This window comes from Brevibacterium sp. NPDC056726, from assembly GCF_042790515.1.
Taxonomy (GTDB): Bacteria; Actinomycetota; Actinomycetes; order Actinomycetales; family Brevibacteriaceae; genus Brevibacterium; species Brevibacterium sanguinis.
Window position 1 is genome coordinate 1 of the sequence record NZ_JBHTYZ010000003.1, and the last position, 112,399, is coordinate 112,399.

The window sequence follows — 112,399 nt, forward strand, 5'->3', positions numbered from 1 at the left end:
GCCCGGTTAACCGTTCCGATCCCGGTAGCTAAGCCCATGTCATGCTGATGGTACTGCAACTTGGTGGTTGTGGGAGAGTAAGTGACTGCCGCAATTCTTTTTGGTGGGGGCACTCCTTATGGGGGGTGCCCCCACTTTTTGCATTCACGACTGTCTCTGCCCCTATCGTCATGTCGTCAGCGACAGTGTCATGAAGACACTGTGCGAATCCGCACGGTAGCTCCCGAAGGGCTCGGTCTCGACGAATCCGGCCTTGCGGTACAGGGCCCGGGCCGGCGCGAAGAACTCCATGCTCCCCGTCTCGAGGGACACCCGTTCGACCCCGCGTGAGCGCGCGTCACCGAGCGCATGCTCGAGCAGACGGGACGCGACCCCTTTCCCGCGATGCACCGGAGAGGTCCGCATGCTCTTGATCTCCTCATGCCCGGGCTCAAGCTCGGCGAGGGCGATCGTGCCGACGAGGAAGGGCTCATCGTGTGCCGCCCACAGTCGCACACCGGGGCTCTGCAGTCCACTCGCGTCGAGGGCATGCCGTGATTCCTCCGGCGCCGTCGGGGACATATCGGCGAGGTGCTGCTGGAGGAAATCGAGGAGGGCCGGATCGGAGAAGTCGGCCGGAGCGATCGTGATCATGGCTTCATTCAACGGTGCCGCTGTCCCGCGGTCAATCCGCGCAGAACTCCATCCAGGCCGCACCCTTCCTCTGTGCCCGGGTCAGGGTGGGGTTTTCCCGCCCTCGGTCGGTGTGGATTCCGGATGGAGCGGACCGCCTCGGCGCGCATAGCCTGAAGCCATGCGCAACGACACAGCACCCACTCAGGTCCAGCCGGATGCCGACGATGCGGCGGCACGGCCGTCACGGGCACGGTCGATCCTCCGCAGCGCACTCTGGGCAGCCCACTGGGTGCTGCGCATCTGGCTCGCCGGGTACCTGCTCATCTACGGATGGTCGAAGGTTTACCTCGTCCAGATGGGCTATGCGGACTTCTCCGATGCTCTCGTCCAATACGGTGAGATGAGCCCGATGGGCGTGCTCTGGCGATTCATGGCGTTCTCTCCCACGGTCCAGGTGCTCGCCGGCCTTGCCGAGGTGCTCGCGGCGGTCCTCCTCCTCTTCCGGCGCACCGTGTGGCTCGGCGCGCTCCTCGCCGCTGTCGACATGTCCGTCGTCTTCCTGCTCAACCTCACCTTCGACGTCCCGGTCAAGCAGCTGTCGGGCCTCATGGCCGTGGCCGGGATCGTGCTGCTGGCTCCGAACCTCATCCGCCTCGGCCGCTTCCTGCTCGGGCTGCCCACCGGCCGGCCCGTCCACGGTCGCATCTCGTCCCACCGGATCGTCGTCGCCGTCACGAAATGGACGTCACCCGCTCTCGCGCTGCTCCTCATCATCGGGTCGGGAGTGGCCTTCGGGCTCCGCGCGAACTGGGGTCAGCCCGACCCCGTGCCCGCAGTCGCCGGGGTCTACCGGGCGACGGACAGCGGCAGCCGCACCCTTGAGGGTGCCGAAATCAGCCAGGTCGCTTTCGGGCAGAATGCGTTCGACGGCCGAGCGCGTCTGAGCATCCGCTACGCCGACGGGAGCTTCCAGGACGGCAGGTACACGGTGAGCGCCGCCGACCCCGGGGCCGACGACAGCGGGCGGCTCGACGTCACCCTCTTCCCGAAGCTCGACGGTGATCAGGGACTCGTCCGCGATCCGGTGCTCGAGACCTCACTCGACTACGCGATCGACTCCTCGGGGCAGGTGCGGCTGACCGGCGACGGACTCGACGTCACCCTCGTCAGCGACCCCGAACGGCGCTACCTCTTCGACCGCGAGTTCAGCTGGGAGCCGAGCGAGCCGATCAACCGGTGATTGACCGGCTCCGCGATGCTGTGCGCGCACGACAGGAGCGACTGAGGCGCCGCACCACCCGGTGCGGCGCCTCAGTGTCGGCAGTGGACGATGCTCAGCGGCCGAAGAGCCGCGAGAACAGTCCCTTCTTCTTCCCCTTGGGCTCGTCCGTCGTGGACTCGTCAGCGGCCCGCTCAGCGGCGTGCTCGTCCCGCTGAGCGGCGGGAGTCTCGGTCGGTGCCTCTGCCTCGGTGCGATCAGCCGGCGGCGCGGTCTCGGCTGCGGGAGCTGCCGTCTCGGTGGAGGTCTCGCCGGCGGACGGCTGCCGCGGCTCCGCGGGCTCGGTGCGACGGCCGGCGGCATCCTCGCCGTCGCCCTGCGTCGTGGACTCCGACGGAGCGCCGGCCCCCGTCGTCTCCGAGGTTCGCTCGTCCGCCGCGGTCCCTGCCGACGCCGCTGCCGCGGTCCCTGCCGAAGCGGCTGCCGCAGGGGAGCGGTCCGCGCCCGCGGCAGCTGCACGGTCCGGGGACTCAGCTGCAGGGGACCCAGCCGCAGGGGTGCCGGCGGCGGTCGACGGTTCCTGCGGCGCCGCCTCGGTGACGGTGATGCCGGTGATCCGGGAGAACTGGTCGGCCGCCTCGCCCTCGAGCGGGGCATGGACTTCGCAGTTGGAGATGCGGCTCTGCTCATCGAAGCTGAGATCGGCGCTGCCGTCGGCGAAGAGCATGCGGACACCGCCGTCGGGCAGCTCGGCGGTCGGAATCCCGCGCCGGTCGGCGTACGCCGCGAGCGCGGCCCGATGATCGTCGACCGTCGTCTGCGTCAGCCCCTGCATGAGCGCCCTCACGGACGCCTTGACGGTGGGTGCGGGCAGGGCGAGGGCGGGGGAGTCGACGAGCACCCACACGGTCGTGCCGGCACCGGCGGCGGCCGGATAGTGCGCCCACTTGCCCGTCGCCTCCTTCGCCGCGAGCGTGAGCCGCAGGGCGAGCTCGTCGTCGAGGTCGATCTCCGGCGTGACGAGATCGCTGATGCCCTCCGCGGCACCGAACTTCCGCACCTCGTGGGCGAGGCCGACGACCGCCTCGGGGAACCCGTTGATGTTCTCCCAGCCCCACAGCCACGTGCCCTGCGAACTCGATTCGGAGCCGACGAGGTGGGGGCGGGTGCGCAGCGGCTCCCCGCCCTCGACGTCGAAGGTCAGAGTGGGGTCTGCGGAGAAGTCCACCTCCCAGGCGGCGCCGGCGATGACGCTGCCGAAGTGCGTCTGCATCTCCGTGGAGAGGAAGACGGCGCGATTGACGAGATCCTGCAGTGTTGTGCTCATGATTTCCAGCCTACGGGGACGTGTCGAAGATGCGAGGAGGCACGCGGAACCGGCGTCCGTGTCAGTGCCGCGTGGTCCACTGGATTCGAGAACAGTACCATGGCACGCTCTTGCGAAGGAGGACGATCGATGTAGGATGGTTCGTTGCGCTCTTCCAACTCATGACGCCGTCATGTCGGCTTCTCACATCCAGGACGGACACTGTGGCACTTCTGCGCCTCACCCTGAAATACGCGAAATCCTATTGGCTCTTCATCGTCTTCGTCGTCATCCTCCAGCTGGCCTCGACGATCGCCGCTCTCTACCTGCCCAGCCTCAACGCCCGGATCATCGACGAAGGCGTCGCCGCCGGCAACACCGACTTCATCTGGTCGACGGGCATGACGATGCTCATCGTCTGCTTCGTCCAGGTCATCACCGCGGTCACCGCGATCTTCTTCGGTGCCCGCACCGCGATGGGCGTGGGCCGCGACATCCGCCGCGCGATCTACAGCCATGTCGACAGCCTCTCGACCCTCGAGGTGGGGAAGTTCGGCAGCGCGACCCTCATCACCCGCAACACCAATGACGTGCAGCAGGTGCAGATGCTCGTGCTCATGACGCTCAACTTCATGGTCTCGACACCGATCATGTGCATCGGCGGCATCATCATGGCCCTGCGCGAGGATGCGGGACTGTCCTGGCTCGTCTGGGTCTCCGTGCCGACGCTCTTCATCGTCGTCGGCATCCTCGTCGTCCTCCTCATGCCGCTCTTCCGCCGCATGCAGGATCAGGTCGACGACATCAACGGCGTCCTCCGTGAGCAGATCACCGGCATCCGCGTCATCCGCGCCTTCGTCCGCGAGCCCTTCGAAGCCGACCGGTACGCCGACGCGAACCGCGCCCTGACCGAGACCTCCGTCAAGGTCGGCAACCTCTTCGTCCTCATGTTCCCCGCGATCATGATGATCCTCCACATCGCCACCGCCGCCGTGCTCTGGTTCGGCGGCCACCGCGTCGATGCGGGTCAGATGGAGGTCGGCTCGCTCACCGCGTTCCTCCAGTACCTCCTCCAGATCCTCGTCGCCGTGATGATGGGCGTGTTCATGATGATGATGATCCCGCGCGCCGTCGTCTGCGCCGAGCGCATCTGCGAAGTCCTCGAGACCACCTCGTCGATGGTCGTCCCCGACGGCGTCGACGAACTCCCGCGCCGAGGCGAGCTGGAGTTCCGGAATGTCACCTTCGGCTATCCCGGAGCCGAGGTCCCCGTCCTCGAGGACCTCTCGTTCACGGCACGACCGGGCACGACGACGGCGATCATCGGATCGACGGGTTCCGGCAAGTCGACGATCGTGGGACTCATCCCGCGCCTCATCGACCCGCAGTCGGGTCAGGTGCTCATCGACGGAACACCGGTCAGCGCCTTCAACCGTCACCAGCTCGCCGAGGTCGTCGGCCTCGTGCCGCAGAAGCCCTACCTGTTCTCCGGCACGATCGCCTCGAACCTGCGCTTCGGCAGCGAGCACGCCGACGACGCGCAGCTGTGGGAGGCGCTGGAGACCGCGCAGGCCGCGGACTTCGTCGCCGAGAAGCCGGGCGGGCTCGACGAGAGCGTCTCCCAGGGCGGCACGAACTTCTCCGGCGGCCAGCGGCAGCGCCTCTGCATCGCCCGCGCGCTTGCCGCGAAACCGCTCGTCTACGTCTTCGACGATTCGTTCTCCGCGCTCGACGTCGCCACCGACGCCCGACTGCGCGAGGCCCTGGCCGAGACGACGGGGGAGGCGACGGTCATCGTCGTCGCCCAGCGCGTGTCGACGATCCGCGAGGCCGATCAGATCCTCGTCCTCGACGACGGGAAGATCGTCGGCCGCGGCACCCACGACGAACTGCTCGAGACGAACCCGACCTATCAGGAGATCGTCGAATCCCAGCTGACCGCGGAAGGAGTGAACTGACATGGCGAAGAAGGATCCCGTCGACACGACGACCGCAGAGACGTCCGGCACGACCGCTGCCACCGCCGAGGCCGAACTCGCCGAGGACTTCATCCCCTCCGAAGCCGACGGAGACATGTTCGGCGGCACCCCGCCGCGGAAGGCCAAGCACTTCTGGCCCTCGGTCAAGCGCCTCTTCGGACTCATGGCCGACGAGAAGGCGGGACTCGTCAAGGTCGTCCTCCTCGTCATCGGCTCGGTCGTCCTCACCGTCATCGCCCCGAAGGTGCTCGGCAAGGCGATGGACGTCGTCTACTCCGGAGTCATCGGCTCCCAGCTGCCGGCGGGCGCGAACATCGAGGACATCATCGCCGGCGCCCGTGCCGAAGGCCGCGACGACTACGCCGACATGCTCGCGACTGCCGGAGTCGTCCCCGGTCAGGGCATCGACTTCACGGCACTCGGGCAGATCATCATCGTCGTCCTCCTCATGTACCTCGTCGCCTCGATGCTCATGTGGGCGCAGGGCTACATCCTCAACGCCCTCGTCATGCGCGTCGTCTACCGCCTCCGTGAGGACATCGAGCGCAAGATCAACCGGCTCCCGCTGCGGTACTTCGACACGCGGCAGCGCGGGGATGTCATGTCGCGGGTGACGAACGACGTCGACAACATCCAGCAGGCCCTCCAGCAGGCGTTCTCCCAACTCGTCCAATCGGCGCTGACGATCGTCGGCATCGGCGTGATGATGTTCATCGTCTCGTGGCAGCTCGCGCTGCTCGCCCTCATCGCCCTGCCGCTGTCGGCGATAATCGCCGGCGTCATCGGCTCCCAGGCGCAGAAGAAGTTCAAGGCGCAGTGGAAGTACACCGGTGAGGTCAACGGCCACGTCGAGGAGTCGTTCTCGGGGCTCGACGTCGTGCGGGCCTTCGGCCGCGACAAGGTCATGCTCGACGAGTTCGACCGCCGCAACGAAGAGCTCTACGCCGCATCGTCGGGGGCCCAGTTCGTCTCCGGGATGATCATGCCCTCGATGCAGTTCGTGTCGTACCTCAGCTACGTCCTCATCGCCGTCGCCGGCGGCCTGCGGGTCGCCTCGGGGCAGATGACGCTCGGCGATGCGACCGCGTTCATCCAGTACTCGCGGGAGTTCTCGCAGCCGATCTCGGAGATGGCCGGAGTGGCGAACATGCTCCAGTCCGGTGTCGCCTCGGCCGAGCGCACGTTCGAGCTCCTCGACGCCGACGAGGAGGAGCCCGACGAGGCGACGGCCGCGCTGCCTCCGCGGACTCCCGGGCGGGTCGACTTCTCGCATGTCAGCTTCCGCTACACCGAGGACACCCCGCTCATCGAGGACGTCTCCTTCACGGCTGATCCCGGCCACACGGTCGCGATCGTCGGTCCCACGGGCGCCGGCAAGACGACGCTGGTCAACCTCGTCATGCGCTTCTACGAGCTCACCGGCGGGACGATCTACCTCGACGGGGTCGACATCCGCGATCTCACCCGTGCCGACCTCCGGTCGCACGTGGGCATGGTGCTCCAGGATGCGTGGCTGTTCGAGGGCTCGATCCGCGACAACATCCGGTACGGACGACTCGACGCCACCGACGAGGAGGTCATCGACGCCGCGAAGGCGACGATGGTCGACCGCTTCGTCCGGCAGCTGCCCGACGGCTACGACACCGTCATCGACGCCGACGGTGGCAGCGTCTCTGCCGGTGAGCGCCAGCTCATCACGATCGCCCGGGCGTTCCTCGCCGATCCCTCGCTGCTCATCCTCGACGAGGCGACCTCGTCGGTGGACACCCGCACCGAGCTGCTCGTGCAGCAGGCGATGGCGGCCCTGCGCACCGACCGGACGTCGTTCGTCATCGCGCACCGACTCTCGACGATCCGCGATGCCGACACCATCCTCGTCATGGAGAACGGTGCGATCGTCGAGCACGGCAACCACGAGGAGCTCCTCGCCGCCGAGGGCGCGTACTACCGCCTCTACATGTCGCAGTTCCGAGGTGAGGACGCCGAGGAGCACTTCACCGCTGAGGTCCTCGCCGAGGCGGAGACCGAACCCGGGCTCGCCGCCGATGCCGCGGCGCTGGCCGAGGACGCCGGCGACGCCGCAGTGGCCGAGGAGGCTTCCACGGGGTCGACGGAGCCTGCCGCTGGGGCGACGGAGCCTGCCGCTGGTCCGCGGGAATCAGGCGAGGTCAGGGACGAGTCCGGCGTGCGGAACGACGCGTCGACCGACCCGGGCGGGCGCTCGGAGGCTCAGCCGCCGCTCGGCGGGAGGGGAACGGACTGACCGAACCGAGGCAGGACAGGCCGTCCTCCGCAGAAGGCCCCCGAGGGACACTCGGGGGCCTTCGCCGTCCCCGACCAGCGGAGCGGCCGGCCTCGTCCCGTGGGTGCGCACACCCACTCTGCGGCGCGCATGTCAACAGGTTCCGGTGGTAACGATTTTCAGGCTCCGACGGCAGGGTCTGCCGAATCGTGATGTCGGCATGGCGGCCTGTGCGAAGTCCTCGGATCGGTCGACACCGCCTGCCTGACGGCCTGCGGATCGAGCGGAGAATCCGGTGCCACCTGGGCCACCGGGTTGCCGGCGTGAGAGCAGCGTCCGGCCCCGCGACAGACCCCGCCGTGCGCGCCGATCATCCGAACAGTGACGGAACGATAACAGGACGCCGTGACCTGCATCACAGAATCGTCATGAACTCAATGTTCATAAGTCCCCGGACGGGGCGCACAGACGTAGTGTCCTCGACAAGCAGCCACGAGCACCGTGGCAGCTCCAGGCCCCGCTGGAAGGACGATCATGAAACGCCTCATCCTCGCGACGACGGTGGCACTCGCCGTCGCCACCATGGGCTCCCTGCCGGCCGCCGCCTCCGTGGCAGCGGACGGAGCAGCGGGGCAGACAACCCTCATGGCCATGCCGGATCCCGACGGCACCGCCGACGGCGGAACCCCGCCCGGCGACACCACGGACACGGGCACCGACACCGGCACGGACACCGGCACGGACACCGGCGCCGATGACTCCACGTCGCAGGGAACCGACGACAGCTCCGGCGGTGACATGAGCACTGCCGACACCTCGGGCAGCGACGACTCCACCGGCAGCGATGACTCGTCCGGCGCGACGGACGAAGCCGCGACCGATGGCTCCACCGATCCCTCGACTCCCGCCGAAGCGGACGTCGAAGGCACCCCCACCGAGACCCCGACCGAATCCCCCACAGATGAGCCGATCGACGCCACCATGTACCTCGAGTCCGATGAGGTCACGGTGTCGGACCTCAGCGACCCCGACAAAGGCATTCGATTCTTCGTCGACGGTGTCCTCGCAGGAGATGACATCGGATGGGGCGACGGCGACGGCACCCATGCAACCGTGGACTCCGACGGTTCATTCACCGGTGTGTACTACACCGAGGGCGCCTACGAGCCCGGCGACACCGTCACGGTGACCGTCAGCGTTCAGCGGGGCGACCAGAACGAGACGTATTCGGCCAGCGCCACCGTCGTCGGTGACGAGACCGAGCCGCCGCCATCGGGCACGACTCTCGACATCACCCCGGGTTCGCAGCAGGTCTCCGACTTCCTCACCAGCGGTGTGACCGTGATGATGTCCGGCTGCCGGATGGATTCCGACGTCAACATCATGATCACCACCGCCTATGACCCGGATACCGTGGTCTTCGAAGCGAGCCAGGAAGCCGGTGAGGACACCGCCGCCGTGGTGACCTGGGTGCCCGAGGTCGGCGATACCGACCCGGTCGCATTCATCGGGCGATACCTCGTCACGGCCGATTGCGGTGACATGTTCCAGGAGGGCACGTTCACCGTCACCGCGGACGGCGATGAGACTCTTGAGCCCACCCTCTCGGTCTGGCCTGAGACGATCTCCGGCGCCGACTTCGTCAACCGCGACAAGGGCGTGACGATGGCGGTCGTCGATTGCCTGGTCGCCGATGAGGTCCGCTTCCAGGTCTGGAACAGCAGCGACGTCCTCCTCTACGACCGGACGGCCCCGGCCGACGGCGGAGATGTCGCCGCGGTGCAGACCTACGGTCTGGAGAACGATCCCGCGGCGTACGTCGGCAAGTACACCGTCCAAGCCACCTGCGGCGACTACGTCATGAACAGCGGGTTCACGGTCACCGGCTCCGGTGGCGGTGGCGGCGGCGGCAACGGCGGGGGCGGTTCCGGCGGCGGCAACAACGGGTCGATGCCCCGCACCGGTGCAGAACTCACCGGCCTCGGCGCCGGCGCCATCCTCATCCTCGCAGGAGCGGGAGCGGTCCTCTTCGCCCGCCGCCGCGGACAGATGAAAGGATGACAGAACTCCCGTCAGGTCGGTGATTCGTCCCGGCCGGACGGCGAAACGAGATCGGTCCCGGTCCCCGAGGTTGAGTCGGGGAACCGGGACCGATTCGCGTGTTTGGTCTCAGCGGGACGCGAGCAGAGTGCGCACGGCGGACGAGAAGAACCCCTGCCCGTCGACGCCGGTGCCCGCGGGGCCGTAGCCGGCCTCGACGGCATGCTCGGGGTGGGGCATGAGTCCGACGACGTTGCCCGCCTCGTTCGTGATGCCGGCGATGTCACGCAGCGAGCCGTTGGGGTTGAGGCCCTGGTAGCGGAAGACGACGCGACCGGTCGCCTCGAGCTCGTCGAGCACCTCGTCGGTGGCGACGTAGCCGCCCTCGCCGTTCTTCAGCGGGATCGTGATCGTCTGTCCCTGCTCGTAGTCGCCGGTCCACGCGGTGTCCGCGTTCTCGACGAGGAGATCCTGGTCGCGGCAGACGAAGTGCTGCTCCTCGTTGCGGATGAGCGCCCCGGGCAGAAGATGGGACTCGCAGAGGACCTGGAAGCCGTTGCAGATGCCGAGCACCGGCATGCCGGCGTTCGCGGCCGCGACGACGGCGTCCATGATCGGGGCGAAGCGGGCGATCGCTCCGGCCCGCAGGTAGTCCCCGTAGGAGAACCCGCCGGGCAGGATGACCGCATCGACGCCGGAGAGCGTCGAGTCGGCGTGCCAGAGATTGACCGCCGAGGCGCCCGCGAGGGTGACCGCGCGCGCCGCGTCCCGGTCGTCGAGGGTGCCGGGGAACGTGACGACGCCGATCCTCGGACCGGACGCCGAGGCGGTTGCCGAGTCGGTCGCGGCGGTGGCCGTCATCAGGCGTCCTCGGCGACGCGGACGGCGACGACGTTCTCGATGACGGGGTTCGACAGGAGAGTCTCGGCGGCTTCGCGCGCCTGGGCGAGCACCTCGTCGGTGGCTTCTCCCTCGACCTCGAGTTCGAAGCGCTTGCCCTGCCTGACCTCACCGAAACCGGGGAACCCCAGTCGAGCGAGACCACCGGAGATCGCCTTGCCCTGCGGGTCGAGGATCTCGGGCTTGGGCATCACTTCAACGACGACACGTGCCATGCGTGTTTGACTCCTTCACAACGGGGCGCGGGAGCTCCTCCCGCGCTCGGGAAGAGTCTATCAAGCGCGCAGAGGAGCCCGGCCCGGCGGCTCAGGAGTCGAAGCCCATGCCGACGGCGTCGAGGACCTTGAGCAGCGGGCCGCGCCTGCCCTGGTTCTCATCGGCCTTGATGAGAGCGTTCGTCGTCATCCTGATGCCGAGCCACGCCACCGGTTCGGGCGGGAACGGCAGCGGCCGCCTGCGCACCATCTCCAGCTGCGTCAGCTCGGTCTCCTCACCGGAGAGCAGGTCGAGCATGACGGTGCCGGCGAACCGGGAGGCGCCGACGCCGAGGCCGGTGAACCCGGCCGCCATCGCGACCTTCCGGTCGTAGGCGGTGACGAAGAACGCGAAGAACCGGGAGCACGTGTCGATGGCCCCACCCCACTTGTGGGTGAACCTCACGTCCGCGAGCTGCGGGAACGTCTCGAAGAAGTGCTGGGCGAGGGTTTCGAAGGTCTCCCGGTTCTGGTCGTACTTCCACGACACCTGCCGCCCGTAGTGGTAGACGGCGTCCCAGCCGCCGAAGAGGATGCGGTTGTCGGCCGTGAGCCGGTAGTAGTGGAAGCGGTTCGCGCAGTCGCCGATGCCCTGCCGGCCCTCCCAGCCGATCGCCGCCATCTGGTCGTCGCTGAGCGGTTCCGTCATCAGCGCATAGTCGTAGACGGGCACGGTGTGGAGGCTCGCCCGCTTGAGGAGGGAGGGGAAGACGTTCGTCGCCAGTGCCACCCGCTGCGCCGTGATCGTCGCCGTTCCGGCCGCCGTGGCGGCACCGGAGACCGGTTCGGTGGTCACCGCGACCGTCTGCTTCCGGTCGCTGACGTCGGTGACCTTCGTGCCCTCGTAGACCTCGACACCGAGGTCCCGGATGACGCGCAGCAGCTCCCAGCACAGCTTCGCCGGGTTGAGCATCGCGACCTCCCGCGAGTCCCACAGCGCGCCCTTGTACGTCGGGGACTTCACGATCGTCGCGAGCTCCTCCTGGGTGAGGAAGACGAACCCGGCATCGGGGTCGTGGGCCTCCCGCAGACCGGGGACCTGGTAGTCCTCGGTCGCGACGTCGAGTTCGCCGGTGCGTTCGAACTCGCAGTCCATGCCGTAGCGGACGACGGCGGCCTCGATCGCGTCGAGGTTCTCCCGGCCGAGGGCTGCCAGGCGCTCGTTCTCCGCCGGCAGGTGCGACTCGCCGTTGTCGTAGCCGTGGGTGAGGCTGGCTGCGCAGAACCCGCCGTTGCGGCCCGAGGCCGCCCAGCCGACGGTGTTCGCCTCGAGGAGGACGACGTGCCGGTCGGGGTCGCGCTCCTTCGCCTGGAGGGCCGTCCACAGCCCGGTGAACCCGCCGCCGACGACGACGAGATCGGCCTCGAGGTCGGCCGCCAGCGGCGGCAGCGGCTGCGGCCGGGCGTCGGTGTCGAGCCAGAACGGTACGGTGGAGGCGTCGGCCAATGCGGCTTTGACGTCCATGTCACTTCGCTTTCTGCCTTGCGGCATCGCTTCTGCCTGCCGGCGGTCGGTCCGCCGAACGGCACTGGTGGTGCTGGTACTGGTGGTGCTGGAACTCATGGTCGCTGGTGGGGATTCGCACCGCCTCGGCGCTCATCCTGCCATGGTCTTGATGATCTCCGTCGAACTGCCGCCGGACCGGCGCAGCGCGAGCGCGCAGATCGCCAGGGCGATGAGCGTGAGGACGAACATCAGCGTCGAGATCGCCGCCACCTCGGGGCGCAGGGCCACCTTGACGGCGGAGAAGATGTAGACCGGCCACGGCGTCGAGCCCGGCAGCTGCACGAAGCTCGAGAGGATCGTGTTGTCGAGGCTGAGCGTGAACGCCATGAGGGCGCCGGCGAAGATGCCGGGGGCCGCGATCGGCAGGGTGACCGAGCGGAACGTCGCCCACGAGGTCGCCCCGAGATCCGCCGAGGCCTCCTCGAGCTGCCGGTTCATCCCCGCCAACCGCGCCCGCACGATGAACGTGACGACGGCCATCGAGAACATCGCATGGGAGATGATGAGGCGGACCATGCCGGAGTTGAACGGGGTGAGGCCCCAGTCGACGCCGAGGGTGACGAACCACGGCAGGAATGCGATGCCGTCGACGATCTCCGGGGTGAAGAGCGTGATGCCGAGGACGACGGTGAGGCCGACGGCCCACCACACGCCGCTCTTCGCCCGGGCCAGGGCGACCCCGCCGAGGGTGCCGAAGAACGTCGCGACGAGCGACGAGCCGACGGCCGCCTGGAGGCTCGTGATCACCGAGTTGACGATCGTGTCGTTGCTCAGGCCCGAGGTGTAGGCGCGGAAGCCGAACTCGTCGAAGTTCGCGAGCACCGTGCCGTTGTTGAACGAGTACGCGACGATGACGATGATCGGCAGGAAGAGGTAGATGAAGACGAGGACGCCCCAGATCGTGAGCAGCCGGTCGGTGAGCGGTCGATGTGCTGTGAACGCCATGGTCATGCCTTCCCGTTGGTCAGCGGAACGCTGTTCGTGCGCGCCGCGATGAGCTGCCCGACCTTGAGGATCGCGAAGCCGACGCCGACGACGATGAGCGTGGAGATGATGAGGATGACCGCCATGGCCGCCCCGAGCGCCCAGTCCTGAGCGGCGTTGAACTGCTCGGCGATGAGCTGCCCGACCATCGATCCGCTCGCCCCGCCGAGGACCGTCGCAGTGACGTAGTCGCCGTTGAGCGGGATGAAGACGAGCAGGCAGCCGGAGATCACGCCCGGCATCGCCATCGGCAGGGTGACCCGGAGGAACGTCTTCACCTTGCCCGCGCCGAGGTCGTAGCTGGCTTCCCGCAGCTTCTGGCCCGACCGGTCGATCGCGACGAAGAGGGGCAGGATCATCAGCGGCAGGTAGTTGTAGACGACGCCGATCTGCACCGCGGCATGGGTGTAGAGGATGTCGAGCCGATCCTCGGTGAGGCCGAGGCTCATCAGTCCCTCGGAGACGAACCCGTTGGGGGAGAGGATGATCTGCCAGCCCAGGGTGCGCACGAGGAAGTTCGTCCAGAACGGGACCATGACGAGGGCGAGAGCGAGCCCGCGGTGGGCCGGGGCGATCTTCACCGCGATCCAGTAGGCGAAGGGCAGGGCGATGATGAGGCAGAGGAACGTCCCGAGCAGGGAGATCCGCAGGGTGGCGAGGAACGTCGAGATGAACGCCGGGGTGAGCGCCTCGGGGAAGCGATCGAAGCTGAGCTCATCGAGCGCGACCGCGGTGTAGATGTCGGGTTTGTACCCGAAGCTGAAGAAGATCACCATCGCCACCGGGATGACGAAGAAGAAGACGACGTAGGCCCAGGTCGGGAACGACAGGGCCGCCGCCCCGAAGATTCTGTTGCGCAGCGGGATCATGCTCCCGACCTCCTCTTGGCCTCGGTGAGTGTGTCGACGAGCAGCTGGATCTTGTCGTTGAAGACCCCGGCCTCGAGCCGGTCGAGGACCTCCTGCGGCGGGAAGATCATGTCGAGGCCTTCGACACCGGCTTCCTTCGCCTTCTCCTCGGAGCCCTGCACGCCGATCGGGTAGCCGATGTACTCGATCTGCTCGAGCGAATTGGCGGGATCGATCATGAAGTTGATGAACGCATGTGCGGCGTCGGGATGCGGTGCCCCCGTCGCGATCGCCCACGTGTCCATCCAGAGGTTCGCCGAGGGAGTCGGGAAGACGAACTTCCAGTTCTCGGGATCCTCGACCTCGCCGAAGCCCTGCCGGGCGTCGCCGTTGTAGGAGTGCATGAGCGTGAAGCTGCCCTGGATGATGCCCGTCGAGGCGCTGCCGAAGTACGCCCGCACATGCGGGGCGACCTGGTCGACGATGATCGCGCGCGCCTCGGCGATCTCCTGTTCGTTCGTCGTGTTGATGCTGTAGCCCAGGCTCGTCAGACCGATCGAGGAGACCTCGAGCGCATCGTCGAGGAGCGAGGTCTTGCCCGAGGCCTCGTTCTGAGCGGCGTCGATGAAGTCCTGCCACGACGTCATCTCCCGGGTGATGACGTCGGTGCGGTACGCGTACCCGGTCGTGCCCCACGCCTTGCAGATCGTGAACTCGTTGTTCGGGTCGACGTCCTGGTGGATGAAGTTCGGGTCCATCGTCTGGAAGTTCGGGATGAGGGAGAGGTCGAGCGGTTGGAGGAGGTCGTGGCTGGTGAACCGGGAGAGCTGCGAACCGGTGGGGACGACGACGTCGTAGCCGGAGGTCCCGCGGCTTGAGGAGAGCTTCGCGATGAGCTCCTCGTTCGACCCGTACGAGTCGACCTGGAGGAGGACGTCGAAGTCGTCGCGGAATCTCGAGAGCAGGTCGGGGGAGTCGTAGTCGCCCCACGTGTAGAGGTTGAGCTTGTCCTCGAGCTCGCCGTCGGTGGCCGGGGAGGCGGCCATGCCCGTGGAGCTGCCGCAGGCGGAGAGCGCCCCGAGGCCGATGACGCCGATGCCCGCGAGCGCTGCCCGGCGGGTGATGCGTCGGGCGGCGGCCGGTGGGGCGAGGACGGAGACGGGCTGCTGCTCACTCATCGGCGAACACCGCCACGGCATCCTCGTCCCACGACAGGGCCACCTCGTCGCCGTGGTCGAAGATCGTCGCCCCCGACGCCGGCACCCGGGCGAGGAGTTCGTCGTTCGACCCGGCCTTGACCATGTACTGGACGACATCGCCGAGGTAGGACGTCGAGATGACGGTCGCGACGGCCGTGTTCGGCCGGGTCCCCGCGCTCGGGTCGACCGCGGAGACGCGCAGCCGCTCGGGCCGGATCGCCGCGCGCACGGTCATCCCCGTCGTCAGGGGAGCCGTCGTCTCAGCGGTCGCGGTGCCCGCCGTCGCGGGCCGCTGGGCCAGCGCCGAGGTGCGCAGGACCGCGTTCTCACTGCGCAGATCCGCATGACCGGGCCCCACCTCGGCGACGGTGACGGGAACGAAGTTCTGCTTGCCGATGAACCCGGCGACGAAGCCGTTGTTCGGGGCCGCGTAGATCTCCTCCCCGGAGCCCACCTGCTGGACGACGCCGTCGTACATGACGACGATCCGGTCGCTCATCGCCAGCGCTTCCTCCTGGTCGTGGGTGACGAAGACGAAGGTCGTGCCGAGTCCCGCGTGGAGGCGCTTGAGCTCGAGCTGCATCTCCTCGCGCAGCTTCCGGTCGAGGGCGGACATCGGCTCGTCGAGGAGGAGCACCTTGGGCCGGTTGACGAGCGCCCGGGCCAGGGCGATGCGCTGCTGCTGGCCGCCGGAGAGCTGTTCGGGCTTGCGCCCGGCGAACTCCTCCATGCGCACCAGCGAGAGGACCTCGCGGACCCGGTCGGCGATCTCGGCCTTCGGGGTCTTCGACTGCTTGAGCCCGTAGGCGATGTTGTCGGCGATGTTCATGTGCGGGAAGAGCAGGTACGACTGGAACACCGTGTTGACCGGCCGCTTGTGGGGCGGACGGCCGACGAGGTCGGTGCCGCCGAGGAGGATCTGGCCAGCAGTCGGGTACTCGAAGCCGGCGATCATCCGCAGCAGCGTCGTCTTCCCGCAGCCCGAGGGCCCAAGGAGGGAGAGGAACTCGCCTTCGCGGACCGTGAGATCGAGCTTCTCGATCGCGGTCACGCCGCCGAAGTCCTTCTTCACTCCGCGGATCTCGAGATCCCCGGATCGTTCTTCTGTGGTCATGGCTGCCTTTCGCAGAGGGTTTCGCAGAGGGTTTCGCAGAGGGTGCTGGGTCACGCCCGGTGGACGATCCGGCCGCCGGAGACGGTCAGCCGGTTGGTGATGGTGTGGAGGTCGGCGGGGTCGAGGGCGAACGGGTCCGCGCTCGCGAGCGCGAGATTCGCGGGCTCGCCGAGGCGGATGCGGCCGTTGTGCTCGGCGCGCAGCAGGTGCGCGGAGCCTGCGGTGTAGGCCCGCAGGGCGGTGAGCACGTCGATGGCCTGGTCGGGTCCGAGCGGTGCGGGGTCGGCCTCCTCCGGGTGGGAGCGGTTGACGGCGACGTGGACGGCCTGCCACGGATCCGGGGTGGAGACCGGCCAGTCTGATCCCATCGCGAGGTGGGTGCCCGCCTCGGCGAAGGACCGGAACGGGTACTGCCACGCCGCCCGCTCCTCACCGAGGCACGGGATGTTGAGGTCGATCATCTGCTGATCCCGGCACGCCCACAGGGCCTGGAGGTTCGCGGTGATCCCGAGCTCGGCGAAGCGCGGCACGTCGGCGGGGTCGACGACCTGGACGTGGGCGATGTGGTGCCGGGCGTCGGGTCGGAGCCCGGCGTCCGAGTCGGCGACGGCGGCGAACGCGTCGAGGGCCGCGGTCACCGCGGCGTCGCCGATCGCATGGCAGTGGATGTCGAATCCGGCGGCGTCGAGGGCGGCGAACGCCGCGTGGAGGTGGTCACGGGTGAAGTACGACGTCCCGAAGCCGCCGCACGCGCACGTGTACTCCGCGCTCATCGCCGCGGTCCGGGATTCGACGATGCCGTCGAGCATGAACTTCACCGAATGCGTCCGGAACGCCCCGGCGGTGCGCTTGCGCTCGACGAACTTCGCGACCTGGGCGTCGACGTCGGTGACGTCGCGGGGCCACCACAGGCTGCCGACGACCTCGGCGTCGAGTTCGCCGGCGTCGACGGCGCGCACGTACGTGTCGAAGGCGTCGCGGTGCCCCGAGTAGTCGCCGATGATCGCGTCCATCCAGCCGGTGATGCCGAGCGCGAGCAGCTCCGCCTGCCCGGCGAGCAGCCCCGCGCGCATCTCGGCGTCGGAGGGGACGGGCAGGTGGGCGCCGACGATGTCCATCGCCGATTCGTGGAGGCAGCCGGTGGGTGTGCCGTCTTCGTCCTTCTCGATGACCCCGCCGGCCGGGGTCGGCGTGTCCGCGTCGAGTCCGGCGAGCGCCATCGCCGCCGAGTTCACCCACGCCGAGTGGTGGTCGGCGCTGACGAGCATGATCGGACGGAAGGGGCTGAGCTCGTCGAGGAGGTCCGCGCGGGGCGCCCCGCCGGGGAAGTCGGCCATCGACCAGCCGCCGCCGGTGAGCCAGCCCTCCGTCGTCTCCAGGTGTGCGGCGATCCGCGCCCGCACCGCGTCGACGCCGACGGCGTCGCTGAGATCGCACGTCAGCGATTCGAGGCCGCCGCCGGACGTGTGGACGTGGGCGTCGACGAACCCGGGGGTGAGCAGGCCTCCGGCCCCGTCGATCGTCTCCGCCGTGGGACTGTCGGCCGGTCCGGTGCCGATCTCGCTGATCGTTCCGCTGCGGATGCTCACCCGATTCCCGGGCACGATGTCGTGCCCGTCGAAGATCGTGACATCGAGGATGTCAACGTCCATGTGTCCTCCCGACTGCTCTGTCGCTGTGATCCGCGCACGCCCATGGCGGCGCGAGGTGGTGGGGTATGAGGGGGTGCTGGTGATCCGGGCGGGCAGGATCGGCTGCCGGGGCCCGGGTGTCCATCACGTCGTGAAGATCGTGTCCTGCCACGCGTGATGCGGGTCCTCATGCTGGTCGATGAAGACGTGTTTGATCTGCGTGTACTCGTCGAACGAGTACTGGCTCATGTCCTTGCCGAACCCCGAGGCCTTGTACCCGCCGTGGGGCATGTCGGAGACGATGGGGATGTGCTCGTTGATCCACACGCAGCCGGCCTCGATGTCCGCGGCCGCCCGCAGGGTGCGGTTCGTCGACCGCGTCCACGCGCTCGCCGCGAGCCCGTACGGGGTGTCGTTGGCCAGCGCGATCGCCTCGTCGTCGGTGTCGAAGGGGACCGCGACGAGCACGGGTCCGAAGATCTCGTCACGCCACACCTCGGCGTCGGTGTCGATGCCGGTGATGAGCGTCGGAGCGTAGTACGCGGTCGTCTCCGGGGTGCCCGGCAGTTCCTCGCCGAGGTGGTTCGTCGTCGGGATCTCTCCGCCGGTGCGGATCGTCGCCCCGGTGTCTCCGGCGCGGGCGACCATGGCAGCGACCCGGTCGCGGTGGGTAAGTGAGATGAGCGAGCCCATGTCCGTGGCCGGAACGGCGGGATCGCCGAGGCGGACGCCGTCCATGAGCTCGGCGACCCGGTCGGTGAACGCCTCGAAGTGCTCGGCGGCGACGATCGCCCGGGTCGCGGCGGTGCAGTCCTGCCCGGAGTTGATGAGCGAGCCGGCGACGGCGCCGCGGGCGGCGGCTTCGATGTCGGCATCGGCGAAGACGACGAGCGGGGCCTTGCCGCCGAGCTCGAGGTGGACGCGGCTGCCCTTGGCGGCGGCGAGCTCCATGATCCGCCTGCCGACCGGTGTGGACCCGGTGAAGGAGGTCATGACGACGTCGGGGTGGGTGACGAGGGTTTCGCCGGCCTCCTTGCCGTCGCCGGCGATGACGTTGATGACCCCGGGCGGGAAGCCCGCTGCGGTGGCCGCCTCGGCGAGGATGAGCGAGGTGCCCGGCGTCATCTCCGAGGTCTTGAGCACGATCGTGTTGCCCGCCGCCACGGCGGGCAGGATCTTCCATGCCGCCATCTGCAGCGGGTAGTTCCACGGGGCGATCGAGCCGATGACGCCGAGAGGTTCGCGGCGGATCATCGACGTCGACTGCTCCCAGTACGTGCCCGCTGACAGCCCGGTCAGCGCCCGGGCGGCCCCGGCGAAGAAGCGGGCGTTGTCGATCGAGCCGGGGACGTCGAATTCGGTGGCGAGTCGGATCGACTTGCCGGTCTGCTGCGATTCGAGCGCGGCGAGCTCGTCGCTGCGCTTCTCGAGTTCGTCGGCGAGGCGCAGCAGGAGGTCGGCGCGCTCGCCGGGGGTCAGTGCCTTGAAGCCGGGATAGGCGGCCTTCGCCGCGGCGACGGCGTCGCGGACATCGGCGGCGTCGGCGAGTGCGTACTCGCCGGTCGCCTCACCGGTGGCGGGGTTGGTGAGGGTGAACGGAGCTCCGCGTCCCTCGTGGTGTTCGCCGTTCCAGTAGTGCATGCATATCGATTCCCGCCTTGTGCGTGTCGACCCGGTGCCGACGGAACGTGTGGCACGGATCACTGTTGCCGATCACTGTAACGGATTTCGATGGTGAGGTCTACTAGATCCGTTGTTCGAGACAAGGGGCCCGCTGTGAACAGTGACGGTCCGCGTGGAACACCTGCGAAACCAGTGGCATCGTGGGATGCGGCGCAGCTCCGGCGCCGCGCGGGCCGACGGGGCCGCTCTCAACAGACTTCAGGACGCAGAGTGTCGACAACGGCGTGCGCTGTCGACACTCTGCGTCCTGAAGTCGGGCTCAGGCGGGGAAGGTCTCGCCGGTGAGCGTCTCGAAGGCCTCGATGTAGCGTGCGCGGGTCTTCTCGACGACCTCGGCGGGCAGGGCCGGCGGCGGAGTGTCCGACGCCCTGTCCCAGCCGGACTCCGTCGTCAGCCAGTCGCGGACGAACTGCTTGTCGAAGCTCGCCTGCGCGGTGCCCGGGGCGTAGCTGTCGGCGCCCCAGAAGCGCGAGGAGTCGGGGGTGAGCACTTCGTCGGCGAGGACGATCGTGCCGTCGGACAGGGTTCCGAACTCGAACTTCGTGTCGGCGAGGACGATGCCCCGCTCCCGGGCGATGATCTCGGCGCGCCGGTAGATCTCCAGGGTGAGGTCGCGGATCGCGCTCGCCTGCTCCTCGCCGATGGTCTCGGCGACCTGGTCGAAGGAGACGTTCTCGTCGTGGTCGCCGAGCGCGGCCTTCGTCGCCGGGGTGAAGATCGCCGGTTCGAGCCGGTCGGCCTCGTCGAGGCCGGCGGGCAGGGCGACCCCGCACACGGCGCCGGTCGCCCGGTAGTCGGTGAGTCCGGAGCCGGTGAGGTACCCGCGGGCGACGGCCTCGACGGGGATCATCGCGAGGTTCCTCACGATGAGTCCGCGTCCGCGCACCGCGTCGGGGACGTCGGAGCTGATGACGTGGTTGCCGATGACATCGGCGAGCTGGTCGAACCACCACAGGCTCAGGCCCGTGAGCACGCGGCCCTTGTCGGGGATCTCGGAATCGAGCACCCAGTCGTAGGCCGAGATCCGGTCGGAGGCGACCATGAGGAGACGGTCGGCCGAGGCGATGTCCGCAGCGTCCTCGGGGATGTAGAGGTCGCGGACCTTGCCGGAGTACGCGTGCCTCCACCCGGGCAGCGTCGGGGCGTCCGCGTCGAGGCCCGCGGCAGGGGCGTTGCTCGCGGCAGGAGCCGCACTCCCGTAGACGGGAGCGAGCGCGATCCGCCCCCGGGCAGCCGCCTCGGCGATGTCATGGCGGTGCTGTTCGCCGTCCCACGAGATCTCCTCGACCGCGGCATACGCGCGGGCCCGCGCCTCGTCGAGGTCGGTCCCGAGCGCGACGACGGAGAGCACCCGCCCGCCGGCGGTGACGATGTCCCCGGTCTCGGCGACGTCCTCGGTGATGATCGTGTCCTCCGGCGCGTACCCGGCGCCGGGCCCCGTCGCGAGCGCCGTGCCGGCGTGGAGGACGTCGATGCCCTCGCGCGCATCGGCGGCGTCGAGACCGCGGATGATGTCGCCGGTCGTCGGCCGGTCGGGGTAGTTCTCTGCGGCCATGACGACGGTCACGGAGGTGCGCGGATCCCAGTCGAGCTCCCCGACCTCGTCGAGGCGGCCCTCGGCGGCAGCGAGCAGCGTCTGCCCGAGCGGGGTCCTCAGGCGGGCGAGGACGGACTGCGTCTCGGGGTCGCCGAAGCGGACGTTGAATTCGACGACGCGCAGGCCCTTCGAGGTCAGCGCGAGACCGCAGTAGAGGAGGCCGGAGAACGGGGTGCCGCGGCGGGCCATCTCGTCGACGACGGGCTGGGCGACGGTGGTGACGATGTCGTCGACCATGCCCGCGGGCGCCCACGGCAGCGGCGAGTACGCCCCCATCCCGCCGGTGTTCGGTCCGGTGTCACCGTCGCCGATGCGCTTGAAGTCCTGCGCCGGGGCCAGGGGCACCGTCCGAGTGCCGTCGCAGAGGACGAAGAGGGAGACCTCGGGACCGTCGAGGTAGTCCTCGATGACGACGCGGTCGGAGACCTCGAGGCACGAGCGGGCATGGGCGAGTGCGGCCTCCCGGTCGTCGGTGACAACGACGCCCTTGCCCGCGGCGAGCCCGTCGGCCTTGACGACGTAGGGGGCGCCGAAGTCGTCGAGGGCCGCGGCCGCCTCGTCGAGGGTGTAGGCGACGACGGTCCGGGCCGTCGGCACGCCCGCGGCCTCCATGATCTCCTTCGCGAACGCCTTCGATCCCTCGAGGTGCGCGGCGGCCGCGCTCGGACCGAACACTGGGAACGAGGCCTCCCGCAGGGCATCGGCGACACCGGCGACGAGCGGGGCCTCGGGTCCGACGACGACGAGATCGACGTCGAGGCGCTCGGCCAGCGCGGTCACCTCGGCGGCATCGGAGGCGTCGACGTCCGCGGTGTGCGCGATGGCCGCGATCCCCGGATTTCCGGGGGCGGCGATGACGGCGTCGACCTGGGGGTCGCGGCTGAGAGCAAGGACGAGGGCGTGTTCGCGGGAGCCCGACCCGATGACGAGAACCTTCACACGACCAGCCTATAAGGTCGTACGCTTGAGTGCGTGAGTCTCTCCACCTTCACGCCCGCCGAGGCGGCCTGCCTCGCCGTCGTCGAACGCAGCGGATTCGTCGAGTCGCGCCACAGCGGATCCGCCGTCGTCGTCGGCCCCGACGGCACCGAACTCCTCCGCCTGGGCGCCCCGGGAGCCCCCGTGTTCACGCGCTCGAGCCTCAAGCCTCTCCAGGCGCGCGCCGCGCTCTCCCTCGGCGCGCAGCTGGCCGGTCCGGCTGCCGCGCTCGCGACCGCCTCCCACCGCTCCGAGGCCGGACACGTCGCCGTCGTCGAAGCGATGCTCGCCTCCGCGGACCTCGGTGCCGCCGACCTCCGGTGCCCGTCCGTCCATCCCGCCGACGGGGCCTACCGCCGCAGCCTCGCCGCGGCCGGCGACCCCCGCTCACCGGTCCACTTCAACTGCTCGGGCAAGCATGCCGCGTTCCTGCTCGCCGCCCGCGCCCAGAACGCCGACACCGCGACCTACCTCGACCCCTCCCATCCCGTGCAGCAGCGCGTCGCCGAGGTGGTCGCCGACTTCGCCGGTGAGACCCCGGCCGCGGTCGGCGTCGACGGGTGCGGGGCGCCCGTGTTCGCGCTCAGCCTGACCGGCCTCGCCCGCGCCGTCGGCCGGGTCGTCGGCCCCGGCGCCGACGCGGACTCCCGGACGATCACCGACGCGGTCTTCGCCGACCCGTGGGCGATCGAGGGGCACGGGCGACCGAACACGACGGTCATCGACCGCCTCGGCGTCTTCGCCAAGGGCGGCGCCGAAGGGGTCATCGTCATGGCCACCCGCGACGGCCACGCCGTGGCGCTCAAATGCCTCGACGGGTCCTCCCGGGCCACGGGCCTCGTCGCCCTCACCCTGCTCGATCGGGTCGGGGCGCTGTCCGACATCCCCGCGGCCGATCTCGCCGAGGTGGCGGCGGCGATCACCGACCCCGTCACCGGCGGCACGGATTCCGAGGGGCGGACAGCCGTGGTCGGCACCGTGCGGGTGAGCGAAGATGCAGCTGAAGGAGCGAGGTTCTGACGATGGCGATTCGACGACGAATAGACCCTGAGCAGGGACGACGCGCACTCGAGATGTGGGTGGCCCACAGCGATGCCGACGGCGCGCCGGCGGACCGGACGACGGTGGCGACCGCGGTGCGCTTCACCCTCGAGGAGCTCGCCTCCCGCGCCGAGGGCAATAGCGTCGAAGTTCGCGTGCCCCCCTTCGGGGTCACCCAGTGCATTCCCGGCCCCCGGCACACCCGCGGCACCCCGCCCAATGTCGTCGAGACCTCCGCCGAGGTGTGGCTCGGCCTCGTCACCGGACGGGTCGGCTTCGCCGAGGCGCTCGCCGCCGGCACGGTCGATGCCTCGGGCACGCGCGCGGACCTCAGCGACCACGTGCCGCTGTTCACGACCGCGGACCTGGAGGGACCCCGATGAGTGCGCAGATCACCCAGACGACCTCGTTCATCGGCGGCCGGCATGTGCCCTCGCTGACGACGTACGCGAACATCGATCCGGCAACCGGCGACCACCTCGGCGATGTCTCCCGGGGTGGGGCCGAGGAGATCGATCGGGCGGTGACGGCTGCGGCGAAGGCCCAGCGGGAGTGGCGGCGCTCGAGTCCCGAGCAGCGTTCCCGCCTCCTCGTCGCCACCGCTGCGGCGATCGGCGCCCACCGCGACGAGCTCGCCCGGATCGAATCCGAGGACACGGGCAAACCGCTCTCCCAGGCCTACGCGGACGTCGACGTCTGCGCCCGCTACTTCGAGTTCTACGGGCACACGATCGAGGCCTACCACGGGCAGGCGATCCCGCTCAGCGACGACATGCACGCGTACACCCGCCGTGAGCCCTACGGGGTGACCGGGCACATCGTCGCGTGGAACTACCCGCTCCAGCTCATCGGCCGGGCCGCGGCGACGAGCCTCGCCACCGGCAACTGCGCGGTGGCGAAACCCGCCGATGAGACACCGCGGTCGACCGTGCGGCTGGCCGAGCTCATCCACTCCGTCGGCTTCCCCGCCGGGGCCTTCAACGTCGTCACCGGCCTCGGCGCCGAGGCGGGTGCTGCGCTTGCGCAGCATCCCGGCATCGCCCACCTCGGGTTCGTCGGGTCGACGCAGGTCGGCTCGCAGATCGCCCATGCCGCCGCGGACCGGGTCGTGCCCACCGTCCTCGAGCTCGGCGGCAAGTCCGCGAACCTCGTCTTCGCCGACGCCGACGTCGACCAGGCGATCCCCTCCCTCGTGCGCTCGATCATCCAGAACGCCGGACAGACGTGCTCGGCCGGATCCCGCCTCCTCGTCCACCAGGACATCCACGCCGAGGTCATCGAGAAGACGGCGGCGGCGATGGCCGAGGTGACGATCGGCCACGGCCTCGACGACCCGATGCTCGGCCCGCTCATCTCGACCCGGCAGCAGGAGCGCGTCGAGGGCTTCCTCTCCGACATCGGGGCCGCTCGCATCGTCACCGGCGGCTCCCGCCCGACCGGGCTCGCCGCCGACCTCGAGGGCGGCGCGTTCATCGCCCCGACGATCGTCGACAACGTCGCCCCGGGGTCGACGATCGCCCAGCAGGAGGTGTTCGGCCCCGTCGTCGTCGCGATGACCTTCGCCGACGACGATGAGGCCGTGGCGCTGGCCAACGGGACCGACTACGGGCTCGTCTCCGCGCTGTGGACGCAGAGCCTGTCCCGGGCGCATCGGCTCGCCGCCGAGGTGGAGGCCGGGCAGGTCTTCGTCAACACGTACGGGGCCGGTGGGGGAGTCGAACTGCCCTTCGGCGGGTTCAAGAAGTCCGGATACGGTCGCGAGAAGTCGATGGAGGCCCTCGACGAGTACACGCAGACGAAGACCGTCGTCATCAAGCTCTGAATGGCTCTGTTCCCTCAAGCTCTGCCCATCCAGGCCGTGCGCATCCAGGCCGTGCGCTCCACTCAGCGACGCGGGCGCAGATGACGCCGGGAGTCCTCGCGCTCGTCCTCGGCGCCGCAGTCGCGCACGCGCTGTGGAACCTCGCGGCGAAGACGGTGGCCGGCCGCGGCTACGCGTTCGTCCTCGCCTACCACGGTCTCAGTGCGCTTCTCCTCGCCCCGGTCGCGATCTGGCTCGTCGCCTCCGGGCAGCAGACGATCGACGGGAGTCTGCTCGCCGCGGCCCTGCTCAGCGCACTCCTCCACATCGGGTACTCGGTATCCCTGCAGGCAGGCTACGATCATGCGCCGCTCGGCGTCGTCTACCCGAGCGCCCGCGGCATCGGGCCGGTGCTGACGATCATCGTCGCCGTCACCGTCCTCGGGGAGCGGCTGAGCGCCGTCGAGATCATCGGGGCGCTCATCGTGCTCGCCGGCATCGCCGTCGTCACCGTGCGCCCGCGGGGCCGGAACCACTCGTCCGGCCCTGCTCATCTGCCGGGTCGGGATCACGCGTCCGGCGGGGTGGCGCGCGGCCTCGCGTGGGGCGGCCTCATCGGGACGTTCATCGCCGGGTACACGCTGTGGGACGACTTCGCCGTCAACCATGTGACGACCTCGCCGCTGCTCTACTTCGCCGTCTCCGAGGCCGTCGTCGCTTGTCTCATGGGCGCCGGTCTCGTCACGCTGCCCGGCGGCCGGGCCCGGCGCGCCGACCTCCGCGCCGTCGTCGGTGAGCACCGGTGGGCGCTCGTCACCGTCGCGGTGCTCTCACCCCTGGCCTATCTCCTCGTCCTCTACGCGATGCAGTCCGCGCCCGTCGCGCTCGTCGCGCCCGTGCGGGAGACCTCGATCATCATCGGCACGCTGCTCGCCTGGTGGCTCTTCGGGGAGCGGAACATCGCCGCGAAGCTCACCGGCGCCGTCATCGTCGTCGGCGGCATCGGACTCATCGCCCTCGGCTGAGCACAGCATCGCCCTCGGCTGAGCACAGGCGAGGGCGCAGGCCCGAACCCGGGCCTCAGCCCTGGGCGGCCTTCGCGTGCTTGTCCGCCTTCGCCCGCCGTCCCACCCGGACGACCCGGGTCGGGCAGAGCGAATGGGCGAGCACGCCCTGCGAGGTCGACCCGAGGAGGGTCGCGACGAAGCCGCCGCGCCCCCGGGAGCCGATGATCATCTGGTCGGCGGTCTGCGACGCGGACACGAGCACCTCGGTGGCCGGGGCGTCGAAGACCGACCAGCGGATGTCGAGGTCGGGGAACTCGTCGCGCAGGGTCGCCACGGCGAGTTCGTCGGCCGCGGCCGCCTCGTCGTAGAGCTTCGTCAGGTGCTCTTCGCTCGGCAGCCATTCGGGGGAGAGGATGTGCGCGGCGGTGACGCCGACGATGTGGAGCGGCTTGCCGTAGAGCTGCGCCTGCACCGCGGCCTCCCGCAGCACCGGGCTGTCGGTGTCGAACGGGTCGACGCCGGCGACGATCTGACCGGTGAAGTCGGGGCGCTCCTTGGAGTCCTGCGAGGCATCGACCCGGGGACCGTCCTGCGAGGTGCGCACGGGCTGGTCGATCGGCTGGTGCTCATCGGCGGCGGGACGGTCGGGCCACGTGCTCGGGATGACGACGGTGGGGCTGTGGGCGTGGGCGGGCATCGCGAGCGCGACCGAGCCGAGCAGCCGACCGGAGAACCCGCCGTGTCCGCGGGCGCCGACGACGGCGAGATCGGCCGTCGACGAGCTGTCGATGAGGACTCCCGAGGCGTCACCGACGGCGACGATCGTCGTCACGGGCACACCCGCCTGCCGGGCCACCTCGGCAGCGGACTCGCAGAGCTGCCTGGTCGAGTCCTTGACGGAGTTGTCGAAGTCGGCCGGGTAGACGATGTCAGCGCGGCTCATGTTCATGCCGGGCACGGTGTAGGCGGCGACGAGGCGCAGCTGCGCGCCGGTGAGCTTGGCATGGTCGATCGCCCAGTCGAGGGCGCAGCGGCTGTTGGCGGAACCGTCGATTCCGACGATGATCGTGTGTGACATGTCCACCCCTGTGTGTGAGAGCCCATCCGTGTCCTCCTGCCAGTCTATGGGAAGAGGCGGTCGCTGTGGGATTGTCTGGGAGCGGGCCGGCGGGGCCTCGTCTAGACTGGAGTCGATCGAAACCGCCGGTTCCCCCGGCGCCACTGACCTTGCCCCAAGGAGATCATGAAGGACCAGATCGACGTCTCGGTGCGTCGCAGCCCCAAGTTCGCGGCATTCATGGCCGTCGGTGCGATCGCCGGCGTCCTCCTCGCGGGACTGCTCACCCTGGTCATCGACCCCAGCGAGGTCCCCGCCGAGTACACAGTGGCCAAGGGCGCGGGTCTGCTCCTCGTCGTCCTCGGCGTCGGCGGTCTCTTCGTCGGCGGCCTCGTCGCCCTCATCCTCGACTGGAGAGGGCGCAAGCGGGCCCGCGAGTACCGGGTCGAGGCGCAGATCGACCTCGTCGACGACCCCAAGGTCATCGCCCAGCGGCGGATCGCTGAGATGCGGGGTGAGGAGATCCCCGCCGAAACGGCCGCTGAGACCCCCGCCGAACCGTCATCCGCGACCTCCACCGAACCTCCTGCCGACGACCGGCGCACCACCGGTGACCAGGGCGGCTCCACTCGCCCGACGACCGGGGCCTGAGGCGGCGGTCAGCCCCTCCGCGCGCGTGTGAGACAATTCTTTCCGTGGCAAGAGGAGACGGGCAGCTGACCCACGAAATCGACCCCCTGGACCGCGGACCGCAGGATGCCTGTGGGGTATTCGGAGTCTGGGCTCCGGGCGAGGAGATCGCCAAACTCACCTACTTCGGGCTCTACGCCCTCCAGCACCGCGGGCAGGAGTCCGCGGGCATCGCCGCGAGCAACGGCAGCCAGATCCTCGTCTACCGGGACATGGGGCTCGTCTCGCAGGTGTTCCACGAACGCGACCTCGAACTCCTCCAGGGCCACATCGCCGTCGGCCACACCCGCTACTCGACGACGGGATCGCCGTCGTTCGAGAACGCGCAGCCGACGCTCGGCCCCACCCCGTTCGGCACCGTCGCGCTCGCCCACAACGGCAACCTGACGAACTTCGACGAACTCGAGCAGCTCGCCGACTCCCGCCGCGACCACGCGAACAAGGTCGTCGCCGAAGCGACGAAGAAGCGCAGCCGCACCCGCGCCTTCCGCGACTCCTCGAACGACACCTCACTCGTCACAGAGCTCTTCGCGACCGAGCAGGGCGAGGACCTCACCGACGCCGCGCTCAAGCTGCTCTGCGAAGTCGACGGGGCGTTCTCGCTCGTCTTCATGGATGAGAATACGCTCTACGCCGCCCGCGACCCGCAGGGTGTCCGCCCCCTGTCGCTGGGCCGACTGTCCAACGGCTGGGTCGTCGCCTCGGAGACCGCGGCCCTCGACATCGTCGGCGCCTCGCATGTGCGCGACGTCGAGCCCGGCGAGCTCATCGCCATCGACGAGGACGGGCTGCGCTCGTTCCGCTTCGCCGAGGCGAAGCCGGCCCGCTGCGTCTTCGAATACGTCTACCTCGCCCGGCCCGACAGCGTCCTCGACGGGCAGATCGTCCACGGCGCCCGGACGGAGATGGGGCGCAAGCTCGCCCAGGAGTTCCCCGTCGACGCCGACCTCGTCATCGCCACCCCGGAATCGGGCACGCCCGCGGCCGTCGGCTACGCCGAGGAATCGGGCATCCCGTTCGGCCAGGGCCTGATGAAGAACGCGTACGTCGGTCGGACGTTCATCCAGCCCTCGCAGACGCTGCGGGAGCTCGGCATCCGCCTCAAACTCAACCCGATCCGCGAGAACATCGAGGGCAAGCGCCTCGTCGTCGTCGACGACTCGATCGTGCGCGGCAACACGCAGCGCGCGCTCGTGCGGATGCTCCGGGAGGCCGGTGCCAAGGAGATCCACATCCGCATCTCCTCCCCGCCCGTGAAATGGCCGTGCTACTACGGCATCGACTTCGCCACCCGGGCCGAACTCATCGCCAACGGCCTGAGCACCGAGGAGATCTGCACCTCGCTCGGCGCGGACTCGCTCGGCTACATCTCGCTCGACGGGATGATCGAGGCGACGAAGCAGGAGCGCAGCCAGCTGTGCACCGCGTGCTTCTCCGGCGAGTACCCGATTCCCGTCAACACCACCCCCGCCGACAAAGGATGCTGAGTTGAGCCCAGACGAGACCGACACCGCGAAGACGACGACCTATGCCGCCGCCGGCGTCGATGTCGAGGCCGGCGACAGGGCCGTCGAGCTCATGAAGTCAGCGGTCGCCGCGACCCACAACGCCAACGTCATCGGCGGGGTCGGCGGCTTCGCGGGACTCTTCGACGTCTCCGTGCTCAAGGACTACGAGCGTCCGCTGCTCGCCTCGTCGACCGACGGCGTGGGCACGAAGGTCGCGATCGCCCAGGCGCTCGACAAGCACGACACGATCGGCTTCGACCTCGTCGGCATGGTCGTCGACGACATCATCGTGTGCGGGGCGAAGCCGCTCTTCATGACCGACTACATCGCATGCGGCAAGGTCGTGGCCGAGCGCATCGCCGACATCGTCCGCGGCATCGCCGAGGCGTGCGCGCAGGCCGATGTCGCCCTCGTCGGCGGTGAGACCGCCGAGCACCCGGGCCTCCTCGGCGTCGACGAATACGATGTCGCTGGTGCCGCCACGGGCGTCGTCGACGCCGACAAGCTGCTCGGACCCGACAAGGTCGAGGCCGGTGACGTCCTCATCGCACTGCCGTCCTCCGGCATCCACTCCAACGGGTACTCCCTCGTCAGGCACATCATCGCCGAGGCGGGCTGGGACCTGGACCGGGAGGTCCCGGAGTTCTCGCGCAGCCTCGGCGAGGAGCTCCTCGTTCCCACGCACGTCTACACGGGCGAACTCAACGCCCTCTTCACGGCGCTGCCGGGTGCCGTCCACGCCGTCTCCCACGTCACCGGCGGAGGCCTGTCGGCGAACATCGCCCGGGTGCTGCCGCCCGGTCTCGTCGCGACGATGTCGCGGGACTCGTGGGAGATCCCTGCGGTCTTCACCGTCCTCGGCGACCTCGGCGGGGTGCCGCGCGCGGACCGCGAGCGGACGTGGAACCTCGGCGTCGGCATGGTGCTCGTCACCGCTGCTGATCGCGTCGACGAGGTGCTCGCGGCGAGCCCGGGATCGTGGATCCTCGGTGAGGTGCGCTCCGACGACGGTTCGCTGTCCGGGGAGCTCGACTACGTCCAGGGCGCCAAGGGCGTCGACGGCGGAGCCGCGATCCTCCGCTGAGACAGCAGAGTCCAGACAGATGAGGAGGGGCGGAGACTTCACGTCTCCGCCCCTCCTCATGCGTCGTGGGTCAGCTCAGGAGCGGCGCTCCGTGTACTCGTCGTCGCCGTCTTCGTCGTCGACGTTGTACTTGTCCGCGTACTCCGAGTAATCGGGTTCGTCGTCATAGGCGTCGGTTGAGGAGGACTCATGGGAGTCCGTGCCAAGTTCCTGTTGGAGACGATTGAGATCAGTGTCGGGGCTGTAGTACTTGAGCTTCCGAGCTACCTTGATCTGCTTTGCCTTTGCGCGGCCGCGACCCACTGGCGTGACCCCCTCCGTCGTCATGTGGGGCAGCTCGCCCCAGACTAGATCTCTGCTATGCGCTTAAATCCTACCTGTTCGCGGTGGGAAGTTCCATTTCGGGAAGCGACCTTGGATAGGCTGAACCCATGTCCTACAGTCGCGAATATCTCGTCTCCCTGCGGATCTTCGAACCCACGGTGGTTCATTCCGAATTGCAAGACAGGCAGGTCGAGGACAACCGTGCGCGCATCGAAGCGCAGGTAGCGGCGGACGCGGATCAGCGCCTGATCTCGCTTCCCCCGAACCCGGTGGCCGAGTCGTTCCGCAACACCCCGATCTTCCTCCCGGCGTCTCAGACCCCGGACGGCGTGGACCGCTTCAGCCCCACTCAGGAGGACATCCGCGGCTGGGAGGCGCTCGAGTCGCTGACCGAGCACACGTCGAAGGCGACGCTCGACATCATCGCCCCGAAGTCCGCCCGGCGGCGGGCGGCCGGGCACCGCGCCGAGTGGCTCCAGGACACGAAGGACACCCGCATCTTCACCCGGGTCTCGGCCTGGGATGTGCCCCCGGCATGGTGGCTCTTCTTCTCCCTCGGGGAGGACCAGGTCATCACCGAGGACACCGAGGCCGGAATGCGGGTGCTCATCCGCACCGACATCCTCGCCGCCTCGGCGCGCATGGAGTGGGCCGCGGAGACCATCGCGGAGAAGTCGAAGGTCGTCGACATGGTCGAGCAGACCGGGGTGCTCGCGCAGTGGATCGACAGCTTCGACATGAACTCGATCCTCGAACTCGACCTCGGCGGGATGAGCGAGGTGCTGTGGCCGAACGAGGGTCCGGAGCTCGTCGACTCGTGGGTGACGGCGCTGAGCAACGACGACATCGAGTCCGCGACCGCCGCGTTCCAGAAGTACGCCGCGGCGTGGGAGCAGCTCAACCTCTACGCGCGCGGTTCGTGAGCGGTGGCCCGCAGCGCCCGGAGGGGTGCTGAGAATGCGGGACTCCGGCCACAGGTGCACCGCTTGCTGAGCGTCGGTGCTGGTGCGAAACGCTACGATTGTCTCCGAGATCGCCGAGGTGTCCGCCCCGGCATCGTCTGAGCAGACCGTCCGCGCACCCAGAGTGCCGGACCGGGCGACCGACCGCGGCACGAGAGGATGAGCCCCGCAGCACATGGACGAGAAGAAGCGCCGACTCCTCACGAACACCCCGCCAGGCAGCGCGAATGAACCGGGCAGCGCACCCGAGCCCGCTGACGCATCAGAGCCCGCTGACGCACCTGGGCCCGCGACCGCCTCGGCGAGGGCACCGCTGTCGCGGATCGGGACGGGCTGGCGGATCGCGGTGACCGCGGTCGCCCTCGTCATCCTCACGGCGGGGCAGTTCCTCAACACGAACGACTTCTTCCCGCTCGGCTCCCTCACCCAGTACGCGACGGCGAAGGACCTCAACGGCGAGGTCAACTCGACGTGCATCGCGGCGCGGTTCCCCGGCGAGGACGAACCGACGCGGCTCGCGTTCAACACGGCCACCGTCGGCATCGAGCGCGGTGACGTCGAATCCCAGCTGCAGCGGGTCATCGACAACCCCGAGCTGCTCCAGACGCTCGCCGACTCCTACATCCGGCTCCATCCCGGTCAGCCCGAGCCCGAGGAGATGATCCTCTGCCGTGACACGACGCAGCTCGACAACGGCCGCAGCGTCGGCGACCCTGTGACCCGGACCCTCGCGACGTGGGAGGTGCAGTGACCATGGCCTCCTCGACCACGACTCCGCCGACCGCCGGGACTCTGTCGCCGACCCTGCCCGACCACCGCAATCCCTTCCTCCGCTGGTTCATGCCGCAGGTGCCGCTGGCGCGGGTCGCGGTGTTCCGCTTCATCATCTACGTCTTCATCATCATCGACGTCCTCACGATCTCCGGTGACGTCATCCCGCACGGGTGGACGCCCGAGCTCTACCAGCCGCTGTGGCTGGCTCGGGTGCTCGGCATCCCACCGGTGAGCGTCCTCGGCGCGCAGATCCTGCTCGCCCTCATCATCACCTTCTGCGTGCTCGCCGCGATCGGGATCCTCCAGCGCACGAGCGGGATCATCGTCGCGATCACCTTCGGGGCGTGGATGTTCTACACGCAGGGCTACGGGTACGTCGCCCACGACCACATGGCGCTCGTCATCGCCGCCGTCGTCCTCCCCACGGTCGGCGTCGCCCGCTTCCGGGAGGTGGGGACCACCTCGGCGAAGGCGGGCTGGGCGCTGCGCGTCGTCCAGATCTCCGTCGTCCTCACGTACTTCTACTCGGTGCTGATGAAGTGGATCGCCTCCGGCGACATCACGGACTGGGCCAACGGCGCGGTGATCATCTGGGCGCTGATGCGCCGCGGGGCGGAATGGTCGAAGCCGTTCCTCGAGATGCCCGGCCTCCTCATCGCCGCCCAGTGGGCAACGCTCGTCTTCGAGTTCCTCTCGCCGATCGCGCTGTTCGTCAAGGGCAAGGCGATCTACTTCATCGTCGCCTTCTTCTGCCTCTTCCACCTCATGACGTACTTCGCGCTCGGGATCCACTTCCTCCCGACCGTCATCTGCTGGGCGGCGTTCCTGCCGTTGGAGAAGCTCGTCCCTCGTCGCTTCGCGTCAGCGCCTCGAGCACGCGCCTGACCGCGACGCGTTCGGCCGTGTCCGGGCGCATGACGGCGACGACCCAGCGCATCGTCGTCACTCCCGACAGCGGGACGAGGGTGAGCCCGGCGTCCCGCGGTGTCGTGAATCGGGGGAGGAGGGCGAGCTGATCGCTCGAGGCGACGATCGCCTCGATGAGCCGGTTGTCGCGGATGCGCTGGACGACGTCGAGGTCGCGACCGGTGACGTGGGCGAGGGAGAGCAGCACCGAGTTGAACGGGTATCCGTGCGGCACCCCGACCCACGGACAGTCGACGACATCGTCGGGGGTGAGCTCGGCTCTCGCGGCGAGCGGGTGGGCCGTGGCCATCGCGACGTCGATCGGTTCCCGCGCCAGCGGCACGACGGTGAGTCCGTCCGTGCCTGCCGGTCGGTCGGAGACGAGGCTGTGGGCGATGACGATGTCGACATCGCTGGTCAGGGCCGCGAACTCGTGTTCGGCGAGGTCGACGTCGGAGGTTCGCAGCCGCAGTCCCGGATGCGTCCGGTGCAGTTCGCGCAGGGCGTCGGGCAGGAGGTAGGTGAGTGCGCTCGGGAGCCCGGCGAGGGTGATCTTCCCGATGGGCTCGCCGAGGTGGCCCTCCCAGTCCGCCTGCACGCGCGCGAGCGTGCGGGCGAGGTCCCGGCCGCCCGCGGCGAGCAGCCGCCCCGCCGGGGTGAGGGCGAGTCCGCGTCCGGCAGGTTCGACGAGGGCGCGCCCGAGTTCCCGGGTCGCCTGCCGCAGCTGCTGGGAGACCGCCGAGGGGGTGCGGTGCGTGACGCGCGCGACCTCGGTGACGCTGCCGCGCTCATCGAGGAGGCGGAGGAGCTCGAGGTGCCGCGGATCGATGACCATGAAGCAATGCTACAAGGACACTTCAGATCTTTGCGATTGTGCTAATGAGTGGGCCGCTCAAGAATGGAGTCATGACTGCCAGACACTGCCTCCTCGCCGCCTCGGTGGCCGTGATGTGGGGACTCAACTTCCTCGCGATCGACCTCTCCCTCGACCAGTTCCCGCCGTTCTTCCTCGTCGCGCTGCGCTTCTCCCTCCTCGCGATCCCCGCACTCCTCTTCGTCCCCATGCCGCGGGTGCGGTTCCGGTGGATCCTCGGCTACGGGCTCGGCTTCGGCATCCTCCAGTTCGCGTTTCTCTACTGGGCGATGGCCGCCGGCATGCCCGCCGGACTCGCCTCCCTCGTCCTTCAGGCCTCGGGGCCGTTCACCGTCCTCCTCGGGATGACGGTGCTGCGGGAGCGGGTGCGCGCCTCGCAGATGGCGTTCCTCCTGCTCGCCATGGCCGGGCTCGGTGTCGTCGGGTGGCAGCGGCTCGACTCGAGCGCGAGCTTCCTGCCGTTCCTCCTCACGCTCGCCGGCGCCTTCGGCTGGGCGATCGGCAACATCTGCAACCGGCAGGCGCATTCGGTCGAACCCGTGAAGTTCACGATGTGGATGTCGGTCGTCCCGCCCGTGCCCATGCTCCTCCTCGCCCTGCTCGTCGAAGGCCCCGACCGGATCGGGACATCCCTGACGACGCTGGCGACGCCGACCGGTCTGCTCGGCATCGCCGGGCTCGTCTACACCGTCGTCATCGCCACGGTCATCGGGTCGGGCGTGTGGTCGTGGCTGCTCTCGCGCAACCCCGCCGGCGTCGTCGCCCCGTTCTCGATGCTCGTGCCCATCGTCGGCATGAGCGCGGCATGGTTCGCCTTCGGGGAGACCGTGACCATCGGCGAGCTCTGCGGGGCAGCACTCGTCATCATCGGCGTCCTCGGTGCCGGTCTGCGGGCAGGTGCCGGACTGCGCGCAGGCGTCGGGCCGCGCGCGGCTGCAGGGGCGATCGCCGAGGCGGTGCCCGATCCCGTGCCCATCGTGCCGGAGGCTGCCGATGCCGAGGCTGGGGTCGGGTCGGAGAGCGAGTCGGACGAGGACGTCCCCGCAGGGACGTCTGGCACCCGGTGAGCCTGCCGAGGCGCGATTCGATCACGGTTCTTCTCGCTCCGGTCGTGCGCAGGTCCAGGCCGTCTAGGGTGAGACCATGCCTGACGACCACCACGCTCCGGGTGCCCAATCGCCCGCCTCGTTCCACCTCGGTGGGCCGCTGACGGTCGATGACCTGCTCGCGTCCCCGCGGGGACGGTCACTCGTGCTCAATCTCGTCACCAGTGGCGAGAGCCCGGACTCGGACCAGACGGTTCCGTTCGCTGTTGTCAGCGAAGCGATGCACCGTGCCGTCTGCGTGCTCGACAGGCAGCGAGGGATCGACTCGGCCGTCTACGGCGGCGATGACGGTGAGACCCATCTTCGCAACGTGCAGCCGACCGAGGTCGCGCAAGCACTGCGAAGCCTCGATCCGGTCCCACCGACTCAGACCGACCTCGAACACGCAATGGTCGCGGTCATCGCTGGAGCGATGTACTGGCAGCCGCCGCATTCCGATGCGGTCCTTGCCGAGGATCCGGAGATGGTCGATGCTCTGGGTCCGTGGGCCGAAGCCGTTGTCGACAGCGGACTCCTCGAGACATGGTCGCGTGGTCCCCATGTCGACGACCAGTGGGAGCTGACGTGGGACGACCCGCCCAACCGTGACGCGACGAGGCGGGTGCTCGGTGCGGATCCGACCGATCTCCTCAGTCCTCTCGGCGGTGTGGAGCCGTCGCTGCCGACCGATGAGGCGGCGACGAGTCTGGCTCAGTGGCGTGCAGAAGTGATGGCCGAAGAGGAGTCGTCTCGCCGCGCCTACCGTCTCAGCCCCTTCGACGTCGGCGCGGGGGAGTGGTGGTCGACCCCTGCGGTTGAGCTCTGGTCGACGACCGGGACGTGGCCGAGCGGAGAGCCCATCGGTCTTGGCCTGGTCGAGGACGATTTCGGACTCGAACGAGCGAGAGCGCGACGGGTGCGTCTGCGGGACACCTCCCGCGTGTTCACCGTCAGCGGTCCGGAGCAGTGGGCTGCGCTCTGCCGGAGGTTTCCGCTCGATCTCACCGCGCAGCGGCGAGAGGTGTGGTTCGAAGCCACCGGACGCAAGGGTCGCTGGGTCATCCCCGACTGGTCACGTGTGGCTGAGCAGTTCGACGGCGTCCATGTCAGCCTGGCCGGGTACGTGCGCACCGCCGGTGTCGTCATCGATGTGAGCGACGACAGCATCGTGGATGGACGAGGTGATGCGCCCTTCCGCGGCAACACCGACTGCAACACGGCGAGTCTCATGGCCGGATGGAACCCCGACACGACGTACTGGCTCACCGACGCGATCAGCGGCATCACCGAGGTCGTCGATTGGTCGTTCGACGACGATGCGTACGCGTGGGTGGCTCACCCCGGCCTCACCGTCCGTAGGTGAGCCGGCGGAGCACCACCTCGGCGGGGCCTTTGGCGTTCTTCCTCTCCAACCACGTCGCGAGGCCGAGCGAGACGAGCCAGACGCCGATGGCGAGGAGGAACGCCGGGGTCGTGTTCCACGTTCCGCCGAGGCCGAAGCCCCATGCGGTGAGCAGTGGGGCGAAGATCACCGACTGGAGGAGGTAGAAGCTCAGCGAGCGTTTGCCGAGGTAGGCCACAGGCAGCAGAAGCCTCGGCGGACGGTTCTGGACGCGCAGCCCGATGAGGCCGAACAGAGCCGCGTACCCGATGCCGGCGCAGGCGCCGGTGAGGGAGCTGAGCCCGCTGAAGAGCTGGACGAACGCCGCGTCCTCCGGCACCCAGCCGAGGTATGCAAGAGCCCGGGGCAGCGCCCCGAGGACACCGACGGGAACGCCGATCGCGGCGACGAGGCCGAGACGGGGACGGCGGGCCGCCTCGGCGTTGGGTGCCGTTCCCGACTCCGCCGGTCGCGGTTCGATCCACCAGTGCCGGGCGGCGAGTCCGCCGAGGATGATGGTGATCGGCACGGTGAGCGCGAGCATGCTGAGCACGGTCGCCATCACCCAGACGAGGAGGCGGATGCCGGCGGCCAGCAGGTAGTTCGGTTCGTCCGCACCCTGGGTGAGCAGGCTGCCGAGGATCGTGTTCGCGGCGACGACGTCCTCCCCGTCGGACCCGGCGGCCACCTCGGTGTCGGTCCCGCCGCCCAAGGCCAGCGCCAGTGCGACGAACCCGATCTGGACGAGGACGAAGAGGACGAGGACGCCGGTGAGCACCCACGCGGTGATGGTGAGGATGCGGTCGCGCGCGTTGACGATGAGGTAGCCGAGGGCGAGCCCGCACAGGCCGTACGCGCCGAGGATGTCGCCGCCGAAGAGGAGCGCGGCGTGGACGAAGCCGAAGATGACGAGCCAGAGGTGGCGGCGCAGGAGCATCCGCGTGATCGACTGGGGGCTGTCGCCGGCGGCGGTGCGGTTGCGGGCGAACTGGACGATGCCGTAGCCGAAGAGGAACGCGAACATCGGGTAGATGCTGCCGTCGACGAAGAGGATCGTGAGCACGGACAGCACGACGTCGAGGGCGGAGTCGCTCGGCGGATGGCCGGTCAGGGAGTCGGCGCTCGACGTGCCCCACAGGTAGGCCGAGACGTTGGCGATCCCGATGAGGCAGAGCATGAAGCCGCGGGCGAGGTCGGGAGCGAACGCGCGCCGAGGCGGTCCCGCGGTGGGTGGGGGAGCGGATTGGGGGTGCGGCTGAGGGTGTGGCTGGGGGTGAGGCTGGGGCGGATGGCTCATGCGGTGCCTAACGTGCGGGGAGGGGCAGAGTCAGAGTCGCTGGAGCGGTTACCGGCTCACGGTCTCCGGGGCGAGGCTCGGGGTCTCGTCGATGCCGAAGCGGTGCTTGAGCGCGCGCTGGGCGGCGAACCAGCCGTTCATGCCGTGGACGCCGGGGGCCGGTGGGGTCGCCGCGGAGCAGAGGTAGGCGCCGGGCACCCCGAGGCTGTAGTTGTCCCAGTTCGTCCGCGGGCGGGCGAGCATGCGGTAGAAGGTGATGATGCCGGTGGCGATGTCCCCGCCCTGGTAGTTCTGGTTGTGTCCGGCCATCTCCGAGGCGGGCACCGACCGGTAGTCGACGATCGTGTCGCGGAATCCGGGGGCGAAGCGCTCGAGCTGCCTGATGATGTAGTCGGCGGGGTCGATCGGGCAGTCGAAGGGGACGTGGCAGTACGTCCACAGCGGCCGCAGACCGTTCACCTCGCGGGAGGGGTCGAAGACCGTCGGGTCGGAGACGAGGCAGACGGGGTGGTCGGGCATGCGCCCGGCGACGACGTCGCCCTCGGCCTCGGCCATCTGCGCCCGTGTGCCGCCGAGGTGGACGGTGCCGGCGCGGGCGACGTTCGGGTCGGCCCAGGGGACGGGACCATTGAGCACGAAGTCGACCTTCGCCGCGGCGTTGCCGTGTTTGAAGGCCCGCAGGGCGCGGTCGACGTGGGCGGGCAGGAGGCCGGAGAAGATCTGGGCGGCATTCAGCGCCGAGGTGTCGAGGATGTAGGCGCGGGCCGCGGGCATATCGGAGACGTGGCTGATCCGGGCGTCGGCGGTGACCCTGCCGCCGTGGGCTTCGAGGTCGGCGACGAGTTCATCGGTGATCGCCTGCGACCCGCCGATCGGGGACGGCCAGCCGCCGGCGTGGGCGATCGTCGCGAGCATCGTCGCCGTGGCCGCGGTGCCCATGCCCGGCAGGGGGCCGATCGCGTGGGAGCCGACACCGGTGAAGAGCGCCTGCGTGGTCTCGTGGGAGAGCGGGATGTTCCACGCGGGGCTCGCCTGCGAGAGCAGACGCATCCCGAACTTCACGATGTTCGCGATCCCGTCGACGTCGCGCAGGGTCGGGGGGATCGAGCGCTTGTCGCCGAGGGAGAGCCAGATCGTGTCGTCGACGCGGTCGAGGAGGGGACGGAAGAACCGATCCCATTCCGGGCCGGCCTCGCCGAGGTGGTCGACCGTCGTCGCAAGATCGTGGAAGGCCAGCGCGGCGGGCTGACCGTCGAGCGGTTGGGCGTAGGAGATCTCCGGGGTGGTGAACTCCAGGCCGCGGGCGCGCAGGTCGAAGTCGACGAAGAAGGGGCTGGCGATCGCGAGCGGGTGGACGGCCGAGCAGATGTCGTTCGTGATGCCCGGGGCGAGCCCGAGGTCGAGGGTGCGCGCTCCGCCGCCGATCGTCGGCTGGGCTTCGAAGACCTCGACGGACAGCCCTGCCCTGGCCATCGTCACGGCGGCGGCCAAACCGTTGGGACCCGATCCGACGACAGCGACATCCAGCTCAGTGCTCATGGGTTCAGTCTCTCATGCGCCAGAACGTCGCTTGTGCCTCAGAACTCGCCGAGGCCGTTCTGGAGGAGGTCGCGCAATGCGGAGCGGGCGAGGCCGAGCTCTTCGAAGCCGTCGTACTCGACATCACCGATGGCGACCGCATCCGGTGTCGTCACCCAGTCGCAGAGGACGGTGCTCGACCCGAGTCGATCGGTGCCGAAGAGGAGGAGACTCGCGACGATCGGGGTCTCACCGGCGGGCAGGGCCCGCGTCGCGAGCGTGGCGATCCGCGGATCGAGCGGACGCGTCGGTGAGTCGTCGGGGACGAGGGAGCTCAGTTCGGGCAGCGTCTCCCGCGTCAGCCGCGCGGGGTCGTCGTCATCGTCGAAACTGTCGAGGAGGCCCGCCTCGACTTCGAACACCATCCGCGCCAGGGCACCCGCGAGCACGTTCTCATCGAGCAGCGGCGTGCGCCGGGTGTATCGCTGGATTCCGCCATCCGAGCCGGTGGTGAGGATGAGCGACCAGACGGCGCTGACGTCGACGTCATCCGGCAGAGGCAGGAACACCCAGCCGGCGAAGAGCTCACCGAACGTCGTCACGCCCGGGAGGGAGTCGTCGGGGGCATCCGGGGTCGTCACAGACGGGCCGGCGCTGCCCTCGTCTTCGTCCGATTCCTCGTCATCGTCGTCGAAGGGACTGAACGAGAGCGTCTCGGCGAACCGCGCCTGAGCCACACGGAGCAGCCCCTCGACGAGCTCGCTGCTGACATCCTCGGTGAGGAGTTCGACGTTGCCGGATTCGAACGGGTCGTCATCGCAGATGAGGGCGACGTAGCGGCCGGTGGCCTCATGCCCGGGCGGCAGCGGGAAGACCGTGAGCTGGGACAGTGCCGCCGAGGCCTCTTCGACGAGGACATCGCCGCTGAGCTGGGACAACGTCCTGTCCTGCGCTTCTCCATCCTCCGCGCTGTCATCATCGATCGGCACCTCGTCATCGACCCACGCGTTCGCGGCTTCGGTTTCGACGAGGAAGCCCGAGATCTGCGAGAGGATCGTCGCGTACGACGCCCCGTCGGAGGTGCGCTCGATCCACCCGGTCTCCCCGTCCGCGTTCTCCGTTTCGAAGTACCCCCACACGGTGGTGGGGAAGAACCGCGGCGGGACGGTCTCGATGATCTCGGGGCAGAACAGCCCGAACGGAATGCGTCCGGACTCGGCAGGGGAATCGTTCATCGGTCAATAGTGCCACGTGGTGCCCGGCATCACCGGACGTTAGGCTGGCCGTCATGAACGCGTTCTTCGTCTCGTCCACCCCGATCCCCTCAGCGCTGCGCGGGTTCGCCCGGGCCCACAGCGATCTCGTCGCGCTCACCGAGGATCCCCTGTTCGTGAGTTCGACAGCGCAGTCCCCGACGCGGACCGTCGGCCTCGTCTCCGGCGGCGGCTCCGGTCACGAACCGATGCACGTCGGCTTCGTCGGCCCGGGCATGCTCGACGCCGCCGTCCCCGGTGAGGTCTTCGCCTCACCGCACAACGCGCAGATCTTCGCGGCGTCGCAGGCGGTGGCCGGCCCCGACGGCGTCCTCCACATCGTCAAGAACTACACGGGCGACGTCATCAACTTCGGCATCGCCGCCGAACGTCTCCGCGCCGCCGGCATCCCCGTGGCGACCGTGCTCGTCGACGACGACATCGCCACCGACAGCGACGACACCGAGACCGGCCGCCGCGGCACCGGGGCGACCGTCATCGTCGAGAAGATCCTCGGCGCTGCCGCCGACGCCGGGTGGGGTCTCGACGAGCTTGCCGACCTCGGCGCCGAGGTGGTCGCCCGGTCCCGGAGCCTCGCCGTGGCCGCTCGCGCCCAGACCGATGCCCACACCGGTCGGCCCGCGTTCGACCTTCCCGAGGGCACCCTCGAATACGGCGTCGGCATCCACGGTGAGCGCGCAGCGACCTCGATTCCGCACGACGGCTTCGAGGCTCTCATCGACCGGATGTGCCGTGAGCTCCTCGCCGCGGTTCCCGGCACCCCGGCCGACGACGAGCTCCTCGTCCTCGTCAACGGACTCGGCGCGACGACCCAGATCGAACTCTTCAATGTCCACGACGCCCTCGGTGCCGCCCTCGAGACCGCAGGCGAGTCGATCGCCGCGTCCCTTGTCGGCAGCTATGTCACCGCGCTCGACATGACCGGGTTCTCCCTCACCGTCACCCGCCTGCAGCCGTCCTGGCTCGACTGGTGGAACGCCGCCTCCCGCACCGCGGCGTTCCCCACCCGCGGCGGTGATTCCGCGCACGCCGAGGCGGTGCCGACGGCAGCGGCGACGCGGAGTGCGCAGGAGCCGACGTCGACCGCCGACTCTCTGCGGCAGCGGACGGCAGCCGGTGGGGACACGGATCTCGAGACCGCGGTGCTCCGCCGGTTCGCCGAACTCGTCGAGGAGCAGCACGCCCATCTGACGGAACTCGATCAGGTGGGCGGTGACGGGGACTTCGGGGACAACCTCCGCGGTGGACTGCGCCACGCCACTCGACTCGTCGACTCCTCCGAGGCCGCGGGATTCGCCGCAGCCGAAGCGGCGTTCCTCGGCGGCGTCGGCGGCACGAGCGGACCGCTCCTCGGCCTGCTCTTCCACGAGCTCAGCGCCGGTTACGCCGAACTCGACGCCGACACCCACCGCGAGACCGCGTCTGACCTCTGGAAGCGGGCGACGGCGGCCGGATGCGCGGCGATCCAGCGCGTCGGCGGCGCTGAGACCGGGGATCGGACCGTCGTCGACGTCCTCCATCCCACCGCCTCGGCGTTCGGGAAGGGATTCGCCTCAGCGGCGCAGACCGCCGCCGAGGCGGCACAGGCGACGGCCGACATGCAGGCGAGGCGGGGTCGGGCGAGCTACGTCGACGGCCGCGGAGCCGGCACACCCGACGCCGGAGCCGTGGGCATCTCGCTCCTCTTCTCCGCTGCCGCCGAAGTCTACGAGAAGTAGCCCTAGCCGGTACGAGAAGCAGCCTGGCCCGGCAGCGCGGTCACCGGTACGCCTCGTCGAAGAACGCGCGTTCGAGCCCGACGGCCCGCTGCCACAGATCGGCCAGGCGCTGCCGGGCGGCAGCCGATGCCGCATCGTCCCCGCGCGGGTACACCCGTTCGAGTTCGTCGACGAGGAACTGCACCCAGCCGGTGAAGGCCTCCCCGCGGTGGAGGTCGATCCACCCGGTGTGGAGGTCGCGGCTCGGCATGGCCCGATCCTGCTCGCCCCACTCGAGGTAGAGCCATTCGGCGATGACGAGGACGACGAGGACGTCGGGGTACGACGCCGCGGCGACCGCCTCGCGCATGACGTCGCGGAACCCCGCGGTCACCTCGGTGAGCTGGGGATCGGTGTAGTCCGCGGGCTCCACCCCCACCTCGGCGAAGGCGCGGAGGAAGTACGAATCCTCATCGGCGGCGAGGAACCCGAGCTGCTGGGCGAACCGGAGCTTCGCGGTGATGGTGTCGGCGTGGGCGACGCTGGCGCCGAGCATCGAGAGGAAGTCATCGAAGAACTGGTAGTCCTGGACGAGGTACTTCGCCATCACCGCGTCGTCGACGGTGCCCGCGAAGAGCTCGGAGACGAACCGGTGATGGGTCGCCGCGGTCCACTCCGCCTCGGCGCTCGCCCGCAGCTCGGGCACGGCTCCGCCGGTCGCGACTGTGATCATGATGAGCCTCCATCTTCCTCCGCCGGTGTCACCCGGATCAGGTTCTAAGGGTCTGCGTGCGCACTCTCAGCGCCGGTCGCGGCGCTCCCCTGTGGTGGTTCGAGACTATCAGCCGACCGGTGCCGCCACAGCTGCGTCATGATGGGCGGCCTCGAGCTTCGCGCCGAGCACCTCGGCCAGCCGGACGGCGGCAGGCTGACGGCCGGCCGCACGCTCGCCGGCCTCGACCTCGGCGTTGTAGTTCGTGTTCGTGTTGATGTCGTAGACGACCTGGCGACCGTCGGCGGTGTCGATGAATTCGACCCCGGCGAAGTCGATGCCGAGTTCGGTGAGCAGCGCTTCGAGCCGACCGATGAGCGGGGTGTCCGCGGTGATCTCGTCGCGCCGGGTGAACTGACTGTCGCCGAGGCTGCCGGCCGTCCCGGGAACGGCGCAGGCATCGGCGGGGCAGAGTTCGAAGGAGCCGGCGGAGACGTCGACGGCGACGGCGTAGTGGAAGCGGCCGCCGATGAACTCGGCGCGCGTGATGAACGGCGCGGCCGGCTGCAGGTACTCCTGGACGAGGGTGATGCCGTCGATCGGCTCGGTGGACCCGTCGGGGGCGAAGTCGGCCACGGCGGCCTCGAGCTCGGCGTGCGAGTCGAAGCGGCGCACGCCCAGTCCCTTGCCGCCCTGGTTGTGCTTCGTGATGAACGGGGGCGCGAACCCGGCAGCCACCTCGGCGATCGCCGCTGATCCGAAGGCCGCCGAGGTGGCCGGCACGTCGATCCCGTGCGCGGCGAGCACGCGGTGCTGGCGGATCTTGCTGACCTCGAGCTCGAGGACCTGCGAGCCGTTGACGACGGTGCGGCCTGCGGCCTCGAGCCACGCGAGGACCGCGCGTCCGTACTCCTTGACGTGGGGGTCCGTGCGGGTGTGCGACGATGCCGAGAGTCGGGACCAGAAGACGCCCTCGGGCGGGGCGGCGGCGAGGTCGATCGCGGCACCGGGCAGCAGCCACTCGACGAGCTCGACGCCGAGGTCGGCGAAGGCGTCAGCGAACGGCGGGATCCACTCGGGATTGTCGTGGATGACGTAGACCGCGGGACCGTCCGCGACCGGCAGGGTGTGCGTGCTCATCGAAGTCCTCTCATGCGCCGTGGCTCTGGCAGGTGCGCTGTTATTGCTCAACAATTCTATCGAGTCGGTGATTCCCTGGGTCGTGTCCGCCCTGCGGCGTAGACTCAGGACCATGGCTATCGCAAAGCAGCCCGTGGTCGTTCTCGATGCTCCGGATGCTGGTGAGCTCGCCCAGTTCTACGGCGAACTCCTCGACTGGCAGGTCCGCGTCGACGACGACGGCACATGGGCCGAGATCACGTCCGATTCCTGGCCGCCCATCTGCTTCCAGCAGGTCGAGGACTACCACGCCCCGAGCTGGCCGAGCCAGGAGCACCCGCAGCAGATGCACATCGACGTCATGGTCGATGACCTCGATGCCGCCGAGGCGGAGGTCATCGGGCTCGGCGCCGGGAAGGCCGCCGTCCAGCCGGGGGAGACATTCCGCGTCTTCCTCGACCCGGCCGGTCACCCGTTCTGTCTCTGCGTCAACTGAGACTCAGCGCGACAGCACGTCGTCGACGGCGTCGATGACGGCATCGGGACGCTCATGGGTGACGAGATGCCCGGCGTCCTCGAGGACGACGAGCCTGCCCTGCGGCATCGCGTCGACGATCGTCGCCGCCGCCGCGTTCTGGCGCGAGCGCATCCGCCGCTCGAGCAGTCCCCGCTGCCGACCGCCCTGGAGGACGACGCCGGGCACGTCCGGTCCGCCGTCGCGTTCGAGCATCCGCATGAGCGCGATCGACGAGGTGACATGCCGTTCCTCGCGCAGCGCCATGCGCATCGCCCGCTGGGTGAGCGAGTCGCGCCAGAACAGGGCGAGATCCGCCTCGGTGATCAGCGGTGATGCCCCGTCGGGCAGGAGCGTTCGGGTGAAGCGATCGCCCTGGCCGGCCCGGATGAGCAGCGACCCGAGCCGCATCGAACCGGCGTTGAGGGCCGCGACCGCAGGGGAGAGGATCGCCGAGGCGGTCGCATCGACGAGCACCATCCCGGCGACCCGCTCGGGGTTGAGGTGCGCGAAGAGTCTGACGATCGGTCCGCCCCAGCTGTGGCCGACGAGGACGACCGGCGTGTTCCCGGCGACCTGGTCGACCACCTCGGCGAGGTCGTCGACGATCCGCTCGAGACTGCGCGGACTCCGGTCGTCAGCGCTGCCGCCGATGTTCGCGCGGTCGTAGGACACGGTCCGGGTGCGGGTGGCGACCTCCCGTTGGATGTGCGTCCAGGCAGCCGCCGAGGCACCCATGCCCGCTTCGAAGACGATGCACGGACCAGGCGCCTCACCTGCGGTGACGGTGCGGATGCGGCGGCCGTCGGCGAGCGTGACGATCTCCTCGGTGAGGCCGTCACCGGGATCGAGGTGCGGCGGGCGAGACGAGCCTGAAGTGTCAGATGAATCTGACTTGTCAGACGAGTCAGGGCGGGGCGGAACGGTCATCGCTGCTTCCTTGCCGGAGGTCCGTGTGCTCCCAGGCTAGCCCCTCACCCGCGCTGACGACGGCGGGCGCACCTACGATGGATGCCATGGAGATCATCGCGTCGTTCGCCGACATCGTCCCTGTTCCCTGGGCCAACGGCGCGGGCGAGACGACCGAGCTCGTCTCCCTCGACGCCTCCACGGCGCTCACCCCCGACCGGCGTTCGTGGCGGCTGAGCATCGCCCGCCTCGAGCGGACCGGTCCGTTCTCCTCCCTGCCCGGACTCGACCGGACGTTCCTTCCCACCGACGCCGAGGTGGTCCTCGACATCGCCGGCACCGCGCACCGGGCCGGCCCCGGATCACCGCTGCGCTTCTCCGGGTCCGATGCCGTCGCGCTCACCGACCTCGCGGCCCCGACCTTCGCCGTCAACCTCATGGTCGTCACCGACGAGGCGACGCTGCCGCCGCTGACGATGATGCTCGAGCCCACGACGATCCTCGACCCCACCGGGACGGCAGAGCCCGGCGAGTCCGCTCGGCCGCGGTTCGCACTCGCCCTCACCGACGGCCCGCACTGGCGCCGCTTCGATCTCCTCCGCCTCGGCGACGACGATGCCATGGGGCCGGGGGACCGCCTCGGCGGGATCGGATTCGCCTGACGGGTGACAAGGTTCCTGGACAAACCATGTCAGTCGCCTGTTCCGCCCGTCACACGACCGCGCATCGGTCCAGGTCATGGGGGACGGGCCAGGCGTCGGCGTCCAGACGGCTCTCAGTTTCGGGGGACCCCGGTCAGCGTCTCCGGACCTCGGCGGAGAATACTGGGGAGAGTCACACAGTCTTGGAGGTACGTTGGCGCCGCAGAACAGAGATCCGCATGACCCGAACGATCCCGCAACGGGATCGACTCCGCAGGAGAGCCGGCCGTCCCAGGCCCTGCCGATGGTCACGGAGGAGATGACGGCTGCCCATCAGCCTGTCCTGCCGCCCAACCCGATTCGTCGCGACGGTCCCGTCACCGAGAGCCGGCCGGCGCACACCGAGCCTGTTCACGCCCAGCAGACGGCCGCGCAGCCGACATCAGTCGCGCCCGCGGTCGCCGCGGAGACGACGACGCTCGACACCACCGACGGTGACGAGAGCACGGACGAGAAGAAGGAGAAGGGCGGCAACGGGATCTCCGCGACCCAGCTGCTCGCCGGCGCCGGTGCGGCCGCGACGTCGTCGATCGTCGGCGGCCAGCTCGGTGTGGCCGGAACCGTCATCGGGGCGGGCATCGCGAGCATCGTCACCGCGCTCGCTGTGAGCATCTACAGCAAGAGCATCGAGAAGGGCAAGGAAGCCGTCAAGGAGGTCGGGTCGAAGCTCGCCCCTGCCGTAAAGAAGGGCGCGACCCTCCCGCTCGTCGGCCCCGGTGCCGGCGCCCCCGGCAGCACGAACCCTGACGCCCCCGGCAGCGACCAGACTGCCGTGTACGGCACGGTTCCCGGCAGCACATCCTCAGGCAGCACAGCACCCGGCAGTGCAGATCCGGACGCCACGGCGGTCTACGGTGCCGTCGACGGCGATCCGTCGCGCACCGATTCGGCGTTCGGCAACCTCGACGAGACGGAGGCGAACGCCGAGGCGGCCGCGGGCACAGATGCCGACGACGAGCCGAAGTCGTGGCTGCAGAAGCTCAAGCGCAAGCGCGTCCTCTACCCGGTGGCCATCGGCGTCGCCGCGTTCGGCATCGGCCTCGGCGGCGTCGTCATCGCCGAGAACCTCACGCAGGCCGACATCTCGCCGGGCACCTCGCAGATCTCGCGATCGGTGACCGGCGACTCCGGCAGCGGCGACGAGTCCGGATCGTCATCGAGCGACGGCGGCAGCGACGGCGGTTCGAACTCCGGGAGCTCGAGCGGGGAGAGCGGCAGAAACACCAGCAGCGACAGCAGCTCCTCGACGTCGGGGGAGAGCGATCAGAGCTCGACGTCCTCGTCGAACAGCGATCAGACCGGCACGGATCAGGGCACGAACTCGAGCAGCGACACGAGCGGCACGTCCTCGGACACCTCCGGGTCGAGCAGCTCGAGCTCGGACTCCTCGTCGACCTCGGACGGCTCGGGCAGCAGCACGAGCAGCGACTCGGGAACCTCCGGTTCGGGCAGCAGCGGCAGCGGCTCGGATTCCGGTGGCAGCGGCTCGAGCAGCGGATCCGGCTCGGGCGGCAACGGCTCGAGCGGATCGGGTGGTTCCGGCAGCGGCGGCTCCGGATCCGGCTCAGGCAGCAGCGGCTCCGGCGGCAGTGCCGCCGGCTCCCAGGGCTGACCCGCACCACACCCGGGACCCGCCTCGGGGCGTGATCCGCCCCGGGGCGTTGCTGTTCCCCCACGCCCCCATTAGCCTTGGACGCGTGAGCACACCAGAAGCATCCAGGACCGGGCTGTCGGCACGCCGATAGTCCGGAGATCCTCATCCCGGCACCGGCAGTGCCAGACGGTTCATCCCTGACGCTGCTGTGTCCGAAAGGCTGCTTCATGCCTGTGCTGCTCTATCTCCTTGCCCTCGCCGTGTTCGCGCAGGGCACCTCCGAATTCGTCCTCGTCGGTCTGCTCACCGACATCTCCCGTGATCTCGACGTCTCCCTCGCCGAGGCGGGGCTGCTGACCACCGCATTCGCCGTGGGCATGGTCGTCGGCGCCCCGGTGATGGCGGCGGCGAGCCGTCGGTTCTCGCCGCGGTTCGCGCTGACGGGTTTCCTCGTCGTCTTCGTCCTCGCTCATGTCGGCGGTGCGCTCACCGACTCGTTCCCCGTCCTCGTCGCCACCCGCAGTCTCGCCGCTGTCGCCAATGCGGGGTTCGTGGCGGTCACGCTCGCTCTCATCCCCCGACTCGTCGCCCCCGGGCGACAGGGTCGGGCGATCGGGGTCGTCCTCGCCGGGACGACGCTCGCGCTCATCGCCGGGGTGCCGGCGGGGGCGTTCCTCGCCGCCGGCTTCGGCTGGCGGTCGGCGCTGTGGGTGATCGCCGCCCTCTGCGTGCCCGCGCTCCTCGGCGTTCTCGCGGCCGCCCCGGGAGGGACCGCGCACGCGGCCGACCGGATTCCGCTGCGCGCCGAGCTCTTGTCGCTGCGCTCCCCGGACCTCCTCGTCGTCATCGCTGTCGCGGTGCTCGTCAACGCCGCGACGTTCGGGGCGTTCACGTATCTCGCGGCGGTCACCGAGGTCGCGCACGGTCTCACCGGTGCCGCCGTGCCCGTGCTCCTCGCGGTGTTCGGCACCGGCGCCTTTTGCGGGGTCAGCGTCGCCGGTCGGTTCGCCGATGCACGGTGGAGGCGGCTCCTCGGGGTGCTCGGGCCCGTCCTCGTGCTCACCTGGATCGGGCTCGCCCTCACGGTCACGGGGGCGGGGACGGACGGCCGCCTCGGCGCGGTCATGCTCTGGGTGCTCACCCCGCTGATCGGATTCCTCTCGTTCGCGATCGGCAGCACTCTCATTGCGCGCATCGTCGCCACTGCCGCCGGTGCCCCGACACTCGGCGGGTCGTTCGCGACGGTCGCGCTCAACCTCGGTGCGGCGGTCGGACCGGTCCTCGCCGGGCTCGCCCTGCAGCGGTTCGGTCTCATCGGGCCGTTCGGTGTCAGCGCCGTCTGCGCAGGTCTCGGCATGGTCGTCATCCTCCGGCGGCTGTCCCTTGTGCGGGAGTGAGGCGGGCGCATACTGGACACATGCCGGAACTGCCCGAGGTCTCAGCGCTCGTCGACTTCCTCACCCCGCGTCTCGTCGGTGAGTTCATCGCGCAGGTCGACATCGCCGAGCTCTCGCTGCTGCACACCGCCGACCCGCCGCTCGACGCCGTCATCGGGCTCGAGATCACCGGGGTGAGGCGCGTCGGCAAAGCGCTCGTCATCGACTTCGACGGGCTGTCCCTGGTGTGCCGATTCGCCCGCGCCGGCTGGCTGGTCTGGCACGATGCCGCGCCGTCGACGCCGGTGCGGATGGGGAAGGGGCCGCTGGGGATGCGGGTCACGTTCGCTTCTGGTTCAGGGTTCGACCTCACCGAGGCGGGGACGAAGAAGAATGCGTCCGTGTCCCTCGTCCGCGACCTCGGCGATGTCGCTGCGCTCGCCGATGCGGGTCCCGACGCCCTGGAGATCACCGCGGAGCAGTTCGCCGCCGCGCTCGCCGGGACGACCTCACGGGTCAAGACTGTGCTCGACGATCAGAGCGTCGTCGCGGGCATCGGCAACGCCTTCTCCGACGAGATCCTCCACACCGCGAAGATCTCCCCGTTCGCGACGGCGAACAAGGCCGATGCCGATGCCGTGTTCGCAGCGATGACCTCGGTGCTCACTGCGGCACGGGAGGCGCTTTCGGGGCTGCCCCCGGCGAAGATCAAGGCCGCGAAGAAGAAGCTGCTGCGCGTGCACGGGAGGACCGGTCAGACGTGCCCGGTGTGCGGGACGACGATCGCCGAGGTCTCCTTCACCGACCGGTCGCTCCAGTACTGCCCCGGGTGCCAGACCGGTGGGAAGCGACTGAGCGACCGACGCATGGACCGCCTCCTCAAATAGCGGCGGCTGAGGCCGAGGGGTCGATGATGACGAAGCAGCCCCACAGCCGAACACCACCGACCGTGACCCGCAGCGACGTGGGCGCCAGGATTCCGAGGTCGAGCTGGCGGTGAGCACCGTGGAGTGCGCGCCGGTACGAGCCTCGGGCCCAGCCACTCTGAGAGTCCCGCTGCGGCACCTTTCGGACCGAACCGCAGAGCGGTGTTGAAGCACTGGCTGAAGCGGTGCTCGTCCGGTGGAGCCAGCGTGTCTCCTCAGCGACCGGGCGGGATTGCCGACGCAATCGATCCTGGGGAAGCAGTGGTCTTCTCGCGTTGTCAGGCGTTGTCGCGCAGGTGCGCGGAGGCAGCTCTGGTCAGGTTGGCAAACGCCGACTGGAGCGGCGTGATGGCGTGGCTTCCGTGGTCGCCGTGAGCGCGTCGGGCAACGGCGAGGCCGATGGTGAGCTGCTCAGCCAGCGGTCGGACAGCGATCGATGTCCGCAATGGCAGTCCTGAGGGATCCGGGATCAGTGCGACCCCCAAGCCGGCGCTGACCATTGCAATGAGAGTGGAGGTCTCCGTTGCGGTCTGGACGATGCGAGGGCGGAACCCCAGTTGTCGGTAGAGCTCCCAGACTGCAGACGCCACCGTGGAAGAGCGGGGATAGCTGACAAGGCCGGTGTCGGCCAACTCTGCCACGCTCACCGGATGCCCTTGAGGAGAACGGCAGATCGCGGGATGGTTCATCGGGAGAATCGCCACGATCGGAGTCTGTTCGAACTCGTCGAGTATGAGTTCGCCCGATTGCACTGGCGGCCGCAGTACAGCGATATCGATGCGGTTCTCAAGCAGGGCGTTCTCCATCTGGGGTGTGAGCATCTCACCGGAGATCTGAAGACGCACATTGGGGAGCTCGGTCTGCGCGCGTCTGACGACCTCAGGCATGAGCCTGTATGTTGCCGTTCCCGAGAACCCGACCCGGAGAACACCGGCGGCACCGCGGCCCACTTCCGCAACGTCGAACTCTGCGGCTTCGACGTCGGAGAGCAGCTGCCGGGCTCGATCCATGAGGAGCAGCCCCGCCTCGGTGACCTCGACTCTGCGCGTCGTTCGCTCGAACAGTGTGGTGCCGAGTTCGGCTTCGAGCTGTTTGATTTGGTTGGAGAGCGGAGGCTGGGCCATGTGCAGTCGATCTGCAGCGCGCCCGAAATGCTTCTCCTCTGCCACTGCAAGGAAATAGCGCAGGTGTCTCAGTTCCATAGGGGTTCCAATCACGGTTGACGCACGCGAGAAATCAAGCCCGGCGTGATCATTGCCGAACGGCCTCTCGGACCTCGATTCATATCGTCATCATATGAAAAGAGGAAAAACCTGTACTTCTGTATCTTGATCGTCAACTCTACAGTGATTGAGATCACTGGGAATCCTCGCTGTGATTCTGCGCGGGGACCGAGCTGGGAGATGACATGACTGACGCAACGACGCATCGGACGGGAAGCCACGAGACGAACCCCGAAGACACGCTGGACGGCGGACGGAGGCGCAACTGGTGGCTCGTCACACTTGGACCGCTGGCTGGTCTCGTCCTCGCCGCAATCCTGCCTGACTCCCTCTCGTTCGAGGGCCGGGCTGTGGCCGGGTGCGGGCTGTGGATGGCGCTGTGGTGGATGACCGAGGCTGCGCCCATCCCAGTGACTTCGCTTCTCCCGCTGGTGCTGTTTCCCCTGTTCGGAATGGGAGAGATGAAAGCCGTGGCGGCCCCTTACGCCGATCCGGTGATCTTCCTGGTCCTGGGTGGCGTCATACTCGGTCTGGCTGCTGAGAAGTCTCGGTTGCACCTGCGTGTCGCGCTCGTGACCATTCGCCTGGTGGGCACCAAGCCATCGCAGATAGTCCTCGGACTCATGATTGCTTCTGCGTTCGTTTCTGCGTGGGTCTCGAACACCGCCACCGCAGTCATCATGGTTCCCATCGCCGTCTCGATCATCGATCTCGTGCGGAGAGTGAACAGGCAGGCAGTCGGTCCGAAGTTCGCCGCGTCGATGCTTCTCGGTGTTGCCTACGGAGTGACGATCGGATCGACGGCAACGCTGATCGGCCAGCCCCCGATGGCGCTCATGAAGGGCTATCTCAGTGAGGCCTATGACTTCGACATGGGGTTCGGCACCTGGATGCTCATCGGGATCCCGTGGGCGATCGTCATGCTGTTCATTGCATGGGCGGTTCTCACCAAATTGGTGTTCCGTCCAGAGGTCGACAAGCTCCCAGGAGGTGAGGGTGTGATCCGCGAGGAACTCGCGAAACTCGGGCGAATGACCACCGCGGAGCGCCGAGTGTCGGTGATCTTCTTGGTGGCGATCTTCTTCTGGGTCGCTGTTCCGTTTCTCGCGCAGATTCCGTGGCTGGCCGCCAACGCCGCCTTTCTCGGGTCAATCGATGACGCGCAGGTTGCAATGGCTGCGGCGATCGCCTGTTTCATCGTGCCCGCTGGGGGCGGCACGAACGGCAGCGACGGGCGGGCGCTGTTGCGATGGTCGGACGCGAAGGAGGTCCCCTGGGGCCTGCTGCTGCTCTTCGGCGGAGGCCTGTCCCTGTCGGCGATGTTCACTGCCACGGGTTTCTCAGGATGGGTGGGAGAGCAGGTTGCCGGTCTGACGGGCCTGCCCCCATGGCTGATCATCGTCGCAGTCATTGTCGTAGGTCTCGGCTTGACCGAGCTGACATCGAACACCGCTACCGCAGCGGCGTTCCTGCCGATCTTCGGTGCCGTCGCGGTGGGGGTCGGCCTCGATCCGCTATTCATGACGATTGCGGTGACCCTCGCTGTCTGCTCCGCCTACATGCTTCCAGTCGCGACGCCCTCCAACGCCGTGGCGTTCGGCACGGGTGAAGTCTCCATCAAGCAGATGATGCGTGCGGGACTGTGGTTGAACGTCATCTCACTCGGGTTGATCATGATCGTCATGTATACGCTGGTTCCAGTCGTCTTCGGGGTCTCTCTCTGATCGTGTGACCCGCCCGCCCCTCACTCCGCGCAGCAGTGGCCGCCGGAGTCGGGGGCCGGCACGTCGAGGACGGGGGAGCGGTCGAAGAAGCCCTCGGGGCGCAGCTTGAAGCCGACGGTATCGACGGGCATGATCGGCCAGTCCTCGACGCGTGGAAAGTGCGTGAGCCCGAACGTGTGCCACACGACGATGTCCTCACCGTCGACGCTGCGGTCGGCCTGCGTCCATGTCGGCAGGCCGGCATGACCGGCGTGCTGGTTGGGGAAATCGCCGGTCGGGTACCGCTCGTCGACGTCGTACTGGCTCACCCACAGCGCCTTCGACGCGAACGTCGCCCGCTTGTGGACCGAGGACTCCTCGGCGGCGAGCAGCGTCGGCAGACCGGCCGGATGGAGTTTGTAGGCGACGGGCTCGCCGAGGCGGTTGATCGACTCCGGGTTCGACACCACCCACGTCCGGGCCACCGACTGGTCGGCGTCGCGCTGGGCCGCGAGCTCCGTGGCGAGCAGGGTGCGCTTGCGGGTGAAGGCGTTGCCGCGCGGGTTCTCATCCGAGACCGGCAGCCGGACGACGTCCTCCTCCTCGACCCGGCAGCCGCCGCCGTCGAGGGCGAAGTCGAGGCGGGCGCCGAAGAGATGCTGGTGGAACGGGGCGCCGAGCCCCGGTGCGATCTCCGAGGCGAAGTCCGTCGAGCCGTTCGGCAGCGCCGAGGTGAAGACCACGCCCGTCGCCTTCGCCTCGAACTCGATCGTCCCGTCGAGGTAGAGGTACCAGTAGAACCCGTAGTCGTAGTTGCCGACGGTGGTGAAGAACGAGACGACGAAGCGCCGGTTGCGCCGCGTGTAGGCGACCCCCGACCACAGGTCCGAATGCTTCGCGAGCACCCCGGCATCCTCCTCGTGCATGCAGATGCCGTTGCGGATCTGCCGCGGCTCGCCGAGGTTGTTGACGACCCACGGGGAGAGGTAGGTGATGTCGCCGAGGCAGTCGCACCCGAGTTCGAGCGAGTTCGCCCACTGGCCGACGAGGTATTCGCCGGTGTCGAAGTAGTTCTGCCACGACCGCACCGGGGAGGGATCGCCGTAGGGGACGACCATCTCCGCGATCGCGGCCCGGTCGAGGATCCGCCGGGTCTCATCCCCGTCGGTGAACGCGATGTTGTGGAGGACGAGACCCTCGCGCATGTCGAAGCCGACGTCGAAGGACCACTTCTCCCAGTCGATGTGGTTGCCGTCGGTGACGGTGAAGCTCGGTCCCTCGGGCTGGGTGATCGAGATCGGCTTCTGTGTCGTGCGCAGCGGACCGGTGAGCTCGGGGTCGGTGTAGTTGCCGTGCTCGGCCGGGATCGGCACGTCCTCGAGGTCGAGGACCTGGTCGACGCTGCGGTTCGTCACATCGACGTAGGCGACGAGGCCGTCGATGGGGTGCGCCCACGCGCTGTCGGAGGCGTGCTGCTGGTGGAACGCGAGCCCGCGGAGGATCCGCCGTCCCGCCTCGTCGGGGTATTCGAAGACACCGGCCGACAGGGGAGCGACCCGGACCTCGTCGAGGGCGAGACCGCGCCGGGCGATCGCCTCCTGCCACGCGGGATCCTCGCTGAGCACCTGTTCGACGATCTCGAACTCCTCTTCCATGACGGGGAACTCGCCGGCGACGGCGGAGTCGACCTCGGTGACGGATTCGACGCTGCGGTGGGTCGCGGACACGACGATGTCACGGGCGGTGCCGGCTTCCTTGTCGCTGACGAGGACGCGGAACCGGCGATCGACGGTGCTGGCGTCGCGCGCGGTGCCGCGGACGGGATCGAGGAGCCCGAGGTAGGCGATCCGCGCCGCGGCAGGGAAGAGATCGGCGTCGCGGAGCGTGTCGACGACCGTCGTCATCTCGTCATCCGTGGCCAGGGAGTAGGGGGTCTGGGGAGTCATCGTCCACCTCTGCGGTCTGAGGGTTCCAGGAATCTGGGGGTTGGCGATCAGGGGTTGGCGTGAGCCGGATCACGTTATAATCTACACTCGTAGGAAATAAAGTCAATGGGGATGGAGCACCGGTGCCGAAGATCGTCGACTACGCCCAGCGTCGCCGCGACATCGTCGACGCGACGATGCGGATCATCGCGCGCCAGGGCCTGCCGGGGGCGACGATGCGCGACATCGCCGCCGAGGCGGGGTTCGCCAACGGCGTCGTCAAGTCCTACTTCGGGTCGAAGGCCGACCTCCTCGCCGCGACCTATGTCGACGTCTACGAGGCGACGAATCGCCGCGTCGTCATCGCCACGGCGGGCCGGAGCGGGCTGACCGCGCTGCACGCGTTCGCCGCCGAGGTCGTTCCCCTCACCCCCGAGCTCCGCGACGAGGCCCGCGTCGTCCTCTCCTTCCTCGCCGAGGTGGCCCAGGATCCGGTCCGGGCCCGCGAGGTGCGGGCGACGATGGCCCGCTGGCGGGAGTGGATCCGCGGGTGGCTCGCCGAGGCGGCCGCTGCGGGGGAGATCTCCGCTGAAGTCAGCATCGACGTCGAGACCGACATCCTCCTCACCTACCTCTACGGGGCGCAGACGACGTCGATCCTCGGCGGGGAGAGCTTCGACTTCGAGGGATTCCGGACCCAGCTGAGCTACCTCATCGCGCGGCTCGACACCAGGCATGTCGGAACCCGGCATCTCGCAACCGGAACGCGCGAATCCAAGGAAACGGCACAGGCAGGCAGGTGAGAGCGATGACGCTGATGGAGAGCACGGCCGCGGACTTCGACGATTGGCGCAGCCTCGTCTCCGACTCGTTCGTGCCGCTCGAGACCGACCCGCAGCGCCGCGGAGCCTTCGCCGGCTCGATCAGCGCCCGAGACTACGACGCCGTCGTCATGTCCCACATCTGCGCCAACCCCCACGCGGTGCTGCGCACCCCGCGGCTCATCGCCGGCGGGGGAGAGGACTACTACAAGGTCTCCCTCCAGGTCAGCGGGCACGGTCTCCTCGTCCAGGACGGCCGCGAAGTGCCTTTGGCGCCGGGCACTCTCGCCCTCTACGACACGTCCCGGCCGTACACGCTCAGCTTCGACACCGACTCGACGTCGTACGTCATGATGTTCCCGCAGTCGCGGGTCACCCTGCCGCAGGACAGCGTCGCCCAGCTCACGGCGACGGCGATCGGCGCCGGCCACGACCTCGGCGCCGTCGTCTCCGATGTCATCGTCCGCGCCGGCACGATGCTGCCGACCCTGACCCGCTCGGTGGGGATCAGGTTCGCCGGCAATATCGTCGACCTGCTCACGACGGTCATGGCCGATGAGCTCAGCGACGGCGCCGAGGTGCCCGATGAGCGACAGCGGCTGTGGACTCAGGTCATCGCCCACATCGACGACCACCTCGGCGATCCGACGCTGTCACCGGCGACGATCGCAGCCGCGCACTTTATGTCCGTGCGCGCCCTCCACCAGCTGTTCGCCGGTGGGGAGAGTGTGGCCGGGGAGATCCGCCGACGGCGCATCGACCGCTGCCGGGTCGACCTCGCCGATCCCCTGCAGAGGCACGTGCCGGTCGCCGCGATCGGCGCGCGGTGGGGGCTGCCTGATCCGGCGCACTTCTCCCGCCTCTTCCGCAAGGTCGTCGGTCAGCCGCCCGCCGTCTTCCGCCGCACCCACCTCGAATGACCACTGTCGTTGCGTGACCCAGGTTGCCGGGTGACCCTGGCCGCCGGGTGAGGCTGTGCACGGGAGGTCAAGGGGACTGCTCGGAAAGCCAAGACGCGCCGGCTGGTGGCGCGGCAGGGTGGGGAGAACAATGACGTCTGTGAGGTGAACGACATGAGCGCTGCCACCGGGAATTCCCACGGCCCCGGCCAGTCCAGCAGTTCCGGCCATGCCGGCGGCGCTGGTGGTCCGGGCGGCCCTGGTGATCGCAGCGGCATCGGTCACTCAAACGGTCCCGTGCGTTCGCACGGTCACGGTCCGGCGGCTGCGAGCCTCGATGCGCGGAGGATCGGCACCCCGGCACTCGTCTTCATGATCATCGCCGCCTCGGCGCCGCTGACGGTCGCCGCCGGCGGACTGCCGAGCAACTTCGCGGTCACCGGACTCCTCGGGATCCCGCTGTCGTTCATCATCCTCGGCGTCATCCTCATCCTCTTCGCGATCGGCTACGGGGCGATGAGCCAGCACGTCCACAATGCGGGCGCGTTCTTCGCCTACATCGCCAAGGGGCTGGGCAAGCGGATCGGCGTCGGAGCCGCGCTGACGGCGCTCATGTCGTACAACGCGATGCAGATCGGCATCGTCGGGATGTTCGGCTTCGTCTTCTCCTCACTCCTGAACTCGTTCTTCGGGCTCACCGTCTCGTGGGTCGTGTGCGCGCTCATCGGCTGGGTCGTCGTCGGTCTCATGGGCATCGCCCGGGTCGATTTCTCCGCGAAGATCCTCGGCATCATCGTCACCACGGAGTTCCTCGTCGTCGTCATCTACGACGTCATCGGACTCTCGAACAGCCCCGAGGGGCTGTCGACGGCCGGCTTCGCCCCCGGTGACCTCTTCGTCCCGGGGATCGGCGCGGTGCTCGCATTCTCGATCGCGGCGTTCATGGGCTTCGAGTCCGGGGCGATCTACAACGAGGAGGTCAAGGATCCCAAGCGCACGGCCGGACGGGCGACGATCATCGCGGTGTGCCTCATCGCCGTCTTCTACGCCTTCTCCGGCTGGGCGATGGTCATGGCCGAAGGTCCCTCGCAGCTCGTGCCCCGCGCCCAGGAGCTCGGTCCCGATCTCATGTTCGCCTACCTCGGCGAGCACGCCCCGGTGTGGTTCGTCGACCTCGCGAACCTCCTCTTCCTCACCTCGCTGCTCGCCGCTCTCGTCGCGTTCCACAACATCGTCGCCCGGTACTTCTTCGCCCTCGGCCGCGACAGTGTGCTCCCGTCGTTCCTCGCCCGCACTTCACGACGGTCAGGCGCGCCCGTCGCGGGATCGCTCACGCAGTCGGCGCTCGCCCTCATCGTCATCCTCGTCTTCGCGGCCGCGGGCGCCAGCAGCACGGATCCGCTCTTCCCCGTCGTCACCCTCTTCACGTGGCTGACGAACATGGGGGCGTTCGGCCTCGTCCTGCTCATGGCGCTCACCGCGCTCGCCGTCATCGGGTTCCTCCGAACCCAGCGCGCGGAGTACTCGACGTGGGTTCGGCTCATCGCGCCCGGCATCGCGGCCATCGGACTCTTCGTCCTCTTCTTCGCGATCGTCGCGAACTTCGACGTCCTCATCGGCACGACGGAGCCGACCGTGCTCTCGTGGCTGCTGCCGCTCCTCGTCCTCGTGCCCGGGCTCATCGGCACCCTCTGGGCCTTCTGGCTGCGCGGCAGCCGGCCCGAGCTCTATGCAGGAATCGGATCCGGTGGAAGTCTGGGATGAGGACCTGCATGAGACGAGGATCTGCATGAGACCCCGCGACCCTGACAGTCGGCGTCGACCCGACCGTTGGCTTCCACCCGACCGCACCCGTCCCACTCACCGAATCCGAACCGAAGGAGCATCATGAGCACCGACCTCACGACCTACGATGGACTGCTCGCCGCGATCAACGACCCGGCGGGTCGCGAGATCACCGACCCGGCGACCGGTGATGTCATCGGCTGCACCCACGAGGGCACCGTCGCCGACATCGACGCGGCCGTCAGCGCCGCGGTCGCAGCGCAGCCGGCGTGGGCCTCGCGCCCCGTCGCCGAACGCAACGACCTGCTCAACAAGGCCGCCGACGCCATCGAGGCCTCCGCCGAGGCGCTCGCACAGCTGCTCTCCCGCGAGGCGGGCAAGCCGCTCAACGGGCCCAACGCGCGCTTCGAGGTCGGCGCCTGCGCGGCGTGGCTGCGGGCGAACGCGGCCTTCGTGCTCGAACCCGAGGTCCTCGTCGACGAGGACGGCACGCACGCCGAACTCGTCTACGACCCGGTCGGCGTCGTCGGCGCCGTCGGTCCGTGGAACTGGCCGATGATGATCACCGTGTGGCAGCTCGCCCCGGCCCTGAAGATGGGCAACGCCGTCGTCGTCAAGCCCTCGGAGTACACACCGCTGTCGGTCCAGGGCCTCATCGCCGTCATCAATCAGGTGCTGCCCGCCGACGTGCTCTCCGTCGTCGCCGGTGACGGGGCCGTCGGTGCGGCGCTGACCGACCACGACGACGTCGACAAGATCATGTTCACCGGCTCGACGAAGACCGGGCAGGCGATCATGCGCTCGGCCGCTGACAACCTCGCCCGGCTCACCCTCGAGCTCGGCGGCAATGACGCGGGCATCGTCCTCGAGGACGCGGACCCCAAGGCAATCGCCACCGACCTCTTCTGGGGCGCGTTCATCAACACCGGTCAGACCTGTGCGGCGATGAAGCGACTCTACGTCCCCGAGTCCCTCTACCAGGAGGTCTGCGACGCCCTCGTCGAGGTCGCCGCGCAGATGCCGATGGGTGTCGGCCTTGACGAGAACAACGTGCTCGGTCCTCTGCAGAACAAGCAGCAGTACGACATCGTCGCCCGTCTCGTGCAGGCGGCAAAGGACGGGGGAGCGACGGTGCTCGTCGGCGGAGACCCGCAGGAGGGCCAGTCGGGATACTTCTACCCGACGACGATCGTCGCCGACATCGACAACGACAACCCGCTCGTGGCCGAGGAGCAGTTCGGTCCCGCCCTGCCGATCATCAAGTACACCGACCTCGACCAGGCGATCACCTGGGCCAACGAGCTCGAAGTGGGGCTCGGCTCCTCGGTGTGGGGGTCCGACCTCGACGAGGCCAAGCGGGTCGCGGCGCGACTCGAAGCCGGCTCGACGTGGATCAACAAGCACGGCGCCATCGATCCTCGCGTGCCCTTCGGCGGTGTCAAGAAGTCCGGTTACGGCCTCGAGTTCGGTCTCGAGGGCCTCAAGCAGGTGAGCGTCCCGCACGTCATCTCCTGGTGACCAGTCGTCTCCTGGGGTGTGCTAGCTCCTAGGTGATGGCGACATTCGGCCGTCCGGCCGGGTCCGGTTGATCTGATCCCGGGCCCGGTCGGGCCATATCTGGGGTTGGGTTGCCTCTCGGAGTGGCAGACTCTTCCGGCAACACGGCGACGCCGTACAACAGAGCGCCTCGATCCTTCGGCCACGCGGCAGTGCCCGCAACTCAGAACGGTGGCGGCTCGCCGTTGTCCCAGACCCATTCCTGCTGAGGGGACGCCGGCCGCCGGACGATTCCCATGCGCTTGACCCAGCCGGGTCTCCCGATTTCGCCCTGCGGACCGGGACAGTCGTCGGAGATGCGCGTGTCTCCCGATTCCGGCAGCGATTGCTCGGGCGGCGGTGGTTCCGGCGGCGGTGGTAGCTCGGGAGGTGGCGCAGGTGGCGACTCGGGCGGTGGCTCGGGTGGTGGTTCGACCGTGGCGAACTGCCTGGCGTGCTCGACGTTGACAGGGTTGTCCCCTGCAACGAGAATCGCGCTCACTCCGTGGGCGAAGCGGTACCGGAGGAGGCCGGCGGACTCCATCCACACGGCGTACTTCCTGTCCGTCTTCGCCTGGTGGTGCGATTTGCAGAGGGGATGGAGGTTGCCGAACACGGTGAGTCCGCCGTGTTCGGGGTCATCGTGGTCGAACGGAATGATGTGGTCGACTTCTGAGGATTCTGCTCGCCGTCGGCATCCGGGGACGGTGCACGACTGCCATTGGGCGATGAGCGTCTGTCTCACCGTCTGTGGAATGTAATAGCTCTTGGCCTGGGCATCGACCGGAGTGCCGGTGGCGGGGTCGGTGAGGATCCGCGACCACGTCGAGCAATGGCCGGCGACGCGTCGCGCCATGTCCGCCGGAACCGGTGAGCCGTCGGAGAACGTCCCCGGCAGCTCGGACTGGTCGAGCAGTGACATGAGCGGCACCGTCATGATCATCCGGGCCTGATTGGCGAACCAGAACCCTGTGGTCGGCAGGGAGAGATTGAGACCGAGGAGAGGACGACCCTCCTCGTCGCGGTCGACGTCGACCGCCTCCTCGAACCGATCGGCCGCCGCGGTGAGGGCATCGGCGATGTCGGCGACGCTGCGCACGTGCTCGGTGTCGAAGGGGATCTCCCGTGTGGTGACCTCGCCGGTGTCGGTGTCGTGGGCCCGCACCTCGATGCCGACCTGGGGCCTCGTCTGGGTGAAGATGTCGAACATCAGAGCCATGATCGTGCGGTCGTCTTCGATGACGGCACCGGACGGGAGCATGTCGGCGAACGGTGCGGTGCTGTTGTTCCGGATCGCTTTGGCGAAGGCTTCGATGCGGAGGAAACAGGCTTGGAGTTCCGCTGAGGGGCCGGTGATCGTCAGGCACGACGTGCCGTCCGGATGGGTGGTGAGGTCGACGCGGCGGTGGTCGAAGGCACGCTCGCTGCGCTCCTCGACGGGTTCGACCACGCTGATCTTCATGGCCAGGGACTTGCGGAAGGTCTCGATCGTGACATCGGCGCGACGCCGCGCGAGGTAGCAGTCGATCTCCGGCAGGTGGGCGAACCCGATGTCCTTGCACAGACGCGCGGCGGCGACGACGTGGGCGTAGGTGAAGTCGCCGGCGAGGCAGCGCTCGTGGAACTTCGGCAGTCCGTGGATGAGGAGCATCGCCGTGGTGATGTGGGTGTAGGTCGTGGTGATCGAGTTGCCGAGGATGGTCGCGAGCTCCGCGATGTCCTCGGCGTGGGAGTGCGCATGGACCCAGCCGTCGATCGACTGGGTCTCGCGGAAGCGCGGGAAGCCGGGCAGGACTGCCGTGTCGGAGGCTTCGCCGTCATCGCGTTCCGAAGGCACTTTTGGACTGTCCGACGCCGTATCAGCCTGGTCGTCGCGGGTGCGCGCCCGCGCGAAGCGTCGAGCGGTCTCGGTCAGGCTCGCGTGCCGGTACGGTTCGTCCGCATCGGGATTCATGAGGTTGAGGTGGTCGATGACCTCGTCGTGGAAGAGCGCGGCAGTCGTCTCGAGCGCGGTGAGCTGGGCCCGGTCACACGCGGAGTAGACGTCGACGGCAGCGGCGAAACGGGAGTCCGGATCGACATTGATGCGCCGGCTGTTTCGGCCAGGCTGGGCTCCGGAGGGGACTGATTCGGTTGTGTCGGTCACGGGGATTCACCTGTCTTCCCACGTCAACGTGGTTAATGACATCAGTGTAGTTCACGACGCAAGCGAAGTCAATGGGTTTCTCGAAACTGATTCGAACGCAAAAATCGATAGATTCTCTGTGCTCAGCGATTTTCGGAGCCCGCGATGACATGCGAACGCCCTCCCACCTCGGCGAGCGAGGGGAGAGGGCGCGCGGATGGGAGGGGAGGGTCAGTCCTCCCGGTAGGCGTTGTCGATCGTCTCCGGCATGCCGTCGATGACGTCGACCTCTTCGACGTGATCGTCGGCGAGGGCGTCGACGTCGAGATCGTCGCCGCTGAGCTCGGCGACCTCGGAGTCGTCGTCGCCGTACGAGACCATGTCGTCCCCGTCGCGGTTGCCCTGCTCGGCGGCGGTCGTCGGGTCGGTGTCGAGGTCGCCGTCGAGCGCGGGGGCGTCCTGTTCGTCGTCCCAGCCGGCGTCGGCGATGAGGGCGTCGTCGGCGCCTTCGATGCCGGTGCCCTCGGGCCCTTCGGCGCCAGGTTCGACGTAGGGCTCGCTGTCCTCGTCGTCGATCTCGTCGAAGTCGTCCGATTCGGCGTCGTCCTCGGCTTCGTCGGCGGTCTCCTCGAGACTGGTGAGGTCGACCCCGGTGGGCTCGGCGTCGTCCTCTTCGAGCTCTTCCTCGTCGAACTCGTCGTCCTGCGTGAGGAAGTCGTTGTCAGCGGGATCGGTGTCGTCTGCCCAGGTGTCGCCGGTGCTCATGGTCGCTCCTTGGTTCGGGTCGGTACATCCTTATTCTTGCACCGTTGCGCGGCGGTGGGCACCGGCGGCGGAAAGTGCCCGGGAATCGGTCGCGCCGGACGGATCCCCTGCAGAGATCTCCGGGATCTCCCCAGCTCGCCGAGGTGGTCCCGCGATTCCCGCGCCCGCCCGGTCCGGGGCCGGCGCGGTCCGGAGCCGGCGCGGTTGGGGAAGCTCCGCGCCGGGCCCTCTCCACGTCTCGAGCGTCCTCAGACGGTCACGCCGTTGACTCCTGCCGCTGCGACCCCGTTCGACTCGGATGCGCCGAGGCGCGACCCTGACCCCGCAGCCGACCCTGACCCCGCACCCTGAGACCCCGGCGTCACTGCGAGCAGCGAGTCGAAGACCCGGCCTAGTTCGCGGTCGGCGTCGGGCACGCCGGCGACCGAGCGGTAGGCGACGTAGCGGTCGGGGCGGACGATGACGACGCCGGAGGAGCTGATGCCGCGGTTCTTCATCCACGCCATCCGCACGTCGACGAAGTCGCAGCCCTCGAGGCCGACGGTGTGCGCTCTCAGCGGCAGGCCGCGCTCGGCGGCCAGCCGGTTCGCGGCATCGACCCATCCCTGGCCGTCCTCGCCGGCGAGGACGAGGAAATGCCCGCCGGCGACGAGGTCACCGAGCGCGATGCGCTCGTTCGACTTCTCGACGAAGGCGTGGGGGAGCGGGTGCCCCGGTTTGGTCGAGGGCTCGTAGAGCCGCACGGGGTCGATGGGGGAGTAGTCGGGCGACCCGTCGGAGACGATGGCCGCGGAGTCGTACCGATACCCGAACTCGACGTTGTGATGGCGGAACTCCATCGTCTGCGTCCCGATCGCCTTGTTGAGCGCGTGGCGCTTCTCCGCAGCGTTGGGCAGCGAGTCGTCCCAGATCGGCTCGAGTTCGGCCCAGTTGTCCGTAGCGGAGGCTTCGGGCGAGAGGTTGAGCGCCTTGTCGATCGTGAAGTGATTCATCGCCGAGGCGACCGCGGCGTCGACATTGTCCTGATCGACCGGCTGGCGCTCGGCTTCGTAGGTGTCGAGCAGTGCGTCGTCGGCCTTGCCGGCGAGGACGAGGGAGAGCTTCCACGCGAGGTTGTACCCGTCGTGGATCGCGGAGTTGAGCCCGAGTCCGCCGGTCGGCGGGTGGCGGTGGGCGGCGTCGCCGATGAAGAAGACGTCGCCGGTCCTGAACCTCTCGGCCACGACTCCCTCCATGATCCACGGCGAGACCTTGTGGACCGTGAGCGCCGAGCGGTCGACGCCGAGGACGGTGCACAGGCGCTCGATGACGAGATCGTCTCTCAGCGCGTCCTTGTCGTGCGTCGCGTAGTCGAGATGCACGACCCACTCCTCCGAGGTCGTGCCCCAGTGCTCCGGTCCCATCGCCACGAGGACGCCGGAGGACCACGATCCGCCGAACTCCGGATTGACGAGCCAGCGGATGAGCACATCGTCGTCGCGGGCCGACTGGGAGAGGTCGGCGGAGAAGTGGACGGAGACCATCATCATGAGGTCCGTCGGACCGGTCATGCCGACGCCGAGGGCCGGGCCGATCGTGCGCCCGCGGTCGGCGGCGATCGCATAGCGGGCACGCACGGTGTACTCGGTGTCGGTGTCCTTGTCGAGCACCGTCGCGCGCACGCCCTCGTCGAGCTGCTCGATCGCGGTGACCTCGTGATTGAAGCGCACGCCTCGCGGGTCGGGATGGAGCGTCCGGGCGTGGTCGAGGAGGAGCGGTTCGAGGCGGATCTGGGGCAGATTGCACGTGCGCTTCGCGCTCGCCGCGATGTAGTCGGGGTCGGTGTAGCCGCCGCCCCACACCTCGAGATGGCCGAGTCGGCGCCCGGAGTACCGGTGGTCGCCGACGAGGCCGGCGTACCACCCGGTGGCCTTCATGTTCTCGGCGGGCGTGCTGCGCTTCTCGACCTCCGGGGCCACGCCGACCTCCTCGAAGATCTCCATCGTGCGCTGATTGAGCACGTGGGCCTTCGGCAGCTTCGAGGTGTAGGGCAGCGAGCTGACGAGCAGGTGATCGACGCCGAGCTTCGACAGGTTCATCGAGGCCGACAGTCCGGCTCCGCCGCCGCCGATGATGAGAACGGGTACTTCGATATCAGCCATGGTGCCTCCTTGCATCCCGGCATCGGCGTTGCGATGCCACAGGCTCTGATCCGACTTCTGCGCCACGATCGGTCGTCGCGTGGTGTCCACCGTATGAGCTGAATCACGACATTGCAAGAGAAAAAAGATATTTTCAGCAAACGTCGACAGATGGCTGTTCCATCTATACTGGCGCTATGCCTGCACCTCGAGCCGGAAGCACGCTCTCCGCGGAAGCCTATGATCGCCTGCGCGCCGAGCTGCTGCGCGGAAGCTTCACCCCGGGCTCGAAGCTGCGCATCGGCGAGATCGCCCGCGGATTCTCCGTCAGCGCCTCGGTGCTGCGGGAGGCGATGACCCGGCTGGCCCAGGACGGACTGCTCAGTGCGAGTCCGCAGCGCGGCTTCTCGGTTCCCGAGCTCACCGTCGGAGCGCTCGAGGATCTCACTCGGGCCCGCCGGATCATCGAAGCCGCCGCCCTGCGCGAGTCGATCGCCGATGGGAGCCTGTCGTGGGAGTCGGATGTGCTCGCGGCTCACCACATGCTCGAGCGCACGCCCTTCACCGACGGGGGCGGGCACATCACCGAGGAGTGGGGGCATGTGCACCGGGCGTTCCACGAGGTGATCCTCGCCGGCGGCCGCAGCGAGACGCTGGCGAAGGTGGCGACCGACCTGCGGGCGCGCTCGGCGCTCTTCGTCCACTGGTCGCGCGAGCTCGTCGTCGACGAGTCCCGTGACGTTCCCGCTGAGCACCGGGAGATCGCCGAGGCGACGGTGGCCCGTGATGTCGAGCGCGCGGTCGATGCCCTCGAGTGCCATATCCAGCGGTCGGCCGATGTGCTCATCGCCAGCGTCACCGCGAAGGCGAGTGCCTGAGCCTCGCGCCCGTGGCAGCTGCTCGTCCCTGGCAACTGCCGGTCCCTGAGACACAGAAGAACCCCGCGGAATCCGCGGGGTTCTTCGTGGTGGTGGCTCCGACCGGCGTCGATCCGGTGACCTTTCGATTTTCAGTCGAACGCTCTACCAACTGAGCTACAGAGCCTGGCCGCCGACATACGCATGTATGCCGAGAGAAACAAAGGCTCTTCCGAAGAAGAGCCTTATGCTCCGCGACCCTGACGGGACTCGAACCCGCGACCTCCGCCGTGACAGGGCGGCGCGCTAACCAACTGCGCCACAGGGCCTTGCTGTTGTGGTGACAGACCTTTCGATCCTACACCGTACCCCCAACGGGATTCGAACCCGTGTCGCCGCCGTGAAAGGGCGGTGTCCTAGGCCTCTAGACGATGGGGGCCTAGTTTGCTCTCGGATTCCCCGTGGGCAACGACGTTAAGCTTATCCCAACCTTTTCGGAGAATGCAAAACAGATCGCGGTGTCCTCCGTCACAGAATCCCGGCCCCGTTCGCGGGCCTCGCGCACCCGGATTCCCGTGTCAGATCCGCCCGTTAGGATCGGGGCCATGGAGCAGCTGAGCGACGAGGAATTCGATGCCATCCTCGAGGAGGCGGTCGAATCGCTGCCTGCCGGAGTCACCGACGAACTCGACAACGTCGCCCTCTTCGTCGAGGACCGTCCCGAGGACGGCAGCCGCACCCTGCTCGGCCTCTATCACGGGATCCCGATCGGCGAGCGCGGTCAGAGCGGACTCGAGATGCCGGACACGATCTTCCTCTACCGCGACAACCTCATCGCCTTCGCCCGGGACCGCGACGACCTCCGCGAGCAGCTCGTCATCACGATCGTCCACGAGATCGCCCACTTCTACGGCATCGACGACGACCGGCTCCACGAAATCGGTTGGGGGTGAGGCCGACTGACAAGGTGCCCGAACGCGATGATCCCGTGTGAGCTGGACGAAGGCTCGCTACCGGCAAGTTCGGTTTGCCTTCATTGATTGGCGCTGGGCTTGACGGTTCGCCTATTGTGGGCGGGTACCCAATCAGTAACCGATACAACATTCCGTCCGTATCGAGCTGGGAAGAGCGCGAGGCTCCGGCAGTCGCGCTCTGCGTCTCCCTCTCGACCCGCGGGCAGGAGGCACGACCCCCTTATGACAGTTGCATCTGCATCCAAATCGGCCAGCGCGGCTACCCCGGCCGTTCGCGTTCTCAATCTCGCGGGCATCGACTACAGCCTGCACAGCTTCGAGCACGACCCCGCCACCCGGCGCTACGGCTCGGAAGCCGCTGACAAGCTCGGCGTCGGGTCCGACCAGGTCTTCAAGACCCTGATGATCCAGGTCGACGGCGCGCCCGTCACCGCTCTCGTCCCCGTCTCGGGACAGCTCGACCTCAAGGCCCTCGCCTCGGCGCGCAGCGCGAAGAAGGCGCAGCTGGCCGGGGTCGCGGAGACCGAGCGCCGCACCGGCTACCCGGTCGGCGGCGTCTCCCCGTTCGGGCAGCGCCACGCCGTGCCCGTCGTCATCGACCGCACCGTGCTCGAGCACGCCTCGGTCTTCGTCTCAGCCGGCCGCCGCGGCCTCGAGATCGAGATCCGACCCGAGGACCTCGTCATGCTCACGAACGCGCAGGTCGCGAAGATCGCCGCGCTCGACTGAGCAGAAACACTGGGGCGACAGCCTCACACCCACTCCACGTCGCCGACCTCCGGCTGGGCCCGCCCCGCTGTGAGGTCGGCGAACATCGTCAGGGCCGGGTCCACCTCGGCGACGGGGACGAGGACGTCGAGCGTCACCTCGGCGCCGTACTCCGCCCGCACCGACCAGCCGCGGACGCCCGCCGCGCGCTCGAGGGCGTTCGCCTGCGCGTAGTCGACGGTCGCCCGCACCGGCACGAGCTCCTGCTTCGTGATGATCGATGCCTCATCGACCGCCGCCGAGGCGGCCTGGCCGTAGGCGCGCACGAGCCCGCCCGCACCGAGCAGGGTTCCCCCGAAGTACCGGGTGACGACGGCGAGGACGTACGTGAGGTCGCGGCCGGCGAGGACGTCGAGGATCGGGGCGCCCGCCGTGCCCGCCGGTTCCCCGTCGTCGCTGAAGCGCTGCGTGCGCGCATCGGGATCGAGGATGAACGCCGTGCAGTGGTGGCGGGCCTTCGGATGCTCCGCGCGGCGGGCAGCGATGATCTCCCGGGCCTGCGCCTCGGTCTCCACCGGGGCGATGAGGCCGAGGAACCGGGACTTCCTGATCTCGATCTCGGCTGCGGCGGGGCGCGCGATCGTCCGGTAGGGCATGAGGTTCACTGTAGTCCGCGGACCTGGCCTCCCAGTGCTCTACCCTTGAGCGTAGGCGGCGCCGAGGCTGCGCCGCGCGCCCCGGTCAGGGGCCCGGACGAGCGCGAGAGGTGACGATCATGGAGCAGTTCAGCGACGCGGAGCTCGCGGAGATCAGGGACGAATCCGCCCGCGCCTACGACCTCGACCGGGCCCACGTCTTCCATTCGTGGTCGGCGCAGAGGACGCTCGACCCGATGACCGTCTCCCGCGCGGCGGGCTCGTACATCTACGACGGTGAGGGCCGCCCGCTGCTCGACTTCTCCTCCCAGCTCGTCAACACGAACATCGGCCACCAGCATCCCAAGGTCGTCCAGGCAATCAAGGACCAGGCCGATCTGCTCTGCACGATCAGCCCCGCCTACGCCAACGCCGCCCGGTCGGAGGCCGCGCGCCTCATCACCGAGCGCACCCCGGCCGGCCTCGACCACGTCTTCTTCACCAACGGCGGGGCCGACGCCAACGAGCACGCGATCCGCATGGCCCGCCTCCACACCGGCAGGCACAAGGTCCTCTCCCGCTACCGCTCGTACCACGGGGGCACGCAGACGGCGATCAACGTCACCGGCGATCCGCGCCGGTGGAGGAACGACCTCGGCGATTCCGGTGTCGTCCACTTCTTCGGCCCCTTCCTCTACCGCTCCGAGTTCGCCGCGACCACCGAGGCGGAGGAGACCGAGCGCGCCCTGCGCCACCTCGAGCGCACGATCGAACTCGAGGGCCCGTCGACGATCGCCGCGATCGTCCTCGAACCGATCCCCGGCACCGCGGGCATCATGATCCCGAGCCCGGAGTACATGCAGGGCGTGCGGGCGCTCGCCGACGCCCACGACATCGTCCTCATCGCCGACGAGGTGATGGCCGGCTTCGGCCGCACCGGCCGGTGGTTCGCCTTCGAGCACTTCGACATCGTCCCCGACATCATCACCTTCGCCAAGGGCGTGAACTCCGGGTACGTCCCGCTCGGGGGCGTCATCATGGACGATGCCATCTACGACTCCTTCGCCGAGGTGGCCTATCCCGGAGGTCTGACGTACTCCGGTCACCCGCTCGCGTGCGCGGCCGCGGTCGCGACGATCGACGCGATGGAGAACGAGGGCATGGTCGCCCACGCCGCCCGGATCGGCGAGGAGATCATCGGACCCCGTCTGCGGCAGATCGCGGAGGCCTCGAAGCATGTCGGCGAGGTCCGCGGGACCGGGGCGTTCTGGGCGATCGAACTCGTCTGGGACAAGGAGACGAAGGAGCCGCTGGCCCCCTACGGCGGCGGCTCACCCGAGGTCGCCTCGGTGCTCGCCGCCCTCAAGGAGCACGGCCTCGTCGCGTTCAGCAACTACCACCGCATCCACGTCGTCCCGCCGATCAACATCGGCGAGGACGACCTCGAGAAGGGCCTCGGCATCCTCGAGACGGTCCTCACCGACCTCGACTTCCCGCGCCGCTGAGCGCCCTCCCGCGCCGCTGAGCTACCGGGCGTCGTGGGTGAACGCGCCGCCGAGGACGGTCGCGCGGACGGGGATGCCGGCGATCTCGTCGGGGGCCACCTCGGCGGGATGGGCGTCGAGGGCGACGAAGTCGGCGAACTTCCCCCGGGTCAGCGTGCCCTTGTCCGCACCCTGCCCCGAGGCGACGGCGGCGACCGAGGTGTAGGCGGCGACCGCCTCGGCGGGGGTGAGCCGCTCGGCCGCCGCACCCATGACGTCGCCGTCCCGGGTCGCGCGGGTGACGAAGGCCTCGATGCCGCGCAGCGCCGTGCCGTCGGCGCACGGGCGATCCGAGCTGCCGGGCAGCAGGACCCCGGCGTCGACGAACGACTTCGCCCGGTAGAGCAGGCGGCGGCGCTCGGGTCCGAGCGACCGGTTCATCCCGTCGCCGATCGCCTCGGCGAACGCGGCCTGCGGGGTCACCGCGATGCCGTGTTCGGCGAGCGTCGCCAGGTGCTCGTCGTGGACGAGCCCCGCGTGTTCGATGCGGTTGGGCACCGCCCGCCTGCCGTGGAGTCTCTGCGCTTCGACGATGTTCGCGATCGCCGCATCGACGGCGGCGTCGCCGATCGCGTGGACGGCCAGCGACCACCCGGAGGCGTACGTGTCGAGGATCTGGCGGCGCAGCACCTCGGCGTCGGCCTGGAGATACCCGCGATGATCGCGGCCCGCGTAGTTCTCCCGCAGCGCGGCGGTCTCCCCGCTCATCGCCCCGTCCATGAAGAACTTCACCGGGCCGATGCTGATGAGGTCGTCGCCGAGGCCGGTGCGCAGTCCCGCGTCGAGGCCGATGCCGAAGCCGTCGGCCGGGTTCGCGGCGATCGCGTGGAGGCCGTCGGCCTGCGGCATCAGCTGCGCCCGGGCCCGCAGCCTCCCCTCCTCGCGGGCCCGCAGGTACGCGGAGATCTCGATGGGGGAGTGGCCGATCCAGCCGTAGGCGATGCCGCATTCGCCGAACGAGGTGATGCCCTCCTTCGCGTACTGCGTCGTCGCGAGATCGAGGGCCTCGACGATCGTGTCGAGCGAGTACGGGCGGATGAGGTCCTGGACGAGGCCCTGCGCGGTCTCCTCGACGAGTCCCGTCGGGTGGCCGGCCGGGTCGCGGACGACCTTCCCGCCGACCGGGTCGGTGAAGCCTCGGTCGAGGATGCCGGCCCGGCGCATCGCCTCGGTGTTGACGATCGCCGCATGTCCCGAGGTCTGGCGCATGAAGAGGGGCCGGCTGCCGGTGATCGCATCGAGGCGGGCGAGCTCCGGGTACTGCCCGTCGTAGTCGCGGTGGGCGAAACCGGTCGCCTCGATCCACTCGCCCTCGGGTGTCGTCGCCGCCGCCTGCTCGAGGGCCGCGTAGACGTCGGGCAGCCCCCCGGGCATCGCCGTGACGTCGACGGAGGCGAGTGTGAGGCCGAACCACGTCGTGTGGCAGTGGACGTCGTTGAAGCCCGGCAGCACGGTCGCCCCGCCGAGCGATTCGACGCGGTCGGCGGTGACGCCGTCGAGTTCCTCGTCGACGCCGACGATCCGACCGGCGAACACCCCGATCCGCTGGGCCCGGGGACGGGCGGGGTCGAGGGTGTGGGCGTCGAGATCCGTGAAGATCGCGTCGATTCTCATGGGGCTGCCTTCGTCGTGGACGTCGCTGTCACCGGTGACCCGGTCTTCTCGAGTCTGCCATCACAGCCGGGCGCCGCGGATCGCGGGGTCGGTGATGCAGTGGACGAGCGCCGGGCCCCGGTGGTCCAGCGCGGCGGCGAAGGCCTCACGGAAGTCCGCGGTCCGCTCGACCCGGATGCCGAGTCCGCCGAACGCCGTGGCCATCGCCGCGAAGTCGGGGTTGTCCAGGGCGGTGCCCGTCGCGCGGCCCGGGTAGTCGCGGTCCTGGTGGCCGCGGATCGTGCCGTAGACGGAGTTGTCGTTGACGACGATCGTGAGGTCGATCCCGTACTGCGCGGCCGTCGCGAGCTCCTGGCCGTTCATGAGGAAGTCCCCGTCCCCGGCGATGCAGAAGATCGTCCGGTCGGGGGCGACGAGTCCCGCGGCGACGGCGGCCGGCACCCCGAAGCCCATCGACCCGTTGCGCGGCCCGAGTGCCGAGGGGAAGGCGTGCGTGGGCAGGAACCGCGTCGCCCATCCGGAGAAGTTCCCCGCCCCGTAGGTGACGATCGCATCCTCCGGCAGCAGCTCCCTGACGTGGGTGAACGCCTCGTCCATGTCGACGAAGCCGGGGCCTGCCTCCGCTTCGGCCGGCGCCGGCTTCGGCACCCGCCATGCCTCGAGCTCGGCGCGGGCCGCGGTGATCCACGCAGGCAGCTCGGGCGCGGCCGCGCCGCCGGACTCCCCTTCGCCGACCTCGTTGACCGCGCCGTCTGCGGTCACCGCGTAGTCCGGGGTCCCGTCCGCGGCGACGAGTCGGGCGGCGAACCGGCTCACCGAGGTGACGATGTGCTCATCGAGGCGCCCGAAGTGACCGTGCGCATCGGGGTCGGGGCCGATGACGATCGTCTTCTGCTCCGTGCCGAGCGTGAACCCGTCGGTGGCGACGTCCGTGCGGACGCAGCCGAGGAAGATGTGGAGGTCGGCCTCGGCGAACACCCGCTCGGCCACCGGGGCCGCCCCGTACCCGAGGATGCCGAGGAAGTTCGGGCTGTCGTGGTCGATCCCGTCGTAGGCGCGGAATGTGCCGAGCACCCCGAGACCCCGGTCGGCCGACCAGCGGGCGATGCGCTCGGCCGTGGCCTGCGGCCAGTCCTCCCCGCCGATGATGAGGACGGGACGCTCGGCCTGATCGATGCGGGCCCGCACCTCGGTGAGGTCGCCGTCGTCGGGGGCGGGCACCCCGACGGTCAGGGGCGGCAGCGCCGAGGCGGTCGTGCGCTGGGTCAGCACCTCCTCGGGCAGGCCGACGACGACGGGACCCGGCCGGCCGGTGACCGCGGTGTGCAGGGCGTCGGCGACCACCTCGGCGGCCTTGTCCGGATCATCGAGGACGAGGACCTTCTTCGTCGTCGAGCCGAACCACCCGGTGAGGTCGAACTCCTGGAACGACTCCCGACCGCGGTGGGAGGTGGGGATGAGGCCGACGAAGACGACGAGCGGGGTCGCGTCCTGGTGGGCGGTGTGGACGGCGGCCATGACGTTCGCAGCGCCGGGACCGCGGGTGACCATGGCGACCCCCGGGACCCCGGTCATCCGCCCCTCGGCCACGGCCATGTACCCGGCCCCGCCCTCCTGGCGGCAGACGATCGGGGTGATCGGCGAATCGTGGAGTCCGTCGAGGACGTCGAGGTAGGACTCGCCCGGGACGAGGTAGGCACGGCGGACGCCGTGGGCCTCGAGCTCGCGGACGATGAGGTGGCCGGCGGACAGCGACTCTGATGCATCCATTCCTCATGCTTATCACTCTTTCGTCTCAAGTGGGCACCGCGGTGGCGAAACGGATGAGGGCAGGCCGTATGATCGTCAGCACAACGGATTTCGCACCACGCCAGGAGGCTCCAGCATGACCGGCATCGACTCCGACGATCTTCCGGGACGGGCGATCTTCACGCCCGAACCGTCGGCTTCCGGAGGAGGTGCGCGAACGCCGCTGCGACCGGGGTTCCTGACGAGACCGGAGAAGGCGAAGCTCGAACGCGACCCGGGAATGCCGGCGAGCACGTGGCGGCTGCGCTCGGACGCGTGGGAGTACCTCAAGTACGCGATCAAGCGCCTCGTGATGAGCGGCGGGGACTTCTCGATGATCGCCGCCGACGGCGAGGTGTGGCGGTCCCTGCGGTCGCTGAAGACCATCGAGCTCTACTGGGGCGGGTTCGGGCAGCGCTACGTCGAGGAGATCGCCGAGCTCCTCTCCGACGGCGAGTTCGACCGAGCCCACGACATGATCACCCGCGCGGTCAACCGGCTGCGCGGGACGACGGTGCCCGACCTCCTCGAGGACGAGCTCACCGAGGAGGAGCGCAACGAGCTGCGTGACCGGCAGGACCAGCGTCCCCGGTTCGAGGTCCTCATCGTCGACGAGACGACCGAGGGCGGGCGCGACGAACTCCACTCCGACCTGCTCAAGCTTCGCAGCCCCTCCGACCAGTTCATCTACGACTACGTCATCGTCCCCACCGCCGATGACGCCGTCGTCGCGGCGCTGACGAACCCCAACCTGCTCGCGTGCGTCATCCGGCCCGGATTCACCGACCGCACCCGCGAGGTGCTCAGCCGTGACCTCCGCACCGCCGTGGCCTACGCCCACGAGGGGACGACGTCGTCGCCGACCGGCCCGATGAGCCCGCTCAACTCGGTGCGCCGGGTGCTGCGGCTGGCCGACACGCTCGCCGGCATCCGCCCCGAACTCGACCTCTACCTCATGGCCGGGGCGCACATCGAGAGCCTCGCCGGGGCGCTCACCCACCGCTTCCGCCGCGTCTTCCGCCGGGAGGACCAGTTCGAGCTCCACCTCTCCCTCCTCCGCCGCGTCCAGCACCTCTACGACACCCCGTTCTTCGCCGCGATCCAGGAGCACGCCCGGCGCCCCGCCGGGGTCTTCCACGCCCTGCCGGTCTCCCGCGGCGGATCGGTCGTCGGGTCGAAGTGGATCAGCGACTTCGTCGACTTCTACGGCCTCAACCTGCTGCTCGCCGAGACGAGCGCGACCTCGGGCGAACTCGACTCCCTGCTCGCCCCGGTGCGCACCCTGAAGAAGGCGCAGTCCCTGGCCGCCCGCGCGTTCGGTGCGAAGCGCACGTACTTCGTGACGAACGGGACGTCGACGGCGAACAAGATCGTCCACCAGGCCGTCGTCGCCCCCGGCGAGGTCGTCATGGTCGACCGCAACTGCCACAAGTCCCACCATCACGCGCTCATGCTCACCGGGGCCCGGGCCGCCTACCTCGAGGCGTACCCGCTCAACGACTTCGCGTTCTACGGCGCGGTGCCGCTGTCGCGGATCAAGCAGCTCCTCCTCGACTACCGGGCCGCCGGTCGCCTCGACGAGGTGCGGATGATCACGCTGACGAACTGCACGTTCGACGGCATCGTCTACGACCCCGAGCGGGTGATGGCCGAATGCCTCGCGATCAAACCCGACCTCGTCTTCCTCTGGGACGAGGCGTGGTTCGCCTTCGCCCGCTTCCATCCCGTCACCCGCAAGCGCACCGCGATGTCGCGGCCGAGCGGCTCGATGAGAACCTGCGGACGAACGCCCACGACGCCGCGTACCGGGAGCAGCGGAAGCGGCTGTTCGATCCGGTCACCGGGGAGCCGGCGCCGGACGAGGTGTGGCTGAACGAGACCCTGCTCGCCCCGCCGGATGCGACGATCCGGGTGTATGCGACGCAGTCGACGCACAAGACCCTGACCGCGCTGCGGCAGGGGTCGATGATCCACGTCTACGATCAGGAGTTCGGAGCCGGCGCCGAGGAGGCCTTCCACGAGGCGTACATGACGCACACCTCGACGTCGCCGAACTATCAGATCCTCGCCTCCCTCGACCTCGGTCGCCGGCAGGTCGAGATGGAGGGCTTCGCGCTCGTCCAGAAGCAGCTCGACCTCGCCGTCAGCCTTGCCTCGGCGGTGGCCCGGCACCCGCTTTTGAAGAAGACGTTCCGCGTGCTCACCGCCAAGGACCTCATCCCCGCCGAATACCGGGAGACGACGCGGTCGATGCCGCTGCGCGACGGCCTCGGGACGTTCTGGAGCGCGTGGACGACGGACGAGTTCGTCGTCGACCCGAGCCGGATCACCATCGAGATCACCGGCACCGGCGTCGACGGGGACACGTTCAAACACGAATACCTCATGGACCGCTACGGGATCCAGGTCAACAAGACGAGCCGGAACACCGTGCTCTTCATGACGAACATCGGCACCTCCCGGTCGGCCGTCGCCTACCTCATCGAGGTGCTCGTCAAGATCGCCGAGAAGTTCTCCGACCCGCACGCGCTCACCCGGGCGAACGCAGCGACGGAACTCGCCGCCGTGATGCCGCCGCTGCCCGACTTCAGCGCCTTCGCCCCGGAATACGCCGCCGAGGTGCCCGCCGAGGACCCCGAGGCGCAGCTGCCCGACGGGGATCTGCGGTCCGCGTACTACGCGGGTCTGCGGCAGAAGTCGGTCGAGTACGTCCTCCCGCACGAGCTGCGCCGCCGCGTCGACGCCGGGGAGACCCCCGTCTCGGCCGGGTTCGTCACCCCGTACCCGCCCGGCTTCCCGGTGCTCGTGCCCGGTCAGGTCATCACCGCCGAGGTGCTCGACTTCATGTCCGCGCTCGACACCCGGGAGATCCACGGCTACGACGCGCGCCTGGGCTATCGGGTCATCCTCGCGGAGGTCGCCGGAGAGGCGGAGACGACCGGCTGAAACCAGTGTGACTTGTGCCATACTCGGTGCATGGACATTCAACTCGAACCCGGAGACATCGACACCGCGGTTCCGCCCTCGGGACCCGGATGCGTCGAATGCGAAGCCACGGGCGGCTGGTGGGTGCACCTGCGCCGATGCGCGGCCTGCGGTCACATCGGGTGCTGCGACACCTCCCCGTCGCAGCATGCGAGCAAGCACGCCGCGGAGACCTCGCACCCGGTCATCCGCAGCTACGAGCCGGGCGAGACGTGGTTCTACGACTTCCGCACCGAGCAGGTCTTCGACGGACCCGAGCTCGCGCCGCCGGAGTCTCACCCCGCATCCCAGCCGGTGCCCGGGCCCGCAGGCCGCGTTCCCGCGGACTGGATGGACAAGGTCCACCGCTGAGCGCCCCCACCCACGAAAGGTTCCGTCATGGCCAGTGACAAGTCGATCCATCAGCAGATCAACGACGCCGTCGAGGAGGAGCGCGAACTGCGCCGCCGCCTCGGTGCCGGTGAGATCACCGAGGAGCAGGAGCACCAGCGCATCGCCCAGCTCGAGGGCGAGCTCGATCAGCTCTGGGATCTCCTCCGCCAGCGGCAGGGGGAGCGCGATGCCGGACGCGATCCCAACCTCGCGAAGGAGCGTCCCGTCAGCGAAGTCGAGAACTACCTCCAGTGACGGACACCGCAGCCCCTGAGACAACCGCCGATTTCGTCGTCGTCGGGTCGGGGGCGGGCGGCGGACCGCTCGCCGCGAACCTCGCCGCGGCGGGGTTCAGCGTCGTCGTCCTCGAGGCCGGCCGCGATCACCGGTGCCGGTACTACGACATCCCCGTCATGCAGGCCTATGCCAGCGAGGACGTCGACATGGTGTGGAACTTCTTCGTCTCCCACTACGACGATCCCGACCGCGGAGCGCGGGATTCGAAGTGGGTCGACGAGGAGGGCGGGATCCTCTATCCGCGGGGCAGCACGCTCGGGGGCAGTACCGCGGTCAGCGCCCTCGTCCACATCGCTCCGCAGCCGCGGGACTGGGATGCCCTGGCGTCGCTGACCGGGGACGAGACCTGGGGCAGTGCGCACATGCGGACGATCTTCGAGCGCGTCGAGGACTGGCAGGGCGTCGACGCCCGTCCCCTGCCCGGCGACACCGAGGCCGAGCGCGACCAGAAGGCGCACCACGGGCACGGCGGATGGCTGCCGACGACCCGGGCGGATCCGGCGATCGCCGGTCGCGAACCGCGGTTCCTCGACATCATCAACGCCACCGAGGCGACGAGCCGGGAGAGGTTCGACATCCCCGCCGAGGTGTCCCTGCCGCGTGACATCAACGCCGCCGACACCCCGCCGGAGTACCAGGGCATGTCGTTCGTGCCCGTGGCCGCCGGCGGTGGGCACCGCAACGGCGCCCGGCAGCGACTGCTCGCCGCGCGGGATGCTCACCCGGAGAAGCTGACGATCATCGAGGATGCGCTGGCCACGCGGGTGGTCCTCGAGGGCACCCGGGCCGTCGGGATCGAATACCTGCCCGGTGCCGGGCTCTACCGGGCGACCCCGGAGGCGCGCCGGTCCGCGGAGGCGTCGCCGGCGGCCCGCATCGTGCGCGCCCGCCGCGAGGTGATCATCGCCGGCGGGGCGTTCAACACCCCGCAGCTGCTCAAGCTCTCCGGGATCGGTCCGGCCGCCGAGCTGCAGGAGCTCGGCATCCCCGTCGTCGTCGATCTGCCGGGGGTGGGGGAGAACCTCCACGACCGCTACGAGGTCTCGGTCGTCAACGAGCTCGACGCCGACTTCCCGATCTTCGACGGGTCGACGCTCGACCTGCCCGCACCGGGCGAACCCGATGACCACCTCATGAAGGAGTGGAAGGACGACCGCGGCGGCCCGTATTCGACGAACGGGTCGCTCGCGGCCCTCGTCGCCCGCACGAGTGCCGCCTCCGATGACGGCACCGATGTCATCGTCTTCTCCCTCGCCGCGGACTTCCACGGGTACTACCCGAACTACTCGTACGACGCGAAGCCCCACCACAACCGGATGAGCCTCCTCGTGCTCAAGGGCTGGACACGGGACCGTGCCGGGTCCGTGCGGCTGCGCTCGGCCGATCCGCGGGATGTCCCCGACATCCGGATGCGGTATTTCGACGAGGGGTCCGAGGGCTGGGAGACCGACCTCGACGGCGTCGTCGACGGGATCGAGCTCGCGCGGGAGATCGCCTCGAACATCGAGAACACCCGCATCGTCCGCGAGCTCGTCCCCGGCGCCGAGGCGGACACCCGGGAGAAGCTGCGCGATCACGTCATGGCCGAGGCCTGGGGCCACCATGCGTGCGGCACCGCGAAGATCGGCACCGCTGACGATCCGCTGGCGGTGCTCGACGGGGACCTGCGGGTGCGGGGTGTCGAGGGCCTGCGCGTCGTCGACGCGAGTGTCTTCCCCGACATCCCCGGCTACTTCATCGCCAGCGCCGTCTACATGGTCAGCGAGAAGGCGTCGGACCAGATCATCGCGGAGCACAGCGGCCGCTGAGGCGGCACCTGACGCCTCCGCCGCCGAGACGACCACTCCGCGCCGAGATCGCCGCTTATAACCGGTGGTCTCGGCGTTAAGTGGTGGTCTCGATGAGGAAGGAGACCCATGAGCACCATGGAGTACACGCGGATTGACGCGTCGCACGCTGCGGCAGCGCGCACGACGATCACTCGTGCCTTCGCCGCGGACCCCCTCCTCGAGTGGCTCTTTCCTGCCGAGCAGTGGGAGGCCAGTGAACGCCTTGACGCGATTGCGACCTTCTACTGGCCGAGTGTCGAATCCTATGCCGCTCGGAGCGCCGGGCATGTCGCTGTCGATGAGGGCGCGGTCGTCGGTGTCGCCGTGTGGCGCATCCCCGACAAGGGCTCTCCAGGACTGACTCTGCCCAGTGCGTCCGGTATCGCGCGGCTGCTCTTGGGAGACAAGCTGAGAGCGCTCGCGGAAGGGATGCGTGAGGCTCGCGGAGACTCGGCGCTGCCGAGCGGCCCGTATCTCCACGATCTGGCAGTGACTGCCGATCGTCGAGGGGAGGGAATCGGGACGGCACTCATCGAGGCCGGCCTTCGCGAGTTCGGTGCCGAGGGCGCATGGCTGGAGACGACGAACCCGAACAACCACGGACTCTACGAGCGTGCTGGCTTCGAGGAAGTCCACGCGGGCGCGGTCGGCGACTCAGGGGTGACGATGACGCGGATGGCTGTGAATCACTGATTTGCCGAGACCACCGCTTGGCATCGAGACCGCCACTTCTGCCCGGCGGTCTCGATGCGAAGTGGTCGTCTCGATGGTGGCTTAGAAAATTTATGTGGTGCTTGCATTCATTTGAAGCTGTTTGATAGCTATTGTGAGTTCATGGTCACTGTGTTCAGCTCGAGTGAGTTGCGCGACCTCGGCGTCGGGGCCGACACGTTCGACGAGTGCATCGGCAGGATCCGCCGCGGCTGGTTCGTGCTCAAGAAGCCATGCGAGAACACGGCCCATGAGGTCCTCCACGAGATCCATGAAGCGTCGGGACATCCGTACCCGCAGACCTTCGGGGACATCCGTGACAGCACGGAGCAGCTCAAGACGCTCATCCGCTCCTACGCGCGGGAACTGCTTCCGGGGAGCTTCTTCTCCCACGTCTCGGCAGCCATCATCCACGGACTCGATCCGCCGTTTCCCACGACGACAGCGGCCGAGCTCATCCGGTCCGGGTATGGGAAGAGGAAGCAGACGGTCCACTACCGGAATCGTGAAGTCGGGCCTGACGATCGCGCCCGCGTCGGCGACCTTCCCGTGACGTCGATGAGGCGGACGCTCCTCGACCTTGCCCACGACTATCCGAGCGATGTCTCGGTCCCCTTCATCTCCCAGGCTCTGCGCGAGGGGAAGGTGTCAAAGACGTCACTCGAGAGCGGTATCCGCCTCGGCGGCAGGGGGTGCAGGAACGCACAGCTGGCGCTTGAGCTGGCGAGCCCGCTGCACGAATCAGCGGGCGAGGCGCTGTGCGCGGTCAGGTTCCACCGCTTCGGAATCACCGGCATGATTACGCAGGTCGACTCGTTTGATGCCAGCGGCTCCTGGATCGCCCGCAACGACTTCCGGCACGAGACTCTGCCGCTCGTCGTCGAGTTCCACGGGCTGGGGAAGTACTTCCTCAACGAGGGCGGGCCCGACCGGGCGAGTGCGAAGAACCACGAACGTCACATGAAGCTGCTCAACTCCGGACTGCGAGTGTTCAACCTCGTATGGGGAGACCTCTTCCGCGCCCAGCCGTTCATGGAGATCAAGGCCGAGCTCAAAGCGCTTGCCTCATCGAGATCACCACTTGGAATCGAGACCGCCACTTCTGCCCGGAGGTCTCGGCGTTAAGTGGTGGCCTCGGCGTCAGTCGGTGCCATTGAGGTCGAATCGCTCGACGAAGCGGCGCTGCCACGGGGTCTCGACGGCGCGGACATCGTAGTGGGTGCGGACGAAGGCGACCGCCTCGGTGGGAGTCACTCCGTCGAGGACTGCCAGGCAGGCCAGTGCGGTCCCGGTGCGCCCGCGCCCACCGCTGCAGGCGACGCCGACGCGTTCGAACTCCGCTCGCCTCCAGCACTCGACGAACGCATCCGCGGCATCGTCCCGGTCCTTCGGCAGGGCGAAATCGGGCCACGCCACCCACCGCAGATCCATCGCTGGCGCGGGACCATGCGTCTCCGACTCGAACTCGCGCTGCCGGCCGAGGAGGATGAGCTCGAAGTCCGCGGCGTCCGGTCGGTCATCTGCAGCAACGCGTCTCGACCGCGCCAGGGAGCGCCCCCGAACCAATCGACCCGACGACAACGCGAGGACGCCCTGACTCGTCGGATCCCAGCTGCTCACGACTGCTACTCCAGCTGTCCCGGGTGGAGGACGCGAGAGAGGAAGTCCTTCGTCCGCTGCTCCTGCGGATTGCCGATGACGTCCCTGGCCGGGCCCTCCTCGACGACGACCCCGCCGTCCATGAAGACGACACGATCGGCGACCTGGCGGGCGAACTCCATCTCGTGGGTGACGACGACCATCGTCATCCCCGCCTCGGCGAGGCGACGCATGACCTGAAGGACATCGCCCACGGTCTCCGGGTCGAGCGCCGAGGTCGGTTCGTCGAAGAGCATGAGGTTGGGGTCCATCGCGAGCGCGCGGGCGATCGCGACGCGCTGCTGCTGGCCGCCGGAGAGCTGATCGGGGTAGCGCTCGGCGAAGCCCTCCAACCCCACCTGTGCGAGGCGGTCGAGGGCGATCCGCTCCGCTTCCGCCCTGCCCCTCTTGAGCACCCGGCGCTGCGAGATCGTGCAGTTGTCCATGACCGTCAGGTGCGGGAAGAGGTTGAATGCCTGGAACACCATGCCGACATGCCGGCGCAGACTGTTGATCTCCACATCGGGGTCCGTCGCGTCGTAGCCCGCGACGGTGATCGTCCCGGCGTTGGGCTGCTCGAGCAGATTGACGCAGCGCAGCAGGGTCGACTTCCCGGATCCTGAGGGTCCGATGAGGCAGACCACCTGACCCGGCTTGACGTCGAGATCGATGCCCTTGAGCACCTCGACATCGTCGTAGGACTTGTGCAGGCCGGTGATCGTGCACCCTTCGGCGTGGATGTCCTCGGTCGGTTTCGATGCAATCGACATATCGTCCTACTTCTTGATCTTGGCGGTGCGCGACTCGAAGCGCCGGGCGAGGATCCCCAACGGGACCGTGATGACGAGATAGCAGACACCGGCGACGACGAGCGGTGTCAGCCCCGCCTCCGGATTGGAGATCGCCTCTCTGCCGAACTTCGTCAGCTCGTACTGGGAGGCGGTGAGTCCGAGGATGTAGATGAGCGAGGAATCCTTCGTCATGAGGATGATCTCGTTCGTCAGCGGCGGCAGGATGATGCGGAACGCCTGCGGGATGACGATCGTGACCATCGCCCGCGTGTGGGACATGCCCAGCGACCGCGCCGCCTCGTACTGGCCCTTCGGCACGGCCTGGAGCCCGGCGCGGATCGTCTCGGCGATGTAGGCGGACTCGACGATGCCGAGCGCGAGCATCACTGTGACATAGGTGTCCATCCGGATGCCGAACGCGTAGGGCACCGCATAGCCGAACGCGAGGAAGACGAGAAGGGCGGGCACGCCGCGGAAGAGCTCGATGTAGGCCGTCGCGATCCACCGGTAGGGAGCGACCGACGAGATCTTCATCAGCGCGAGGAGGATCCCGAGCGACAGCGCGAGCACGAACCCGAGCGCCGTGTAGATGATCGTGTTGACGAGCGCAGTCGTGATGATCTCGGGGAACTGCGCCGCGATCACGTCGGGATTGAAGAACTTGAGGTAGATCGTCTGCCAGTCGGCGAGGAAGACGGCGAGAAGGACGGCGACGATGAGGATGCCGTATTGGATGCCGCGGGATGTTCGCTCGCGCTGGCGCACGCTGAGAGCCAAAGTGCCTCCAGAATTCTGGGCCCGATGTGAGGAGCCCTCATGCATCCGGCGGGGTGGGCCGCATGCGGTGTCGGTGAACGGGAACCTGCCGAGGCCCGGCCGGCATCACGCCGACCGGGCCTCGTGGACGGACGTCAGGGAGTCGTCGCCGCCCGATCCGCTTCGGGGATCCGCGCGGCATCGGCGACGTCGCCGAACCACTTGTCGACGGCGGCGTCGTAGGCGCCGTCGGAGTAGAGGCGCTGCATCGTCGTGCCGAAGGCGTCGAGCATCGGCTGATTGCCCTTCTTCACCGCGGCGCCGAGGACCTCGCCGGTGTCGTACTCCTCGACGAAGACGAGGTTGTCGTCAGCGGCGACGGCGGTGGAGATGATGGAGATGTTGCCGATCACCGAATCGACCTGACCGGTCTGGATCGCCTGGGTCATCAGCCCCGAATCCTCGAACTGGACGGGTGTGGCGCCGTTGTCCTGGGCATAGGTCTCACCGGTCGTCGCCTGCTGCACGCCGACCTCCTTGCCCTTGACGTCGGCGATTCCCTTGATGCCGGACTCCTTCGTCGCCATGAGCCCGAGGTTGTCCTTGAGGTACGGCGCGGAGAAGTCCATCTTCGTCTTCCGGTCCTCCGTGATCGACATGCCCGACAGGGCGATGTCGCACTGAGCGGTGTCGAGCGCCGACCCGGACTGGATGGCCTCGAAGGCGGTCGTGATGACGTTGAGCTCGACGCCGAGGTCGTCGGCCAGGCCCTGGGCGAGGTCGATGTCGAAGCCGACGTTCTCGCCGTTCTCGACGAACTCGAACGGCTCGTAGGGAATGTCGGAGCAGACGGTGAGCTGTCCTTCGCTGACGAGGGGAACCCCGCCCTCGGCCGTCGGTTCCGAACCCGATCCTCCACCTCCGCATGCGGACAGGGCGAAGAGAGCGCCAGCGGCCACGGCGGCCATGGTCAAGCGTCGTTTCATGGATCCTCCCAGATCGTCGGTGACGGCGATGTCACACGCATGTGCGCCGCTCAGCAACCGAATTCTGAGCGGCATCTGTGAGGAATCGTACCGTGTCCTGTGTCACATCGATGTTTCGTCGGCCCTCGCCGAGGTGGTCGTTGCCAAACCGTTGCACGAAGCGCCGAGGCGGACCTGCGGGTCCACCTCGGCGTTGGCTGTTGCTCTGCTGAGTTCAGCTCTGCGTTCGGCTGGGTCGGGACTCAGCTCAGTTCGGCCTCGATGTCGAGGTCCGCGGTCTCCTTCGCGAAGTAGAGCGCGACGAACGTGAGGAACGCGGCGGCGACGATGTAGAGGCCGCACCAGAAGATCGTGCCTCCCTCGGCCTGCCACAGCGCGACCATCGCGAACGGTGCGGGACCGGCGCCGATGACGCTGGCCATGTTGTACGACACCGCCGAACCCGTGTAGCGGACGTTGGCGGGGAAGAGCTCGGGCAGGTACGCGGCCATCGGCCCGAACGTCAGACCCATGAGGGTGAAGCCGATGATGAGGGCGGCGACGACGCCGACGGTGCCCGCGTTGAAGAGCACGTTGACGGCGAGCCCGTAGACGGCGATGAGCACCGTGACGCCCATGAGCATCTTCCGGCGTCCGAGCTTCTCCGCGAGCGGTCCGGAGACGACGGTGAAGATGCCGAAGAACACGACGCCGATGATGAGGTAGGTGAGGAACTCGTTCTTCTCATAACCGAGCCCCGCGACGAAGCCCGCGGGATCGAAGGGCTTGCCGGCCGCCTCGGCGGCGGTCTCCGCCTGCTCCACCGTCGCCGGGGACGTGCCGTACGTGAGCGTGAACGCGGTCATGAAGTAGAAGATGACGTAGGTCGCGAGCATGATGAACGTGCCGAGCAGCAACGGCAGCCAGCTGCCGGTGAAGACGCGGCCGATCGGGGCCCGGGAGATCTGCTGGCGCTGCTCGACGAGTTGGAACGCCGGGGTCTCCATGAGCGAGAGCCGGACGTAGAGGCCGACGGCGACGAGGAGGGCCGAGAGGAGGAACGGGATCCGCCAGCCCCACGCGAGGAACGCCTCGGGCGAGAGCCACGAGTTGAGGCCGACGAAGAGGAGGTTGGCGAGGATGAACCCGACGGGCGCGCCGAGCTGCGGGAATGTTCCCCAGATCGCGCGCTTGCCCTTGGGCGCGTTCTCCGTCGCCAGCAGCGCCGCGCCCGACCATTCGCCGCCGAGGCCCACGCCCTGGGAGAAGCGGAGGAGGACGAGGAGGAGCGGGGCGAGGACGACCCAGCCGGGGGTCTCGGCGGTGGGGAGGAGGCCGATGAGGAACGTGCCGATGCCCATGATGAGCAGGGACGCGATGAGCGTCTTCTTCCGGCCGATGCGGTCGCCGAAGTGACCGAAGATGATCGACCCGACGGGGCGGGCGACGAAGGCGACGCCGAAGATCGCGAACGAGCTCAGCAGCTGCGTCGTCGAGGTCTGGTTGGGGAAGAAGAGGGCGGGGAAGACGAGTGAGGACGCCGTCGCGTAGGCGTAGAAGTCGAAGAACTCGATGGTCGTGCCGACCATCGAGGCGCTCAGCACCTTGCCGCGCGTGTTGTTCTTCCTCGTCGCCGCGATCGCCTCGGACTCGGCTGCGGACTGCGCGGGCGCGCCGTCCGGCTGTGTTTCGGTGGACATGTTCTCTGTGCTCCGCTGTGGTGGTGAAGACGGGCAGTCGTGCTCGTGTGGACGGACCGACACTACGCTCGTCTCAGCAGGCGCACAGCCTGTGTCTCAGAAATTGAGATCGCCGGCCGGGGCGCGGAGGATCACAGGTCGAGCGTCGTCCGGCTCGACGACGCGGCCGGGCCCTTCCGGCGCAGGACGATCGCGATCGTCAGCACGATGAGACCGGCGATGCACAGGCCCACCCCCACCCACGCGGGTGCCCGATAGCCGAGACCGGCGGTGATGACGATGCCGCCGAGCCACGCGCCGAGGGCGTTGGCGAGATTGAACGCCGCGTGGTTCATCGCCGCCGAGAGACTCGGGGCGTCGGTCGAATCGCGCAGCAGCCGCATCTGCAGAGAGGTCGTGATCATGGACCCTGCGATGCCGATGAAGAAGAGCGCGACGATCGCGACCGCGGCGTTCTCCGTGAACGCCCCGAACGCGGCGAGGACGAGAGCGGAGAGGATCATGCCGCCGGTGCCCGACCGTTCGATCGACTTGTCGACGAGCGGACCGGCGATGAGCGAACCCGCCGTCATGCCGAGACCGTAGACGGCGAGCACCCACGGGATCGCGGTCTCCGGGACATGGGCGACCTCGGTCATCGTCGGGGTGATGTAGGTGTAGACGGCGAACATGCCGCCGAAGCCGATCGAACCGGCGAGCAGCGTGAGGATGATCTGCGGCCGCGCCAGGGCTTTCATCTCCCCGCGGGCCGAGGGTGCTTGGGAGAGTCTCACCGTGGGCACTGCGATGGCGACCATGATGACGGTGAGGATGCCGAGCGCGGCGACGAGCGCATAGGCGCTGCGCCAGCCGAAGGCGTTGCCGAGGGCCGCGGCGACGGGCACGCCGACGATGTTCGCGATCGTCAGACCGAGCATGACCCTCGCCATCGCCCGGCCGCGGCGGCCCACCGGCACGAGCGAGGCCGCGACGATCGCGCCGATGCCGAGGTAGGCGCCGTGGGGGAGGCCGCTGACGAAGCGGGCGATGTTGAACAGCGCCGCATTCGGCGCGAGCATCGAGGCGACATTGCCGAGGGCGAAGAGTCCCATGAGGCACAGGAGCAGGAGCTTGCGGTCCATGTGCGCGGCGATCGTCGTGATGAGCGGGGCGCCGACGACGACGCCGAGGGCGTAGAGGGACACCGCATGCCCGGCCTGCGGGACGGTGATGCGCAGCTCGGCGGCGATCTGCGGGAGGAGACCCATCGTGGCGAACTCTGTGACGCCGATCCCGAACGCGCCGATCGCGAGGGCGAAGACGGCGAATTTGTAGGTCCGGCGGGGCACGGGCGCATCGCTCATGGCTGTCCTCTGGGATGGGGTGCGGATTCTCACCGACGGCAGGGCGGCCGCGGCAACCGCACCAGCCTAGTGCCCGCGACCGGGCACCGGTAGTCCGCGCCGTCACAATGTGATCGGTCCCATGTCAGTGCGTCGGGCTACTGTGAGAGACATGACGGTGATGAGCGACGATCCCCATGCGGCTGACCCCGAACCGCCGCCGGGCGGACAGCGGACGTTCCTCCATGTCCTCGTCAACACTGCCATCGCCAACGTCACGACGAGCTTCCTCTGGTTCGCCCTGACCTTCTGGGTCTACCTCGAGACCCGATCGGTGCTCGCCACCGGGGTCATCGGCGGGGCGTACATGCTCCTCGTCGCTCTCTTCTCGATGTTCTTCGGCACCGTCGTCGACCGGTTCCGCAAGCTTCGGGTCATGGTCGTCGCCACGGCCGGCACGCTCGTCCTCTTCGCCGTCACCGGGCTCATCTACCTGGCGGTGCCGAATGCGATCCTCCTCGACATCGGCGGACCGTGGTTCTGGATCTTCAGCATCGTCATGCTCGCCGGGGCCGTCGTCGAGCAGCTGCGCGGCATCGCCCTGTCGACGACCGTGTCCCTGCTCGTGCCCGGGCCCAAGCGCGCCAACGCGAACGGCCTCGTCGGCACCGTCCAGGGGCTCGGCTTCCTCGTCACGAGCGTCTTCAGCGGACTCGCCGTCGGGTTCCTCGGGATGGGCTGGTCGATCGCCATCGCCGTCGTCCTCATCGGCCTCTCCCTCCTCCACCTCCTCACCCTGCGGATCCCCGAGCCGGTCATCGTCGCCTCCGCGGGGCAGCCGGGCTGGGTCGACATCCGCGGCGGCCTCGCCGCGGTCCTCGCCGCCCCCGGGCTCTTCGCGCTCGTGCTCTTCACGACGCTCAACAACCTCGTCGGCGGCGTCTACATGGCGCTCACCGACCCCTACGGGATCGAGGTCTTCGGGTCCGCTCAGGCCTGGGGCATCGCCCTGGCCGTGGTCTCGACCGGGTTCATGATCGGCGGCGGACTCGTCGCGAAGTTCGGTCTCGGGCGCAACCCGATCCGCACGATGCTCCTCTTCTGCTGCCTCATCGGACTGCTCGGCGCGGTCTTCGCACTGCGCGAGTCCTGGCTCCTCTACGGCCTCGGACTGTGGGGCTTCTTCCTCATGCTGCCGGTCATCGAGGCCGCCGAGCAGACGGTCATCCAGCGGGTCGTGCCGTTCCGTCAGCAGGGCCGCGTGTTCGGCTTCGCCATGACGTTCGAGGCGGCCTCGGCGCCGATCACCGCGTTCCTCATCGCCCCGATCGCGGAGTTCTGGGTCATCCCGTACATGCGCACCGATGCGGGCGCCGACCGCTGGGGCTGGCTGCTCGGCGAGGGGGACGTGCGCGGCATCGCGCTCGTCTTCCTGTGGACGGGCATCGTCTCGATCGTCCTCGCTCTCGCCGCCTTCGGCACCCGCGCCTACCGGATGCTCTCAGCCCAGTACCTCGAGGTCGCGGCCAAGGACGGTGCGGCCAAGGACGGTGCGGCCAAGGACGGCGCGGCCAAGGATGGCGCCGCCGCGGACGGCGCCTGAGCGCGCCGGGTCAGTCGAGACCGTCGGCGTCGACCTCGGCGAGAGCCTCTGCGGCGACGGCGAAGGCGGTGTTGGCCGAGGGCACCGAGCAGTAGATCGCGGACTGGAGGAGGATCTCCTTGACCTCGTCGCGGCTGAGCCCGTTGCGCAGCGCGGCCTTGACGTGCATCTTCAGTTCCGCCTCGTGTCCACCGGCGATCATCGCCGTGAGCGTGATCGCCGAGCGCATCCGCCGGTCGAGGCCCGGCCGCGTCCAGATCTCACCCCACGCGAAGCGGGTGATGAGGTCTTGGAAGTCGGCGGTGAAGTCCGTGATCGCGGCGTTCGCCCGGTCGACGTGGGCATCGGAGAGGACCTCGCGGCGCACTCCCATCCCCGCCTCCCACACGGCGTCGCGGTCGGCGTCACGCGGTCCCGAGGCTGTCGGCCGGGGCACATCGGCAGCCGCCCCGGTCTCTGTCCCGCTCGTGCCGCGGCCGGCGAGGAAGTCGGAGAGGAGTCCCGCGGTGACGACGGGCGCCTCGATCGGGACGAGGTGGGCGGCTCCCTCGATGATCTCGAGGAGCGCACCGGGGACGGCATTGGCGATCTCGGCGAGCTTCGTCGGCGGGGTCGGAGTGTCGTGCTCACCGGCGACGGCGAGCAGCGGCAGGCCGATCTCGGACAGGCGCCCCCGGATGTCGAAGTCGGCGAGCGTGTAGCAGAGCGCGGCGTAGGAGAAGCGGTCGGCATCCTGGAGGGAATGGAGGAGTGCCGCCGAGGCCTCGGGTTCGCGTTCCATGAATCCGGGGCCGAACCACCGTTCGGCCGATCCGATGACCTGCGTCGGGGTTCCGGAGATCGCGACGGTCTCCGCGCGCTCCTCCCAGCCCGGGGCTTCGCCGATCTTCGCCCCGGTGCAGAACACCGCCGCCCGTTCGAACCGCTCCGGATGATCGAGGGCGAGCTGGAGGGCGATGGCACCGCCGATCGAGTCCCCGGCCAGCGACACGGCCACCTCCGAGTCGCCGACGACATCGGGAAGGACACGGTCGACTGTCGTGAGCACCGCCTCGGCGAGATCGGCCATCGAGACCCGGGGAACCTCCGAGCGCGACGCTCCGGCCCCCACGTCGAGGGCGGGGGAGCGACCGTGACCGGGCAGGTCGATGCCGATGACCGCGGTGTCGGGGGCGATGTCGGCCAGGGCGCTCGCCGCCTGCTGCCACAGCGCGCCCACCGAGGTGCCGAGCGAGGGCAGGGCGATGACGACCCGGGCAACGGGGGCGGTCGGGGTCGTGAGGACTGAGGCGGTGAGTTCCACGGTGGTCGCTTTCGTCAGGGGGTGGTCGGGTCGGTCGTGCGGATGATCGTCTCCCGGATGCCCTCGGCCTCGCCGAGGTAGGACGACGGTGCGAAGAATCCCTCCAGCTCCGCGGGGTCGGGGACCGGCCCGGGGGTCGCGGAGAGGGCGGCGCCGAGGCGCTCGGCGGGGTCGCCGGAACCGGAGAGGATCTCCGTGATCGCGTCCTTCGACAGGCGGTCGCCGAAGACGATCGTGAGCTTCTCGCCGTAGATGCCGGGACCGGCGGCGTCGAGGTTGCGGCGCATCGCCTCGGGGCGGGCGCTCAGTCCGGTGGCCATCTCCTCGAGGAGGGCCAGGGAGGACAGGGCGAGGACCATGAGCGCGGACAGGGCCGGCCATTCGGCATGCCAGGCGCCGTCGGAGCGCTCCTCGACGGCCGCGGCGCCGGTCGTCGCGACCGTGGCGAGCAGGCCCGGGGCGCGCATGCCGTTGCGGTGGAGGAGGACGGCGACGGTCGGGTTGGTCTTCTGCGGCATCGCCGAGGAGCCGCCGGTCGCGGCGAGGGCGAGTTCCCCGACCTCGGGGCGGGTGCCGATGAGGACGTTGCGCGCGATCGAGGAGCCCACACCCACGCACTGGGTGAAATGGGTCGCCCAGGTCAGGACGCGGACCCGGTCGGTGTGCCAGGGAACGGGGGTGGGGGAGAGGGCGGCGTCGGGTCCGCGCAGCTGGACCTCGAACTCCCGCAGCAGCGCCTCGGTGCGGTCCCCGGCGAACTCCCGGATCGCCGCGCGCGTGCCGGCGGCCCCGCCGACCTGGACGGCGTCGCTGCGGGGCGTGAGAGCGGCGACCTCGGCGACCTCCGCCGCCCACGTCGCAACCCGCAGACCGAACGTCGTCGGCAGCGCCGGCTGGGTGAGGGTGCGGGCCAGGCACAGGGTGTCGGCATGGGCCTCGGAGAGGGAGCGGAGCGCCTCGGTGATGACGTCGAGACGCGCCCGGGTCTCGGCGATCGTGCGGGTGACGAGGAGGCCGAGCGCGGAGTCCATGACATCCTGGCTCGTCAGCCCCCGGTGGAGGGCACGGCCCGCCTCGGGAGTGAGGCGGGCGCGCACCCGGGTGAGGAACGGGATGACGGGATTGCCGCCGGATTCGGCGTCGGCGGCCAGGCCTGCCAGCGCCTCCGCATCGGCCTGGAGGTCCCACGTCACGGCATCGACGGCCCCGGTGACCGCGGTCCGCGTCTCCGCGGAGACGAGACCGGCCGCCGCCTGCGCGGTCACCCACGCGCTCTCAACCTCGCCGATCGCCCCGACGAGCGCCGCATCGTCGACGCTGTCGGCGCCGCGAAGATCGCCGGGGGCGAAGAGCAGCCGGGTGCGGCTCATGCAGTCTCCTCTGTCGTCTCAGTCGGTGTCGTCTCAGTCTCGGTCGACGGCCATCTCAGTCGGTGTGGCCGGGGAACCGGAGGAACGGGGTCTCGTCCTCTCCCTGCAACCGTATGTCGAAACGCAGCGTCCCGTCAGCCTCCCGGGTCGCGATGAGACGCTCCCGCTCGGCCGGGTCGAGGGAGGACAGCAGCGGATCGGCGGCCAGCGCCTCGGCGTCACCGGGGATGTAGACCCGGGTGAAGAGCCGGTTGAGCAGGCCGCGGGCGAAGACGACGACGCTGATGAAGGCGGCCTTGCCCGCCTCGGTGGGGCCGGGGACGACGGTCGAGAAGCTGAACCGGCCCTCGGGGTCGCAGGCGGCGCGCCCGAACCCGGTGAACGTGAAGCCGTCACGGCGCAGCGACCCCGTCGCCCGGGAGACCGTGCCGGTCTCGTCCGGCTGCCAGATCTCGAGGATCGCATCGGGCACGGGCACCCCCGCGCCGTCGTAGACGACTCCGGCCAGCTGCACGGCGTTGGCCGCTGCCGGCGGGACGAGCGCGCTGTCGCCCGGGTAGGGCAGGGCGTAGCCGTAGAAGGGTCCCACGGTCTGGCCGGGGGTGGCGGTGTACTCGGTCTCAGGCATCGTCGTCCTCTTCCATCCAGGTCCGCTCGGCTCCCGTGAGGACGATGTCCCACGAGTAGCCCATGAGGAATTCGTGTTCGGTGATGTCGTGGTCGTAGGTGGCCACGAGGCGCTCGCGCGCCTTCTCGTCGGTGATCGACTGGAAGATCGGGTCGAGGGCGAAGAGCGGGTCACCGGGGAAGTACATCTGCGTGACCATCCGCTGCGTGAACTCGGTGCCGAAGAGCGAGAAGTGGATGTGGGCCGGCCGCCACGCATTGTGGTGGTTCTTCCACGGGTAGGGACCGGGTTTGATCGTCGTGAACGAGTACGATCCGTCCGGTCCCGTCAGGGTGCGCCCGACCCCGGTGAAGTTCGGGTCGATGGGGGCCGGGTGCTGGTCGCGTTTGTGGATGTAGCGGCCGGCGGAGTTCGCCTGCCAGATCTCGACGAGCTGACCGGCGACCGGCCGGCCGTTGCCGTCGAGGACCCGGCCGGTGACGCGGATGCGCTCGCCGATCGGCTCCCCGCCGGCCTGGATCGTCAGATCCGATTCGAGGGTGCCGATGTCCCGGTGGCCGAACGCCGGGGAGTACAGCTCGATCGTCTCCGGGTCGGTGTGGCGGGGATCCTTCGTCGGGTGCCGCAGCAGCGAGGACCGGTAGGGCGGGTAGTCGAGTCGCGGCTGCGTCTCGACCGGGGCGCCGGCTGCCACGGCGTCTTCGTACTCGCGGCCGATCTCGTTGATCTCCGCGCTCAGCGTCGCCTGCGATTCGGCGGCGTCGTCGGGACCGGAGAGCTTCTGTGCGCTCATGGTCTGACCTCTCTTCTTCAGGGGATGGTGGTGGTGTGCGGCCAGCCGGTGTAGCACTCGGCCAGGTACCGGCGGCCGTGGTCGGAGGTGAGGATCGAATCGAGCTCGCCGAGGCTGCGGCGGGCTTCGAAGGGATCCGCGGTGGGGTCGGTGTGGAGCATCCTCGTCATCTGGTACGAGAAGTTCTGGGCCTTCCAGACGCGCTTCGTCGCGGTCGCCGAGTACCGGGCGAGCGCCTCGGCGTCGGAGTCCTGCAGGGCGCGCACGAGGGCGGGGGCGAGCACCGCGACGTCGGCGAAGGCGAGGTTGAGGCCCTTCGCCCCGGTCGGGGGGACGGTGTGGGCGCTGTCGCCGGCGAGGAAGAGGGAGCCGTGCTGCATCGGCTCGGTCACGGCCGAGCGGAACGGCAGAACCGTCTTGTCGATGATCGGACCGGTCCGGAGCGCGAAGCCGTCGGGGCCCTCGACGCGGGCCTGGAGTTCGGTCCAGATGCGGTCGTCGGACCAGTCGGCGACCTCGGTGTCGGGTGGGGCCTGGAAGTACATCCGCTGGACGGTGTCGCTGCGCTGGGAGATCAGGGCGAAGCCGCGTGCGGAGCGGGAGTAGATGAGGACCTCGTGGCTCGGCGGCGCCTCACAGAGGATCCCGAACCATGCGAACGGGTACTCGTGGAAGAACCGCCTGCGCGTGGTCTCGGGGATCGATGCCCGGGAGGGGCCGCGGGAGCCGTCGGCGCCGACGACGTACCGGGCGGTGACGGTGAGCGGCTCACCGTCGTCGGTGACGGCGCGCACCTGCGGGGACTGCGATTCGACGGCGTCGAGGCGGGTGTCGGTCACCGCGTGGAACGTCGGTCGTCCGGTGCGGGCGCGGGCGGCGGCGAGGTCGACGTAGATCTCGTTCTGCGGGTAGAGCCACACGGATTCGCCGACGAGGTCCGGGAAGTCGAGAGGGTGGCTGACCCCGTCGACGCGGATGTCGATGCCGTCGTGGCGATGGCCTGCGGTGTGGACGCGGGAGTCGATGCCCGGGGTCTCGAGCATCCGCACCGAGGCTGCCTCGAGGATGCCGGCGCGATGGGTCGTCGCGATGTCGTCATGGCTGCGATTGTCGACGACGACGGAATCGATGCCGGCGACGTGCAGGAGATGGGCGAGCATGAGGCCCGCGGGTCCTGCGCCGACGATCGCGACATCGGTGTGGAGATCTGGCACTGAGGCCTCCTTGCCTGTCAGGGTTCACCTCAGTGTGCTCCGCACCACGAAACCGGCGCGACAACTTTCTCATTCAACGGCGTCCGTGGGTGACGACACATGACGCGGCATTGACGCGGCGAGAGTGATTGCTCAACAATAGTGGGCGGTGCGGGCTAGTGTTTGCCGAACTCGCTCGGGTTGGGATCGCCTGTTCTGCACTGCAATGCTCAACACCTGGGCCCCGTCATCGCAGGACGGTCCCCGGTGCACATCGGCAGGAAGGCCATCCATGATCATCACCGGTCTCGTCGTCGGGCTGCTGCTCGGATTCGTCCTGCAGCGCGGACGCTTCTGCGTCACCGGCGCCTTCCGCGATCTCACGCTCACCGGCAACACCCGGTGGTTCTCCGCGCTCATCGTCGTCATCGCCGTCCATGCGATCGGCCTCGCCTCCTTCAGCTCGCTCGGGATCATCACCCTCGAGCAGTCGGCGTTCCCATGGCTGGCCTCCATCCTCGGCGGACTGATCTTCGGGGCCTCGATGATCCTTGCCGGGGGCTGCGCCACGGGCACGTACTACCGGGTCGGCGAAGGACTCGTCGGCAGTTGGATGGCGCTGATCTTCTTCGCCCTGACCGCCGCGATCATGAAGACCGGGCCGGCCGCGGGACTCACCGAAGGGCTGCGGTCGATCACCGTCCCCGACGGCACCCTGAGTGCGACGACCGGGCTGAGCCCGTGGGTCTTCGCGATCGCACTCTCCGGCGTCGCCGTGTGGCTGACGATCCGCCACAACCGCAAGCTCACCACCCCGGTGGCCACGCTTCCCCCGCGGCGGACCGGACTGGCCCACCTCCTCTTCGAGAAGCGGTGGAACCCGTTCGCCACGGCCGCGATCATCGGCGTCATCGCCACCCTCGCCTGGCCGCTGTCGGCGGCGACGGGACGCAACTCCGGGCTCGGCATCACGACCCCCTCGGCGAACCTCGTCACCTACTTCGCGACCGGGGACGTCACCCTCGTCGACTGGGGAGTCATGCTCGTCATCGGCATCCTCGTCGGCTCGTTCATCGCCGCGAAGGCCTCCGGGGAGTTCCGGATCCGCGTGCCCGACCGTGAGACGCTGCTCAAGGCGATCGCCGGCGGCGTCGGGATGGGCATCGGCGCGGCGATCGCCGGCGGCTGCACCGTCGGCAACGCCATGGTCTCGACCGCACAGTTCGAATACCAGGGCTGGGTCGCGACGTTCTTCATGATCGTCGGCGCCGTCATCGCCGCGAAGGCCACCATCAGACCACGCAGCGCAGCGAGCACCCCGGTGCCCGCAGGAAGCGGGACAGCATGAAACAGATCCTCGAGACCAACGGGCTCGTCTGCCCCTTCCCCCTCGTCGAGGCCAAGGACGCGATCAGCGGCTTGAGCGTCGGTGACGAACTCGTCATCAACTTCGACTGCACCCAGGCCACCGAGGCGATTCCCCAGTGGGCGGCGGAGAACGGCTACCCGGTCACGCACTTCGATCGGACCGGCGACGCCTCGTGGACGATCACCGTCCAGAAGGCGTAGGTCACAGCCGCACGATCGTCTCCGCGCCGTCGGCGACGGTCAGGCGCATCGCGGTGTTCTGCTCGATCCGGCTCCACCCGGTGTGGCTGAGTCCCGAGCTCGTGACGATCGTCGCCCCGTCCGCGAAGCGCTGCCAGCTCATCCGGTAGTAGTGGCTGCGGTGGTCGAGCGGGAGCCGACCGCCGGTCTGACTGGTGTCGAAGCTCGCATAGGGCACCTCGGTGCCGAGCGTGGCATGGACGACGATGAGCCCGGTCCGGGTGAGGACGAGCAGGTTGATGCCCGGGTGGTCGAACTCCGCGCGGATCTCGCGCACCGTCTCGACGACGGCCTCGAGGAGCGGGGCGCCGGTATCGACCCGCCGGAGGATGAGGGCGAAGAGGAGGGCCGAATCCGTCGTGCCGCCGATGCGCGCGATCTCGGCTTCGGTGACCTGCGCCCGCAGCTGCTCGACCGGGTGGATCGACCCGTTGTGTGCGAGCGCGACGCCGTCGGCGAGGAACGGGTGCGTGTTCTCGACGAGGTCGGCCATCCCCGTCGTCGCCATCCGCAGGTGGACGATCCGCCCGCGCGCCGCCGCATCGTCGAGCGCCGCGGTGAGACGGGGGTCGTTCGTGCCTTCGTGGGGCGTGCGGAACCGGTCGAGCGCCTCGGTGGCCGGATCGATCCACGCCGTGCCCCACCCGTCGTCGTGGAGTCGGCCGAGGTCCTGCCACTGCCGGCACTGGGCGCGGCCGATCAGTCCGGCCGCGCTCACCGGGGTCGGCGAGATGAATCCGAGAAGCCTGCACATTCGCCACCGTCCTGACTAGACTCGCTCCATGAAGATCACGGTACTCGAAGGCGATATCACCGAGGTGCGCGTCGACGCGATCGTCAACGCCGCGAACTCGAGTCTCCTCGGCGGAGGCGGCGTCGACGGGGCGATCCACCGCGCGGCGGGACCCGCTCTCCTCGAGGCGACGAGGGAGCTGCGGCGGACGAGTCTGCCGCGCGGTCTTCCCCCAGGCCAGGCCGTGGCCACCGAGGCGGGGGAGCTGCCGGCGCGGTGGGTCATCCACACCGTCGGCCCGAACCGGAACGCCGGGGAGGCCGACCCGGAGGTCCTCGAGTCGGCGTTCGAATCGAGCCTCAACGTCGCCGAGGAGGTCGGGGCCGCCTCGGTGGCGTTCCCGGCGATCGGCGGCGGGGTCTACGGCTGGTCGCCGCGGGATGTCGCCGAGGCGGCGCATGCCGTCATCGTCGACGGGCGGGCCCGCGGGCGCTGGGAGACGATCACCGAGGTCCAGTTCGTCCTCTTCAGCGACGCGATGACGAGCGTCTTCTGCCAGGTCTTCGACCACGATCAGTGGTGAAAGGGGAGCCATGAGAGTCCACAGCATCATCGCCGATCTGCCGGTCGCCGACATCGCCGCCGCGCGCGACTTCTACACGTCCTACCTCGGGCTGGCGACCGAGGAGTTCAACCTCGGCTGGGTCGCCCGGTTCACCTCGCCCGAGACGGGCGCGCACCTCCAGGTCGTCACCGCGGACGCGACCGCACCGGTCGACGCGGCCGTCTCGATCAAGGTCGACGACGTCGACGCCGCCTACGCCGAGGCGGTCGATCGCGGGTTCGACATCGTCCACCCGCTCACCGACGAGGAGTGGGGCGTGCGGCGCTTCTTCGTCCGGGCACCCGACGGCAACGTCTTCAACATCGTCGCCCACCGGGAGTAGGCACTACCCTCGAACCATGCCCCTTGCGCTCATCACCGGTGCCGCCCGACCCGACAGCATCGCCGCCGGCATCGTGCCGCGACTCGAAGCCGACGGCTGGGACGTCGTCACCAGCGACCTCGACGGCACCGACCAGCCCTGCGACCTGTCGACGCCGACGGGTCCCGAGGCGCTCATCGCGGCGGTGACCGCCGAGCACGGCACCCTCGACGCCCTCGTCCTCAGCCATGCCCACGGCGTCGAATCGGGCATCCTCGACACGACGGCGGAGAGCTTCGACCGACATGTCGCCGTCAACGCCCGGGCGAGCCTCCTCCTCATCGCCGCCTTCGCCCGGCAGATCGGCCCTGACGGCGGAGCGGTCGTCGCGTTCACGAGCGACCACGTCACCGGCAACCTGCCCTACGGGGCGTCGAAGGGGGCGCTCGACCGCATCGTCATCTCCGCAGCGAGAGAACTGGGACCGCGGGGAATCTCGGCGAACGTCGTCAACCCCGGCCCCATCGACACCGGGTGGATGGACGAGGACTTGCGGGCCGCTCTGCTCCCGGCCCAGCCGCTCGGTCGCCTCGGCACGCCGGCCGACATCGCCGGCATCGTCGCGTTCCTGCTCTCACCTGCCGGTCGCTGGGTCTCCGGGCAGCTCATCAGCACCGACGGCGGATTCTCCGCCCGGTTCTGACCTCACTCCTCGTCGCGGCTGAGGTTCCACAGCAGGCGGAGGAGCTCGGCGTCGAGGTCGTTGCCGTGGTCGGTGGCATCGGCGTCGCGGACCTCGTTGTGGAGCTGCTCCATCTTGAGGTCGAGCTCACCGGCGACGGCGGCGGCGCGGGTGAGTTCGGCGACGAGGCGGTCGGGTACGTCGCCTGCGTACTTGTAGTGGATCTTGTGCTCGAGGCTCGCCCAGAAGTCCATCGCGATCGTCCTCACCTGGACCTCGCAGATGATCGGCACCGGACCGTCGGAGAGGAAGATCGGGATCTCCAGGATCGCGTGGAGGCTCTTGTAGCCGTTGGGCTTCGGATGGGCGATGTAGTCCTTGATCTCGATGACCCGGATGTCGTTCTGCGAGGTCAGGGTCTCGAGCACCCGGTAGGTGTCGGCGATGAAGCTGCACGTGATGCGGATGCCGGCGATGTCGGTGATCGCCGTGCGGATGACGTCGATGTCGAGCGGCAGACCGCGCCGGGTGATCTTCTCGAGCAGGCTGCGCGGGGTCTTCACCCGCGAGCTGATGTGCTCGATCGGGTTGTAGCGATGCAGGGTGAGGAACTCCTCGCGGAGGATCGAGACCTTCGTGAGCACCTCGTCGATCGCGAACCGGTGATGCATGAGCAGGCGCGAGAAGTCCGTGCGCAGCCGCTGGACCTTCTCCGCCTGGGCGGGGGTGAGCGGCTCGGCGGGCTCGCCGGGGACGACCATCGATTCTCCTGGGGTTCGGAACCACCTCGGCGGTGGTCAGGCTCAGTCTACGTCGGGGGTTCTCCCGGCGCCGGATGTGTGGTTGACTGAGCACACCAAGCAATTGCATTCTGCAAGCACTCAAGGGGGGAGTGATGGGAACAGTGGCATGCTCGCTCGACGGGTTCATCGCCGGTCCCGGACACGACATGTCGTGGCTCTCGACGGCCGAGTTCGCCGAGGGCACCACCGAGAGCATGGCCTCCGAGGTCGCCGTCATCATCTCCGGCAGGCGGGGCTACGATGCGGCAAAGGCGCAGGCCGACAGCCGCGACGAGTTGACGGCCGAACCGTACGGCGGAGCATGGTCGGGCACCGAGATCATCCTCACCCACCGCCCCGCGGAGCTGGCCGGCGACGATTCCGTCATCGCGCTCGACTGCTCGATCACCGAGGCGATCGACCGCGCCCAGGCCCTCGCCGGGGACGGCGACATCCAGATCATCAGCGCCGACATCGCCCGGCAGGCGCTCGAGGCCGATCTCATCGATGAGCTTCAGGTCTTCGTCGCCCCGGTCTTCCTCGGCGACGGCACGCGGATCTTCGACGTCCCCGGCGGCCGTCGCATCGACTGGGAGCTCGTCGCGATCGATGCGGCGAACGCCCGCAGCTGCGGCCGGACCTATCGTCCGCGGCGGTCGGCGGCGTACCGTTGAGCCATGTGCCGGAACATCCGAACCCTCCACAATTTCGAGCCCGCGGCCACGAGCGACGAGGTTCACGCCGCAGCCCTCCAGTATGTGCGCAAGATCGCGGGGACGACGAAGCCCTCGAAGGCCAATGCCGAGGCCTTCGACGCCGCCGTCGAGGAGATCGCCCACATCACGCAACACCTCCTCGACTCCCTCGTGACGACCGCACCGCCGAAGGATCGCGAGGTCGAGGCCGAGAAGCGCCGCGCCCGCTACGCCGCGCGAGCATGAGCTAGTCCGTGACCGACCGGCCCTGGCTGATGAGGTCCTGAGTGATCCCCGCCGAGGCGGCCCGCAGCGCCTGCATGATCGCCGGCATCCCGACGTTGCGCTCGGAGTCGACGACGACGCCGAGGCCCGCGATCGTCAGCCCGCTGCCGTCGAAGACGGGCACGGCCACACCCGTCGTGCCGTCGTCGATGTGACCGACGAGTTCGGCGCAGTGATAGGTCCGGATCGTCTGGAGCATCCGCCGCAGCACCGTCGGATCCGTCGTCGTGCGCTCCGTGAACGCCGTGAGCGCACCCCGCAGATACGCCTCGCGCACGTGCCGGGGCGCATGCGCGAGGAGGACGAGTCCGCACGAGGAGGCGTGCGCGGGCAGTCGACCGGCTGTGCGCGAGCGGTTGATGACGGCCATGGGCTTCGACATCCGCTCGATGAAGAGGACCTCCCGCTCCCGGAGGATGCCCAGCTGCGTGTTCTCCCCGACGAAGTCGTGGACGGCGATCATGTGCGGCCGCGCCAGGGACGCGAGCTCGACGGCGTCGGAGGCGCGGTTCGACAGCTCCCACATCCCCACCCCGATCCGCACCCGCCCGCTCGGATCCCGCTGCAGGAGGTCGTGGGACATCATGTCGTTGATGAGGCGGTACGCCGTCGACTTCGGCAGCTGGGCGCGGCCGGCGAGCTCTTCGGTGGTCAGGCTCGGGTGGTCGGGGTCGAAGGCCCCGAGGACGCGAACGAGCCGATCGATCATCGAGTCGCCCGAAGGTGAGTTCGCCATACCAGCATCGTAGCCGCGCGAACCTGTGCGTCCCAATGAATGGAATAACCGTAGCCAGACGTGTCGCCGCTCACTAGCGTGGCGATTATCGGCGGGGCGTCCCCACCGTCCGTCTCGAAGGAGAGCATCGTCCATGGCAGCATTCACGGTCCGGCAGGCAGTCCACGACCTCATGGCATTCCACGGTATGACCGTCCTCTTCGGCAATCCCGGATCGAATGAGCTGCCGTTCCTCAAAGACCTCAGCGCCCGCTACATCCTCGGGCTCCAGGAGGCCGCCGTCGTCGCCATGGCCGACGGCTACTCCCAGGTCACCGACCGTCCCACGCTCGTCAACCTCCACGCCGCCTCGGGGTCGGGCAACGGCCTCGGCGCCCTGACGAACGCCGCGATCTCCCGCTCCAAGCTCGTCGTCACCGCAGGCCAGCAGGTGCGCAGCATGGTCGGCCCCGAGGTCATGCTCGCCAACGTCGACGCCACGATGCTCGCCAGACCCCTCGTCCACCGCTCCCTCGAACCGCTCGCGGCCGCCGATGTGCCCCGCGCGTTCTCCGAATCCGTGCTCGCCTCCCAGCGCGGTCCCGTCTACCTCTCCGTGCCCTACGACGACTGGGACGCCGAGGTCGAAGAGAGCGTCGTCGGCCAGCTCTCGCGCACCGTGACCCCCGGTTCGGCCCCCGACCCGGCCGTCATCGCCGACCTCCGCGACCGGCTGGGCGCAGCCGAGGCCGCGGTCCTCGTCCTCGGCCCCGACGTCGACACCCCGGAGGCGTGGGCGGCCGCGATCGCCCTCGCCGAGGCGCACGACCTTCCCGTATGGGCCGCCCCGTCCCTGCCGCGCATGCCCTTCCCCAACCAGCATCCGCTCTTCCGCGGAGTGCTGCCGGCGGCGATCGGCCCGATCGGGGAGATCCTCGGCGCCCACGACCTCGCCCTCGTCATCGGCGCCCCCGTCTTCCGCTACCACCAATGGCAGCCGGGAGAGTACCTGCCGGAGACGACGCATCTCGTCCAGATCGGCGACGACCCGGACGCCGCCGAGCGCGCCCCCTTCGGCGATGCGCTCGTCACCGACCCCGTCGCCGCTCTCGTCGCGCTCGCCGAGGCCGCCCCCGCCCCCGGCACCCCGCGGACGTGGGAGCCGGAGATCGAGCCCGCGACCGCCTCGGCGACACCGGGCACCCTCCACCCCGAGGAGGTCTTCGCGACCCTGCGGGAGACGATGCCGGTCGACTCCCGCTACGTCGTCGAATCGACGTCGACGAACTCCGCGTTCTGGGCGCAGATGGACCTCCGCGAGTCCGGGTCGTACTTCTTCCCCGCCTCCGGCGGTCTCGGGTGGGGTCTGCCCGCTTCGATGGGCGTCGCGCTCGCCGATGCTCGCCGACCCGTCGTCGCGATCATCGGCGACGGCTCCGCCCACTACTCGATCGCCGCCCTGCGCACCGCCGTCGAGGAGGGCATCCCCGTGACCATCGTCGTCCTCCGCAACTCCACGTACGGGGCGCTCGTGTGGTTCGCGGACATGCTCGACGCGGGCACGGTGCCCGGGCTCGACCTCGGCGACGTCGACTTCGTCTCGATCGCCCGGGGCTACGGCATGACCGCCGTCCACGCGGACTCGACCGCCCATCTCGCCGAGCTCCTCACCGAAGCCCACGGTGCCGGCCGGCCCACCCTCATCGAGATCGACACCGAGAAGACCACCCCTTGACACCCCCACCACAACCCCAAGGAGACACCGCAATGAGCACTGAGACCTTCCTCGGCACCGACTGGAACGGCCGGATCTTCACCGGCGACTGGGTCGACGGGTCGGCCGACCCGATCCCCGTCGTCGAACCCGCCACCGGTGAGACCCTCGCCCGGATCGGCATGGCCTCGTCCGACGATGCCGTTGAGGCGGCACGACGGGCGGCCGCCGCGCAGCGCGACTGGGCGAAGACGAAACCGACGGAACGGGCGGCGGTGATGCGCCGCGCCGGTGAGCTGTGGACCCAGCACGCCGCGGAGATCAACACGTGGATCATGCGCGAATCCGGTGCGATCGCGGCGAAGGCCACCTTCGAGACCGACTATGCGGCGGCCACCTGCTACGACTCCGCCGCGCTGCCGACCCACCCGAAGGGGCAGGTCCTGCCCTCGGACGAACCCCACTGGTCGTTCTCCCGCCGCGTGCCCGCGGGCGTGGTCACCGTCATCGCCCCGTTCAACTTCCCGCTCATCCTCTCCATCCGCTCCGTCGCCCCCGCGCTCGCCCTCGGCAACGCCGTGATCCTCAAGCCGGATCCGCGCACCGCGGTGTCCGGAGGCGTCACTCTGGCGAAGATCTTCGCCGAGGCGGGGCTGCCCGAGGGCGTCCTCCAGGTCCTGCCCGGCGGCGGCGACGTCGGCGAAGCCCTCATCGCGGCCCCCGAGGTCTCGGTCATCTCGTTCACCGGGTCGACCGCGGCGGGACGGATCGTCGGCGAGAACGCCGGCCGCCTCCTCAAGCGCTGCCACCTCGAGCTCGGCGGCAACAACGCCCTCATCGTCCTCCCCGGCGCCGATCTCGAGGCAGCCGCCTCGGCGGGCGCCTTCGGATCGTGGTTCCACCAGGGTCAGATCTGCATGACCACCGGTCGTCACCTCGTCCACGACAGCATCTACGACGACTACGTCGCAGCACTGGCCGAGCACGCCGCGAAGCTGCCCGTCGGCGACCCGAGCACCGAGGAGGTCGCCCTGGGGCCGATCATCGACGAGAAGCAGCAGACGCACGTGCGCGACATCATCGAGAAGGCTCAGGCCGACGGCGCCCGCCTCGTCACCGGCGGCGTCGGCGAAGGCCCGTTCGTCCCGGCGACGGTGCTCGCCGACCTCTCGCCGACCAACCCCGCGTGGACGCAGGAGATCTTCGGTCCCGTCGCCCCCGTGGGACGGTTCTCCACGCTCGAGGAGGCCGCGGACATCGTCAACGACAGCGAGTACGGGCTGTCGGTGAGCATCCTCGGCGACCTCGGCACCGCGATCGATCTCGCCGATCACATCGACTCGGGCAAGATCCACATCAACGAGCAGACCATCGCCGATGAAGGGGACGTCCCCTTCGGCGGCACGAAGGACTCGGGCAACGGCTCCCGCATCGGCGGCGCCGAGGCCAACATCGAGTCCTTCACCGAGGTCCAGTGGATCACGATGCGCTCGCAGATCGCACCGTACCCCTTCTGACCACCGACACCTTCACAAGACCGGAGACAGCGTTGTCCGCATCGCCCACCGCACCATCCCGCCCCACTCCCGCGGACACCCGCTGGCCGGCCGTCCTCTGCTGGCTCGCCGTCGCCCTCGAGGGCTTCGACCTCGTCGTCCTCGGGGCGGTCATCCCGCAGCTGCTCGCCACCCGGGCGCTCGGCTTCACCCCCGAGGCGGCGACGCTCGTGGCGACGATGAGCCTCGTCGGCGTCGGCCTCGGGGCGGCCGTCGTCGGGCCGATCGTCGACCGAGTGGGCCGGCGGGTGACGATCATCGCGTGCGTGATCATCTTCTCCGTCTTCACCCTGCTCGTCGCCTTCGCTCCCAACGTCGCGCTGTTCACGGTGTTCCGGTTCATCGCCGGTCTCGCGCTCGGTGCGGTCATGCCCAGCTGCCTCGCCTACATCAGCGAGCACAACCGCTCGGGCAAGACCGGCAAGGCGACGACGCTGACGATGACCGGCTACCACGCCGGCGCCGTGGCGATCTCGCTGCTCGCGGTCTTCTACTCGCACAACTGGCATCTGCTCTTCATCGCCGGTGGCGTCGCGGGGCTCGTCATGGTGCCGCTGCTGTGGTGGAAGCTGCCGGAATCGACGGCGTTCCTCGCCGCCCGCTCGGAGCAGAGCACGGAGACGGCGGCGCCGAAGACGGGGATGCGCGGTCTCTTCACCGGCAGGTTCGCGCTCGTGACGATCGGCGTGTGGGCCGCGAGCTTCATGGGACTCCTCCTCGTCTACGGTCTCAACACGTGGCTGCCGCAGCTCATGGCCGACGCCGGATACGAGGTCTCCGACTCCCTCGTCATGCTCTTCGTCCTCAACCTCGGCGCCGTCGTCGGCCTCGTCGTCGCCGGGTGGCTCGCCGACCGGCACGGGACGAAACCCGTCGTGCTCCTCTGGTTCGTCCTCGCCGCGGTCTTCCTCGCGATCCTCAGCATCCCGATGACGAGCCAGCTGCTGCTCAACCTCGCCGTCTTCATCACCGGCGTCTTCGTCTTCTCCGCCCAGGTCCTCATCTACGCGTTCGTCTCGGCGATCTACCCGGCGACCGCGCGCGGCACGGCGCTCGGCATGGCCTCGGCGGTCGGCCGGATCGGCGCGATCGTCGGACCGTTCATCACCGGCACCCTCGTCGCCGCCGGCATCGCCTACCCCTGGGGCTTCTACCTCTTCGCCTTCGTCGCCGTCCTCGGCTTCCTCGCGATGGCGATCGTGCCCTCGGTGGTCAACACGAGGAACGCTACCCTGAGGGCATGACACGCTGGATCGACGCCGCCTTCGTCCGCGGAGGCACGAGCAAGGGCCTCTTCTTCCGCGCCGCGGACCTGCCACCGGTCGGCGACGGCGAGGAGCGGACGGCCTGGGACCGGATCTTCACCTCGGCGATGGGCTCGCCCGATGCCTTCGGTCGGCAGCTCGACGGGATGGGCGGGGGCATCTCCTCCCTGTCGAAGGTCATGGTCGTCTCCGCCTCCGACCGCGACGGCGTCGACCTCGACTACACGTTCGCGCAGGTGGAGATCGCCGAGGCGGCCGTCGACTACTCGGGCAACTGCGGCAATCTCTCCTCCGGGGTCGTCCCGTTCGCTCTGCTCACCGGGCTCATCAGCGCCGGAGACGGGTGGCATGTCTTCCGCCTGTTCAACGTCAACACGGGCCAGCTCGTCGACGTCGGCCTCACCGTCGAGGACGGACAGGCCGCCGTTGACGGGGACTTCGTCCTCACCGGGTGAGCGGGAAGTCCGCCCCCATCGAACTCATCTACCCCGATCCGGCCGGCAGCCGGACGGGTGCGCTCCTGCCGACGGGAAACACCTCGGATTCGCTGACCGCCGGCGGGTTCCTCATCGACGCCACCCTCATCGATGCGACGCTGCCGCTCGTCATCGTTCCCTGCACGGCGGTGGGGCTCACGGGCACCGAGCTACCCGAGCAGATCGACGCCGACTCCCGGGCGCTGGGGCTCATCGAGGAGCTGCGCCGGGCCGCCGCGGTGCGGATGGGACTGTGCCCGACCCCGGAGACCGCACCGCAGGTCGTGCCCAAGGTCGCCGTCGTCAACGCGCAGGCCGACACGCGCCTCCTCGACGGCACGCGGCTCCCCGCCGCCGACGCCGACCTTCCCGTGCGCGTCATCTCCATGGGGCAGGCCCACAGGGCGGTGCCGGGCACCGCGGCGATGTGCCTGGCTGCGGCCGCGCTCGTCCCCGACACGATTCCCCACCGGATACTCACCCGCAGCGCGCACCCGCGCTCCGGGCCGGAGGTGCGGCTCGGCACTCCCTCCGGGGTCGTCACCGCCTCGGCGGTGCGCGATACGACCACCGGGGAGGTCACCGCCACCTCGCTCTACCGCACCGCGCGCGTGCTCATGCGCGGTCAGGTGGCCGTCGCGGACTGACGCGACGGCCGATCCTCAGTGCTCGGCACCGCCCTCACGGCGGCGCCGGGCGATGATCACCGAGGCGGCCCCGACGAGGAGGAGTCCCGCGGCGATCGAGACGGGCAGAGCGAGCTCGGAACCGGTGCGCGGCAGGTTCCCGCCGGGTCCCGCGGTGTTCTGCGCGTTCTCGTCACCGGCGCCCTGGGAGCCGGAGCCGTTGTCGTCGGCTTGGGAACCGCCGTTCTCGTCGGCATCGTTCTGACTTCCGTCGGCGTCATCCTGGCCGTCGTCGGCGCCTGAGTTCCCGTCGTCGGCACCTGCGTCCCCGCCGTCGCCTGCGTCCGCGCCGCCGTCAGCCGCTGCTGCCGCACTCGCACCCGCACCCGCGTCTGCGTCCGCCGAGGCTTCCGCGTCCTCACCGCCGGTGCCGCTTTCGGGGTCGAAGATCCCGACGAGAACGGGGTCGTGGTCGGAGGCGCGGTAGCGGTCGGGGGAGTAGAGGTCGGTGACGTTGTAGTTGAACCGGCTGTACTCCGAGGCGATCGGCTCGACGGAGTTGATGTCCCAGATGTCGGCACCGGTGACGGCGTCGAACGCCGTCTCGGCGTCGCCCGCATCGAGGGCGAGCACGTGGTCGAGGCTGCCCGTGCGGCCCTGGAAGACGTACGTCGACCCGTCGGTCATCTCCGCGGCGACGTCCTTGTACCCGGCGTCGTAGAAGACCTGCATCGGGTCCTCCTGCGTGTACGAGTTGAAGTCGCCGAGGAGGTAGACGTAGTCGGTGTCGGCCGCCGTCTGCTGCTGGCCGGCGAAGTCGACGAGGGCGTTGGCCTGCTTGACGCGGTCGGCGTTCGAGAAGCCCTGACCGTCGCCGGTGTCCTCGTTGCCCGGGCCCTCGCCCGAGCCCTTCGACTTGAAGTGGTTGGACACAGTGACGAACGTCTTCTCCGTCTCGGCGGTGCCGGCGTCGTCCTTCGGCGCGAACGCCTGGGAGAGGGGTTCGCGGGCATTGGAGAACGCATCCTCATCGTCGAGGATGACCGATTCGCCCTGCGGGGCCACCTCGGCGATCTGATAGATGAGGGCGGTGCGGATGACGTCCTCGGCAGCGGGAACGTCGGTCGGGGAGGGGACGAACGCCCACTTCTCCGTGCCTGCCGCCTCGTTGAGGCGGGTGACGAGCGTCTGCAGGGCAGAATCGCGGTCCTTGCCGAAGCGGGCCGAGTTCTCGATCTCCATGAGGGAGACGACCGAGGCGTCGAGGTCGCTGATCGCCTCGACGATCTTCGTCTCCTGCCGCTCGAGGCTCTCCGCGTTGGCCGCACCGCGGGCATCGCAGCCGCCGCGGACGGTGATCGGGTTGCCCTCGCGGTCCTCGTAGTAGGTGCAGCCGGAGAGCTGGTCGCCGGTCGTCGTGAAGTAGTTGAGGACGTTGAAGCTCGCGAGGCTGACCTGGCCGCCGACCTCCTCGGGTGCCGCGCTGCGGGTGTCGGAGAACTCCGCCGGCTGGACCGCCTCGGCGTTGTCGCCGGTGAGCTGCGTCGTCGGCTGGAACCGCCACTTGTCGAACCCGAAGCCGAGGACGACCGGTGAGGTGAAGGTCGCGGCCGCGCCGACGCGCACGGGGGCGTCCTGACTGAGGTAGGGCAGGGGCACGTCCTGGTCGCTGTCGAGGTAGTCGACGGTCGCGCCGTCGTCGAGGATGACCTCGCGGGCGAGGTTCTCGGCCTCGATCGCCTCCGCCTCGGCGCTGCCGGGACGGGCGACGTCGGTGGGCTGGCGGAGGACGCCGTCGCCGGTGGCGAGGGCGATCTCGCCGTACGTGTTCGCGTTGTAGTTGTCGGAGACGGTGAGCTCGCCGGAGGGCTGGACGAGCATGCCTTCGAGGGCCTCGCGCTCGGCGGCATCGTCGGGGAAGGCGCCTTCGACGGCCTTGACCGCCTCGGCGGGTTCGTCGAGGCGGGTCATCCCGGAGGCGGAGACGGTCAGCTGCGTCTGCCCGTAGCGCTCCGAGGCGGTGCCGGTGAGTTCGAGGAAGTCGCCGATGCTGACGTCGGCCACGGTGTCGGGGGAGTAGACGAAGATGCCGTCGGAGGCACCGGGTGTGGCGTCGTCGGCCCCGCCGGAGCCCGCGGTCTGGACGAAGTAGCCGCCGAGTCCGCCGGTCGGATACGCGGCCGTGACGACCCCGCGGGTCTTGACCGTCTCGCCCTGCATCGGGCTGGCGTCCTCGGTGCCCTGGATGTCGGCGATCGGAGTGACGTCCTCAGGAGCCGGGTCGCCGCCGTCGCCGCCGTCGTCGGGCAGGGCGTCCGGAGTCGGAGGTGCCGCGCTCCAGGCCCCGTCGATGAGCTGGATCGACTGACCGCCGGTGGCCGTGGCGCCCGTGGGGGTCGCCTCCTCGTCGACGACGGGGTCGGGGGTGTGGGTGTTCGCCCTGCCCGTCACGCCTCTGCCGCCGGTGACGCCGCCGATCTGGTCGAAGGAGATGAGCGTGCCCGCGTCGTCGATCGCGAATGCCGAGGCCCCGTAGCTGCCGTCGGCGGCCGATCCGGAGTTCACGGAGTTCGTGATCGGCACCTCGACGGCCAGGGCACCGGAGTCGCCGACGGTCGTGCCGTCGGGGACCGTGGTGACGTTCTCCGCCGCCTGGACGCTGCCGCCGCGGGTCACCGAGCCGACGGTCCATCCCGAGAGGTCGGTGCCGGGGTCGGCGGCGATCTCGATGAAGTCGGTGTCGAGGGTGTAGCCGATCTCGCTGATGTGCGGAGCGGTCACAGCACTCGCCGAGGCGGTCGGCAGGACGAGTCCGAGACCGGCGACGAGGCCGAGAGCGGCGGCGGAGGCGAGGGAGGACGAGGCTTTCATGGAGGCCTTTCGGGATCAGTGGGCACACGCGGACGTGACGGACGGATCCCTTGCACCCTATCGGCCCACTGGTCGACGCCGACGGCAACCATGTGAACGCGATGTGAACACTCGGGCAGTCCACTGAACGCGCTGACTGTGACCGAGCCTACACTCAGGGACCGACACGGAACGCGAACCGCGTCTCGACGAGCTGATGGTCGGAGGGAAACCGATTGTCCCGGTGACCGGGGATGAGCGCGCAGCGTCCGCCGACATCGGCGAACCCGGAGCGCGGGTGCTCCTCGCCGGCGGCCACGCAGCCGCGGACCACCGCGTCGAGGACGTCGAGCCCGCGGGAGAAGACGAAGTCGATCCTGTCCCGCGGTTCGCCGCCGCCCTCGTCTGTGGGGAGCGGTTCGATCGGGGACCACGTGTCGGCGGGAGTCGCGGCCGGGTCCGGGTGGATGTGCCGATAGGTGTCGACGAACCCGGCGGCGAGCACGGCGTCGGTGCTCGCCCACCGGGTGTTCGGCCGGTCCGCTCGCGCATGCCAGTCGAGCGTCGCCGGGGCATTGAAGTCGCCGCTGATGACGACGGGCATCTCCGGGTCGCCCGCGGCGGTGAGGATGCGCTCGGTCTCTGCGAGCACCGCGGTGATCTGGGCGAGACGCTCAGCCTCCTCGGCGTCGGCGATCTCCTGTCCCCGGCCGGCCAGCGCCTGATAGGGGCCGTACGGGTAGGGCGCGAGATGGACGGACCACACGAGGATCTGCGGGCCTTCGGGCACCGGCCGGACGAGGGCGGCCTGCGCGAAGGGCATCGTATCGGTGTCGACGGCCGTGGCCTCCCCGGTGCTCAGCACTGCGACGTCCGGGCCGGACTGGGCGAGGGCGGCGGTGAGCTTGGGGGCGAGCGCTTCGGCCGCGGCTCCCCAGCACTCCTGGACGGCGAGGATCTCAGCGGGGAACTGCGCGGCGATCGCATACTGCTTCTCCTGGCCGTAGTTCACCTCCCGGCCGCCGAACCACACGTTCCAGGTCTGGAGGGTGAAGGTCATCGGTCGTCGCCCCTTCGGGAGTCGAGGTGGAGGGTGGAGGTCACAGGATCGAAGCGCAGCTGCGTGAGGTCCGCCAGGCGCACAGCGGAGACGAGGGCGACGGACGGATCGGCGTTGACGCCGATGACGGTGCATCCGGCAGTGTGAGCGGCCTGCGAACCGACGCGCGAGTCCTCGAACGCGACGGCCGCGGCGGGGGTGAGGCCGAGCGCCCGGGCGGCCTGCTCGTAGATGTCGGGGAACGGCTTCCCGCGGGCGACGTCGTCGATCGTGACGACCTCGTCGAAGTGCGGCAGCAGTCCCGTCCGGTCGAGCAGCCCGCGCACGTCCGCGCGGCGACCGTTGCTCGCCACCGCGATCGGCACGGTGCCGGAGAGCGCGCGCACGAGCTCTGGCACCCCCGGCATCGGGGCCGACACCGCGGTCAGGGCCGCACTGTAGGCGCGGTCGACCTCGGCGACGGCGGGGACCGGGGCGGTGCCGGTTCGCGCTGCGTCGAGACGGGCCACCGCCTCGGCGGCGGTGAGACCGCGGAAGGACTCCGCGGCGGCCCGGTCGGCGCCGAGCCGCTCGAGATGGAACGCCATGAGGTCGAGCCAGGGCCGCTCCGAGTCGACGAGGATGCCGTCGCAGTCGAAGATCGCCGCGCGGACGGGCAGAGCGGTGTCGATCACGCCCACGCCCCACCCGCCTCGGCGCGCGGAACCCGCAGCGCAGGAGCGGCGGTGACCCGGGCGCTGACGCGGTCCCCGGGGCGCAGCTGCGCGGCGTCGGCCGAGGACAGCGACGCCGACCACGTGCCCGGCCCGGCGCCGAGGCGGTCAGGGCGACCGAGCCGGACCATCGTGCGCTCGCCGGTGTAGGTCGTGCCGGTGACCGCCAGCGTCCCGTCGGGCGACGGCGTGATCGCGAGGTGCTCGGGGCGGACGAAGACGACCTCGGTGCCGTCGGTGTCGACCGGCAGACGATCGTCCGGGCGCCAGGTCGCGGGGACGGCGAACTCGTTGACGGTGCCGACGAAGCGGGCGACGAACGGCGTGGCCGGGCGGGCGTAGACGGTCTCGGGAGCCGAATGCTGTGCGATGCGTCCGGCGCTCATCACGGCCACGCGGTCGGCGATCGCGAGCGCCTCGCCCTGATCATGGGTGATGAAGACCGTCGTCGTGCCCAGGGACTGCTGCACCCGCCGGATCTCGTCGCGCAGCGCGGCGCGGACCGTGGCGTCGAGTGCCGAGAGGGGTTCGTCGAGGAGGAGGACCTGCGGCTGGGTCGCCAGCGCCCGGGCGAGTGCCACGCGCTGCTGCTGACCGCCGGAGAGCTGGTGGGGGAAGCGGGGCCCCATATTGCCGAGGCCGCAGATCTCGAGGAGCTCGTCGCGGCGGGCGGCGCGCGCGCCGGCATCGACCTTCCGGATGCGCAGACCGTATTCGATGTTCTCGCTCACCGTGAGGTTGGGGAAGAGGCTGTAGCCCTGGAAGACCATGCCCATGTCGCGGCGGTTGGGCGGGAGCCCGAGGACGGACCGCCCGCCGACGAGGACATCGCCGGAGTCGACGGACTCGAATCCGGCGAGGATGCGCAGGGTCGTCGTCTTCCCGCACCCGGAGGGCCCGAGGAAGCTCACCATCGACCCGGCGGCGATGTCGATGTCGACGTCGGTGAGCACGCGGGTGGTCCCGAAGGACTTGACCACACCGCGGAAGGTCACGGACTTCGGGTCGGAGGCAAGTGCTGCGGCCGGGCGCGAACGCTCCGGAGCGGTCGTCTGGATCATGCGGGCTGGGTCTCCTTCTGCGGCGCGGCGGCCGCGGCGGCGGGGGCTGCCGCGTCGCCGAGGCTGCGTCGGTCGAATCGTGAGGCGCTGATGGTCGCGGTCGCGAGCAGCAGCCAGGTGGTGAGGTTGAGCAGGACGGACAGGGTGATCGACCCGCGGAAGTTCGCGTCCGAGAGGGTGTTGAGGAAGACGGGCAGGGTGTTGATCGAGAGGGTGGCCGCGATCGTGTACTCCCCGATCGAGAGTGCGAAGGCGTAGAACGCGGAGAACATCACCGACCCGCGGATGTTGGGCACGACGACGCGCGCCAGCGTGGTCCGCAGACCCGCGCCGAGGGAGGCCGAGGCCTCGTGGAGGGTGCGCAGATCGAGGGAGGAGAGTCCCGCGTCGATCGAGCGGTAGGTGAACGGCAGGCAGAGGATGACGTAGGTGCCGACGAGCACGAGCGGCAGATTCTCCGCCTGGAGGAGGAGGTTGATCTCCATGCCGAGACTGCCGCGGCCGTTCGACGCGAGTCCCCGCAGCACCGTCGTCATGCCCGCGGCGATGGCGATCGCGGGGATGACGAGCGGCAGGGTGCAGAGGATGGAGAGCAGCGACCGCAGTCGGGGCGCCCAGAGATGGACGGCGACGACGGCGGGGACTAGCGTGCCGATGAGCACGAGGGAGGTGAGCGCGGCGATGAGGAGGCTGCGGATGAGCGGGGCGACGATCGCTCCGGAGTCGGCCAGTCCCGTCAGCCCGTCCGTGGTGAACGTGCCGTCGGTCCGGAAGAACGCATACGTCAGCGAGCTCAGCTGCGGGGTGAGCACGAAGATCGCCAGGGCGATGAGCGGCAGCCACGTGAGGGTGCGGGCGGTCCTGCTCTCGCCGAGGCGGGGGTTCAGCGATCGAGCCATGCGGCGCTCCTCTTCGTCAGGGCGTTGAAGGCGATGAGCACGATGACGGCGACGACTCCGGTCGTCACGCCGAGCGCCATCGCCGTGCCCTCGCCGCCGGTGGCCGCGGAGCTCGCGAGCTGGCCGGCGATCTCGAGGGGGATGAGCGGGAACGCTCCGGTGCCGATGAGCACCGCCGCCGAGGCGTGGGTGCCGAAGGCGGCCCCGAACATCAGCAGCCACGCGCCGAGCACGGCGGGGGTGAGGAC

General features: G+C 69.2%; 96 protein-coding genes, 3 tRNA genes, 3 pseudogenes and 1 riboswitch (1 of these 103 cut by a window edge). Of the genes and pseudogenes, 49 read left to right on the forward strand and 53 right to left on the reverse strand.

The window, feature by feature from the left end; all coding sequences use genetic code 11:
* Window positions 1-168: 168 nt before the first annotated feature.
* Entirely contained in the window at window positions 169-633 is a 465-nt protein-coding gene (locus ACFQ91_RS06320; RefSeq protein WP_198500504.1) for a GNAT family N-acetyltransferase, read from the reverse strand.
* Window positions 634-793: 160 nt separating this feature from the next.
* On the opposite strand from ACFQ91_RS06320, the gene ACFQ91_RS06325 reads away from it, so the two are divergent.
* Window positions 794-1,855: a DoxX family protein gene (locus tag ACFQ91_RS06325; protein ID WP_232623830.1), complete on the forward strand. Its 1,062-nt coding sequence runs from the start codon at window positions 794-796 to the stop codon at window positions 1,853-1,855.
* Between the two features lie 94 nt (window positions 1,856-1,949).
* On the opposite strand, the gene ACFQ91_RS06330 is transcribed toward ACFQ91_RS06325, so the two are convergent.
* Window positions 1,950-3,161, reverse strand: coding sequence for a DUF6882 domain-containing protein (locus tag ACFQ91_RS06330; RefSeq protein ID WP_198500505.1), 1,212 nt, complete (start codon window positions 3,159-3,161; stop codon window positions 1,950-1,952).
* A gap of 203 nt (window positions 3,162-3,364) precedes the next feature.
* On the opposite strand from ACFQ91_RS06330, the gene ACFQ91_RS06335 reads away from it, so the two are divergent.
* The 3 genes from ACFQ91_RS06335 to ACFQ91_RS06345 all read left to right on the forward strand — a co-directional run bounded on the left by ACFQ91_RS06335 (window position 3,365) and on the right by ACFQ91_RS06345 (window position 9,422).
* Window positions 3,365-5,098 (forward strand): ABC transporter ATP-binding protein, encoded by a 1,734-nt coding sequence (locus tag ACFQ91_RS06335; protein ID WP_198500506.1) that lies wholly within the window; start codon window positions 3,365-3,367, stop codon window positions 5,096-5,098.
* Window position 5,099: 1 nt separating this feature from the next.
* Window positions 5,100-7,382: an ABC transporter ATP-binding protein gene (locus ACFQ91_RS06340; RefSeq protein ID WP_232623831.1), complete on the forward strand. Its 2,283-nt coding sequence runs from the start codon at window positions 5,100-5,102 to the stop codon at window positions 7,380-7,382.
* Window positions 7,383-7,895: 513 nt separating this feature from the next.
* A complete protein-coding gene (locus ACFQ91_RS06345) occupies window positions 7,896-9,422 on the forward strand; it encodes a hypothetical protein (protein ID WP_198500507.1) in 1,527 nt (508 codons plus the stop codon).
* A 108-nt stretch (window positions 9,423-9,530) separates the two neighbouring features.
* Here ACFQ91_RS06345 and purQ read toward each other — a convergent pair whose 3' ends face one another.
* From purQ to purD, 10 genes are all read right to left on the reverse strand, one after another.
* Window positions 9,531-10,262, reverse strand: a complete 732-nt coding sequence (gene purQ, locus ACFQ91_RS06350; protein ID WP_198500508.1) for a phosphoribosylformylglycinamidine synthase subunit PurQ — start codon at window positions 10,260-10,262, stop codon at window positions 9,531-9,533.
* The gene (gene purS, locus ACFQ91_RS06355; RefSeq protein ID WP_137826828.1) at window positions 10,262-10,516 is read right to left on the reverse strand and encodes a phosphoribosylformylglycinamidine synthase subunit PurS; all 255 of its coding nucleotides are present in this window, start codon (window positions 10,514-10,516) and stop codon (window positions 10,262-10,264) included. The genes purQ and purS overlap by 1 nt, the downstream gene beginning before the upstream one ends.
* Window positions 10,517-10,607: 91 nt before the next feature.
* Window positions 10,608-12,020 carry an FAD-binding oxidoreductase gene (locus ACFQ91_RS06360; RefSeq protein ID WP_198500509.1) on the reverse strand — a complete coding sequence of 471 codons (1,413 nt, stop codon included), beginning with the start codon at window positions 12,018-12,020 and terminating at the stop codon, window positions 10,608-10,610.
* A gap of 132 nt (window positions 12,021-12,152) precedes the next feature.
* Complete coding sequence (locus tag ACFQ91_RS06365; protein WP_232623832.1) at window positions 12,153-13,007, reverse strand: ABC transporter permease; 855 nt, start codon at window positions 13,005-13,007, stop codon at window positions 12,153-12,155.
* A gap of 2 nt (window positions 13,008-13,009) precedes the next feature.
* The gene (locus tag ACFQ91_RS06370) at window positions 13,010-13,915 is read right to left on the reverse strand and encodes an ABC transporter permease (RefSeq protein WP_198500511.1); all 906 of its coding nucleotides are present in this window, start codon (window positions 13,913-13,915) and stop codon (window positions 13,010-13,012) included.
* On the reverse strand, window positions 13,912-15,072 hold the full coding sequence (locus ACFQ91_RS06375) for a spermidine/putrescine ABC transporter substrate-binding protein (RefSeq protein ID WP_198500512.1): 1,161 nt from the start codon (window positions 15,070-15,072) through the stop codon (window positions 13,912-13,914). Before ACFQ91_RS06375 ends, ACFQ91_RS06370 begins: the two co-directional genes overlap by 4 nt.
* Entirely contained in the window at window positions 15,065-16,207 is a 1,143-nt protein-coding gene (locus ACFQ91_RS06380) for an ABC transporter ATP-binding protein (protein WP_198500513.1), read from the reverse strand. Before ACFQ91_RS06380 ends, ACFQ91_RS06375 begins: the two co-directional genes overlap by 8 nt.
* Window positions 16,208-16,257: 50 nt before the next feature.
* Entirely contained in the window at window positions 16,258-17,859 is a 1,602-nt protein-coding gene (locus ACFQ91_RS06385) for an amidohydrolase (RefSeq protein WP_198500514.1), read from the reverse strand.
* A 123-nt stretch (window positions 17,860-17,982) separates the two neighbouring features.
* Window positions 17,983-19,479, reverse strand: a complete 1,497-nt coding sequence (locus ACFQ91_RS06390) for an aminobutyraldehyde dehydrogenase (protein WP_198500515.1) — start codon at window positions 19,477-19,479, stop codon at window positions 17,983-17,985.
* A 301-nt stretch (window positions 19,480-19,780) separates the two neighbouring features.
* A complete protein-coding gene (gene purD, locus ACFQ91_RS06395; protein WP_198500516.1) occupies window positions 19,781-22,057 on the reverse strand; it encodes a phosphoribosylamine--glycine ligase in 2,277 nt (758 codons plus the stop codon).
* 33 nt (window positions 22,058-22,090) lie between these two features.
* Here purD and ACFQ91_RS06400 point away from each other — a divergent pair, with 33 nt between their 5' ends.
* From ACFQ91_RS06400 to ACFQ91_RS06415, 4 genes are all read left to right on the forward strand, one after another.
* On the forward strand, window positions 22,091-23,116 hold the full coding sequence (locus tag ACFQ91_RS06400; RefSeq protein WP_198500517.1) for an asparaginase: 1,026 nt from the start codon (window positions 22,091-22,093) through the stop codon (window positions 23,114-23,116).
* Window positions 23,117-23,118: 2 nt separating this feature from the next.
* Window positions 23,119-23,520, forward strand: a complete 402-nt coding sequence (locus ACFQ91_RS06405; RefSeq protein ID WP_198500518.1) for a sterol carrier family protein — start codon at window positions 23,119-23,121, stop codon at window positions 23,518-23,520.
* Complete coding sequence (locus tag ACFQ91_RS06410; protein WP_198500519.1) at window positions 23,517-24,959, forward strand: aldehyde dehydrogenase family protein; 1,443 nt, start codon at window positions 23,517-23,519, stop codon at window positions 24,957-24,959. Before ACFQ91_RS06405 ends, ACFQ91_RS06410 begins: the two co-directional genes overlap by 4 nt.
* 80 nt (window positions 24,960-25,039) lie before the next feature.
* The gene (locus ACFQ91_RS06415) at window positions 25,040-25,963 is read left to right on the forward strand and encodes an EamA family transporter (protein ID WP_198500520.1); all 924 of its coding nucleotides are present in this window, start codon (window positions 25,040-25,042) and stop codon (window positions 25,961-25,963) included.
* A 55-nt stretch (window positions 25,964-26,018) separates the two neighbouring features.
* On the opposite strand, the gene ACFQ91_RS06420 is transcribed toward ACFQ91_RS06415, so the two are convergent.
* On the reverse strand, window positions 26,019-27,023 hold the full coding sequence (locus tag ACFQ91_RS06420) for a universal stress protein (RefSeq protein WP_198500521.1): 1,005 nt from the start codon (window positions 27,021-27,023) through the stop codon (window positions 26,019-26,021).
* 165 nt (window positions 27,024-27,188) lie between these two features.
* Here ACFQ91_RS06420 and ACFQ91_RS06425 point away from each other — a divergent pair, with 165 nt between their 5' ends.
* Genes ACFQ91_RS06425 through purM form a run of 3 tightly spaced genes read left to right on the forward strand, consistent with a single transcriptional unit; the run spans window position 27,189 to window position 30,284 of the window.
* On the forward strand, window positions 27,189-27,653 hold the full coding sequence (locus ACFQ91_RS06425; protein ID WP_198500522.1) for a hypothetical protein: 465 nt from the start codon (window positions 27,189-27,191) through the stop codon (window positions 27,651-27,653).
* 44 nt (window positions 27,654-27,697) lie between these two features.
* Window positions 27,698-29,179, forward strand: a complete 1,482-nt coding sequence (purF, locus tag ACFQ91_RS06430; RefSeq protein ID WP_198500523.1) for an amidophosphoribosyltransferase — start codon at window positions 27,698-27,700, stop codon at window positions 29,177-29,179.
* A 1-nt stretch (window position 29,180) separates the two neighbouring features.
* Window positions 29,181-30,284 carry a phosphoribosylformylglycinamidine cyclo-ligase gene (gene purM / locus ACFQ91_RS06435; protein ID WP_198500524.1) on the forward strand — a complete coding sequence of 368 codons (1,104 nt, stop codon included), beginning with the start codon at window positions 29,181-29,183 and terminating at the stop codon, window positions 30,282-30,284.
* Between the two features lie 75 nt (window positions 30,285-30,359).
* On the opposite strand, the gene ACFQ91_RS06440 is transcribed toward purM, so the two are convergent.
* The gene (locus ACFQ91_RS06440) at window positions 30,360-30,587 is read right to left on the reverse strand and encodes a DUF3073 domain-containing protein (protein ID WP_137825870.1); all 228 of its coding nucleotides are present in this window, start codon (window positions 30,585-30,587) and stop codon (window positions 30,360-30,362) included.
* A 128-nt stretch (window positions 30,588-30,715) separates the two neighbouring features.
* On the opposite strand from ACFQ91_RS06440, the gene ACFQ91_RS06445 reads away from it, so the two are divergent.
* The 3 genes from ACFQ91_RS06445 to ACFQ91_RS06455 all read left to right on the forward strand — a co-directional run bounded on the left by ACFQ91_RS06445 (window position 30,716) and on the right by ACFQ91_RS06455 (window position 33,229).
* Window positions 30,716-31,531 carry a hypothetical protein gene (locus tag ACFQ91_RS06445; RefSeq protein ID WP_198500525.1) on the forward strand — a complete coding sequence of 272 codons (816 nt, stop codon included), beginning with the start codon at window positions 30,716-30,718 and terminating at the stop codon, window positions 31,529-31,531.
* Between the two features lie 214 nt (window positions 31,532-31,745).
* Window positions 31,746-32,321, forward strand: a complete 576-nt coding sequence (locus ACFQ91_RS06450; RefSeq protein WP_198500526.1) for a hypothetical protein — start codon at window positions 31,746-31,748, stop codon at window positions 32,319-32,321.
* A 2-nt stretch (window positions 32,322-32,323) separates the two neighbouring features.
* On the forward strand, window positions 32,324-33,229 hold the full coding sequence (locus ACFQ91_RS06455; protein ID WP_198500527.1) for a hypothetical protein: 906 nt from the start codon (window positions 32,324-32,326) through the stop codon (window positions 33,227-33,229).
* Here ACFQ91_RS06455 and ACFQ91_RS06460 read toward each other — a convergent pair.
* A complete protein-coding gene (locus tag ACFQ91_RS06460) occupies window positions 33,150-34,085 on the reverse strand; it encodes a LysR family transcriptional regulator (protein ID WP_232623833.1) in 936 nt (311 codons plus the stop codon). The genes ACFQ91_RS06455 and ACFQ91_RS06460 overlap by 80 nt on opposite strands.
* A gap of 71 nt (window positions 34,086-34,156) precedes the next feature.
* On the opposite strand from ACFQ91_RS06460, the gene ACFQ91_RS06465 reads away from it, so the two are divergent.
* Together ACFQ91_RS06465 and ACFQ91_RS06470 are read left to right on the forward strand one after the other, a co-directional pair.
* Window positions 34,157-35,191, forward strand: a complete 1,035-nt coding sequence (locus tag ACFQ91_RS06465; protein ID WP_198500528.1) for an EamA family transporter — start codon at window positions 34,157-34,159, stop codon at window positions 35,189-35,191.
* A gap of 76 nt (window positions 35,192-35,267) precedes the next feature.
* Window positions 35,268-36,572, forward strand: coding sequence for a hypothetical protein (locus tag ACFQ91_RS06470; protein ID WP_198500529.1), 1,305 nt, complete (start codon window positions 35,268-35,270; stop codon window positions 36,570-36,572).
* On the opposite strand, the gene ACFQ91_RS06475 is transcribed toward ACFQ91_RS06470, so the two are convergent.
* The 3 genes from ACFQ91_RS06475 to ACFQ91_RS06485 are packed head-to-tail and all read right to left on the reverse strand — an operon-like array spanning window position 36,556 to window position 40,640.
* The gene (locus ACFQ91_RS06475) at window positions 36,556-37,887 is read right to left on the reverse strand and encodes a DUF418 domain-containing protein (protein WP_232623834.1); all 1,332 of its coding nucleotides are present in this window, start codon (window positions 37,885-37,887) and stop codon (window positions 36,556-36,558) included. The genes ACFQ91_RS06470 and ACFQ91_RS06475 overlap by 17 nt on opposite strands.
* Before the next feature lie 48 nt (window positions 37,888-37,935).
* Window positions 37,936-39,426 (reverse strand): NAD(P)/FAD-dependent oxidoreductase, encoded by a 1,491-nt coding sequence (locus tag ACFQ91_RS06480; protein ID WP_198500530.1) that lies wholly within the window; start codon window positions 39,424-39,426, stop codon window positions 37,936-37,938.
* A gap of 38 nt (window positions 39,427-39,464) precedes the next feature.
* Window positions 39,465-40,640 (reverse strand): hypothetical protein, encoded by a 1,176-nt coding sequence (locus tag ACFQ91_RS06485; RefSeq protein ID WP_198500531.1) that lies wholly within the window; start codon window positions 40,638-40,640, stop codon window positions 39,465-39,467.
* Window positions 40,641-40,693: 53 nt separating this feature from the next.
* Here ACFQ91_RS06485 and ACFQ91_RS06490 point away from each other — a divergent pair, with 53 nt between their 5' ends.
* Complete coding sequence (locus ACFQ91_RS06490; protein ID WP_376871546.1) at window positions 40,694-42,397, forward strand: dihydroxyacetone kinase subunit DhaK; 1,704 nt, start codon at window positions 40,694-40,696, stop codon at window positions 42,395-42,397.
* A 40-nt stretch (window positions 42,398-42,437) separates the two neighbouring features.
* Here ACFQ91_RS06490 and ACFQ91_RS06495 read toward each other — a convergent pair whose 3' ends face one another.
* Together ACFQ91_RS06495 and ACFQ91_RS06500 are read right to left on the reverse strand one after the other, a co-directional pair.
* Window positions 42,438-43,109, reverse strand: a complete 672-nt coding sequence (locus tag ACFQ91_RS06495; RefSeq protein ID WP_198500533.1) for a TenA family protein — start codon at window positions 43,107-43,109, stop codon at window positions 42,438-42,440.
* Window positions 43,106-43,210, reverse strand: a riboswitch (TPP riboswitch). It overlaps the preceding gene by 4 nt.
* Window positions 43,211-43,217: 7 nt before the next feature.
* On the reverse strand, window positions 43,218-44,228 hold the full coding sequence (locus ACFQ91_RS06500; RefSeq protein WP_198500534.1) for a RimK family alpha-L-glutamate ligase: 1,011 nt from the start codon (window positions 44,226-44,228) through the stop codon (window positions 43,218-43,220).
* A 112-nt stretch (window positions 44,229-44,340) separates the two neighbouring features.
* Between ACFQ91_RS06500 and ACFQ91_RS06505 the strand changes: the two genes are divergently transcribed.
* A complete protein-coding gene (locus tag ACFQ91_RS06505; RefSeq protein WP_198500535.1) occupies window positions 44,341-44,703 on the forward strand; it encodes a VOC family protein in 363 nt (120 codons plus the stop codon).
* 3 nt (window positions 44,704-44,706) lie between these two features.
* Here ACFQ91_RS06505 and ACFQ91_RS06510 read toward each other — a convergent pair whose 3' ends face one another.
* The gene (locus tag ACFQ91_RS06510; protein WP_198500536.1) at window positions 44,707-45,651 is read right to left on the reverse strand and encodes an alpha/beta fold hydrolase; all 945 of its coding nucleotides are present in this window, start codon (window positions 45,649-45,651) and stop codon (window positions 44,707-44,709) included.
* 86 nt (window positions 45,652-45,737) lie between these two features.
* Here ACFQ91_RS06510 and ACFQ91_RS06515 point away from each other — a divergent pair, with 86 nt between their 5' ends.
* The 4 genes from ACFQ91_RS06515 (at window position 45,738) to ACFQ91_RS06530 (ending at window position 50,188) form a co-directional block, all read left to right on the forward strand.
* Window positions 45,738-46,292, forward strand: coding sequence for a HutD family protein (locus ACFQ91_RS06515; protein ID WP_198500537.1), 555 nt, complete (start codon window positions 45,738-45,740; stop codon window positions 46,290-46,292).
* A 298-nt stretch (window positions 46,293-46,590) separates the two neighbouring features.
* A complete protein-coding gene (locus tag ACFQ91_RS06520; protein WP_198500538.1) occupies window positions 46,591-47,943 on the forward strand; it encodes a hypothetical protein in 1,353 nt (450 codons plus the stop codon).
* Between the two features lie 209 nt (window positions 47,944-48,152).
* Complete coding sequence (locus ACFQ91_RS06525; RefSeq protein WP_198500539.1) at window positions 48,153-49,322, forward strand: Cmx/CmrA family chloramphenicol efflux MFS transporter; 1,170 nt, start codon at window positions 48,153-48,155, stop codon at window positions 49,320-49,322.
* A gap of 20 nt (window positions 49,323-49,342) precedes the next feature.
* Window positions 49,343-50,188 carry a DNA-formamidopyrimidine glycosylase family protein gene (locus tag ACFQ91_RS06530; protein WP_198500540.1) on the forward strand — a complete coding sequence of 282 codons (846 nt, stop codon included), beginning with the start codon at window positions 49,343-49,345 and terminating at the stop codon, window positions 50,186-50,188.
* Between the two features lie 317 nt (window positions 50,189-50,505).
* Here the strand turns inward: ACFQ91_RS06530 and ACFQ91_RS06535 are convergent, their stop codons facing one another.
* Window positions 50,506-51,429, reverse strand: a complete 924-nt coding sequence (locus ACFQ91_RS06535) for a LysR substrate-binding domain-containing protein (protein WP_198500541.1) — start codon at window positions 51,427-51,429, stop codon at window positions 50,506-50,508.
* A gap of 206 nt (window positions 51,430-51,635) precedes the next feature.
* Here ACFQ91_RS06535 and ACFQ91_RS06540 point away from each other — a divergent pair, with 206 nt between their 5' ends.
* On the forward strand, window positions 51,636-53,174 hold the full coding sequence (locus ACFQ91_RS06540) for a DASS family sodium-coupled anion symporter (protein WP_198500542.1): 1,539 nt from the start codon (window positions 51,636-51,638) through the stop codon (window positions 53,172-53,174).
* A gap of 20 nt (window positions 53,175-53,194) precedes the next feature.
* Here ACFQ91_RS06540 and ACFQ91_RS06545 read toward each other — a convergent pair whose 3' ends face one another.
* Window positions 53,195-55,099: a primary-amine oxidase gene (locus ACFQ91_RS06545; RefSeq protein ID WP_198500543.1), complete on the reverse strand. Its 1,905-nt coding sequence runs from the start codon at window positions 55,097-55,099 to the stop codon at window positions 53,195-53,197.
* A gap of 122 nt (window positions 55,100-55,221) precedes the next feature.
* On the opposite strand from ACFQ91_RS06545, the gene ACFQ91_RS06550 reads away from it, so the two are divergent.
* From ACFQ91_RS06550 to ACFQ91_RS06565, 4 genes are all read left to right on the forward strand, one after another.
* Complete coding sequence (locus ACFQ91_RS06550) at window positions 55,222-55,881, forward strand: TetR/AcrR family transcriptional regulator (protein WP_198500544.1); 660 nt, start codon at window positions 55,222-55,224, stop codon at window positions 55,879-55,881.
* Window positions 55,882-55,886: 5 nt separating this feature from the next.
* Window positions 55,887-56,819 (forward strand): helix-turn-helix domain-containing protein, encoded by a 933-nt coding sequence (locus tag ACFQ91_RS06555; RefSeq protein ID WP_198500545.1) that lies wholly within the window; start codon window positions 55,887-55,889, stop codon window positions 56,817-56,819.
* 276 nt (window positions 56,820-57,095) lie between these two features.
* Entirely contained in the window at window positions 57,096-58,562 is a 1,467-nt protein-coding gene (locus tag ACFQ91_RS06560; RefSeq protein WP_282959858.1) for an APC family permease, read from the forward strand.
* A gap of 123 nt (window positions 58,563-58,685) precedes the next feature.
* Window positions 58,686-60,101: an aldehyde dehydrogenase family protein gene (locus ACFQ91_RS06565; protein WP_198500547.1), complete on the forward strand. Its 1,416-nt coding sequence runs from the start codon at window positions 58,686-58,688 to the stop codon at window positions 60,099-60,101.
* A gap of 202 nt (window positions 60,102-60,303) precedes the next feature.
* Here ACFQ91_RS06565 and ACFQ91_RS06570 read toward each other — a convergent pair whose 3' ends face one another.
* The 3 genes from ACFQ91_RS06570 to ACFQ91_RS06580 form a co-directional block, all read right to left on the reverse strand.
* Window positions 60,304-62,265, reverse strand: a complete 1,962-nt coding sequence (locus ACFQ91_RS06570; RefSeq protein WP_232623835.1) for an HNH endonuclease signature motif containing protein — start codon at window positions 62,263-62,265, stop codon at window positions 60,304-60,306.
* Window positions 62,266-62,475: 210 nt separating this feature from the next.
* A complete protein-coding gene (locus tag ACFQ91_RS06575) occupies window positions 62,476-63,009 on the reverse strand; it encodes a hypothetical protein (RefSeq protein WP_137825867.1) in 534 nt (177 codons plus the stop codon).
* 248 nt (window positions 63,010-63,257) lie between these two features.
* Window positions 63,258-65,150: an FAD-dependent monooxygenase gene (locus ACFQ91_RS06580; RefSeq protein ID WP_198500548.1), complete on the reverse strand. Its 1,893-nt coding sequence runs from the start codon at window positions 65,148-65,150 to the stop codon at window positions 63,258-63,260.
* Window positions 65,151-65,326: 176 nt separating this feature from the next.
* Between ACFQ91_RS06580 and ACFQ91_RS06585 the strand changes: the two genes are divergently transcribed.
* The gene (locus ACFQ91_RS06585) at window positions 65,327-66,007 is read left to right on the forward strand and encodes a GntR family transcriptional regulator (RefSeq protein WP_137825869.1); all 681 of its coding nucleotides are present in this window, start codon (window positions 65,327-65,329) and stop codon (window positions 66,005-66,007) included.
* 90 nt (window positions 66,008-66,097) lie between these two features.
* Here the strand turns inward: ACFQ91_RS06585 and ACFQ91_RS06590 are convergent.
* The 3 genes from ACFQ91_RS06590 to ACFQ91_RS06600 form a co-directional block, all read right to left on the reverse strand.
* Window positions 66,098-66,173, reverse strand: a tRNA-Phe gene (locus tag ACFQ91_RS06590).
* Between the two features lie 68 nt (window positions 66,174-66,241).
* A tRNA-Asp gene (locus ACFQ91_RS06595) sits at window positions 66,242-66,315 on the reverse strand.
* Between the two features lie 37 nt (window positions 66,316-66,352).
* Window positions 66,353-66,425 (reverse strand) — tRNA-Glu (locus ACFQ91_RS06600).
* Window positions 66,426-66,591: 166 nt separating this feature from the next.
* Between ACFQ91_RS06600 and ACFQ91_RS06605 the strand changes: the two genes are divergently transcribed.
* Window positions 66,592-66,939: a metallopeptidase family protein gene (locus ACFQ91_RS06605; protein ID WP_137825195.1), complete on the forward strand. Its 348-nt coding sequence runs from the start codon at window positions 66,592-66,594 to the stop codon at window positions 66,937-66,939.
* 243 nt (window positions 66,940-67,182) lie between these two features.
* Complete coding sequence (gene ybaK / locus ACFQ91_RS06610; RefSeq protein ID WP_137825194.1) at window positions 67,183-67,689, forward strand: Cys-tRNA(Pro) deacylase; 507 nt, start codon at window positions 67,183-67,185, stop codon at window positions 67,687-67,689.
* A 23-nt stretch (window positions 67,690-67,712) separates the two neighbouring features.
* Here the strand turns inward: ybaK and ACFQ91_RS06615 are convergent, their stop codons facing one another.
* Window positions 67,713-68,324 (reverse strand): YigZ family protein, encoded by a 612-nt coding sequence (locus tag ACFQ91_RS06615; RefSeq protein ID WP_198500556.1) that lies wholly within the window; start codon window positions 68,322-68,324, stop codon window positions 67,713-67,715.
* Window positions 68,325-68,443: 119 nt separating this feature from the next.
* Here ACFQ91_RS06615 and ACFQ91_RS06620 point away from each other — a divergent pair, with 119 nt between their 5' ends.
* A complete protein-coding gene (locus ACFQ91_RS06620) occupies window positions 68,444-69,808 on the forward strand; it encodes an aspartate aminotransferase family protein (protein ID WP_198500557.1) in 1,365 nt (454 codons plus the stop codon).
* A gap of 21 nt (window positions 69,809-69,829) precedes the next feature.
* Here the strand turns inward: ACFQ91_RS06620 and ACFQ91_RS06625 are convergent, their stop codons facing one another.
* Together ACFQ91_RS06625 and ACFQ91_RS06630 are read right to left on the reverse strand one after the other, a co-directional pair.
* Window positions 69,830-71,461, reverse strand: a complete 1,632-nt coding sequence (locus tag ACFQ91_RS06625; protein WP_198500558.1) for an amidohydrolase — start codon at window positions 71,459-71,461, stop codon at window positions 69,830-69,832.
* Window positions 71,462-71,521: 60 nt separating this feature from the next.
* Window positions 71,522-73,231 carry a thiamine pyrophosphate-dependent enzyme gene (locus ACFQ91_RS06630; RefSeq protein WP_344251446.1) on the reverse strand — a complete coding sequence of 570 codons (1,710 nt, stop codon included), beginning with the start codon at window positions 73,229-73,231 and terminating at the stop codon, window positions 71,522-71,524.
* A 115-nt stretch (window positions 73,232-73,346) separates the two neighbouring features.
* Here ACFQ91_RS06630 and ACFQ91_RS06635 point away from each other — a divergent pair.
* The 6 genes and pseudogenes from ACFQ91_RS06635 (at window position 73,347) to ACFQ91_RS06660 (ending at window position 80,568) form a co-directional block, all read left to right on the forward strand.
* Window positions 73,347-76,195: pseudogene (locus tag ACFQ91_RS06635) on the forward strand (aminotransferase class I/II-fold pyridoxal phosphate-dependent enzyme).
* A gap of 30 nt (window positions 76,196-76,225) precedes the next feature.
* Window positions 76,226-76,585, forward strand: coding sequence for a UBP-type zinc finger domain-containing protein (locus ACFQ91_RS06640; protein ID WP_344251444.1), 360 nt, complete (start codon window positions 76,226-76,228; stop codon window positions 76,583-76,585).
* A 27-nt stretch (window positions 76,586-76,612) separates the two neighbouring features.
* Window positions 76,613-76,861 (forward strand): DUF2630 family protein, encoded by a 249-nt coding sequence (locus ACFQ91_RS06645; protein WP_137825187.1) that lies wholly within the window; start codon window positions 76,613-76,615, stop codon window positions 76,859-76,861.
* Window positions 76,858-78,711 (forward strand): GMC family oxidoreductase, encoded by a 1,854-nt coding sequence (locus ACFQ91_RS06650; protein WP_376871343.1) that lies wholly within the window; start codon window positions 76,858-76,860, stop codon window positions 78,709-78,711. Before ACFQ91_RS06645 ends, ACFQ91_RS06650 begins: the two co-directional genes overlap by 4 nt.
* A gap of 108 nt (window positions 78,712-78,819) precedes the next feature.
* A complete protein-coding gene (locus ACFQ91_RS06655; RefSeq protein ID WP_344258484.1) occupies window positions 78,820-79,425 on the forward strand; it encodes a GNAT family N-acetyltransferase in 606 nt (201 codons plus the stop codon).
* Between the two features lie 141 nt (window positions 79,426-79,566).
* Window positions 79,567-80,568, forward strand: a complete 1,002-nt coding sequence (locus ACFQ91_RS06660; RefSeq protein ID WP_344251441.1) for a hypothetical protein — start codon at window positions 79,567-79,569, stop codon at window positions 80,566-80,568.
* A 15-nt stretch (window positions 80,569-80,583) separates the two neighbouring features.
* Here ACFQ91_RS06660 and ACFQ91_RS06665 read toward each other — a convergent pair whose 3' ends face one another.
* From ACFQ91_RS06665 to ACFQ91_RS06690, 6 genes are all read right to left on the reverse strand, one after another.
* Window positions 80,584-81,063: a protein-tyrosine phosphatase family protein gene (locus ACFQ91_RS06665; protein WP_344251440.1), complete on the reverse strand. Its 480-nt coding sequence runs from the start codon at window positions 81,061-81,063 to the stop codon at window positions 80,584-80,586.
* Between the two features lie 5 nt (window positions 81,064-81,068).
* On the reverse strand, window positions 81,069-81,851 hold the full coding sequence (locus ACFQ91_RS06670; protein ID WP_137825183.1) for an amino acid ABC transporter ATP-binding protein: 783 nt from the start codon (window positions 81,849-81,851) through the stop codon (window positions 81,069-81,071).
* 6 nt (window positions 81,852-81,857) lie between these two features.
* The gene (locus ACFQ91_RS06675) at window positions 81,858-82,649 is read right to left on the reverse strand and encodes an amino acid ABC transporter permease (protein ID WP_198500565.1); all 792 of its coding nucleotides are present in this window, start codon (window positions 82,647-82,649) and stop codon (window positions 81,858-81,860) included.
* A gap of 134 nt (window positions 82,650-82,783) precedes the next feature.
* Complete coding sequence (locus ACFQ91_RS06680; protein WP_137825181.1) at window positions 82,784-83,614, reverse strand: ABC transporter substrate-binding protein; 831 nt, start codon at window positions 83,612-83,614, stop codon at window positions 82,784-82,786.
* A gap of 242 nt (window positions 83,615-83,856) precedes the next feature.
* The gene (locus ACFQ91_RS06685) at window positions 83,857-85,293 is read right to left on the reverse strand and encodes an MFS transporter (protein WP_137825180.1); all 1,437 of its coding nucleotides are present in this window, start codon (window positions 85,291-85,293) and stop codon (window positions 83,857-83,859) included.
* 131 nt (window positions 85,294-85,424) lie between these two features.
* On the reverse strand, window positions 85,425-86,636 hold the full coding sequence (locus tag ACFQ91_RS06690) for an MFS transporter (protein ID WP_344251439.1): 1,212 nt from the start codon (window positions 86,634-86,636) through the stop codon (window positions 85,425-85,427).
* Between the two features lie 160 nt (window positions 86,637-86,796).
* Here ACFQ91_RS06690 and ACFQ91_RS06695 point away from each other — a divergent pair, with 160 nt between their 5' ends.
* Window positions 86,797-88,218 carry an MFS transporter gene (locus tag ACFQ91_RS06695; protein ID WP_344251455.1) on the forward strand — a complete coding sequence of 474 codons (1,422 nt, stop codon included), beginning with the start codon at window positions 86,797-86,799 and terminating at the stop codon, window positions 88,216-88,218.
* A gap of 10 nt (window positions 88,219-88,228) precedes the next feature.
* Here ACFQ91_RS06695 and pcaC read toward each other — a convergent pair whose 3' ends face one another.
* From pcaC to ACFQ91_RS06725, 6 genes and pseudogenes are all read right to left on the reverse strand, one after another.
* Window positions 88,229-88,654, reverse strand: a complete 426-nt coding sequence (gene pcaC, locus ACFQ91_RS06700) for a 4-carboxymuconolactone decarboxylase (RefSeq protein ID WP_376871364.1) — start codon at window positions 88,652-88,654, stop codon at window positions 88,229-88,231.
* Between the two features lie 96 nt (window positions 88,655-88,750).
* Window positions 88,751-89,521, reverse strand: a pseudogene (locus ACFQ91_RS06705) (alpha/beta fold hydrolase); the annotation flags it as partial.
* A gap of 14 nt (window positions 89,522-89,535) precedes the next feature.
* Window positions 89,536-90,891 carry a lyase family protein gene (locus ACFQ91_RS06710; protein ID WP_344251438.1) on the reverse strand — a complete coding sequence of 452 codons (1,356 nt, stop codon included), beginning with the start codon at window positions 90,889-90,891 and terminating at the stop codon, window positions 89,536-89,538.
* A 55-nt stretch (window positions 90,892-90,946) separates the two neighbouring features.
* Complete coding sequence (gene pcaG / locus ACFQ91_RS06715) at window positions 90,947-91,519, reverse strand: protocatechuate 3,4-dioxygenase subunit alpha (RefSeq protein ID WP_344251437.1); 573 nt, start codon at window positions 91,517-91,519, stop codon at window positions 90,947-90,949.
* Window positions 91,512-92,312 carry a protocatechuate 3,4-dioxygenase subunit beta gene (gene pcaH, locus ACFQ91_RS06720; RefSeq protein WP_344251436.1) on the reverse strand — a complete coding sequence of 267 codons (801 nt, stop codon included), beginning with the start codon at window positions 92,310-92,312 and terminating at the stop codon, window positions 91,512-91,514. Before pcaH ends, pcaG begins: the two co-directional genes overlap by 8 nt.
* Before the next feature lie 17 nt (window positions 92,313-92,329).
* Entirely contained in the window at window positions 92,330-93,526 is a 1,197-nt protein-coding gene (locus ACFQ91_RS06725; protein ID WP_344251435.1) for a 4-hydroxybenzoate 3-monooxygenase, read from the reverse strand.
* A 271-nt stretch (window positions 93,527-93,797) separates the two neighbouring features.
* Here ACFQ91_RS06725 and ACFQ91_RS06730 point away from each other — a divergent pair, with 271 nt between their 5' ends.
* Together ACFQ91_RS06730 and ACFQ91_RS06735 are read left to right on the forward strand one after the other, a co-directional pair.
* On the forward strand, window positions 93,798-94,853 hold the full coding sequence (locus tag ACFQ91_RS06730; protein WP_344251434.1) for a YeeE/YedE family protein: 1,056 nt from the start codon (window positions 93,798-93,800) through the stop codon (window positions 94,851-94,853).
* Window positions 94,850-95,074, forward strand: a complete 225-nt coding sequence (locus tag ACFQ91_RS06735) for a sulfurtransferase TusA family protein (protein ID WP_211978126.1) — start codon at window positions 94,850-94,852, stop codon at window positions 95,072-95,074. The genes ACFQ91_RS06730 and ACFQ91_RS06735 overlap by 4 nt, the downstream gene beginning before the upstream one ends.
* Before the next feature lies 1 nt (window position 95,075).
* Here the strand turns inward: ACFQ91_RS06735 and ACFQ91_RS06740 are convergent, their stop codons facing one another.
* Window positions 95,076-95,867: a class II glutamine amidotransferase gene (locus ACFQ91_RS06740; RefSeq protein ID WP_344251433.1), complete on the reverse strand. Its 792-nt coding sequence runs from the start codon at window positions 95,865-95,867 to the stop codon at window positions 95,076-95,078.
* Between the two features lie 28 nt (window positions 95,868-95,895).
* On the opposite strand from ACFQ91_RS06740, the gene ACFQ91_RS06745 reads away from it, so the two are divergent.
* From ACFQ91_RS06745 to ACFQ91_RS06755, 3 genes are read left to right on the forward strand one after another with little or no spacing between them, the layout of a single operon-like run.
* On the forward strand, window positions 95,896-96,429 hold the full coding sequence (locus ACFQ91_RS06745; protein ID WP_344251432.1) for an O-acetyl-ADP-ribose deacetylase: 534 nt from the start codon (window positions 95,896-95,898) through the stop codon (window positions 96,427-96,429).
* 10 nt (window positions 96,430-96,439) lie between these two features.
* Entirely contained in the window at window positions 96,440-96,793 is a 354-nt protein-coding gene (locus ACFQ91_RS06750) for a VOC family protein (protein WP_344251431.1), read from the forward strand.
* A 16-nt stretch (window positions 96,794-96,809) separates the two neighbouring features.
* On the forward strand, window positions 96,810-97,475 hold the full coding sequence (locus ACFQ91_RS06755) for an SDR family oxidoreductase (protein ID WP_344251430.1): 666 nt from the start codon (window positions 96,810-96,812) through the stop codon (window positions 97,473-97,475).
* Between the two features lie 2 nt (window positions 97,476-97,477).
* Here ACFQ91_RS06755 and ACFQ91_RS06760 read toward each other — a convergent pair whose 3' ends face one another.
* Entirely contained in the window at window positions 97,478-98,215 is a 738-nt protein-coding gene (locus ACFQ91_RS06760; protein ID WP_137825167.1) for a GTP pyrophosphokinase family protein, read from the reverse strand.
* Between the two features lie 134 nt (window positions 98,216-98,349).
* Here ACFQ91_RS06760 and ACFQ91_RS06765 point away from each other — a divergent pair, with 134 nt between their 5' ends.
* Both ACFQ91_RS06765 and ACFQ91_RS06770 read left to right on the forward strand, forming a co-directional pair.
* Window positions 98,350-98,910: a dihydrofolate reductase family protein gene (locus ACFQ91_RS06765; protein WP_344251429.1), complete on the forward strand. Its 561-nt coding sequence runs from the start codon at window positions 98,350-98,352 to the stop codon at window positions 98,908-98,910.
* A 3-nt stretch (window positions 98,911-98,913) separates the two neighbouring features.
* Window positions 98,914-99,177, forward strand: a complete 264-nt coding sequence (locus ACFQ91_RS06770; RefSeq protein WP_344251428.1) for a DUF2277 domain-containing protein — start codon at window positions 98,914-98,916, stop codon at window positions 99,175-99,177.
* 1 nt (window position 99,178) lies between these two features.
* Here ACFQ91_RS06770 and ACFQ91_RS06775 read toward each other — a convergent pair whose 3' ends face one another.
* Complete coding sequence (locus ACFQ91_RS06775) at window positions 99,179-99,952, reverse strand: IclR family transcriptional regulator (RefSeq protein ID WP_137825165.1); 774 nt, start codon at window positions 99,950-99,952, stop codon at window positions 99,179-99,181.
* 133 nt (window positions 99,953-100,085) lie between these two features.
* Here ACFQ91_RS06775 and mdlC point away from each other — a divergent pair, with 133 nt between their 5' ends.
* The 4 genes and pseudogenes from mdlC (at window position 100,086) to ACFQ91_RS06795 (ending at window position 105,589) form a co-directional block, all read left to right on the forward strand.
* On the forward strand, window positions 100,086-101,666 hold the full coding sequence (gene mdlC / locus ACFQ91_RS06780; RefSeq protein ID WP_344251427.1) for a benzoylformate decarboxylase: 1,581 nt from the start codon (window positions 100,086-100,088) through the stop codon (window positions 101,664-101,666).
* A 32-nt stretch (window positions 101,667-101,698) separates the two neighbouring features.
* Window positions 101,699-103,162 (forward strand): benzaldehyde dehydrogenase, encoded by a 1,464-nt coding sequence (locus ACFQ91_RS06785; protein ID WP_344251426.1) that lies wholly within the window; start codon window positions 101,699-101,701, stop codon window positions 103,160-103,162.
* 32 nt (window positions 103,163-103,194) lie between these two features.
* Window positions 103,195-104,445 carry an aromatic acid/H+ symport family MFS transporter gene (locus tag ACFQ91_RS06790; protein ID WP_211978117.1) on the forward strand — a complete coding sequence of 417 codons (1,251 nt, stop codon included), beginning with the start codon at window positions 103,195-103,197 and terminating at the stop codon, window positions 104,443-104,445.
* A pseudogene (locus tag ACFQ91_RS06795) lies at window positions 104,442-105,589 on the forward strand (PrpF domain-containing protein). Before ACFQ91_RS06790 ends, ACFQ91_RS06795 begins: the two are co-directional and overlap by 4 nt.
* A gap of 15 nt (window positions 105,590-105,604) precedes the next feature.
* Here the strand turns inward: ACFQ91_RS06795 and ACFQ91_RS06800 are convergent.
* The 6 genes from ACFQ91_RS06800 to ACFQ91_RS06825 form a co-directional block, all read right to left on the reverse strand.
* Window positions 105,605-108,439, reverse strand: a complete 2,835-nt coding sequence (locus ACFQ91_RS06800) for an ExeM/NucH family extracellular endonuclease (RefSeq protein ID WP_344251425.1) — start codon at window positions 108,437-108,439, stop codon at window positions 105,605-105,607.
* Window positions 108,440-108,593: 154 nt separating this feature from the next.
* On the reverse strand, window positions 108,594-109,478 hold the full coding sequence (locus ACFQ91_RS06805; protein ID WP_344251424.1) for an endonuclease/exonuclease/phosphatase family protein: 885 nt from the start codon (window positions 109,476-109,478) through the stop codon (window positions 108,594-108,596).
* A complete protein-coding gene (locus ACFQ91_RS06810; RefSeq protein ID WP_344251423.1) occupies window positions 109,475-110,152 on the reverse strand; it encodes an HAD family phosphatase in 678 nt (225 codons plus the stop codon). Before ACFQ91_RS06810 ends, ACFQ91_RS06805 begins: the two co-directional genes overlap by 4 nt.
* Window positions 110,149-111,252 carry an ABC transporter ATP-binding protein gene (locus tag ACFQ91_RS06815; RefSeq protein ID WP_344251422.1) on the reverse strand — a complete coding sequence of 368 codons (1,104 nt, stop codon included), beginning with the start codon at window positions 111,250-111,252 and terminating at the stop codon, window positions 110,149-110,151. Before ACFQ91_RS06815 ends, ACFQ91_RS06810 begins: the two co-directional genes overlap by 4 nt.
* The gene (locus tag ACFQ91_RS06820; RefSeq protein WP_344251421.1) at window positions 111,249-112,151 is read right to left on the reverse strand and encodes an ABC transporter permease subunit; all 903 of its coding nucleotides are present in this window, start codon (window positions 112,149-112,151) and stop codon (window positions 111,249-111,251) included. Before ACFQ91_RS06820 ends, ACFQ91_RS06815 begins: the two co-directional genes overlap by 4 nt.
* A protein-coding gene (locus ACFQ91_RS06825) for a spermidine/putrescine ABC transporter permease (RefSeq protein ID WP_344251420.1) crosses the window boundary here: on the reverse strand, window positions 112,136-112,399 show its end. The gene runs 624 nt beyond the window's last position; the window shows 264 of its 888 coding nt (coding positions 625-888); the start codon falls outside the window, past its right edge; the stop codon is at window positions 112,136-112,138. The genes ACFQ91_RS06820 and ACFQ91_RS06825 overlap by 16 nt, the downstream gene beginning before the upstream one ends.

What these genes read in the sequence shown, in the direction of transcription:
- ACFQ91_RS06515 (WP_198500537.1), top strand. Translation starts at nt 45,738, where the DNA reads ATGGAGATCATCGCGTCGTTCGCCGACATCGTCCCTGTTCCCTGGGCC.
- ACFQ91_RS06520 (WP_198500538.1), top strand. Translation starts at nt 46,591, where the DNA reads ATGACGGCTGCCCATCAGCCTGTCCTGCCGCCCAACCCGATTCGTCGC.
- purQ (WP_198500508.1), bottom strand. Translation starts at nt 10,262, where the DNA reads ATGACGGCCACCGCCGCGACCGACTCGGCAACCGCCTCGGCGTCCGGT.
- ACFQ91_RS06535 (WP_198500541.1), bottom strand. Translation starts at nt 51,429, where the DNA reads ATGGAACTGAGACACCTGCGCTATTTCCTTGCAGTGGCAGAGGAGAAG.
- ACFQ91_RS06630 (WP_344251446.1), bottom strand. Translation starts at nt 73,231, where the DNA reads ATGGATGCATCAGAGTCGCTGTCCGCCGGCCACCTCATCGTCCGCGAG.
- ACFQ91_RS06485 (WP_198500531.1), bottom strand. Translation starts at nt 40,640, where the DNA reads ATGAACGATTCCCCTGCCGAGTCCGGACGCATTCCGTTCGGGCTGTTC.
- ACFQ91_RS06625 (WP_198500558.1), bottom strand. Translation starts at nt 71,461, where the DNA reads ATGAGAATCGACGCGATCTTCACGGATCTCGACGCCCACACCCTCGAC.
- pcaH (WP_344251436.1), bottom strand. Translation starts at nt 92,312, where the DNA reads ATGAGCGCACAGAAGCTCTCCGGTCCCGACGACGCCGCCGAATCGCAG.
- ACFQ91_RS06755 (WP_344251430.1), top strand. Translation starts at nt 96,810, where the DNA reads ATGCCCCTTGCGCTCATCACCGGTGCCGCCCGACCCGACAGCATCGCC.
- ACFQ91_RS06545 (WP_198500543.1), bottom strand. Translation starts at nt 55,099, where the DNA reads ATGACTCCCCAGACCCCCTACTCCCTGGCCACGGATGACGAGATGACG.
- ACFQ91_RS06540 (WP_198500542.1), top strand. Translation starts at nt 51,636, where the DNA reads ATGACTGACGCAACGACGCATCGGACGGGAAGCCACGAGACGAACCCC.
- ACFQ91_RS06820 (WP_344251421.1), bottom strand. Translation starts at nt 112,151, where the DNA reads ATGGCTCGATCGCTGAACCCCCGCCTCGGCGAGAGCAGGACCGCCCGC.
- ACFQ91_RS06415 (WP_198500520.1), top strand. Translation starts at nt 25,040, where the DNA reads ATGACGCCGGGAGTCCTCGCGCTCGTCCTCGGCGCCGCAGTCGCGCAC.
- ACFQ91_RS06615 (WP_198500556.1), bottom strand. Translation starts at nt 68,324, where the DNA reads ATGCCCTACCGGACGATCGCGCGCCCCGCCGCAGCCGAGATCGAGATC.
- ACFQ91_RS06450 (WP_198500526.1), top strand. Translation starts at nt 31,746, where the DNA reads ATGGACGAGAAGAAGCGCCGACTCCTCACGAACACCCCGCCAGGCAGC.
- ACFQ91_RS06475 (WP_232623834.1), bottom strand. Translation starts at nt 37,887, where the DNA reads ATGAGCCATCCGCCCCAGCCTCACCCCCAGCCACACCCTCAGCCGCAC.
- ACFQ91_RS06585 (WP_137825869.1), top strand. Translation starts at nt 65,327, where the DNA reads ATGCCTGCACCTCGAGCCGGAAGCACGCTCTCCGCGGAAGCCTATGAT.
- ACFQ91_RS06695 (WP_344251455.1), top strand. Translation starts at nt 86,797, where the DNA reads ATGAGCGACGATCCCCATGCGGCTGACCCCGAACCGCCGCCGGGCGGA.
- ACFQ91_RS06405 (WP_198500518.1), top strand. Translation starts at nt 23,119, where the DNA reads ATGGCGATTCGACGACGAATAGACCCTGAGCAGGGACGACGCGCACTC.
- ACFQ91_RS06390 (WP_198500515.1), bottom strand. Translation starts at nt 19,479, where the DNA reads ATGCACTACTGGAACGGCGAACACCACGAGGGACGCGGAGCTCCGTTC.
- ACFQ91_RS06425 (WP_198500522.1), top strand. Translation starts at nt 27,189, where the DNA reads ATGAAGGACCAGATCGACGTCTCGGTGCGTCGCAGCCCCAAGTTCGCG.
- ACFQ91_RS06655 (WP_344258484.1), top strand. Translation starts at nt 78,820, where the DNA reads ATGAGCACCATGGAGTACACGCGGATTGACGCGTCGCACGCTGCGGCA.
- ACFQ91_RS06480 (WP_198500530.1), bottom strand. Translation starts at nt 39,426, where the DNA reads ATGAGCACTGAGCTGGATGTCGCTGTCGTCGGATCGGGTCCCAACGGT.
- ACFQ91_RS06580 (WP_198500548.1), bottom strand. Translation starts at nt 65,150, where the DNA reads ATGGCTGATATCGAAGTACCCGTTCTCATCATCGGCGGCGGCGGAGCC.
- ACFQ91_RS06800 (WP_344251425.1), bottom strand. Translation starts at nt 108,439, where the DNA reads ATGAAAGCCTCGTCCTCCCTCGCCTCCGCCGCCGCTCTCGGCCTCGTC.
- ACFQ91_RS06605 (WP_137825195.1), top strand. Translation starts at nt 66,592, where the DNA reads ATGGAGCAGCTGAGCGACGAGGAATTCGATGCCATCCTCGAGGAGGCG.
- purS (WP_137826828.1), bottom strand. Translation starts at nt 10,516, where the DNA reads ATGGCACGTGTCGTCGTTGAAGTGATGCCCAAGCCCGAGATCCTCGAC.
- ACFQ91_RS06785 (WP_344251426.1), top strand. Translation starts at nt 101,699, where the DNA reads ATGAGCACTGAGACCTTCCTCGGCACCGACTGGAACGGCCGGATCTTC.
- ACFQ91_RS06765 (WP_344251429.1), top strand. Translation starts at nt 98,350, where the DNA reads ATGGGAACAGTGGCATGCTCGCTCGACGGGTTCATCGCCGGTCCCGGA.
- ACFQ91_RS06340 (WP_232623831.1), top strand. Translation starts at nt 5,100, where the DNA reads ATGGCGAAGAAGGATCCCGTCGACACGACGACCGCAGAGACGTCCGGC.
- ACFQ91_RS06460 (WP_232623833.1), bottom strand. Translation starts at nt 34,085, where the DNA reads ATGGTCATCGATCCGCGGCACCTCGAGCTCCTCCGCCTCCTCGATGAG.
- ACFQ91_RS06385 (WP_198500514.1), bottom strand. Translation starts at nt 17,859, where the DNA reads ATGGACGTTGACATCCTCGATGTCACGATCTTCGACGGGCACGACATC.
- ACFQ91_RS06465 (WP_198500528.1), top strand. Translation starts at nt 34,157, where the DNA reads ATGACTGCCAGACACTGCCTCCTCGCCGCCTCGGTGGCCGTGATGTGG.
- pcaG (WP_344251437.1), bottom strand. Translation starts at nt 91,519, where the DNA reads ATGCCTGAGACCGAGTACACCGCCACCCCCGGCCAGACCGTGGGACCC.
- ACFQ91_RS06320 (WP_198500504.1), bottom strand. Translation starts at nt 633, where the DNA reads ATGATCACGATCGCTCCGGCCGACTTCTCCGATCCGGCCCTCCTCGAT.
- ACFQ91_RS06805 (WP_344251424.1), bottom strand. Translation starts at nt 109,478, where the DNA reads ATGACCTTCACCCTCCAGACCTGGAACGTGTGGTTCGGCGGCCGGGAG.
- ACFQ91_RS06565 (WP_198500547.1), top strand. Translation starts at nt 58,686, where the DNA reads ATGAGCACCGACCTCACGACCTACGATGGACTGCTCGCCGCGATCAAC.
- ACFQ91_RS06640 (WP_344251444.1), top strand. Translation starts at nt 76,226, where the DNA reads ATGGACATTCAACTCGAACCCGGAGACATCGACACCGCGGTTCCGCCC.
- ACFQ91_RS06495 (WP_198500533.1), bottom strand. Translation starts at nt 43,109, where the DNA reads ATGATCACAGTCGCGACCGGCGGAGCCGTGCCCGAGCTGCGGGCGAGC.
- ACFQ91_RS06530 (WP_198500540.1), top strand. Translation starts at nt 49,343, where the DNA reads ATGCCGGAACTGCCCGAGGTCTCAGCGCTCGTCGACTTCCTCACCCCG.
- ybaK (WP_137825194.1), top strand. Translation starts at nt 67,183, where the DNA reads ATGACAGTTGCATCTGCATCCAAATCGGCCAGCGCGGCTACCCCGGCC.
- mdlC (WP_344251427.1), top strand. Translation starts at nt 100,086, where the DNA reads ATGGCAGCATTCACGGTCCGGCAGGCAGTCCACGACCTCATGGCATTC.
- ACFQ91_RS06470 (WP_198500529.1), top strand. Translation starts at nt 35,268, where the DNA reads ATGCCTGACGACCACCACGCTCCGGGTGCCCAATCGCCCGCCTCGTTC.
- ACFQ91_RS06360 (WP_198500509.1), bottom strand. Translation starts at nt 12,020, where the DNA reads ATGGACGTCAAAGCCGCATTGGCCGACGCCTCCACCGTACCGTTCTGG.
- ACFQ91_RS06670 (WP_137825183.1), bottom strand. Translation starts at nt 81,851, where the DNA reads ATGTCGATTGCATCGAAACCGACCGAGGACATCCACGCCGAAGGGTGC.
- ACFQ91_RS06420 (WP_198500521.1), bottom strand. Translation starts at nt 27,023, where the DNA reads ATGTCACACACGATCATCGTCGGAATCGACGGTTCCGCCAACAGCCGC.
- ACFQ91_RS06365 (WP_232623832.1), bottom strand. Translation starts at nt 13,007, where the DNA reads ATGGCGTTCACAGCACATCGACCGCTCACCGACCGGCTGCTCACGATC.
- ACFQ91_RS06555 (WP_198500545.1), top strand. Translation starts at nt 55,887, where the DNA reads ATGACGCTGATGGAGAGCACGGCCGCGGACTTCGACGATTGGCGCAGC.
- ACFQ91_RS06770 (WP_344251428.1), top strand. Translation starts at nt 98,914, where the DNA reads ATGTGCCGGAACATCCGAACCCTCCACAATTTCGAGCCCGCGGCCACG.
- ACFQ91_RS06490 (WP_376871546.1), top strand. Translation starts at nt 40,694, where the DNA reads ATGAACGCGTTCTTCGTCTCGTCCACCCCGATCCCCTCAGCGCTGCGC.
- ACFQ91_RS06380 (WP_198500513.1), bottom strand. Translation starts at nt 16,207, where the DNA reads ATGACCACAGAAGAACGATCCGGGGATCTCGAGATCCGCGGAGTGAAG.
- ACFQ91_RS06730 (WP_344251434.1), top strand. Translation starts at nt 93,798, where the DNA reads ATGATCATCACCGGTCTCGTCGTCGGGCTGCTGCTCGGATTCGTCCTG.
- ACFQ91_RS06680 (WP_137825181.1), bottom strand. Translation starts at nt 83,614, where the DNA reads ATGAAACGACGCTTGACCATGGCCGCCGTGGCCGCTGGCGCTCTCTTC.
- ACFQ91_RS06410 (WP_198500519.1), top strand. Translation starts at nt 23,517, where the DNA reads ATGAGTGCGCAGATCACCCAGACGACCTCGTTCATCGGCGGCCGGCAT.
- ACFQ91_RS06760 (WP_137825167.1), bottom strand. Translation starts at nt 98,215, where the DNA reads ATGGTCGTCCCCGGCGAGCCCGCCGAGCCGCTCACCCCCGCCCAGGCG.
- ACFQ91_RS06745 (WP_344251432.1), top strand. Translation starts at nt 95,896, where the DNA reads ATGAAGATCACGGTACTCGAAGGCGATATCACCGAGGTGCGCGTCGAC.
- ACFQ91_RS06505 (WP_198500535.1), top strand. Translation starts at nt 44,341, where the DNA reads ATGGCTATCGCAAAGCAGCCCGTGGTCGTTCTCGATGCTCCGGATGCT.
- ACFQ91_RS06510 (WP_198500536.1), bottom strand. Translation starts at nt 45,651, where the DNA reads ATGACCGTTCCGCCCCGCCCTGACTCGTCTGACAAGTCAGATTCATCT.
- ACFQ91_RS06645 (WP_137825187.1), top strand. Translation starts at nt 76,613, where the DNA reads ATGGCCAGTGACAAGTCGATCCATCAGCAGATCAACGACGCCGTCGAG.
- ACFQ91_RS06375 (WP_198500512.1), bottom strand. Translation starts at nt 15,072, where the DNA reads ATGAGTGAGCAGCAGCCCGTCTCCGTCCTCGCCCCACCGGCCGCCGCC.
- ACFQ91_RS06325 (WP_232623830.1), top strand. Translation starts at nt 794, where the DNA reads ATGCGCAACGACACAGCACCCACTCAGGTCCAGCCGGATGCCGACGAT.
- ACFQ91_RS06620 (WP_198500557.1), top strand. Translation starts at nt 68,444, where the DNA reads ATGGAGCAGTTCAGCGACGCGGAGCTCGCGGAGATCAGGGACGAATCC.
- ACFQ91_RS06775 (WP_137825165.1), bottom strand. Translation starts at nt 99,952, where the DNA reads ATGGCGAACTCACCTTCGGGCGACTCGATGATCGATCGGCTCGTTCGC.
- ACFQ91_RS06500 (WP_198500534.1), bottom strand. Translation starts at nt 44,228, where the DNA reads ATGAGCACGCACACCCTGCCGGTCGCGGACGGTCCCGCGGTCTACGTC.
- ACFQ91_RS06370 (WP_198500511.1), bottom strand. Translation starts at nt 13,915, where the DNA reads ATGATCCCGCTGCGCAACAGAATCTTCGGGGCGGCGGCCCTGTCGTTC.
- ACFQ91_RS06750 (WP_344251431.1), top strand. Translation starts at nt 96,440, where the DNA reads ATGAGAGTCCACAGCATCATCGCCGATCTGCCGGTCGCCGACATCGCC.
- ACFQ91_RS06575 (WP_137825867.1), bottom strand. Translation starts at nt 63,009, where the DNA reads ATGAGCACCGGCGACACCTGGGCAGACGACACCGATCCCGCTGACAAC.
- ACFQ91_RS06660 (WP_344251441.1), top strand. Translation starts at nt 79,567, where the DNA reads ATGGTCACTGTGTTCAGCTCGAGTGAGTTGCGCGACCTCGGCGTCGGG.
- ACFQ91_RS06345 (WP_198500507.1), top strand. Translation starts at nt 7,896, where the DNA reads ATGAAACGCCTCATCCTCGCGACGACGGTGGCACTCGCCGTCGCCACC.
- ACFQ91_RS06525 (WP_198500539.1), top strand. Translation starts at nt 48,153, where the DNA reads ATGCCTGTGCTGCTCTATCTCCTTGCCCTCGCCGTGTTCGCGCAGGGC.
- ACFQ91_RS06330 (WP_198500505.1), bottom strand. Translation starts at nt 3,161, where the DNA reads ATGAGCACAACACTGCAGGATCTCGTCAATCGCGCCGTCTTCCTCTCC.
- ACFQ91_RS06445 (WP_198500525.1), top strand. Translation starts at nt 30,716, where the DNA reads ATGTCCTACAGTCGCGAATATCTCGTCTCCCTGCGGATCTTCGAACCC.
- ACFQ91_RS06740 (WP_344251433.1), bottom strand. Translation starts at nt 95,867, where the DNA reads ATGTGCAGGCTTCTCGGATTCATCTCGCCGACCCCGGTGAGCGCGGCC.
- ACFQ91_RS06690 (WP_344251439.1), bottom strand. Translation starts at nt 86,636, where the DNA reads ATGAGCGATGCGCCCGTGCCCCGCCGGACCTACAAATTCGCCGTCTTC.
- ACFQ91_RS06710 (WP_344251438.1), bottom strand. Translation starts at nt 90,891, where the DNA reads ATGAGCCGCACCCGGCTGCTCTTCGCCCCCGGCGATCTTCGCGGCGCC.
- ACFQ91_RS06685 (WP_137825180.1), bottom strand. Translation starts at nt 85,293, where the DNA reads ATGTCCACCGAAACACAGCCGGACGGCGCGCCCGCGCAGTCCGCAGCC.
- ACFQ91_RS06455 (WP_198500527.1), top strand. Translation starts at nt 32,324, where the DNA reads ATGGCCTCCTCGACCACGACTCCGCCGACCGCCGGGACTCTGTCGCCG.
- ACFQ91_RS06815 (WP_344251422.1), bottom strand. Translation starts at nt 111,252, where the DNA reads ATGATCCAGACGACCGCTCCGGAGCGTTCGCGCCCGGCCGCAGCACTT.
- ACFQ91_RS06735 (WP_211978126.1), top strand. Translation starts at nt 94,850, where the DNA reads ATGAAACAGATCCTCGAGACCAACGGGCTCGTCTGCCCCTTCCCCCTC.